This window comes from Mycoplana rhizolycopersici, from assembly GCF_013378445.1.
In the GTDB taxonomy this organism is placed as follows: domain Bacteria; phylum Pseudomonadota; class Alphaproteobacteria; order Rhizobiales; family Rhizobiaceae; genus Mycoplana; species Mycoplana rhizolycopersici.
The window spans coordinates 226,585-337,837 of the sequence record NZ_JABXYK010000003.1 but is presented as its reverse complement, the minus strand read 5'-3'; the positions used below and the strand labels follow the sequence as shown (position 1 = coordinate 337,837).

Below are 111,253 nucleotides of genomic sequence, written 5' to 3'. Positions count from 1 at the left end.
CCTTGTCGCGGATCGCGATCGCCGTCTGGAGTGTCTGCTCCGCCGTCATCACGGCATCGACGACCTCACGGGTGTTGGCCTTGCCCTGGATGCTCTCGAAAGACTTGGTCTCGCCTGCCTTCAGGCTGCCCACCGCATCGCTCGCCATATCGCCGAGGACCTGGGCGAAGCTCATCGACTGCGGCGCGTTCTGGACGTTCTGCGCAAGCCCTGGCTGGAAGGCGGTGCTGGAAACGGAATTCTCCGTCATCGCGCCGCCCAGCGGCGACGACAGAGTGAGCGAGCTGACGCTCTTCAGCGATTCAATCATTGCGATGCCCTCAGGAGGTCGATGGTCGCACTGATCAGGTCGCGCGACTGCTTGATGCTTTGCAGGTTGGCCTCGTAGGAACGGTTGGCCTCACGCATGTCGGCCATTTCAACCAGCACGTTGACGTTCGGCAGCTTCACCATGCCCTTCTCGTCGGCCGCCGGATTGCCCGGATCGAACTCGGTGGAGAAATCGCCCTCGTCTTCCGCCAGGCGATCGACCTCCACCAGCGATGCGCCGACGGCACGATCGAGTTCCGAGACGAAGGTCACGGTCTTGCGACGGTAGGGATCGGCACCGGGCGCATCGCCGGTCGAGCGGGCGTTCGCCAGGTTTTCCGAAACGATGCGAATGCGGGTGGATTGTGCCTCGAGACCCGAGGCAGCGACTTTCATTGAGGCGACTAGGGGATCCATTTTACGTCCTGACAGTCATCAGCATCATGCGATGAAACGCCTTGACCAGGCCGGCATTGAGTTCGTACTCGCGCTTGACCTGGCCCTGCTTCATCAGTTCTTCCGCAAGCCCCACGGAATTGCCTGAGATCTGGACGCCGACGTCTTCGTTGGCGGAGACATCAGTCACCTCGTTACTGAGCGAACCTTCCGTGAAATGCATCGGATTGGTGGCCGCCATCTGGATGCCAGTCTTTTCAAGGACCGACTGGAAGGGCGTCACGTCCTTCGCGTGGTAGCCGGGAGTATTGGCATTGGCGATGTTTCCGGCAACCACGGACTGGCGCACAGCGAGCCAATCGGCCTGCTTGGAAGCCAGCTCGAAGAATTGAATTGGTTGCATGGCGGCAAACTCCATTTTGTTGACCTGAACCTAGGGGGCTAAACTTGCGTGGGACTTGCCGGGATCTCACCTTTTCGCTGGCTCCCGAATTTCCAGGCATTTCAGGCGACAGAAACGCAAAAAGCCGCCGGACGGGCCGGCGGCTTGCGACAATGGAAGGCTGCGCGAATCAGCGGCGCTTGTAGATGTCGCCCTTCGACGTGACGATCACCCATTCGCCCTCGCGCTGTTCAAGCGTGGCGAGCTTGCTGTTGTCGGGCAGGACCGACCCCACGCGGACGATGTACATACCCGAAGCGTCCTCGATCATTGCGCGACCATTGGCGACGTGCATCAGGCGAAAGCCGGTCGGCGGCGGAAGCGGCTGTTCGATCGGGGCGCTGGGCGCTGCGCCGCGCGCGCCTTCCCGGCCGAGATTGGGAACGGTCGCGGTGCGAACAGGATCGAGTTCCGGCGTGGGGGCGACATCGTCGTTATCGACCATGGCTGCGGGCGAAACGCTCACGACGTCCTTTGCAGGCGTGTCCGGCAGATCGCGCCGCGCATCCTGCCAGAGCGGCGGAATGGAAAATTCCTGCGGATTGAGGAAGACGTACCAAGGGAAGAAGGCCGCAAGAGCGGCGAGCGTCACGCCTGATGCGATGAGCAGACGATCTGTGAAGCTTCTGCCACGGACTTCGCTCCGTCGCAGCGGCGGCACGGCCTTGTCGGCATCAAAATCAGTCATCTCTAACCTCTTGCCCTAGCGTTGCCTGCGCCGTTCGGCTGGTTAGCGGGAGCGTTGCGCAGCGCGATCGCAAGGTCTGCGAACGAATCCGCCGCCGGCTTGTCGTTCGGTGTCTGCCGCAACACGTCGTAAATGATCGGAACCTGCTTGATCGCCATGTCGAGGTCCGGATCGCTGCCCGGGCGATAACCGCCGATCAGGCGAAGGTCACGCGTTTCCTCGTAGCGATGGATCAGCGCCTTCAGCCGGGCCACCAGCTTCTCCTGATCGGGCGTCCAGGCCTTGCGCGCCAGACGCGAGATCGAAGACAGCGGATTGATCGGCGGGTAGCGTCCCTCGTCGGCAAGGCTGCGTTCGAGCACGATGTGGCCATCAAGGATGCCGCGGGTCGAGTCCGCGATCGGGTCGTTGTGGTTGTCGCCGTCGACGAGGATGGAGATGATCGCGGTAATCGTGCCGGTGCCCTCGGCGCCGGGGCCGGCCCGCTCCAGCAGGCGCGGCAGTTCGGTGAAGACCGATGCCGGGTAGCCGCGCGCGATCGGCGGCTCGCCGGAAGCGGTTGCCACCTCGCGGATCGCATGGGCGAAACGCGTGACGCTGTCGATGATCAGGAGCACGTTGTCGCCCTGGTCGCGGAAATGCTCCGCGATCGTCACCGCCGTCAGCGGCGCCATCTTGCGCAGCATCGGGCTTTCGTCGCTGGTCGCGACCACGGCGACGGACTTCGCCAGGTTGTCGCCGAGCGTATCCTCGATGAACTCACGCACTTCACGGCCGCGTTCGCCCACAAGGGCGATCACCACCTTGTCGAAGGCATCGGCCCGCGCGAGCATCGAAAGCAGCGTCGATTTGCCGACGCCCGAGCCGGCGAAGATGCCGAGGCGCTGGCCGAGGCACAGGGGCGCAAAGAGGTCGATCGCGCGAACGCCGGTGGTGAACCCCGTCTCGACGCGCTTTCGCGTCATCGACGGGGGCGCCGTGTTGGAAATAGAACGGCGCACGTCGCCCTGCGTCAGGGGTCCGCGGTTGTCGATGGGCTCGCCCAGCGCATTGATGGTTCGGCCGCACCAGGACGCGGCCGGCGCCACTCGGAACGCGCCCTTGCGAATGACCGTGTCATGGATGCCGATCGGCTCGCCCGGTTCGATGGGGCAGACCACCACCGTCTCCTGTTCCACCCGCACGACTTCGCCGAGATGGATGCCGGTGGGGCTGCGGTGGGCGACGAATTCGCCAAGCCTGACATGCCGCGACAATCCGCTGACGGTATAGTTGCCGGCAGCGATCGTCTGGACATGGCCGCCGTGGGCGACCGAACTGTCCGGATTGGAGTATCGTTTCACCAGCCCGGCCAAAGCGTTGAGCTTGCGCGCTCCATCGCCTGTCGCCGGTCGAGATTGTGCCGTGTCCGTCGCCATCGTCATGCCGGCTTACTGGCTGCCGCCGAAAGTCCTGATCGCGCTGTCGATCGAGGACTCGCTCTTCTGCAGCAGCGCATTGATGCTCTCGAATGCGCGGGTGACGGTGATCAGCTGTGTCATCTCGGCGATCGCGTTGACGTTGGATTCCTCGACATAGCCCTGCGCAACGCCGGCATCGATACGGTCGACGACCGGTTCCGGTGCTGTGTTCGGGATGATGCCGCTGTTGCCCGCACGGACGTAGCCGGCGGAAAGATCGGCTTCGAAGAGACCGAGCGCGGCCACAGGCTGTCCGTTCTGGTTCAGCTGACCATCGGCACTGATCTTGATCGGTCCGGCATTGCCGTCGATCTGGATCGGCGCGCCGCCGGCATCCAGCACCGGATGGCCGTTCAGCGTGACGAGATCGCCATTGTCGGTGAGCGTGAAACGGCCGTCGCGGGTGAGCGTCTGGCCGGAAGGCGTCTCCACGGCGAACCAGGCGTCGCCGCGGATGGCGAAGTCGAGCATGCCGTTGGTCTCGGTCAGGCCGCCGCTCTTGGTCGAAAGGAATTCCTTGCCTTGGTCCACGAAGGCGACCTTGGCCTTGCCGTTGTCGGCGACGACGTCGTTGAACTTGATCTCCGTTGCACGGAAACCCACCGTGTTGGCGTTTGCGACGTTGTCGGCCAGCGTGGTGAGGCGGCGATCGAGAGCGATCTGGGACGAAAGCGAGACGTAAAGCCCGGTTTCCATATCAGCGGCCTCCGAGTTTGAGATTGTTGATGGAAAGAAGAAGGTCGGTCGAAATGCCCGTCAGGCTCGACGACTGGAAGGCCGTCAGCGGGTCGTAGGATCCGGACGGATTGTCGAGTTCCCACATCGCGGTGAAACGCTCGAGAAGCTTGCCCACCTTCACTGGATCCTGGAAGTCCTCGATGGCCAGCACGTCCTCGTAATAGGCTGCCTGCCGGTCGACGTCGGTCCCGACGAACTCGTCGGGCAACTGGAGCGCGGTGCGGACCACCTGCGAGATCGCATCGTCGGCGATGATGGAGTAGCCGCTGGTGACAGACGAAGCCATGCGCTCGAAATAGAGCGCAAGCCGGACGCCGGTGTTCTCGCTGCCGGCATTCACTTCGAGCGTCTGGCGGTTGTACTTGTCGACGACGCCCTTCTGGGCGCGGTCGAAACTCGTCGCCGCTTCGCCGTTCCGGGCGAAATTCAAGGATTCCGCCAGTTCCTTGTAGCGGCTGTCGGAGAGCTTGTTGGCAAAGGCGTCGTCGCTGTCGACGCCCTCCGTCAGCACCTTGCGTATGAAGGCCTTGGCATAGGCCATGTCTTCAAGGCCATGTGCCTTCATCGCATAGTTGTAGAGACGGCTGTCGGCGAAGAACTCGTCGATGGTTTTGATCGAGCCGATCTTCGACAGGTAATATTCTGTTTCGCGCTTGACGTCCGGCTGCTTGGCAACCCGGTCGAGCGAGGTTGCGAGATCGGCCGCGATCAGTTTGTAGCTGGTGTAGGTCGTCGTCACGATGGATACCGCGCCTTCCGCTTTCGCACGGGCATACCGCCCCTCATATTCGGCGCCAAACTGCCTGCGCTGGCTTGCGCGAACCTGTAAGCACAGACGTTTGCGAAATCGCTGGAGGTACAGCCTCACACAAGGCTCGAACCCTATTCAGGCAGGGTCGGAAATTTGTCGAGGCTTGTGGGCTTACAATGAATATCATCATCGGTTTGATTGTCACCTTCGGCTGCGTGCTCGGCGGCTACATGGCCATGGGAGGGCACCTTGAGGTCCTCAACCAGCCGTTCGAACTCGTCATCATCGGCGGGGCCGGCATCGGCGGCTTCATCATGGCCAACACGATGAAGGTGGTGAAGGAGACCGGCAAGGCGCTCGGCGAGGCCTTCAAGCACAAGGTCCCGAAGGAGCGGCACTATCTCGATACGCTCGGCGTTCTCTACAGCCTGATGCGCGACCTGCGCACCAAGTCGCGCAACGAGATCGAAGCCCATATCGACAACCCGGAGGAGTCCTCGATCTTCCAGGCGGCGCCTACGGTCCTGCAGAACAAGGAACTGACGTCTTTCATCTGTGACTATGTCCGGCTCATCATCATCGGCAACGCCCGTTCGCACGAGATCGAGGCGCTGATGGACGAAGAAATCCAGACCATCACCTATGACAAGATGAAGCCCTACAATGCACTGAACACGATGGGTGACGCTTTCCCGGCGATCGGTATCGTCGCGGCGGTTCTCGGCGTCATCAAGGCCATGGGCTCGATCAACGAATCGCCGGAAATCCTCGGCGGCAAGATCGCAGCCGCACTGGTCGGCACGCTTCTCGGCGTCTTCCTGTCCTACTCCATCGTCTCGCCGATCACCGCCAACATCAAGTCGGTCCGTACCAAGCAGAACCGCCTGTACATCATCGTCAAGCAGACCCTGCTTGCATACATGAACGGCTCCGTCCCGCAGGTCGCGCTGGAATATGGCCGCAAGACGATCTCCTCCTACGAACGTCCGTCGATCGATGCGGTCGAGCAGGAAATGATGAACCCTGGCGGCGGCGATGCGAAGGCCGCCTAAAGGAGCAGGAACGACATGACAGCCTCCGCCAAACAGAAGCACGATCCGATCGTCCTCGCCCGCCTCCTCGGACAGCTTGGGGACCGGGAGACCATCTCCAAGCAATGCGCGAGCCTCGGCGAGGTCCTGGCCGAGTTCCTCCCCGACGTGTTCTCCAGCGAACTGGGTTTCGACGTCGCCGTCACCTATGCCGGCTACGAGGTCGGTCGCTACGGCCAGCTCATCTCCGGCCTCGGCGGTGCGATGGCCGTTTCCGATTGCGCACTGCGCAACTGGAGCGATCAGTACGCAGTCGTCTGCGACAGCCCCTTCGTCATCACGCTCGTTGAGAACATGCTGGGAGCTGTCAGCGATTCGATCGAGGAACCGGAACCGCGTCCGCTGTCGAAGATCGAACTCGACGTCGCCGCCATGATCTTCGACCGGGTCTCAGGTGTGCTGGCGACGGCAGTCGGCGACGGCAACGGCTACGAGCCGGTGATCGGCCCCGCCTACAACGTCGAAGGCCGGAAGGCTACCGCCGACGGTTCGGAGGATACGTTCGCCGCTACCGTAAAAATGTCCGTCGGCATCGGCCCCGTCCTGTCCACCTTCTATCTCGTGGCTCCGCAACAGGCGCTCCTGAAATCGAAGATCGAGCCGCCACGGCCCGCCAGCATCGCCAAGTCCCGCAAGGAATGGAGCGATCAGCTGAGCGAGCAGGTCCGCCGTTCGAAAGTGACGCTCCAGGCCCGCATCCGGCTGGAGAGCCAGACGCTCGACACCGTCAGTCGCCTGCAGGCAGGCGACATCATTCCCTTCCACGACGCAAACGATGTGCGCGTCGACGTCAGTGCCAACGGCAGCAAGCTCTATGTCTGCGAGTTCGGTCGCTCCGGCGCGCGCTACACCGTCCGGGTGAAGGACACCTACGGCTCGGAGGACGAGCTGCTGCAACACATCATCGGGTAGGACCAGACCGGGCAGAAGGCCTCGGGCAAGTTTCAAATGGAATAGTGATCACATGGCACCGAAAAAAGCTCCCCTCGCGGACGACCTTGCGTCCTCCATCACTGCAAATGACGCCGAACTCGAACAGGCGATCGATGACCTGCGCGGCGTCTTGAAGCAAGACGCCACCAGCAGCACCACGACAGACTTCGACATGGACTTCGCCGCGCCCGCCGCCAGCGATGCGGTTCCGGCATTCGGCGACGACTTCGGCACGAACGAGAGCGAGACCGGGTTTGGCATGGACTTTGGCGCAACCGGGACCAGCGACTTCGGCGGCAGCGACTTTTCCGCCGGCAACGACTTCGGCGGCTCCAGCTTCGAAGAAATCACCCCACGCCCGGGCAGCGCCATGGAAGCCAATCTCGGCCTGATCATGGACATTCCAATCGACCTGCAGATCGTGCTCGGTTCTTCGCAGATGCCGGTTTCGGGCCTCATGAACCTCACCGAAGGGGCGACGATCGCGCTCGACCGCCGCATCGGCGAACCTGTCGAGGTGATGGTCAACGGTCGCGTTATCGGCCGGGGCGAGATCACCGTGCTTGAGAACGATGACACGCGCTTCGGCGTGAAGCTTCTCGAGATCAAGAACACAACCAAAAGCTGACAATATCTGACACCGATGAAAGGTTTCAGGAGGCATCCATGATGGATTTCGAAAACTTCGGCAGCACCGCTGTCGGCGCACCGCTCAACCCGGTCGACAAGGCGGCAGCGGTTCTTCTGGCCATGGGCAAGCCCGTGGCGGGCAAGCTCCTGAAATTTTTCACGCAGAGCGAGCTGCAGGGGATTATCGCGGCGGCGCAGAACCTGCGCCCGATCCCGCCCCACGAACTGCTCGAACTGGTCAACGAGTTCGAAGACCTCTTCACTGAGGGCGCTGGCCTGATGGACAATGCCAAGATGATGGAGAGCATCCTCGAAGAGGGTCTGACGCCGGACGAGGTCGACGGGCTTCTGGGCCGCCGCACCGCCTTCCAGGCCTACGAGACCACGATCTGGGACCGCCTCCAGGATGCCGATGCCGCTTTCATCAGCCGCTTCCTGCTCAAGGAACACGCCCAGACGATCGCCTACATCCTGTCGATGATGCCTTCGAGCTTCGGCGCCAAGGTCCTTCTGGAAGTGCCGGAGGAAAACCGCGCGGATATCATCAACCGCACCGTCAACCTGAAGGATGTCAGCCCCAAGGCTGCAGCGATCATCGAAAACCGCGTCATCGAAATGATGAATGCCTTCGAATCGGAGCGCAACTCGCCCGGCTCGAACAAGGTCGCGGAGATGATGAACGAGATGGAGAAGAACCAGGTGGACGAGTTGCTCGCCTCGCTGGAGTCCATCAGCACGGCCTCGGTCAAGAAGGTCCGCCCGAAGATCTTCCTCTTCGAGGACATCCTGGCCATGCCGCAGAAGAGCCGGGTCGCGCTTTTCAACGACGTTGCCGGCGATATCATCACCGCGGCGCTCCGCGGCACCCCTATGGAACTGCGCGAGGCAGTCCTGTCGTCGATCGGCGCGCGCCAGCGCCGCATGATCGAATCGGATCTCGCCGTCGGCGACCAGGGCAATCCGCGCGAAGTGGCCATCGCCCGCCGCTCGATCACGCAGGAGGCGATCCGCCTGGCCGCTGCCGGCCAGATTCAGTTGAAAGAGAAGGACGAAAGGGCCGCCGCCGCCTGATGCGGCTTGACTTGCTCGCCTTCAGCAACAAGCGTCCCAGGGATCCGATTCTGAAAAGATTCGGGTCCCTTTTTTGATGGGCCAACGGGTACGGGAGCGGATGCAAGCAGCTCCCACGACCGCTGTCCGGGTGCATTGCGGGAGTAGGATCCATGTCCGACGAGGACAAGGACAGTAAAACAGAAGACCCGTCAGAGAAGAAGCTGCGCGATGCGGCTGAAAAGGGCAATACACCGTTCGCGCGCGAAGTGCCCGTGTTCGCGTCGACCGTCGCAATCTACATCTTCCTGGTCTTCTTCCTGCCCGGCGGCATCATGCGCGTGGCCGAAAGCCTGCGCGATCTCTTCGAACAGCCGGAAGCCTGGGACCTGGAGACCAGCACCGACGTCGTGGCGCTCTTCCGCCATCTCGGCTGGGAGGCCGGCGCGATGCTGCTGCCCGTGCTCGCCATGATGATGCTGTTCGGCATCGCTGCCTCGGTGTTCCAGAACATGCCGAGCCCCGTACTGGAGCGTGTGCGGCCGCAGATGTCGCGGCTTTCGCCCATCAGCGGATTCACCCGGATCTTCGGCAAGCAGGGTTTGGTGGAATTCGGCAAATCCCTGATCAAGGTCGGCGTCGTCTCCGTCGTCGTCGTCCTCGTGCTTTGGGACGACTACTTCGCGACGCTGAACGCCATGTTCAGCGATCCGGCAGCGATCTTTGCGATTCTTGCCAAGGAAGCCAACAAGATCCTGGTCATCGTTCTGTTCGCAACCGCAATCATCGCGGTGATCGATTTCGCCTGGACCCGGCACCACTGGTATTCGGAACTGCGCATGACCAAGCAGGAGGTCAAGGAAGAGCATAAACAGGCGCAGGGCGACCCGATCGTGAAGAGCAGGCTGCGCTCGATCCAGCGCGATCGTGCACGAAAGCGCATGATCGCCGCCGTGCCGCGCGCGACGCTCGTCATCGCCAACCCCACGCACTTCGCCGTCGCGCTACGCTACGTGCGCGAGGAGCAGGATGCGCCGATTGTCGTTGCCAAGGGCCAGGACCTCGTGGCGCTGAAGATTCGCGAGCTTGCAGAGGAGAATGGCATTCCCGTTTTCGAGGATCCACCCCTTGCACGCTCCATGTTTGCGCAAGTCTCGGTAGATAGTGTCATTCCACCGGTGTTCTACAAGGCAGTGGCGGAACTGATTCACCGGGTCTACGCAGCTTCGCCCCAAACGAGACGGGTAAACGAGATCCGATGAGAAAGTGCACCTATTCTGCCCAGCGCGAGAGGATTGTAGCCGAGGCGATCGGCCCTGTTGCATCGGAATTGCGGCTGCTGGACGCGGCCGATCTTGTGTCGCTGCTACGGTTCGAGTGCTACGGAAACCTTGCCGACCTTGTCTCTTCGGCCGCTGAACTCTACTTCCTGCCCGGCACTGTCGTGTTCGGCGCCGGCGGCGACTACAAGCTCGACTGGGGCGGCGAACCGGAAGTGATCCTCGACCTGGAACTGCGCCCGCGCGGATGCACGGTCTATGCCCGCCTGCAACTCGGCAGCGAGCAGGCAGGCGTCGAGATCACGCACGTCGCTTTCGAGAATCCGTCGCACGATCCGGAAGACAACACGCACCTTCTGGCCGAGAGCCTCAAGGACGCACAGTTCCGGCGTTCGAGCTCGCCTTCAGCGCTTAGCCACTAGCCGCAGATCGGGCGCCTGATGGCGCTTCAGCGGATGTAACCCAGGCGGATCGCCTTGGCGATCGCCTGGATCCGGTTGACGGCGTCCAGCTTGGTCGTTGCGGTGCCGAGATAGGCATTCACGGTGTGTACCGACAGGCCGAGCTTGTCGGCGATCGCCTCGCTGATGCAGCCGTCGCCGGCCATTTGCAGGCAGGCGATTTCGCGCTCGTTCAGCGCTTCGGCCGGCTGTATCCGCTTCTCGTCCGCCGCCAGCAGATCAAGCATGAGCTGGCCGGCGCGCATATGCATGTCCAGGACGGTATCACTTGCGACCTCGAGGTGCTCGGCCATGAAGACGACGTAGCCGTTGCCGTTCGAGCCGAGGCGAACCGGGAAAGCCAGTCCGGAGGTGGCCAGGCAACGAACGGGCAGGCACTTCATGAAGGAGAGCAGGTTTGGCGATTGCACGGCGCAGCCCGCGTCCCGCCCCTCCCAGAAGACCGGCAACATCGAGGTATCGAGATGGGCGATCAGGGCCTCGCCATAGGCCTCCACGATCAGCCGCGCTTCGGTGCCGGCATTGGCGGCCCAGCTGCTATAGGTGCAGCTCAACCGACGGGCGGATGGCACTCCCTGGCCGATCAGACGCAGCACCGCGAAATGCTTGGCGCCGATCACCTTCTGCATATGCTGCAGGGTGCCCACGACATCGGTGCAGCGCTTCGTCCGCGAGATCTTGGATATCCGTATTTCCGGCGACTGCGGCGTTTGCTGGGAGAACTCCAATTGCGTTTTCTCCCTCAGACCAGGTTGTTTCGCACCGCCCAGGCGATGGCTTCGGAACGCGTTTTCGTCGCGGTCTTGCGCATCACGCTGGTGATGTAGTTGTTGATGGTGTTGCGGGAGATGCCGAGAATGACGGCGATCTCGTCGCTCGTCTTGCCCTCGGCGATCCAATAAAGGCACTCGATCTCCCGATCGGTCAACTCGGAATCGCGGTCCTGGCGCGCGGACGGCTTGCAGCACAGGCTCGCCAGATAGCCGGTCAGGAGCCCCACGTCGCGCAGGCTCGTCTGCGAAAGGATGAAGTGTTCCGGAAACAGCAGCAGCAGCGTCATTCGAACGCGGCCTACGTTCACGGTGATCGCGCAGTATTCTCGGCTGATGCCGGCGGGGACCGCGATGTCGTCGGCAAGCTGCACGAAGGCCGGTTGCATCAGGCTGCTGCAGCGATCGATCTCGCTCATCCTTGAACTGACGTTACCGATCGCCGCCGCCATATTGCGGACCATGTCGAAGGGCCAGTCAGAGGCGACCACAAAATCGATATCGGTATCGAAAGTCCTGTCGTGCCTGACGAGGAGATAGTGGCTGGCGCTGACGTAACGGGTCAGTGCCCGCAAGCCCGCCGGGAGGCTCGCTCGGTCCGCGCAGCGGCCGAGCTGCTGAAGCAGAAGGTCGCGCGCACTCTTTCGTTCACCGGCCACCGCAGAGAATCCATAGGATTCCCGGAGCGTAACATCCGCCCTGATCGTTTCCATAATAGCCCCCGTTGCCGAATTCGACTGGCGCCTCTCGCTTCCCCTCGCAACAGGCACCGGATAATCGGTAGCGTGTGCGATCAAGCCGCATGGGCGAGATTCACCAAACGAATCAGTCACTAAAGTGTACAGGGCACCGAATCAAAAGCCACAGGCCTCACCTGGGGATTTACTTCCACTCGATTTCATGAATCGATTCGCGCGACTTGCCGAACAGCAACCTATGCGACAACGGACGTGATGTTAAACTTTTGTTAATAATAACATTTTCAGTGTTTGTCCGCATGCGCGGCAATTTCTTGCAGACAGATGTGTACACAGCGCCGCGAAATTCCGTCGATGTCGTGCGGATCACTCGCCATCACATTTTTTTGTCAGTTGCAATTTTAGGGCAAGATTTATGCCTGACGTTACGAGAGTACGACGGGCGATTGAAGAAAACCGTCGCTTTTGAGTCACACCCATTCTTCAAAACGCGACGCGATCTTCTACGCCGGGAGCAGCTGACGGCAGTGCGGAGCGAACAACCATCGGTCGGTGAGACTTCGGGGAAGCAATCGGCATGGGTCGTGGACGGATCCTGCCAAACAAAAATCCCGCCTTTCGGCGGGATTTCACTGATTGCGTAGTGACGGGGATCAGGCTGCGGCCTGGTTTTCCGCCCATTTGCGCAGGATCTTCGCAGCGCGTTCTTCGCTGATCTCGACCATGCGGGCCAGACGCCGCTCCGGCCCTTCCTTGACGCGGCGGTTGAAGACGCTGTCGCTGTCATCGCCGGCGCTGAGCAGGTCGTCGGTACTGTCGAAGCCGAAGTCGGAGCCGAAGCCGTCCATCAATGCGCCACCGCCGGCACCAACGCCGACCGCAGGCGAGAAGTCGGGCAGTTCGAGACCACCTGCGCCAGCTTCCAGGGCATTGTCGTTGGCAGCGCCGGTGACGGAGCGGACGACCGGACGGAAGCCGAACCAGACCACCAGGAAGGCGACGGCGACGAAGGCCAGCGCATTGATGATCGTGGAGAGGTTGCGTGCCAACGTCTCCATCACGCCCGGCCCCGGCACGGCTTCGTCGAGCAACTGGTTGTCGAGGAAGTTCATTGCCGTCAGCGTGACAACGTCGCCCCGATCGGAATTGAGGCCCGCAGCGGAAGTGACGATCTTCTGCATCTCCGCGAGATAGGCATCGATCTTGGCCTGATCGGCACCTTCGCCGACGAGTGCGGCAACCCGGCCCTGATTGACCACGACGGCCACCGACAGACGTTCGACCTGGTAGCTGTTGCGGATGGTAGCTACCGTCTTGCTGTTGATTTCGTAGTTGGTCTGCTCTTCCTTCTTATCAGCCTGATCGCTCGACTGCGGACCGACGCCCGGATCCGGGCCGCCCTGCGGAATGTTCTGTTCGACCGTAGCGGGACGCTGCAACTGGCTCTGGTTGGACTGCTGCGATTCCCGCGTGACGCGGACGGAGCGCTCGACGCGGGATTCCGGATCGTAGACGGTCTCCTGTGTCTGCTGAGAATCAGTGTTCAGGGCCGCCATGACGCTGGCGCGGAAGTTGTCCATGCCGAGGAATGGCGCCAGCGCCTTTTCGATGTTGCGCTCCACGTCTTCCTGGACCGACTGCACGATGTTCAGCGAGCGGTTAAGGGAGTTGTTTTCGGAATCGTCGCCGGAGGCCAGCAGTTGGCCAGCGGAATCGAGGATCGTCACATGCTCCGCTTCCAGCCCGGGAACCGAGGCGGCGACGAGATGGCGAATGGAGGCTGCGGCCTTGCGGCCGGCGGTGCCGCTGGCGCGGATCATGACCGAAGCCGTCGGCGGCTGTTCGGCGCGGCGGAAATTCCCGCGATCCGGCATGACGATATGGACGCGAGCGGCGGCGATGCCGCTGATCTGCTGGATGGTCCGTGCGATCTCGCCTTCGAGGGCGCGTACCCGCGTCACCTCCTGCATGAACGACGTCAGGCCCAGCGAGCCGACATTGTCGAAGAGTTCGTAGCCGGAGTTGGAGCTGCTGGGCAGGCCGCGCTCTGCCAAAAGCAGACGGGCCTTGCCGGTCTGCCCGACAGGCACCTGCAGGCTGGCACCATCGGTTCCGGTCTGGAAATCGACACTGGCCTCGGCCAGTGCGATGCTGATCTGGTGCATGTCAGAGCTTTCGAGCCCGACGTACAGGGTTTCATAGGCGGGCTTGTTGACGAAAATGGCGGCGGCAAGCACCAGGCCGAGCGTGACGACCCCCGCCCCTGCCATGAGCGCCAGCTTCGCCTGCCCGAGCGAAGCCAGATTCTTGCCTATACTCTTTAGTTGATCCAACAGATTCATTCTGTTCCCGCACGAACTTTCCCGGATCACCATTTGGCCAAGAAATGGCAGACCCGCTCAGTTTACATTGCCCAACCCTGGTAAGGCGCCGCAGCCAACGGCCCATCAGCCCCAAGAATTACGCAGATCTAGATGATCCGTTCGGGAAACTAGTCGGTGAAACTTGCGCGAGCGTTTCGCGGGAACAAGGCGCGACGGGACGGCCAGTATCCGGCCCGTCCAGGCTCACAATCTGCTATTTTCTCGACGATTCAAGTGTTTACCAAAATGTGGCGGATCGCCCGGCACTTTCGGGCAAAGCCCGCCGACCCTGCCGCAGCGGGTCGGCTCGACAAGCGACAGCTCGAATCAGAAAGCTTCGAAGTCCCCGGCAGCCTTGTTGATCGGCTGCGAATGTTCCGCGCGCAGGAACGGGCTCGCAAGCGCCTTCTGCATATCGGTGAGCTTGACCAGGTTGAGTGCGGTGGTCACGTCGACCGCCCAGCCCTCCGGCATGTCCGCCGTGACGTGTCCCAGGAACTCTGCAAGTCCCCTGGCCTTCTGGACCGCCAGATCGATCCCCTGCAGGACCATCATCCGCTCGGCGGTGTTCTGACCCGCCTCGGGATGCAGGTCGGCAAGCTGCGGTTCAATGCGCTCGATCAGATAGGCGACGTCGTGCAGTTCGGATACGACGCGCATGAGGACGGCGGGAAGGGCTTCTTCCATGACGGGCGTATTATAGAGATGATCGGACTTCATGGCTTCCCCACTTCCACCGCAGCACGGCCCATCTTCGGACCCGTGCCTGCGGGCACACCCATTGCCAGTATTCGACGCCGCTTGCGGCATCAAAAGAATTCGATCGAGCTTTCAACCGGCTTCGGCGCGATGACCGGTCGCTGTTCCTGAGCCACGGTACGCTGCGCCTCTGCACCGGTCAGAGCATGCTGGCGGGCGCGGCCGCTGGACGGCCAGTACTCGAGCTTGCGTCCATGCTCGCCGCCTGTGCTTTCGCCGACGATCCTGATGCCTTCGTCCATCAGGAACCGGCGCGCAAAGAGGGCGTTCTGTTCCCCGACGTTCGAAAAGCGGGCGATCGTCTTCGCTCCGCCAAAGATCTTCGCCTCTAGCCGGTCGCGCCGCGCCCCCTGCTTCAGCAGGCCGTTGATCAGCAGTTCCATCAGATGCACGCCATAGCGCGTGGCATCCCCGCCCGCAGCCATCGCCTCAACCGAGCCCGGAAGCAGGAAATGGTTCATGCCGCCAACACCCACGACAGGGTCGCGCATGCAGGCTGCCACGCAGGACCCCAGGATCGTCGTCAGCACGACGTCGGGATCGGACACCACCTTGTACTCGCCCTGGATCACATGAACCCGGCGGGCAGCAACATCTGTTGTCATTTCAGGGACCCGAATACGGCTTCGATAGCAGCCTTCATCTTGTCGATGGTGAACGGCTTGGCGAGCACGTTGTTGGCACCGAGGGCTGCCGCCTTCTGCACGAGCGCGCGGTCGCCCTGCGCCGTCAGAATGATGAAGGCCGCCTTCTTGGTCGCCGGATTGGCGCGCACGTGCTGGAGGAAGACCAGCCCGTCCATCTTCGGCATGTTGAAGTCCGAAATGACCAGGTGATGGGGCTGCTGGGTCATGATCTTCATGCCCTGTTCGCCGTCACCTGCCGCAGTAATCTGCTTGAAGCCGAGCTGTTGCAGCGCGTCCCCGAGCAGCAGACGACTGGTGACCTGATCGTCGACGATTAGAACCTTAATTTTCTCAGCGATAGACATTATTCGCTCCCTTCTCTACGGGCGGCAGTGAGCTTCAAGATTTCCTCCCCAATGGACGCCAGCGGGAGCTGGTGCTCCACCGCGCCCAATTCATGCGCCACCCGCGGCATCCCATAGACCACGCAAGTCTTTTCGTTTTGTCCTATGGTGCGGGCACCGGCATGGCGCATCTTCAATAGCCCGGCCGCGCCGTCGCGTCCCATCCCCGTGAGGATGACACCGACGGCATTGCGGCCGGCAAGTTCGGCAACCGAATCAAACAGGACATCGACCGAAGGGCGATGGCCGTTGACCGGGTCTCGATCCAGAAGCCGGCAGCAGGGCGCCGCGACGTTGGCGACCTGCAGATGCCGCTCGCCGCCGGGGGCGAGATAGATCTTGCCGATTTCCAAACGCGCGCCGTCCGTCGCCTCCTCCACCCGCGGCGCGCAGAGGCGGTTCAGGCGCTCGGCGAAGCTCTTGGTGAAGGTGGGCGGCATGTGCTGGGTAATGACGGTCGGCGGGCAGTTGACCGGAAATTTCTGCAGGACCGCGATCAAGGCCTCGACGCCGCCCGTCGAAGCGCCAATCGCCACGATCTTGCGGCCGGAACGGTAGGCACTTGCAGCATTGCCGTTTGCAGCGGCCTGCGAAGCCGCGGCCGGTTCCGACGGCACCGAGCGCCGCTGGGAACGCGCAGCCGCCTTGACCTTCTCGGCGAGGTCGCCGAACGGTCGCGCGTCACCGGGTTGCGGCTTGCCGACGCAATCGAAGGCGCCAATTTCGAGCGCTGCCAGCGTCGCGTCCGCGCCGCGATGCGTCAGGCTCGAAACCATGATGACCGGCATCGGGCGAAGCCGCATGATCTTGTCCAGAAACTCCAGACCGTTCATGTTCGGCATCTCGATGTCGAGCGTGACGACATCGGGGTTCAATTGCTTGATGGCGTTGCGCGCTTCCATCGCGTCGCCCGCCTGGCCGATGACATCGACATCGGGATCGGCATTGAGGACGGCCGTAATCAGGCCGCGCATGGTGGGCGAATCGTCGACGACGAGAACGCGTGCGGGAGTGGTCATGCGCGCCTTCCCTTGCCGGTGTAGCGATAGGTGGTGATGCCGATGTTGTCGAACAGCCCCTTGGATTCGCCGGAAACGCGCTCGGAATGGCCGATATAGAGATGCCCGCCCTCGGCGAGCATGCCGGCAAAGCGCGTCCAGATCTTCATCTGCGTCGGCTCGTCGAAATAGATCACGACGTTGCGGCAGAAGATGATGTCAAAAGGCCCCTTGAACGGCCACTGCGCCATCAGGTTCAGCTCGTTGTAGGTGATCAGCTTCTTGACGCGGTCGTCGACCTGCCACTTCTGTCGACCGTCGACCGTCACCTCGCGGAAGTACTGTTTGCGCATCGCCGGATTGACCGTCTCGAGCGCAGCGGCGTCATAGGCGCCCGCGCGGGCAAGTGCGAGGATCTTCGGATCGATATCGGTCGCGAGGATGCGGAAGTCGTAGTCCGTCGCGTTCGGAAACTGCGAGAGCACCGTCAGCGCGATCGAATAGGGTTCCTGGCCGTCGGAGCATGCCGCCGACCAGATGCGGACGCGACCGCCGGCCTTGGCCCGCGCAATGAGATCCGGCAGCACCTCGTTTCTCAAATGATCGAAGTGATGGTTCTCGCGGAAGAAGCGGGTGAAGTTCGTCGTCAGGTGCGACAGCATTTCCCGGCGCGCCGCGGATCCCGCCGGCGAGGAAACCAGCGTACAGTATTCGCGGAAACCCTTCAGGCCGAGACTGCGGATGTGCTTGGACAGCCGCGAATAGACCAGCGAGGCCTTCGTCTCGTTCAGGTGGATGCCGGCATCGGCATAGATCATCGCGGCGATCTCGGAGAGGTCGCGGCGCGTCAGCGGATATTCTCCGGTCGCCAGGCATTCGTCCGGGTTCAGCCTGGCCTCGAAAGCGGGCATCGTCTTCATGCTGCTTCACTTTCGATCTGCGGGAACAATGCCTCGAGCTCTATCATGCAGATCATGCGTCCCTCGATGGCAAGGATGCCGCGGGCATAGTTCCTGGCCGCCTCGTTGGCGATGTCGGGCGTCGGCTGAACGTTTTCGTCGGTAATGGTGAGGATATCGGAGACCGCATCCACCAGCAGGCCCACGACCTTCTGGCCGACCTGCGCCACGATGATGACGTGGCGAACGGTTGGCTCTGCCGCCTTCAAGCCGAGACGAAGAGACAGGTCGATGATCGGCAGCACAGCGCCGCGCAGGTTTATCACGCCCAGCACATATTGCGGCGCGTGCGGCATCGGCGTTGCGGGGGTCCATCCACGGATCTCCCGCACCGACATGATGTTCACACAGAACTCCTGATCGCCGATGCGGAAAGCGATGAGCTCCCGACCTTCCGACAGTGTCTTGGCTGCGTACGTCATCTGATCAACCGGTCGCTGCGAGGGACATTTCTTGTTTCAGGGGCTGGCCGCGAGAAGCTGCGACGACCGCGTCCACGTCGAGGATGAGCGCAACGCGGCCATCGCCAAGGATGGTGGCGGCGGCGATGCCGGGCACATGGGTATAGTTCGCCTCGAGGCTCTTGATGACGACCTGGCGCTGGCCCTGGATCGCATCGACCATGAGCGCACGCTGCCCGCCGCCTTCCGATTCCACCAGCAGGGCGACACCTTCGACCGGATTTGCCTGCGTGCCGCGGAAATTCAGGATCCGGCCCACGTCCACCAGCGGGCAGAACGAGTTGCGGATGGAGATCAGCCGCTGGCTGGCGCCGAAGGAATGGATGGCGGAAGCCTCCGGCTGCAGCGTCTCGACGATCGCCGTCAGCGGCACGACGAGCGTCTGACCGGCAACCGTGACGACCATGCCGTCGAGGACGGCCAGCGTCAGTGGCAGGCTCATGGTGAAAACGGAGCCCTGGCCCGGCTTCGACGAGATGGTGATGCGGCCGCCGAGCGCCTGGATCGAGCGCTTGACCACATCCATGCCGACGCCGCGGCCGGAAATGTCGGAGATCTTGTCGGCGGTGGAGAAACCGGCGTGGAAGATCAGGTTATCGATTTCCTCGTCGGAGAGGTTGGCGTCCGCGGCGATCAGGTCGTTGTCGATCGCCTTCTGACGGACCTTCTCGCGGTTGATGCCGCCGCCGTCGTCGGCAAGCTCGATCACGATGCGGCCGGAGCGATGCTTTGCCGTCAGTCGGACCGTGCCTTCCGGATTCTTGCCGGCCGCCTCGCGCTTCTCCGGCGATTCCAGGCCATGGTCGACGGCGTTGCGGATCATGTGGGTCAGCGGTTCGGCCAGCTTGTCGATGACCGTCTTGTCGACCTCGGTGTTTTCGCCCTCGGTGAGGAGGCGAACCGACTTTCCGGTCGCATCGGCGATTTCGCGCACGATCCGCGACATGCGCTGGAACACCGGCTTCACCGGCTGCGCGCGGATCGCCATGACCGAGTCCTGGATCTCGCGGGTCAGCTGCTGCAGCTCCTCCAGCCCCATGTTGATGGAGGAGACGCCGTTGTTGTCGTTTTCGATCACGCTCTGGGAGAGCATCGCCTGGTTGATGACGAGCTCGCCGACGAGGTTGATCAGGCGGTCTACACGGTCGAGATCGACGCGGATGGTCGGCGCGGCGGCCGTGGAAGCGGCTGCATTGGCCGCAGCCTGGCTTGCTGCCGGCGAGGCGGCGAGGGCCGCGCGCGCTTCCGCCTTCGGCGCCTCGGCCAATTTGACGACATTGCTCGCGACCTCGACGGCCGCAGCGGGCGCAACCGGCTGCTCAAACACGGGCGGCTCGTCTTCGGCGGGAACGTCGGAGGCATCGTCGAGGATGGAAAGGTCGAACGGCACCGGCTGCATCGGCTGCTCGTCGTCTCCGGCAACGGCTTCCGGCTCGTCCTCGATCGTGCGCACTTCGAGATCGCAGTCCCACTCGGCAAATTCGAAGACGGTCCGCACGCCGTCCTCGCCCTTGTCGGTCGCGATAGAGATCTTCCAGGAGAAATAGGCCTCTTCCGGGTTCATGTCCTGGAGAAGGGGCAACTTGTCCATGTCGCAGCGGATGCTCATCTCGCCAAGGCGGGAGAGATCACGCAGCAGAAGCGTCGCCTCATTGCCTTTCGCATAGAGGTCGCGCTTGGGTACGAACAGCACCTCGCAGGTCGGCACGTAAGGCGCGACAGGCTGTTCCTCGCCGTCGAAATCATCGAAGGAGAAGGGGATCGGCTGGAAACCATCCTCGCTCGTGGCTGCAGTTGCCGGGGTGGGTGCCGCCGGGGCGGGGGCCGACGCCTTCGGAGCCGGGGCAGCCTTGGCCGCGGGTGGCTCGCTGGCTGCCGGCATCTCGCCGTTGGCGAGCGCTTCCAGTTCGCGGATCAGCTGCCTGCTGCGCGCCTCGTCGACGCCGCCGCCGTCGCGCGCGGCATTGGTCAGGTCGGCCAGCACGTCGGCCGACTTGAGCATCACCTTCAGGACGTCCTGGTTCGGCTCGAGCTTGTTGGAACGAACGCAATCAAGCGTGGTCTCGAAAACGTGGGCGAACGATACCAGATCGTCGAGGCCGAAGGCACCGGCCCCGCCCTTGATCGAGTGCACCGCACGGAAAACCGCATTGACGGTTTCCGGGTCGCGATCGCCATCATTCATCTTCAAGAGACCGGATTCCAGTTCTGCGAGTTGCTCCTCGCATTCCTGGAAGAAAATCTCCTTGATTTCGTTCATGTCCATCGGGAAGAACCTCGATTTAAGCGGTCACGCGCTCGATTGCATCGATCAGTTTGGTGGGGTCGAACGGCTTGACGATCCAGCCGGTGGCGCCGGCCTGGCGCGCGCGGTTCTTCTTCTCCGCATCGCTTTCGGTCGTCAGCACGAGGATCGGGATCGCACGGTACTTCTCGTTGCGACGTACCCCTTCGATGAAGCCGAAGCCGTCGAGGCGCGGCATGTTGATGTCGGTGACGATGACGTCCGGATTGGAATGCTCCAGGACCTCGAGACCCTCGATGCCGTCCTCAGCCTGGATCGTCTCGAACCCGGCATTGTTCAACGTCACCAGAAGCATGTTCCGGATCGTCCGTGAATCATCCACGGTAAGCACCTTCTTCTTCATTGCTGAGTCTCCTTGGCCAGCAGGTGTTCAATATCGACGCCGATGAGCTGCATCGTCTTCAAAAAGGGCTCGGACGCCTTGGCAAACGTATAGTTGCGCTTGTCGGCCTCCCAGGTCTTGGCCCCGGCCATGAGGACCTGGGCACAGAGCGTGCCGACGCGCTCGACGGCCGAGGCGTCGATGGTCAGGTCGCTGCCCTTGAGCGCCATCAGCTTGTCGCGAAGAGCGGTCGCCTCGTTGAGATCCAGCACGGGTGCCAGGCTCAGGCTTTTCTGCGCGGCCTTCCTGCTCGCCATCACTGCGCTCCTTGTTTGTTTCTGTCAGCGTTGAGGGAATGGTTCATCGAAACATGTGCCGACCAGCCGACGATCTCGCGTCTGCTGCGGCGGCTGGAAAAATGGTGTCGCGGGCGATCGTGGCGCATGCCTCATCCCCCATAGCCGATGGCGCGGGCGGGCGCCGGAACGGCCATCCGCGAAAGCTCCTGGACGCCCCGCGCCGGGCGCGCGGAAGCGTCGCCTGCCGGAGCCGGCTGGCGGACGTGAAACTTCCGGATCGTCCGGCCCAGTTCGAGGATCACCATCTGTAAATCCTCACCCGAGCGGCCAATGCTGCTCGCAAGCTCGCTGTCGGCGCCGGCCTGGGTGCCGAGCCTGCCGAGTTCGCCGGCGACCGCTTCGAGCCCGGCCATTTCCTCGCCGCTACGCCGCGCAATGCCGGCGATCGCGTCGTTTATTCCGGTGACCTGCTGAACGATGCCGCCGATCGCATCCTGCGTGCGGTTGACGCGGTCCACGCCGGCCTCGACCTGCGCCTTGGTGCCGGTGACGAGTTGCTTGATCTCGCGGGCGGCATCTGCCGATCGCTGCGCCAGTGCACGGACTTCCTGGGCTACGACGGCAAAGCCGCGGCCGCTGTCGCCGGCACGTGCGGCTTCGATGCCCGCGTTCAGCGCCAGGAGATTGGTCTGGAAGGCGATCTCGTCGATCACGCCAATGATCTGGCCGATCTTTTCGGCCGAGGCCTCGATATCGGCCATGGCCGACATCGCTTCGCCGACGATGCGGCCGCTCTGCTCGGCCGAGCTGCGGGTCGATTGCGCCGCGTCCTCCGCCTTGCGCGTCTCGCCAAGATTGGCCTTGAGCCTGCCGGTAATGTCGCCCAGCGTCGAGGCCGTGCCTGCAAGGCTCGCGGATTGTGCGGCTGACCGCTCGGCAAGCTGGTTTGCCTGCGCGGAGAGGGCCTGCGACATCGCGTCGGATGCGTCGCCGCGTTCGGCGGCGGCGGCAAGATGTTGCCCGATGTCTTCAAGCGCGCCGTCGAGCGAACCGGCCAGCTCGCGCCAGCTATCAGGCATCTGCTCGCCGGTCTTGTGGGTGAAATCGAGATTGGCCAGGCTGCGGATGACCTCGCCGAAGGCGGTATCGAGCGCGCCGTGATCGGCCTGGCGCTGTTCGCCCATGGCGCGATGATGGCTGTGGCGCAGCTCGTTGAAACGCAGCGACACGCCGATCTCGGCATCGACCATGGCGACGCGCACGAAGGCGGTGAGGATATCGGAAAGCTCCTTGCGCCGCGGATTGCGCGCGCCGGAAAGCAGTGACTTCGGCCAGTATTCCTCGATGAGGCCGTCGATGACGTGTTCGAGGACGACCGTCTGGCCGGACAGGCGCCAGCGCGGATCGAGGCCCATCTGGCTCTCTGCGTCCGCCAGGACCTTGACGCGCTCGGCATAGAGGCCGTCGAAGCGCGCATCGGTCAGCACGCTCCAGTGCGAGGCGTGAAGGTCATGAAGACGGTCGATCGCGCGCTCGCTCTGGAAGAGGCGCGCAGCGTCCGGATAGGACTGGAAGCGGTGAAAGAGGTCGCGGAGCGCAGTTTCGACGTGCCGCTCCAGCGTCTGGCGGTGATGGCGCAGCACCTCGCCGTGGGACGGTTCGAGGCCAGCGAATCTCAAACGGTCGCGAAGGCTGGCCGCCTGCCCCGTCTGAGTTTGTTCTGCTGGCACTTCCTGCACTTTCCAGTCTCCACGCACGATGCATTTTCCCGGCCAATTGCTGGCCAAGCCGGTGAACAGCCGATGGGAGGATTGCGCGCCCGTTACCTGCAGCCAGCAGGCAAAGTCGCGTAGGCCGGCAGCGACAAGGCAGCCAGGCGCCCATCCACGGGCAGATTCGGTGAAGCTTGATACCGGGTCGAAACCGGTACGGGCGGTACGGCATCATGCCTGAGTGGGAAATGGTGCAAGTTCCCATTCCGACGCGTTGATCCATGTTTATGGTTAATTCCTTGCGTGAAAGTTAATGGCGCCTACCGGATCTGTACTTTGATGGGGCGCCCAGGCCCGGAACCGGAGGCCCCGCGCGGCGATCGGGCCTTGGCCGTTCTCCGGCATCCCTAAGATTCGCTAGGCCGGAAATCGCTATGGCCAATATTTCGCAAGGCAAAGGCAAGCTTCTTCTGCTAGAAGTGCTTTGCAGACAATGATGTCCCTGGAATCGAGCAATGATTGTTCTTTGGTTGAGTGCATTGATCTTGACTGTCGCCACGCTTGCAGCCGTCGCAACGCTCATCGGCATAGATGGCCGGCAGGCCGCAAAAATCCCCGTTATTTTCTGATCCGAACCTGTTCGCACCCCAGAAACAGGGAGACGCCGGCCTTCAGCCGTCGGCGAGGCTGCGCCATTTTCCGGCATAGGTAGCGGCCTTCGCGGGAAGTTCTATTTCCACCGGCCGCAACCGGGGCTTCGGTACCTCATCTGCAGCAAGACACGCGGCGCCGACGCTGGTCCCTGTCGCACTTTCCCCGACCAGCACATCGCGTCCCGTCGCGACCTTCAGCATGGAAAGATAGGGTTCGTTGCCTGCGAAGGGCCCTTCGACGATCGTCGGCCCGTCCGCGCCGATCAACGACAGGCAGGTCGCGGTCATCAGCGCCAGATGAAAGGCAATGACCGCTTGCACTTCCTCGGGCCGAAGCTCGGCGCGATCGACGGTCCAATGCGCCTGCCTGCCGGGATAGGGGCCTGAATCGGATGGTATCGAGGGCAGAAGCATCGCGTCTCGCGAAAGGACGGCAGCAAGCGCCTCCCCGGACACCGGCGCGTTGGTGCCGCCAAGCGAGGAAAAGGCCCGTCCGCCCATGAAGCGCGCTGACGGCACGGGATCGCCCAGCGCATTGACGTTGACCAGGGTATCGCGCCGCTCGTCCAGTTCGGCCGCTCTCGCGCCCATCGCCATGCAGACGACCCAGGTGCCGGTCGAGACCACCGCATAGGGCGACGGCGTCGTCAGCACGTAAGGAAGAAGCGACGCATTCGAATCGTGGATACCGCAATGGACCGGCGTATCGGGGCCAAGCCCCGTGGCCGACGCCACTTCCGGGCGGATCGGCCCGAGCACGTCGGATGCCTTGCGCAGGGGCGGCATCAGGGAGTTCCAGCCCTGTCCCGCAACCAGCGACGAGTATCGGCGCTCGCGCGGCTCCCACAGGTCGGCATGACAGCCGAGCGAGGTGACTTCGCCCGACAGCACGCCCGTGAGCCGGAAGCTCCAGTACTGGGCATACATCAGGATCGCGGCGGTCCGCCCGAAGGCTTCCGGAAACAGACGCGATTGCCAGTAAAGCTGCATGCCGGCGTTCAGGCCCATCGGCAGCTTCGGGGTCCCCGTCTCGAAAAATCGCGGGCGCAGCGCTTCGTACTCGGCCAGCAGTTCCTGCGGGCCACCGTGCTCATAGTCCAGCACCGGCAGGGCGAGGTCGCCATCGGCGTCGACCAGGGCTGCCGTCGCGCCATGCGTTGTGACCGAGATGCGATCGATCCTTCGCTCCGCATTCAGAGCCTTCAGGCTGTCGAGGATGAAGGCCCACAGCCGATCGGTGTCGAAATGCGGATAGGGGAACGCATCTACCACGCCGTTCGGCGTGGTACGCACCGCGATTTCGCGGAAGTTCGTTCCGTCGACAAGCGCGACCTTTGCGTTGGTCTTGCCGATATCGACGACGGCGATGGTTGATGCAGCCATGGTCGGCACGCTCATTCCATGTGGAAGACGGTTCGAAGCGGGACGGCGACCGGCTCGTTGTCCGGTTTCGTCTCCATGACGTCGGCCATGTGCGCCCACCAGCGCTTCATCACCGGATGGTCCGGCAGCCGCTCCATGGTGTGATCGTCGCGACGCCAGAGGACGCCGAACAGCAGGTTCGTCTCCTCGTCGAGATGGATCGAATAGTCCGAGACGCCTGCTTCCCTGAGCAAAGTCTCAAGCTCCGGCCAGATGGCGTCGTGCCGCGCCTTGTATTCCTCGGCCATGCCGGGGTTCAGGCGCATGCGGAAGGCAAATTTTTCCATCGGGACCTCAATGCGCCATGCGGCGCTTCAGCCGGGTATAGAGGATCGGCAGCGCGATGACGGAAATCAGCAAAAGCCCGATGAAGATCGACATGACGATGCCCGGCACGTTGAGCAGGCCGAAGCCGAAGGTGACCATGCCCATGATCAGGGCCGCCAGCACCACCCCGCCGATCGTGCCCGAGCCGCCGAGGATGCTGACGCCGCCGAGCACCACCATCGTCACCACCTCCAGCTCCCAGCCCAGCGCGATCGAGGGGCGGGTCGAACCGAGCCGTGACGTCAGGCAGATCGCGGCGATCCCCGACATCAGTCCGGTCAGCAGGAACAGCGTGAACTTCACCCGCGCCACCCGCACGCCGGAAAAAAGTGCCGCCGTCTGGTTGTTGCCGATCGCATAGACGGCGCGTCCGAAATTCGTCAGGTGCAGCAGTGCCGCATAGAAGAGCGCAAACCCCAAAAACAGGCAGAATTCGAACGAGAACACCCACCAGACATATCCCTGACCGAAATAGGCGAAGCTTGCGGGATAGCTGGTGAAGGCCTGGTCGCCGAGCACGATGAAGGCGATGCCGCGGAACAGGCTCATCGTGCCGATCGTCACGACGATCGAGGGCAGGCCCAGCCGCGTGACCAGAAGACCGTTGATGGCCCCACAGGCAAGCCCGGTCGCCAGGCCGACGGCGACCAAAGCGGGCGTATCGAAGCCCTGGGTCGCAGCATAGCCCATCGCAGTCGAGGTCAGCGCGACGATCGAGGCGACCGAGAGGTCGATCTCGCCGGAGATCACCACCATCGCCATGGCAAAGGCGATCAGTGCCTTCTCGGTGAAGTTGAAGGTGGCGTCCGACAGGTTCCATGGATCGAGGAAATAGGGAGAGGCGAAGGAATTGACCGTAAAGATCAGGATCGCCACCACGACCAGGAGGCTTTCCCAGCTCTTCAGCACGCGCGCGCTGCGCCCCTGCAGGCGGTCGGGAATGTGACGCGTCGTCATCGGTGCCTCGGCCATCAGTGCGCCTCCGCCTTCTTCAGGATAACCCTGCCCTTGCGCCGCTCGGCACGGGCGTTGACGGCGACGGCAATGATGATGACCGTGCCGGATATCGCCATCTGGGCGAAGGGCGAGATGTTGATGACCGGCAGGGCGTTCTTGATCACGCCCAGGAACAGGGCACCGAGCACCGCGCCGGGCACCGAGCCGATGCCGCCGGCGATCGAAATGCCGCCGATCACGCAGGCGGCGATGATGTCGAGCTCGAAGCCGAGCGCGATGTCGACATAGGCGACCGCATAGCGCGAGACCCAGAGATAGCCGGCAAGGCCCGCCAGCGCGCCCGAGAGGCAATAGGCGAGGAAGCGCGTGCGGCCGACATCGATGCCGGTATAGATCGCCGCATGCGGATTGCCGCCGACCGCATAGAAGGCCCGTCCGACCGTAGTGCGCGTCATGACGACGAAGACGATCGCCATGATGGCGATCGAGAACCAGGAGAGTGCCGGGATGCCGAGGAAATCGGCACGCGGCAGCCCTTTGAACACATCGCTCATCTGGTGGGCGTTGATCCACTGGCCGCCGGTGAGCAGGAAGATCGAACCCCGGAAGATCGTCAGCGTACCAAGCGTCACGACGATCGGCGGGATGTTCAGCTTCCATACGAGCAGGCCGTTGATGGAGCCGAGCACAGCGCCGAGCGCCACGACCGCAGCGATGACGAGAGGGATCGGCAAGCCGGGCAAGGCGACGTTGATCAGGCCGGCGACCATGCCGCAAAGCGCCAGGTTCGCCGCCATGGACAGGTCGATGCAGCGGGTCAGGATCACCGCCATCTGGCCGAGCGCCAGGATGATCAGGATCGAGGTATCGTTATAGACGCGGCCGAGATTGGCCGGCTGGATGAAGCCCGGGAAGCGCAGCGTGATCAGCGTGAGCAGCGCCAGGATCGCCACCACCAGCAGGGCCTCGCGGTTCTTCAGGAGCATGTTCATGGCGTGGTCTCCGAAATGCCTGCGGCGGCGCGCACGAGCTTTTCGGCGCTAAGGTCGGCGCGCTCATACTGGCCGACCATCCGGCCCTCGCGCATGACGATGACGCGGTCCGACATGCCCATGATCTCGGGAATTTCCGAAGAGACCATGATGACGCTGAGCCCTTGCGCGGCAAGCTCGCTCATGAAGGCGTGGACGGCGGCCTTGGAGCCGATGTCGATGCCTTTGGTCGGCTCGTCGAGGATGATGACCTTGGGCTTGGTCGCCAGCCACTTGGCGATCACCACCTTCTGCTGATTGCCGCCCGAAAGCGTGCCGACGTCCTGGTCGAGGGCAGCGGCACGCAGGTCGAGGCGCGAGGTATATTCCCGCGCCAGCCGGAACTCTTCCGCCATGCGCAGGAAGCCGGAGCGCGAGGTGCGCGTAAGCGAGGGAAGCGTCACGTTCTGGAAGATCGGCATGCCGATGATCGCGCCTTGCCTTCCCCGCTCCTCCGGCACGTAGACGATGCCGGCCTCGATTGCCTCGGCTGGCGAACGGATCACCATCACCTTGCCATCGAGGCGGACGGCACCGGCGGATGGCCTGGTGATGCCAATCAGCGACTGCATGAATTCCGAGCGTCCGGCGCCGACAAGGCCGTAGAAACCCAGGATTTCGCCGCGGCGCAGCTCGAAGTTGATATCCTCGAACTCGGTCGGGTGCCGGTAGCCGGAAACGGTCAGGACCGGCTCGCCGATCGCGACCTGCTGCTTGGGAAACACCTGGCCGACGTCCCGGCCCACCATCATGCGCACGAGATCGTCCTGGCGCGTGCCGGCAATCAGCCCTTCGCCGACCATGCGGCCATCGCGAAAGACGGTGTAGCGGTCGGCGATACGGAAGATCTCGTCGAACTTGTGGCTGATGAAGAGGATCGCCTTGCCATCCGCCTTGAGGCGGTCGATCAGTTCGTAGAGCTCGTGGATCTCCTTATAGGAGAGCGCGGCGGTCGGCTCGTCCATGATGACGACGCGGGCGTCGATCGAAAGCGCGCGGGCGATCGCGACGAGATGCTTGCTGGCGATGCCGAGGTCGCGCAGGCGAATGGTCGGATCGATGTCGGCGCCGACGCGCGACAGCAGCTGGCGGGCATCGGCGTTGAGTTTCGTCCAGTCGATCAGGCCGAACCGCGTGCGGGGGGCGTGACCGAGGAAAATGTTCTCGGCGACGGAGAGCTCGTCGAAGAGCACGGTCTCCTGATGGATGGCGGTGACGCCGGCCTTGGCGGCGGCACTCGCGGCGGGGAAGTGGACTTCTGCGCCATCGACGCGGATCGTGCCGCCATCCGGCTGGTAGATGCCGGTCAGGATCTTCACCAGCGTCGACTTGCCGGCACCGTTCTCGCCGATCAGCGCCGTGACGGAGCCGGGATAGAGCGACAGGGAAACTTCGGAGAGCGCGTGCACGCCAGGAAAGGATTTCGAGATCCCTTCCAGCGCGATCGCCGGCTTCATCCGAGATGTGGTGGTATCCTGCAGCAAAGGCTTCATCCGTTGGGTTGACTTGCGCCTGGAAATCCGAAGCGTCGCATTCTGTAAGCTTGCCCCTCACCCTAACCCTTTCCCCGCAAGCAGGGAGAGGTGACACGGCCGCATATGCCGCGCCGCTGGCGGACGACACCTCGTCCCGCGTGTCCTTCTCCCCGTTTACGGGGAGAAGGTGGCCGGCAGGCCGGATGAGGGGCAGTTCAAGCCATAGGCCCGACACAATTCCGGGCCGATAGTCGCTCAAGATCAGAAGATCTTGGCGAATTCCTCGACGTTCGAGGCGTCGTAGACGAAGGGATCGGCCATCGCGCCTTCGTTGTTGTCGCCGAGCTTGAGCTTGCCCATGCGGCCCATGCTCAGTTCCGCGCCGGGCTTGGCTTCGGCACCGTTAATCAGGTCGTTGGCGAGCATGGTGGCGGAATAGCCGAGGTCGATCGGGTTCCAGATCGCAAACGACTTGGAAGCGCCGGACTTGACGTGGCCCGCCATTTCGGAGGGAAGGCCGAGGCCGGTGACGTTGATCTGGCCGATCTTGCCGGCGTCGGCAACGGCCTGGGCTGCGGCAACGATACCGACCGAGGTCGGCGCGATGATCGCCTTCAGGTCCGGATGGGACTGAATGAGACCCTGCGTCTCGCGGTAGGACTTGTCGGCAAGGTCGTCGCCATAGACGGTGGTGACGATGTTGACGCCCGGATAGTTCGGCAGGACCGTCTTCATCTCCTCGATCCAGACGTTCTGGTTGGTCGAGGTCGCGGTGGCCGAGAGGATCGCCACGTCACCCTTGCCCTCGGGGAGGTTGTCGGCGGCCATCTTGACGCACATGTTGCCGATCAGCGCGCTCGACGACGGGTTCAGGTGCAACTGGCGCCCCTCCGGCGCCACGCCGGAATCCCACGAGATCACCTTGATGCCGCGGTCCATCGCCTTCTTCAAGGCGGGCACCAGCGCGTCGGTGTCGTTGGCCGAAACCGCGATCGCGTCGACCTTCTGGGCGATCAGCGAGTTGATCACCTCGATCTGTCCCTCCGCCGTCGTGGTCGTCGGGCCGGTGTAGATCACTTCGACGCCGCCGATTTCCTTGGCGGCCTCTTGCGCGCCCTTGTTTGCGGCCTCGAAGAAGCCGATGCCGAGCGCCTTGACCACCAGCGCGATCTTCTTGTCCGCCGCATTGGCGACGTTTGCGACGAGCGCCGTCGATACGGCCGCTGCCACGAGCAATGCCTTCCAGATCTTCATGTCCTAGTCCTCCCTGACTGGTTCGTTCCCCTCCCCCGCGTGCCTCACGCCTGCGACGGAGCATTCTCCACCGGGGCAGCCGCCTGAACGTCTGCGACGATCAGGCCGACGCCGGCATTCTCCAGCATCGCGGCTTCCCTGTCCTCGATGCCTGAATCCGTAATCACCGTTGCGATGCGCTTCAGGCCACACAGGATGAGGCTGGAACGCTTCCTGAATTTCGACGAATCTACCAGAACGACGAGGTCATCGGCCTGATCGATCAACTTCTGCTCGGCCTGGATCAGCAGCGGATCGGCCTCCATCAGTCCGAGCGGTCCGAGCCCCTGCGCGCCCATGAACATGCGGCGCGCATAGAAATTGCGCGTCACGTCGTTCTCGAATGGGCTCAGGATGATGTTCTGTTCGCGGTAGATCGTGCCGCCGGACAGCATCACTGTGTTCTTGGAGTGCTTGAGAAGGTGTTCTGCAATCGGAAACGAGTTGGTGAACACCTGCATGCGCCGGTTCGTCAGGAAGTGCACCATCTGAAACGTCGTCGTGCCGCCATTGATGATGATCGGCTCGCCGTCCTGGCAAAGCGCCACCGCCTCCTTGGCGATCGCCTGCTTCTGCCGGGTATGCAGCGTTTCGTTGACGCTGAACGGACGGCCGGCAAGACCGACGAACTGCGGCGGATTGATCGCCTCCGCACCGCCGCGCACACGGCGCAGCCGCTTCTGCACATGCAGGGCCGCAATATCCCGCCTGATCGTCGCCTCGGAGCTGTCCGTCAGGTCCACAAGTTCGAGCACCGTGATGACAGGCTTTTCCTGGACGGCCGACAGGATGATGCGGTGTCTTTCCTTCTCGTGCATGGCTCCTCCCTGATGACCGTATGCTTCCATCACGATCGCGCATTGTCAATCACAATCGGTCATAATTTTTCATTGTGCAGCGCAATATGACTGTTTTTGATCGTTTATGATTGACACGATCGCGGCTTCCATGAGATTTGAAAGGCGAAGTGGAGGTGCGGCCGATGGGTCGCGCGATAGAAGACCGGGAGGAAATACCGATGCTCGACACACAGGCGAACGGGCAACATGGATCGCGCCTTGCCAATCTCTGGGACGAGGCGAAGGCGGCGGGAATGAGCGAACCCGAACGTCTTCTCTATCGCTCCAATCTGCTCGGTTCCGACAAGCGGATCACCAATTACGGCGGCGGCAACACGTCGGCCAAGGTCATGGAGAGCGATCCGCTCGGCGGCGGAAACGTCGAAGTGCTTTGGGTCAAGGGCTCCGGCGGCGATGTCGGCACAATCAAGATGGACGGCTTCGCCACGCTCTACATGGACAAGCTGCAGGCGTTGAAGGGACTTTACCGCGGGGTCGAGCATGAGGACGAGATGGTGGGCTACCTCCCCCACTGCACCTTCAACCTCAATCCGCGCGCCGCTTCGATCGATACGCCGCTCCATGCCTATGTGCCGCGCGTCCATGTCGACCACATGCACCCCGACGCGATCATCGCGATCGCCGCGTCGGAGAACAGCCGCGACCTGACGCGGCAGATCTTCGGCGACGATATTGGCTGGCTGCCCTGGAAACGCCCCGGATACGAGCTGGGTCTGTGGCTGGAAAAGTTCTGCAAGGAAAATCCCAAGGCACGCGGCGTCGTGCTGGAGAGCCACGGCCTCTTCACCTGGGCCGACACGGCGAAGGAATGCTACGAGACGACGGTCGAGATCATCAACAAGGCGATCGCCTGGTTCGAGGCGAACAACACCGTTCCGGCCTTCGGGGGCGCCGTCAAGCCGGTGCTTGCCGCCGACGAACGGCGTGCGGTTGCGCAGAAGCTGATGCCTGTCATCCGCGGGCTGATCGGCGCCGACGAAAGCAAGGTCGGGCACTTTGACGACAGCCAGGCCGTGCTCGACTTCGTGACGTCGAAGGACCTCGCACCGCTCGCAGCGCTCGGCACCAGCTGCCCGGACCATTTCCTGCGAACCAAGATCCGCCCGCTGGTGGTCGATTTCGATCCTGCCGCGGCGGGCGTGGAAAAGACCCTTGCCGGACTGCCTGATGCGATCGTCGCCTACCGGGCCGACTATGCCGGCTACTATGAGCGCTGCAAGCGGAGCAACAGCCCGGCGATGCGCGACCCGAATGCGGTGGTCTATCTCGTCCCCGGCGTCGGCATGATCACCTTTGCCAAGGACAAGGCGACGGCACGCATCTCGGCGGAGTTCTATGTCAACGCCATCAACGTCATGCGCGGTGCGGCGGGCGTGTCCACCTATGTCGGCCTGCCCGAGCAGGAGGCTTTCGACATCGAGTACTGGCTGCTCGAGGAAGCGAAGCTGCAGCGCATGCCGAAGCCGAAGAGCCTGGCGGGCCGCATCGCCCTCGTGACCGGCGGTGCCGGCGGCATCGGCAAGGCAACGGCAAACCGGCTGATGGCCGAGGGCGCCTGCGTGGTGCTGGCCGATATCGACGAGGAGGCGCTTTCGGCAGCCCAGGCCGAACTTGCAGGACGCTACGGAAAAGACGTCGTCCGGTCGGTGGCCATGAACGTCACCGACGAGGCGCAGGTGCAAAAGAGCTTCGCCGATACGCTCACCGAATTCGGCGGCCTCGACATCCTGGTCTCCAATGCGGGCCTTGCATCGTCAGCCCCGATAGAGGAGACGACGCTTTCGCTGTGGAACAAGAACATCGACATTCTCGCGACCGGCTATTTCCTCGTGTCGCGCGAAGCCTTTCGGATCTTCCGCAGACAGAAGGCCGGCGGCAACGTCGTCTTCGTCGCCTCGAAGAACGGGCTCGCCGCCTCGCCCGGCGCCTCTGCCTATTGCACCGCAAAGGCCGCCGAGATCCATCTGGCCCGCTGCCTGGCGCTTGAGGGGGCCTCCGAGCAGATCCGCGTCAACGTCGTCAATCCGGACGCGGTGCTGCGCGGCTCGAAGATCTGGACAGGCGAGTGGAAGGAACAGCGCGCCGCCACCTACAAGACCGACGACCTTGAGGCGCACTACCGCGAGCGCTCGATGCTCAAGCGCAGCGTGTTCCCCGAGGACATCGCCGAGGCGATCTACTTCCTCGCCTCCGACATGTCGGCCAAGTCCACCGGCAACATCATCAATGTCGACGCCGGCAACGCGCAGTCCTTCACGCGGTAAGAAGCGAGCGGGCAGCCTTCTTGCGCCCCGTCGAGGACGGCTGCCGCGGCGCGAACGGGACACTGAAACACAGGTTCTGGGAGGAACCGCGATGAACATGATTTCAAGGGACGTGATCGCAGCCGAGAACGCAAGGCGTGAAGGCGCGCTGAAAAGCGATTACGCCCATCTCGGCGAGCAGCTGGCCCGCCGCGGCATCGATATCGATGCGGTCAAGCGGAAGGTCGCCGCCTACGCCGTCGCCGTGCCCTCCTGGGGCGTGGGCACCGGTGGCACGCGCTTTGCGCGCTTCCCGGGTGCCGGCGAGCCGCGCAACATCTTCGACAAGCTGGAAGACTGCGCCGTCATCCACGAACTGACGCGTGCGACGCCGACCGTGTCGCTACACATCCCCTGGGACAAGGTCTCCGATCTCGGCGCGCTGAAGGAAAAGGGTGCGGCGCTCGGGTTAGGCTTCGACGCCATGAACTCCAACACCTTTTCCGACGCGCCGGGCCAGGAGCATTCCTACAAGTTCGGCTCGCTCTCCCATGCCGACGCGGCCACCCGCCGGCAGGCGGTCGAACACAATGTCGAGTGCATCGAGATCGGCCGCAAGCTCGGTTCCAAGGCGCTCACCGTATGGATCGGCGACGGCACGAACTTTCCCGGGCAGGCGGACTTCACGCGCAGCTTCGAGCGCTATTTGGAGGCGATGAAGGCGATCTACCGGCACCTGCCCGACGACTGGCGGATCTTTTCCGAGCACAAGATGTTCGAGCCGGCCTTCTATTCCACCGTCGTGCAGGATTGGGGTACGAACTACCTGATCGCCAAGGAACTGGGCGAGAAAGCCTATTGCCTCGTCGATCTCGGCCACCATGCGCCGAACGTGAACATCGAGATGATCGTCGCCCGGCTGATCCAGTTCGGCAAGCTCGGCGGCTTCCACTTCAACGATTCCAAGTATGGCGACGACGACCTCGACACCGGTTCGATCGATCCCTACCGGTTGTTCCTCGTCTTCAACGAGCTCGTGAATGCCGAGGAGCGCAAGGCCGAAGGCTTTGCGCCGGCGCATATGCTCGACCAGAGCCACAACGTCACCGATCCGATCGAAAGCCTGATGCGCAGCGCCACTGAAGTCTGCCGCGCCTATGCGCAGGGGCTGATCGTCGACCGCGAGGCACTTGCCGGCTATCAGGATGACAACGATGCGCTGATGGCATCGGAGACGCTGAAGGCCGCGTTCCGCACCGATGTCGAGCCGATCCTGGCAATGGCCCGCCAGGAAGCCGGCGGCGCGATCGATCCCGTCGCAGCCTATCGGGCGGCTGGCTACCGGACGAAGGTAGCGAATGAGCGGCCGGCGGTCGTCGGAGGTGGCGGCGGGATCGTTTGAGTTTTCTCTTCCCCCTGCAGAGAGAAGAGAATTGAGACTGCCGAGCCCCGCCAAGGGCAGAGCAGAGCGGCAACGCTTGCGCCTCGTGCCCCTCATCCGGCTGCCGCCACCTTCTCCCCGCAAGCGGGGAGGAGGAAAATGCCGCAAAGCCGCGTCTGGTCAGTGAGGTGATCTGCGCGCGGCTGCCGTAAACCGATGACGTGCGCCTCTTGCGCCCTTCTCCCCGCCTGCGGGGAGAAGGTGCCGGCAGGCGGATGAGGGACCGATACTGCCTTCGAGTGCTAACGCGGATGCCCTACACCTTCACCGGCAGCTCGACGAAATCCTCCGTACCGAAGAACTTCAGGTAGCGCTGCACCTCGGCGGGCTCGCCGGTGGCTTTCTGCGGATTGTCGGAAAGCTTCACGGCGGGGCGGCCGCCGGCATCGCTGACCTTGCAGACCACCGAGATCGGATCGAGGCCGCGGAAGGGATGCGGGGCGCAGCCAACGAAATCGTTCGTCAGGTTCGTGCCCCAGCCGAAGCTCATGCGCACGCGGCCCTTGAAATGCTCGTAGGTCTCGATGATCGTATTGACGTCGAGGCCGTCTGAGAAGATCAGAAGCTTCTCGCGCGGATCCCGGCCCTTTTCCTTCCACCAGGCAATGATCTTCTCGCCGCCCTCGATCGGCGGGGCGCTGTCGGGCCGGAAGCCGGTCCAGTCGGCCACCCAGTCGGGCGCGTGCTTCAGGAATGCCGCGGTGCCGAATGCGTCGGGCAGGACGATCAGCAGGTTGCCGCCGTAGAGCCGGTTCCAGTCCTGCAGCACCTTGTAGGGGGCTTCGGCCAGTTCCGCGTCGTTGGCCGCCAGCGCGGCTGCGACCATCGGCAGCTCATGGGCGTTGGTGCCCAGTGCCTCGAGATCCGTATCCATCGCCAGAAGCACGTTGCTCGTACCCGAGAACGAAGGGCCTATGCCTTCCTTCAGCGCCTCGACGCACCAGCGCTGCCATAGGAAGGAATGACGCCGGCGCGTGCCGAAGTCGGAAATGCGAAGCTCCGGATGCTGGCGCAAAAGCTCCACCTTCGACCACATCTTCGCCTTCGCCCGCGCATAGAGGACGTCGAGCGCGAACTGGCCCATGCCGCGCATGGCCGAACGCGAGCGCAGCTCGTTGATGATCGCAAGTGCGGGAATCTCCCACATCGTCGTGTGCGACCACAGGCCCTCGAAGGTCAGTTCGTACTGCCCGTCCCTGCGTGACAGGTGGTACTCCGGCAACTGGAAGTCGGCGAGCCAGGCCAGGAATTCGGGCGCGAAGATCTGCTTCTTGCCATAGAAGGTATTGCCGGCGAGCCAGATCATCTCCTTCTTGGTGAAGCGCAGCGTGCGCGCGAAGTCCAGCTGGTCGCGCAACTCCTGCTCGTCGATGTCGTCGGCGAGACGCACGCTTTTCGTGCGGTTGATCAGCGAGAACGTGGCGTTGACGTCCGGATAGAGCTTCCAGATCATCTGTAGCATCAGCAGCTTGTAGAAGTCCGTGTCGAGCAGGCTGCGCACGATCGGATCGAGCTTCCAGGCGTTGTCGTACACGCGACGGGCAATATCCGTCTTGGTCATGAATCGCACCTCGCTGCGCTGCTTGCCGCCCGTGCCATCCCCTGCAGCGGAAAGACGAAAGGCGAATGAGGGTTGCGCGCACCATCACTGACGCACTCATTGCATGCCTCCCGCCCGCCTAGCAAGACATTGCGATGCCGCAGGCGGACGCAGCCCTGGAAAGATAAGCTCTTGTAAACTCATCGTCTTCAATCAATGCTAGCAGATGTTGATCAACCCTCGCTCCGGAGGCGCTCCATGGGCATCGAAAGCATCATCGTCTTTCTCATCGTCGGCGCGATCGCAGGCTGGCTCGCCGGCCTCATCGTGTCCGGCTTCGGCTTCGGCCTGATCGGCAACATGGTCGTCGGTATCGTCGGCGCCTTCATAGCCGGATACCTGTTTCCGGCGCTTGGCATCAGCCTGGGCACCGGCGTCGTGGCGGCGATCATCCACGCGACGATCGGCGCCGTCATTCTCCTGGTCCTGATCAAGATCGTCAAACGCGCGTAACGGGCGGCCTGGCCGCCGTCGAAGGGCGATCCGTCGAGGCAAACGGCGCGGGGATCGCCCGCCTTCGCCAAAGCCGCACACGTTTGAAGGCGACACTGCGGCCGCAGGGACCGTGGCTGCAGCCCGCGGCTGTCAGGCGCAGCATGAAAATTCATAAAGCAAATACAAAACGCCATGATGCGTGCTGAGAGCACGTCAGGGGGAGCACGCCGCCTCAAATTCTGCGATGACATCGGGTTCATTGTCATCACGGAGAACAGCGTCGGCGCCAACGAGGTCGGGGTCGAGTTCAGCGGCTTCCTTTGTGAACGACGAAATGAAGAAGGCTTTTTCACCTTCCCAAACTTCCCGCCCATCGATCAACGCATAACACGGCCGCGCCGATTCAAAATCTGCCTGCAGTTCATCGAGCGTTGGCTGCGTTGTCGCGACCACGAATGCAGCGGCGACCAAAACCGGCGTCATTGATTTCGTCTCCGTTGGCTGAAGGCGATAAAAGCAGATTCATCATCCCAGGTCGACATCGCAAACCGAATATACATACCCGCTTAAGGATCGCGTGCAGACATAGCCAATATGATGGCGGAAACCATGGAGGGCTTCGAGGCCGAGGTGAACAGAAGGAAAAGCAAAGCCGTCCAGAAAACGCGAAAGAGCGTCTTGAAAGCGGAATTCTTCAAAGAAGAAGAGGACCTAAAACTTGAAGGAAAACCAATCTGTTGTGAATGGTGCCCGGAGGCGGATTTGAACCACCGACACGCGGATTTTCAATCCGCTGCTCTACCAACTGAGCTATCCGGGCATCCTTGCCAGCTTCCTGTCGAAGCCGCGGGGCGTTTGGTTTCGCCCCGGAAGCGAGCGGGGTTATAGCATCTTGCTCGACGGTGTCCAGCCCCCAAGGGATATTTTCGGAGGAAAAAACGAAGGCCGGCAAACGACTGAAATAGTTGACGTTTCGGCTGGCACGATCGCGTCGGCGATCAATCGTCGTCGCCAGCCTTGGCCTCGTCGTCGCTGACGGGGATGGCGTAGGAGCCGGAAAGCCAGCGGTTCAGGTCGATGTCGCGGCAACGTTGCGAGCAGAAGGGATAATGTTCACGCGCAGACGGCTTGCCGCATTCGGGGCAGGGCCTCATCTTGCGCAGCGGCTCGACCTTGGCGGCCGGCTTGTTGTCACCATCGGGCATGGCTCAGACCTCGGCCCAGCGGCGGTGCACGTCGTAGCCCTCGCCGGAAAGGAGAGACAGCGTCTCCTGCAGCGGCAGACCGACGACATTGGTGTAGGAACCTGCGAGCTTGACGACGAAGCTGCCGGCGATCCCCTGGATGCCGTAGCCGCCCGCCTTGCCGCGCCATTGGCCGGAGGCGAGGTAGCTCTCGATATCGAGACCGGAAAGACGCTTGAAGCGCACCTTGGTATCGACGATGCGCTGGCGCACCTTCCTGTCAGGCGTGATCAGGCAAACGCCGGTAAAGACCCGGTGACTGCGGCCCGACAGCAGGTGCAGCGCGCTCGACGCCTCGTCCACCATCTCGCACTTCGGAACGATGCGGCGCCCCACCGCCACCACCGTGTCGGCGGCGAGGATGTAGCTGCCCTCGGCTGACGGGTCACCCTTGATCGCGGCAAGTGCTGCTTCCGCCTTGTCGGTACACAGGCGCCGTGCAAGCGAGCGCGGATGCTCGGCCTTCTTCGGGGTCTCGTCGATGTCCATCGGCATCAGCCGGTCCGGCTCGATGCCCATCTGCGCCAGAAGCTCGACACGGCGCGGCGAGCCGGATGCCAGGATGAGCTTGTTTGCGAATGCCATGAGACCTCGAGAGAGCCGGCGCGCGGCGCAAAAAGGAAGATCGCTTACTTGAAGCGGTAGGTGATGCGGCCCTTGGTCAGGTCGTATGGCGTCATTTCGACGAGGACCTTGTCGCCGGCGAGAACGCGAATGCGGTTCTTGCGCATGCGGCCGGCCGTGTGCGCGATGATCTCGTGCTCGTTTTCGAGCTTCACGCGGAAGGTGGCGTTCGGCAGCAGTTCCGTTACGACACCGGGGAATTCAAGGACTTCTTCTTTTGCCATATTGTGGTGATGATCCCAAGTTGAGGGGCTGCAGGATGCCTGCCCCTCGAATTTTCGCGGAAACTACACAATAGAGGGTGTTTTGTGAACACCAATGATCAGGCTTTCTTCATTTGCCGCTTTCCGGCCGTTTCCGCCTCAGGACGAGACGGCGAGGCCGCGGCCGAAACGGCGCTCAATCAGCGTTTCCAGATGGTTTCTGACCTCTCGGTAGGCCGAAAGGATCTGTTCGCGCGTCCCCGACGCGACGGTCGGATCGGGCGTCGGCCAGTAGACGACTTCGACCGCGCTGGAGCGCGTCAGCTCCAGCGCCGCGTGGTGGGCTTCCGGCGCAAGCGTTACGATCAGGTCGAAGTAGTCGTCCTCCAGTTCCTCGAGCGTGCGCGGAGCATGATGGGCGACCGACAGCCCCACCTCCTCCAGCACCGCGTCGACGAAGGGATCGCGCTCGCCGGGCCGGATGCCCGCCGAGGCGACATAGATGCCCGTCGGCAGCAGGCTGCGGGCGAGCGCTTCGGCCATCGGCGAGCGCACGGCGTTCATCCGGCACATGAAAAGCACCGAACGGGGGCTGCGCTCCATGAGTTTCCCCTTACCTGGGACCTGCCCCTCACCTGGCGCCCCGGTCACCATCCCCGTTACCCGCGCCAATAGAGCACGCAGACCAGCGTGAAGAGACGGCGCGCGGTGTCGAAATCCAGCCTGATCTTGCCGGACAGGCGATCCATCAGCGTCTGTGAACCGTCATTGTGGATGCCGCGCCGGCCCATGTCGATCGCCTCGATCTGGCTTGGGGTGGCGGAGCGGATCGCCTGGTAGTAGCTCTCGCAGATCAGGAAGTAGTCCTTGACGATCCGGCGAAACGGCGTCAGCGAGAGGATATGCGTGGCGACCGGCGCATCATCCTGCGTGGATATGGCGAAGATCAGCTTCGAATCCAGAAGCGACAGCTTCAGCCGGTAGGGACCGCCGGAGTGCCCCACCGGCTCGAAGACGTTTTCCTCGATCAGGTCGAAGATGGCCACCGCCCGCTCATGCTCGACATCCGGCGTGGCGCGGCCGATCGTCTCGTCCAGCACCACGTCGCAGAGGCGAAAGGCGGGCATCCTGGTCATCCCGTCATCACCCCCCCGGATTGAGGCGGATGGCGACCGAGCGCGCATGCGCGCCCAGCCCCTCGGCCTCGGCAAGGGTGACGGCCGCCGGCCCCAGCTTTCGCAGCTGATCGGGGCCAAGCCGCAGGATCGAGGTACGTTTCATGTAGTCGAGCACGGACAGCCCAGACGAAAAGCGCGCCGAGCGCGCGGTCGGCAGGACATGGTTGGAGCCGCCGACATAATCGCCGATCACTTCCGGCGTGTGCCGGCCAACGAAAATGGCGCCGGCATTGCGGATCGCGGAAACGAAGCTCTCCGCATCGGCCGTTGCGATCTCAACATGTTCGGCCGCGATGCGGTTTGCCAGCGGAACCGCGTCCGTCAGCCGGGGGGCCAGTATGATCGCCCCGAAATCGCGCCAGCTCGCCTCCGCCGTCTCCGCCCGCTCCAGCGTCTTCAGCTGCCGCGAGACGGCGATCTCGACGGCATCGGCAAGGGCCGGACTGTCGGTAATCAGGATCGATTGCGCGCCGCGGTCATGCTCGGCCTGCGCCAAGAGATCGGCGGCCAGCCAGTCGGGGTCGTTCTCGCCGTCGGCGATCACCAGAACCTCCGAGGGGCCGGCGATCATATCGATGCCGACCGTGCCGAAGACCTGGCGCTTGGCGGCGGCGACGAAGGCGTTGCCGGGGCCGGTGATCTTCGCCACCGGCGCAATCGTCCCGGTGCCGTAGGCAAGGGCTGCGACAGCCTGGGCGCCGCCGATGCGATAGATCTCGTCGACGCCGGCGATCCGGGCGGCGGCAAGCACTGCGGGATTGATGGCACCGTCCTTTGCCGGCACGACCATGACGATGCGCGCAACGCCTGCGACCTTGGCCGGGACGGCGTTCATGAGCACCGAGCTCGGATAGCTGGCCGTGCCGCCGGGCACATACAGGCCAACGGCGTCGATCGCAGTCCAGCGCGAACCGAGCCCGACGCCGATATCGTCCTCGTAGATGTCATCCTTCGGCAACTGGCGGGCGTGGTGCTTCTCGATCCGCGCGGCTGCCAGTTCGAGAGCTGCAACCACCTCTGCGGGCGTCTGCCGATAGGCGGCCTCGATCTCGTCGGCACCGACGCGCATCGAGACCTTGTCGAAGTCCAGCCCGTCGAAACGACGCGTATAGGCGGCAAGCGCCCCGTCACCATTTTCGCGCACATCGTCGATGATGGCGCGAACGGTCGCGTTCACGTCCTCCGAAACCTCGCGCTTCGTGGTCAGGAAGGCGGCGAACCGCGTTTCGAAGTCCTCGTCGCGAAAATCAAGCCTGATCGCCACTTGTCATATGTCCTGTCGTCTGGCGGTAGGTTCCGCCTTGCCATGCCCGAGAGAAAGATCCTCGACGCGCGACATGCCTTAGCCCGCCGGATGGCGCGGCTTCAAGCTGGTTTCCCATGCTCCGCCGGTATCTGCAAGCTGGCATTCGATGCATTCGACGTCGAGCGCAAACTGCGCATCGCCGGACATGACGAGTTCGACCGTCCCTTCCGGCCCTTCCCCCTGTGGCGTGAAGCGGATCGCCAGCAGCGAAAGCACGGCGTCGCGATCGTTCCTGTCGATGCCGATCGAACGCACCGCCCGCGCCCGCTTGAAGGCGATCATCGCGCGACGGCGTTCGAAACCCTTCGCCCCCCTGCCGGCCTTTTCCCAGACGAAACGGTTGAGGGCGAGGGAGAAAACCCCATGCCGGGCGTCCCAGCTGACATCCTCCGCCTTGAACACCGCATCCTGCAGATGGGCGGAAACGATCGAGAGGTCGTCCGCATCGAGCGCAAGCAGCTTCAGACTGTCCATAATGCTCCTTTTCGGCGACCTGTGCGGCCGCGCCTTGTACACCACCGCCCACGCCTCAAACCGCCGTTCCGTCGCCGGAGCGGCGCACGAAGCATGCGGCATGAAGGATGTGGGCCGACTGTTGTCTCAGGAGATAGGACGGCACGCCGGCAAGCGCAACTGCCGGCCCGCCGGCTCACGGCACGACGGGCGGCAGCACGCAGCCTGAATCGTCACTCGCTGACGCGCTCGACCAATGCGCCGCAACGGGTCAGCTTCTCTTCCAGCCGCTCGAAGCCACGGTCGAGATGGTAGACGCGGGACACCATGGTCTCGCCTTCGGCCGCAAGGCCCGCAATGACGAGCGAGACGGAAGCACGCAGGTCCGTCGCCATGACCGGTGCGCCGCGCAGCCGCTCGACACCCTCGATCTTGGCCGTCTGGCCGGAGAGCGAGATCTTGGCGCCAAGCCGGGCAAGTTCCTGCACGTGCATGAAACGGTTTTCGAAGATCGTTTCGGTGATGTGCGAAACGCCGGACGACTTCGTCATCAGTCCCATGAACTGGGCCTGGAGATCGGTCGGGAAGCCGGGATAGGGATCGGTGACGATGTCGACCGGCTTGATGCCGGCGCCGTTACGCACGACGCGGATGCCGCTTTCGGTGGCAGTGATTTCGGCGCCGGCGCGGCGGATCGCCTCCAGAGCGGTGTCGAGCAGGCGCACATCGGTGCCTTCGAGCACGACGTCGCCGCCGGTCATGGCGACCGCCATGGCATAGGTGCCGGTCTCGATGCGGTCGGGAAGGACACGGTGACGGGCGCCCGAAAGCGAAGGGACGCCCTCGATGGCGATCGTGCTCGTGCCGGCGCCGGTGATCTTCGCGCCCATGGCGTTCAGGCACTTGGCCAGGTCCTGCACCTCCGGCTCGCGGGCCGCGTTGCCGATGACCGTGGTGCCGCGCGCAAGCGTCGCCGCCATCATCATCACATGCGTCGCACCGACTGAAACCTTCGGGAAGGTGTAGCGGGCGCCGATCAGGCCGCCGTCGGGCGCGGTCGCCTCGACATAGCCGCCGTCAATCTCGATCTTGGCGCCCAGCGCCGCCAGCCCCTCGATGAAGAGATCGACAGGACGCGTGCCGATGGCGCATCCGCCGGGCAGCGATACCTTCGCCCTGCCCTCGCGGGCGAGAAGCGGACCGATAACCCAGAAGCTTGCGCGCATCCGCGAGACCAGCTCGTAGGGAGCGGTGGTATCGACGATGTTGCGCGAGGTGAAGTGGATGGTGCGCGAATAGCCCTCGCTCTGGCGCTCGCGGCGGCCGTTCACCGAGATGTCGGCGCCATGGTTGCCGAGGATGCGGATCAGTTGCTCCACGTCGGCGAGATGCGGCACGTTTTCCAGCGTCAGCGTATCGTCCGTCAGGAGCGAGGCGATCATCAGCGGCAGGGCTGCGTTCTTGGCGCCGGAAATGGGAATCACGCCCCTGAGCTCGTTTCCGCCTACAATCCTGATACGATCCATGTGTACCTACGGGACTGCGCCCGCCTTTCTCAAACAACCGGCTCTCGGGAGATGGGCCTCCTTAGAGCATTGCAACGCAAAAATGAAGCCTCCCGCGCCGTGTGAGCCTTCGGCCCATGCGCGGCCATATCGTCGAAGGGACCGGCGCTCGCCGAAGCCGCCTCGCCCGCCCCCTGTTGCAGGGTCAGGAAGCATTGATCCGATTTGCACATTTCCCCTCACGCCGGAACGGCGCCGAAAACACTCTAGACGTCCGATTCGTCCGATTTTGCGGCAGGCAGGCCATCGGTGTCATCGGCGGCACCCGCACGGCGGGCGCGCGCCTGCTGCTTGCGGCGGGAGAGATTGTCGCGCAGCGTCTTCGAAAGCCGCGCCTTGCGCTCGTCCGCCCGCGCCCGCACCGCTTCGCTTTCCCGCGCCTTTGCGCCGGTCCCCTTTGCGCCCGCGGCCGGTTTGCCCGTACCTGTCTTCTCGTCGTCTTCCATGCCCCATCGATAGCGCGAAACGGCCGCCTGCAAAAGCATGGCGACGTTTTCCGGAATTTGTTGTCCCCATGATGCGTTTGCGGCTTGCATAGGGGGTAAGACTGTGGCAATAGGCGCCTCGCTTGACGCGAATGCAGAAAAACTGCTTCGCCAGATGCTGCTATAGCTCAGGGGTAGAGCACTCCCTTGGTAAGGGAGAGGCCGAGAGTTCAAATCTCTCTAGCAGCACCATTTTCCCGGTTTAAAGACAATAAATCACAGCCCCCACTTGTGCGCGGCGGCCACATTGGCGGGGGTTATTGGCCCTCTGGGTTTCACTAGATCAGCGAATCATGACATGAGTACCCGCAGCACAACGTGTACGGGTACAGAAATGACTTTTGAACTGCAGGATGGAACTGTGGTGTCCCCATCGACGCCGTTGTTCATCACCGGCTCAGGTCGGTGCGGCACAACACTGATGCGTCGTCTGATAGTGGAACGCTCTGCTGCCGTGATCCCGCCGGAGAACTATGCTTTGGGCAAGGTCGAGCAGTTCACGGGGACGAGCCAGGAAGACTGGGATCAGCACTGCGCCGGCGCGATCCGCCGGGCAACGACCAATCGGAAGAACTGGCGCACCTACGGGATCGATGCAAAAGACGCAATCCGTCTATTGTCGTCCATCCCGTCACAGGAGCGAACCACTTCGAATTTTTGGCACGCCTTCCACGCAATCTATGCCGTTGCGGTCGGCAAACCCAGTCAATCTCGCTGGGGAGACAAGACGCCGCTCAATGTCGATCGTGTCGATCATATTGTCTCGATTTTCCCGTCGGCACGATTTGTGTTCATGGTCCGGGACGTTCTCGATGTTACCTATTCCTACGCGACGATGGGCCTCAAGAAACGGGAAGGAAACTATCTCTACGGTGCAAAGCGCTGGCTTGATGCCAACGAAAATATTAAGGCCCATCTCGAGAAGTACCACGCGCAGGCGATTGTCGTCAGATACGAAGATCTCGTCATGCGTCCGAAGGACACGGTGGCACGAGTGCTTGATTTCGCCGAACTGCCCCGCAGCAGTGGCAATGGGATGAACGAATCGGAGGCCAAAGACATCACCACGTATAAGCATCTGAACAATGCGCTTGGTGAGGTTCGAGGCGATTTCATTGGCAAGGGTCGCTCCGGCCTTCCGGCAGAAGTTCGGGAGGCTATCTGGGAAGTCGCCGGCACGCGCGATCTCCAGAGGTTCTTCGGATACTCAGCAGATTAAGCCGCCAATAAAGCGCGTCGCGGAGAACTGCGCTATGAGAAGAAGAACGAAGACACCTTCGTCTACGTCTACGTCGACGCGGACGGAAAGGCCGACTTCAGCATTCATCTGGACGGCCTGACTACGCTGCGAAGCGGCGATTTCATCCTGCAGTGAGGACACCCGCACCACGCAGCGGTGCCTGTCAATGGCCCCGTCCCTCCCCTCTAGTCTTCCCGCCGCCGCTGCCGCAGCAGGAACACGGCCGCTGCCACGCTCAGGGCGGCCATGGTGAACCAGGTGAGCGCGTATACCAGATGGCTGTTGCGGAAGCGAACGACCGTGAGGCCGCCGATCGGTAGGCCGCCGGGATTTGCGGTCGCATCCGCATCGATGAAATAGGGGGCGACGGTGGAAAGGCGGGCGGCAGCGGCGATCGCGTCCACGTCCCTGGAATACCAGCGGCCGGCAGTGGGATCGTTGGCGCGCAGGAAGGCACCGCCGGACTCCGTCAGCCGCAGCAGGCCGGTGACGCGAACGATGCCAGGAACCTCGCCTTCCGCCCGGGAAGACGCGTCCCTGCGGCCAGCCGGCACGAAGCCGCGATTGATCAGGATCGTCGTGCCGTCCGCCTGGCGGAGCGGCGTCACCACCCAGAAGCCGGCGCCGAGATCGGTGACCGCCTGAACCAGCACCTCTTTGTCATGGTCAAAGGTGCCTTCCGCCGTGACGCGGCGATACTCTTCGTCCTTGCCGTCGAAACCGGCCCAGCGCGCCGGTGGCGGCACCGGCACGGGTTGCGCATGCACGCGGGCATCGACGCGGGCGATGAGATCCAGCTTCCAGAACAGCCGCTGCACCTGCCAAGCGCCAAGGGCGACGAAAGCGACGGTGAGAAGCAGCATCGCGCCTGCAAAGAGCAGGCGCGCCGCAGGCCGGCGGGAACCCTCGGTTCCCGCCTTGCCGTCATGCCTTGAGGGATCAAGGGCCATGGAACGGTCCCCTGATGTCAGGGCATGTTCTTCATCATCTCTGGCGACATGGGCATCATGTTCGTGTTGAGGTGATGCATGACCCAGAAGGAGCCGGCGAGCATGATCGCCACGATGATCAGCGTGAAGATCAGCGCCATCACCGTCCAGCCGCCTTCCGAACGCGGGTTCATATGCAGGAAGCAGATCATGTGGACAACGATCTGGACGGCTGCGAACACCATGATCAGGACGGCGGTCAGGATCTTGCTGTCGAAGACCTCGCCCATGACAAGCCAGAAGGGAATGGCGGTCAGGATGACGGACAGGACGAAGCCAATCATGTAGGTCTTGAGCGACCCATGTCCGGCGTCGTGGCCGTGGCTGTGTCCATGGTGCACGTTGTGGGCGTCCTCGTGGGCGGGTGCGTGTGCTTGCGGGCTCATCCGAGAACTCCCATCAGGTATACGAAGGAAAAGACGCCGATCCAGACGACGTCGAGGAAGTGCCAGAACATCGACAGGCACATCAGGCGGCGGCGGTTTTCCGGAATCAGACCGCGGATCTTCACCTGAACCATCAAAGTGATGAGCCAGATGATGCCGAAGGTGACGTGCAGGCCGTGGGTGCCGACGAGCGTGAAGAACGACGACAGGAACGCACTGCGGCCAGGACCTGCGCCCTCGTGGATCAGGTGGTAGAACTCGTAAAGCTCAAGCCCGAGGAAGGCGAGACCGAAGAGGCCGGTGATGCCGAGCCAGAACAGCGTCTCCATCTTGGCGTTGCGCTCCATCTGGAGCATGGCAAAACCGTAGGTGATCGACGAGAACAGCAGCATGGCCGTGTTGATGGCGACGAGCGGCAGGTCGAAGAGGTCGGCCGGCGAGGGGCCGGCCGCATAGTTGCGGCCGAGCACGCCGTGCGTGGCAAACAGCACGGCAAAGATGAGGCAGTCGCTCATCAGGTAGAGCCAGAAGCCCAGCATGGTGCTGCCTTCGGGATGGTGCTCCTCTTCCAGGTAGAACTGGGGAGCCTCTGCTTCTTGTGTGTGTGCTTTCTCAGTCATGTCAGGTCCGATCCGCCAGCAGCTCGGAGCGCGCGTCCTCGGTGGCGGTCACGGTCTCGGCGGGGATGTAGAAGTCCCGGTTGTAGTTGAACGTGTGCGCGATCGACACGCCGACGATGGCGACAAAGGAGACGATCGCGAGCCACCAGATGTACCAGATCAGCGCGAAGGCGAGCGCGATGCTCAGCGCAGACAGGACGACGCCGGTGCCGGTATTCTTCGGCATGTGGATCGGCTTGAAGCCGCCGAGCGGACGCTCGTAACCGCGGTTCTTCATGTCGTACCAGCTGTCGTGGTCGTGAACGACCGGCGTGAAGGCGAAGTTGTACTCCGGCGGCGGCGAGGAGGTCGACCACTCCAGCGTACGGCCGTTCCACGGATCGCCCGTCAGGTCGCGCAGTTGGTCGCGCTTCAGGAAGCTGACGACGAGCTGGATGATGAACGAGGCGATACCGAGCGCGATCAGGCCTGCGCCGAAGGCGGCGATGATGAACCAGATCTGCAGCGAGGGGTCCTCGAACTGGCTGACGCGGCGGGTGACGCCCATCAGGCCGAGCACGTAGAGCGGCATGAAGGCGAAGAAGAAGCCGATCTGCCAGAACCAGAAGGAGCACAGGCCCCAGAACCGGTCGAGCTTGTAGCCGAAGGCCTTGGGCCACCAGTAGACGACGCCGGCCATCAGGCCGAACAGCACGCCGCCGATGATCACGTTGTGGAAGTGAGCGATCAGGAACAGCGAATTGTGCAGCACGAAGTCGGCGGGCGGGACGGCGAGAAGCACGCCCGTCATGCCGCCGATGACGAAGGTGAACATGAAGCCCACCGTCCAGTACATCGGCAGCTCGTAGCGGATGCGGCCGCGATACATGGTGAAGAGCCAGTTGAACATCTTCGCCCCCGTCGGGATCGAGATGATCATTGTGGTGATGCCGAAGAATGCGTTCACCGAGGCGCCCGAGCCCATCGTGAAGAAGTGGTGAAGCCACACGAGGTAGGACAGGATCATGATCACGCAGGTGGCGTAGACCATCGAGGCATAGCCAAACAGGCGCTTGCCGCAGAAGGTGGCGACGACTTCGGAGAAGATGCCGAAGGCCGGCAGGATGAGGATGTAGACCTCCGGGTGACCCCAGATCCAGATGAGGTTCACATACATCATCGGGTTGCCACCAAGGTCGTTGGTGAAGAAGTTCGTGCCGGCGTAGCGGTCGAGCGACAGCAATGCGAGCGTTGCGGTGAGGATCGGGAAGGTGGCGACGATCAGGATGTTGGTGCAGAGCGACGTCCAGGTGAAGATCGGCATCTTCATGAAGGTCATGCCCGGCGCGCGCATCTTGACGATGGTCGCGATCAGGTTGATGCCCGAAAGCGTCGTGCCCACGCCCGCCACCTGCAGACCCCAGATGTAGTAATCGACACCGACGCCGGGACTGTAGTCCGCGCCCGACAGCGGCGGATAGGCCAGCCAGCCGGTCCGCGCGAACTCGCCGACGAAGAGCGAGATCATGATGATGATCGCGCCTGCGGTCGTCATCCAGAACGAGAAGTTGTTCAGGAACGGGAACGACACGTCGCGAGCGCCGATCTGCAGCGGCACGACGTAGTTCATGAAGCCCGTGACGAAGGGCATCGCCACGAAGAAGATCATGATCACGCCGTGGGCGGTGAAGATCTGGTCATAATGGTGCGGGTTGAGGTAGCCCTCGTTGCCGCCGAAGGCGATGGCCTGCTGCAGGCGCATCATGATGGCGTCAGCGAAGCCGCGCAACAGCATGATGATGGCCAGCACGATATACATGATGCCGATCTTCTTGTGGTCCACGGAGGTGAACCACTCATTCCAGAGATAGCCCCAGAGCTTGTACTTGGTGACGAGTGCGAGCAAGGCGAGGCCGCCGAGCGCAACGGCAATGAACGTCACCACGACGATCGGCTCGTGGTACGGGAAGGACTCCAAGGTGAGCCTCCCGAAGATGAATTGTGTCAGGGTGGTATTACCAAACATCGGTCTGTCCAAATCTGCCAGAATGCGGCCCTAGGGCTGCGTGCTTTCATTTGTATTCAGTTGCGCCGGGGCCGGACCGCCCTGGCTGCCCTCCGGCAACGCGTGGCCCTCATGGGCATCGTGGTTCATGCCGTTCATCGAGGAACCGCCCTCGTCAACACCTTCCGCCGGCTCTTCGCTGCGGGGCGGATTGCCGGTCGCCGGATGCGTGGCTGCGGGCGCCTCCTCATTGGCGTGCCGGTTGTCGTATTCCAGCTTCTGGCGGTTCTCGCGGCTTTCGACGCCGCCGCCGCCCATCATGTCGATGTGCATCATTTCGCTCATGCACATCTGGCCGGGATGAACGCACATGTTGAGAATGGCGTTGAACAGCCCGTCTTCGACGGTCGCGAAATAGCGCACCGGCTCCCTGATGCTCGGCTTTTCGAGTTTGAGGTAGGCGTCGCGGTTCAGCGCCGTACCGTTCTGCTTCACGCGGGCGACCCATTCGTCGAAGCCGCCCTGCTGCAGGCCATGGAAGCGGAAACGCATGTGCGAGAAGCCGTCGCCGCTATAGTTGGCCGACAGGCCCTCGAAATCGCCTTCCTTATTGATGACGGCGTGCAACTGCGTCTGCATGCCGGGCATCGCATAGATCATGCCGGCAAGGGCGGGCACGTAGAACGAGTTCATCACCGAGGAAGCGGTGATCTTGAACTGGATCGGCACGTCGACCGGAGCGGCCATCTCGTTGACGGTGGCGATCCCGTATTCGGGGTAGAAGAACAGCCATTTCCAGTCCAGCGCCACGACTTCCACCACCAGCGGCTTGGTCTCGGCCGGGAGAGCGCGCTCGGCGTCGATCCGGTCGAGAGGCCGGTAGGGGTCGAGTTTGTGGGTACTGATCCAGGTGATCGCGCCGAGCGCGATGATGATGGCCAGCGGCGCCGACCAGATCACCACCTCAAGGCCCGTGGAGTGGTGCCACTCGGGATCGTACTTGGCGTTCGCATTGGAGTTGCGATAGCGCCAGGCGAAGAAGAAGGTCAGGCAGACCACCGGCACGATGATCAGCAGCATCAGCACGGTCGAGACCACGATGAGGTCTCTTTGCTGCATGGCGATATCGCCGGAGGGCGACATGACCACCATGTTACAGCCGGACAGTGCCAGCAGGAGCGGGAGAACGAACAAGCGTCCGACGAATTTTATCTGGTTAGACATTTCGGGCCTGAATTTGCATTTGTCTAGTTTGGGACTAATCGCGCCAAGGCATGTACGGGAATAGGGCCGTTCGTCGCAGTGCAACAAATTGTCGCAATGCAACATAACAACCATTGGTTTATTCAGCGTCAAAACGCCACCCACAGGCGCTGCTGCAGCCTGCAGTTCGTCAATCTAGGACGCGAATTTTGCCCGACCAGTGAGCGCGCGCCGCTGTTTGGCCGATTTTTCGCACAGTTCCTTGATCTCCGCGGTTCTTTGATCAACATTCCCTTGAGTGGCGGATATTCGCCAGGAGGAAAACTATGAGTACGGTCGCCCATCCCTCATCATCAGGTTTCGAAAGAGACGCGCGCCTCATCCACGGCGACAAGCCGGTTGCACCGGGCAGTGTTGCGATGGGTGTGATTATCGGTCGCATGTCGGAGTTTTTCGATTTCTTCGTCTACGGCCTGGGCTCCGTGCTCGTTTTCCCCAAGCTGGTCTTCCCGTTCGCACCGAGCCCGCTTGCGGCCATCATGATGTCGTTTGCGATTTTCCCGCTCGCCTTCCTCGCACGGCCGGTCGGCTCCTTCGTCTTCATGTGGATCGACCGCAACTTCGGCCGCGGAACCAAGCTCACCGTCGCCATCGTCGTTCTCGGCGGCTCGACCGCGTCGATCGCCTTCCTCCCCGGATATGAATCGATCGGCTACTGGTCTGTGGCGCTCCTGGCGCTCTTCCGTCTCGGACAGGGCTTCGCGCTTGGCGGGACCTGGGATGGGCTTGCCTCGCTTCTGAGCCTGAATGCGCCGCCGAACCGCCGCGGCTGGTATGCGATGATCCCGCAGCTCGGCGCTCCCTTCGGCTTCGCGCTCGCCAGCGTGCTGTTCGGCTACTTCGTCTCCAATCTTTCGGAAGCCGACTTCCTTGACTGGGGCTGGCGCTATCCGTTCTTCGTCGCGTTCGCCATCAACGTGGTTGCGCTGTTTGCGCGCCTGCGCATCGTCGCAAGCCCGGAATTCGGCGCGGCCATGGAAGCGCAGGAACTGCAGGCGCGGCCGGTCTTCGAGATGCTCAGCGTGCATGGCCGCGACGTCGTTCTCGGCGCTTTCGCCCCGCTGGCAAGCTTTGCGATGTTCCACCTCGTGACGATCTTCCCCCTGAGCTGGATCACCCTGCATGGTGGCCAGACGACCAGCGAGTTCCTGCGCGTGCAGGTCATTGGCGCCGCGGTCGGCCTCGTGGGCATCGTTCTGTCCGGCGTGCTTGCCGATCGCATCGGCCGGCGCAGCCAGCTGATGGTGGGCGCGGTGATCATCGCCCTGTTCTCCTTCTCCGCACCGTTCCTGCTCGATGCGGGCAGCACGGGCCAGGATGCGTTCATCATCATCGGCTTCGGCATCCTCGGCCTTTCGTTCGGGCAGGCCTCCGGCGTCGTCTCCTCGCGCTTCGGCCAGTACTACCGCTACACCGGGGCCGCGCTGACCTCCGACCTCGCCTGGCTTGTGGGCGCCGCCTTCGCGCCGCTCGTCGCACTCGGCCTTGCGAGCAACTTTGGCATCATCTTCATCGGTGGATATCTGATCTCCGGTGCAATCTGCACGCTGGTGGCACTGGGCGTCACACGCGCGCTCGATCACAACAGGTAGTGCCGGGGCGCTCGTCCCGTCTGATGCAGATATTGCGGGCCAGCGCCTAGGTGCCGGCCCGCTTTCTTTTGCAGATGAGCAGTTTGAAAGCGAAAGGTGAGCGCGCATAGCCGCCTCAACTGCGCCGATCGCGCCGCCGACACGGCGATCAACTGCCGTTCACATGAAAATTACCAATCCTGTCAGTAACCTGCGGAACAAATACGCCGGTCCAGCCGTCTTTATGACAGGTGCTTGTCACTGCACCTGCTCGGATTGGAGACCGAGCCAATTCCGGCGGGCCTGCCCCGCCGGCCTTTTTTTGCCCCAAAGACAATCGAAAAACGGCAGGGTGCCGGACGCCTGGCTCACGCTTTGGCCGCGAATTCAGTTCTGTTTCGCTGGAGGCTGGCGGCCTTCGAGAAGGTCGATCTGGATCTGCTGAAGCTCCGCCAGACGCTCCCACTGATGGGCCATCTGATGGTCGATCATGTCGTGCAACTGCCGGATTTCGAGTTCGGCGCGCAGGTTGACCATGTAGTCGTTCTCGGCCCGCAACCGGTCCTTTTCCTCCTGGCGCTTCTGGCTCATCATGATCACCGGAGCCTGCAGGGCCGCGACGCACGAAAGCATCAGATTGAGCAGGATGAAGGGATAGGGGTCGAAGCCGCCGCCGAGGAGGCCGACGACGTTGTAGGCCATCCATCCGACCAGCACGCAGCAGAAAGTGATGATGAAGCCCCAGGAACCGCCGAAAGCCGCCACATTGTCGGCGGCGCGCTGGCCGAAGCTCGCCTCCTGATCCTTTCGAAGGGCGCTGGCTGCGCTGACCTGCACCGAGGACACGCCGCGTTCGAAGCTTTCGAGCACCTGTCTGTCCAGGCTGGAAAGTTCTCCCCGCTCCTCTTCGAGCATATCGGCAACGTAGCGACGGCGATATTGCGACAGGTCGGCCGAGCAGATGCGGCTTTCCGGCGTCAGGTCCGCAACGTCCCTGGCAATCAGCCCGTAAATTCCCGGACGGATCGCCGAAGCGTGAAACAGCTGCACGGCGGGAAACGACTTGCCGCATACGGCGCAGGCAAGCATCTTGCCTGCTGCAGCGCCCGATCCGTTCCTGCCCATTGCGGCCTCATCTGCATTCACGACAACGAAGGCCACTGGAGCGGCTCCCGGCTGACTATAGCGCGGCCGGGCGGGGCGACAACCGCCCTTGAGCGCACTTGCAGCGCCAATGCGGGTTTCGATCTTTCAGGCTAGCGCCCGCCGCAACCTGCCCCTCATTTTACGCATGTCTTTCACGCAATCCCCAGCCCAGTCCTGTGCTCATTCCTCAGGCGGTAGCTCCCTTCGTCCGTGTCTGATGGATCTCGATCAGGCTAGGACCGTTGCGGGCGCCGGCCGCCTTCAGCGCCGCACCGAGATCGGCAACATCGGCAAGGCGTGTGCCCGGGACACCGTAGGCCTTCGCAATATCGAGAAAATCCGGCGCCGATGGCTTCACGCCCTCGGGCTCGATCCCCGATTCGACCATGTAGTTCTCGATCTCCTGGTAGCCGTCATTGTTCCAGACGAGGAAGATCACCTTCGCGCCCGCATCCACGGCCGATCCGACCTCGGCGAGAGAAAACTGGAAGCCGCCATCGCCGGTGAGACAGACGACCGGGCGGCCGGGGGCGCCGATCGCAGCCCCGATAGCTGCCGGTGGACCATAACCGAGCGCGCCAAAGCCCGTCGCCGCATTGAACCAGGACTGCGGGCGGTCCACGTCGAGGTAGAGATTGCCGGCATAGACGGCCTGCGTGGAATCACCCACCACGATCGCGTCCGGCAAGGCCTTGTAGATCATGCCCAGGACGCCGATCTCGGTGCGGATCTTCGGCGTCTGTTCCTCCCAGGCGGCGTCACGCGTTAATCGCGCCCGCTCGGCACCGCCGCTGCTGCGGGCGGCGACCAGGGAGAGCAGGCCATCGACTGCGGCTTCGACAGTGGAAAGCACGGGCAGTTCGGCGTGGGGCTCGCGGGAGAGCTGCAGGGCATCGATATCGACCCGCACGAAGGACGGCAGCGCCGGGAACGCGCCGTCGACATACATGTCGTAGTCGGTCTGGCCCATCTCCGTGCCAAGGCCGATGACGAGGTCGGCATCGGCAATCAGCGCACGCGTTGCCTTGAGGCTGGGACTTGCGGGGACACGCAACGGATGGTTTGCGAGCATGCCGCGGGCGTTGGTGGTCAGCACGACCGGCGCGTCGAGCCTTTCCGCCAGCGCCGTGACCGAACGGTCGGCGGAGGCTGCGCCGCCGCCACACATCAGTACGATGCGCTTTGCGCCGTCGCACAGCGATGCAGCCGCCTTGAGCGTCGCCTTGTCGGCGCTTGGGCGCGCCGGACGCGTCGGCTTGAGCGAAATGTCGCCGGCCGGAAGCGGCATGACGTCCGTCGGGATCTCGATATGCACCGGCCCGGGGCGGGCCGAGCCCATGATCGAAAAGGCGCGCGCGATGACGGATGGAAGATCGGCGGGATCGACCAGCGTGTGCGAATAGAGCGCAAAGCTCTTCATCATCGCCGCCTGGTCCGGCAGCTCGTGCAGGAGACCGCGCCCGTGTCCGAGCGAGCTCCTGCGGTTGACGCCGGAAATCACCAGCATCGGCACGGAATCCTGGCGCGCCTGCGCCATGGCCGTGATCGTATTGGTCAGGCCAGGCCCGGTGATCACCAGTGCTACGCCGGGCTTGCCGGTGACGCGCGCATAGCCATCCGCCATGAAGCCGGCACCCTGCTCGTGGCGCGGCGTGATGTGACGGATCTTCGAGCCGGCAAGGCCGCGATAGAGCTCGACGGTGTGAACGCCGGGAATGCCGAAGACCACCTCGACACCATTTGCCTCGAGGAGGTCCACCATCGCCTCCCCGACAGTCTTCACCCTCGTCATGCGCGCTTTTCCTTCCTGAAACCCGAGCGGGCGGCCATCGCGGAAATCCGCCGGCAAGCCTCGTCGATCTTTTCGTCCGGAACGGTCAGGCTGATGCGGATGAAGTCGCCGGCACCCTCGCCGAACGACGATCCCGGCATCACGGCGACCTGTTCCTCGTCGAGCAGCGCCCAGGCGAACGCCTCGCCATCCATGCCCGTTCCGGCGACATCGACAACGATGAACATGCCGGCTTCCGGAGGGAGCGGTATCAGCCCCGGAGCCTCGCCGAGGGCTGTGACGATGCGGTCGGCACGGCGCTTGTAGGCTGTACGCATCTTCGCCGAGGTATCGATCGGGTTGGTCAGGGCGTATGCCGTCATGTCGGCAATGAAAGGCTGCACGCCGAAAAGCATCGTCTCGGAGACGGAAAGCAGGCGGCTGGCAAATTCTGCCGGGCCGACCGCCCAGCCGCTTCTGAACCCCGGGGCGGCATGCGACTTCGAAATGGACGAGCAGACGATCGTCCGCTCCGCCAGTTCCGGATCGTCGAATGGCGAGGCGAAGGAGCCTGAAAAGACCAGTTCCTCGTAGACCTCGTCGCAGACGATCCAGAGATCGTGCCTGCGGCACACTTCGCCGATCGCGGCGATCTCGCCTGCTGTCAGCACGGCGCCGGTGGGATTGTGCGGGGTGTTGAGCAGCAGCACGCGGCATTGCGGTGTGACCGCCCGCTCAAGGTCGTCCGCCTGCATGTGAAAGCCGTTTTCCGCGCGCAGCGGTACGGTGACCTGGTCGGCGCCGGTGGCCCGGATGACGCCCTCATAGGTCGCATAGAGCGGGTCGCCCACCAGGACGGCATCGCCTTTTTCCACCAGCCCGAGCATGACGGCGAAGAGCCCCGTCTGCGTTCCAGGGAAGCAGAGCACGTTGTCGCTCGTGATACCCGCGCGGCGCTTCGAATATTTCTCGACCAGCGCCCTTACCACCGGCGGCTCGCCGCGGCCGTTGGAATAGCGGTAGCGCCCGGCATGCATGGCGCGTGTCGCTTCGGCGAGCAGGGCATCGTCCGGCGGCAGGTCGGGCTCGCCGATCGTCAGCTCGATGATGGGCTCGCCCTTCTCCTTGCGGCGACGCGCCTCGATATGGATCGCCCACTTTTCGGAACCGAGGCTTGCGAGCCTTTCCGTGATGGATGCGTAGCGCATCGCCTTTCTCCCATTCCTATTGCGTTGTCGCCGGTGCCCCGATCGGCAGACCGATCAGCGCCTCGATCGAAGTCAGAGCGATGGAAACCAGCTCGCGTTCCTCGAACAGCTCCCCGGCAAGGCACCCTTCCAGCCACAGGCCGTCGAGCAGGCCGTTGATGGCGATCGCCAGGGCCCGGCAGCGCGCGGGATCAGCCTCTTGCCCCTTGGCCTGCAGGAAATCCGCCAGCAGGCTCTCCAGCGCGTTGCGGAACCCGAGATAGCCCTCGCGGTGAATTGCCGCGAGCTGCGGATCGACGCTGACGCGGCTGATGAACGATGCCCAGAGCGAGAGACTCCGGCTGTTTGCCACCGGCTCGGTGAGGTTTATGACGATGAACGAGCGCAGCCGCTCCTCCGGGTCGCCCGTCACCCGCTCCGCCTTTTCCGTCAGCCGCGCGATCACCACACGGTAGGCTTCCTGCAGGATGTGTTCCTTGGAGGCGAAATAATGCCGGATGAGCCCCGCGGTGACCCCTGCCCTGATGGCGATCTGGCGCACCGTCGCACCCTGCAACCCGCTTTCGGCAATGCAGTCCAGCGTCGCCTCGATCAGGTCATGGCGGCGCTCGCCTTCAGGCGCACGGTGGAAGGTGCGCCGGCTCATGCCGCGCGCCGCAGGACCGGGCGGGTCAGGCAGGTCGGACCGCCTTCGCAGGCAATGCAGAGCGCATCGGCCTCGAAGGTCTCCACCACGCAGCCGGCCTCCTCCATCGCCGCCTTCGTCTTGGGGAAGCCAGCGACCATGATCACCTCGTTCGGCCGCGTCGGCAGCACGTTCAGCGACAGGCCGTTGCTGGCATGGAACTCGTCGGCCGGCGCCTCGATCAGGCGAATGCCGCGCTTCTTCAACTGCTGGTAGAACGCAGCCGGCAGAAGCGGGGCGAACACGAGCGCCAGGTCGCCTGCAAGCGGGCTCATCACGCTCATCAGGTGTAGGCAGGCCTCTTCGCCCTGCCAGAGCGGCAGGTCATAGGCGAGCACGGCGACGCCGTGAGGAGCAAGCATCCGCGTCAGCTGGTCGATGCCTTCCTGGTTGGAGCGCACGCCGCGGCCGACGACAAGCGTCTTTGCGTCCAGCCAGATGCAGTCGCCACCCTCCACAGTGCCCGGGGCCTCGATCCGTCCGAGGATCGGGATCTGGCGTTCGGCATAGGCCTTCTCGTGCAGCTCCGTCTCATCCACACGCAACGGCTTGCCCATGCGCAGCAGGATGGCGCCGTGGTCGGACATCAGCGAGGGATCGTGCGTGAACATGGCGTCCGCCAGCCCGTCGCCATTGTCCTCCAGCCAGATAATCTCGGTTCCCGACCGCTCCACCAGCCGCGCGAATTCGGCATACTGGCGCAAGGCTTTCTGGCCGTCGAAAGTCGGCCCGTAATGCCATTTTGCAGGGTCCGCCGCCGCCAGACTCGGCCCCGGTCGACGCATCATGACACGCAGCAGCGGCGCCGACATCTCCTGGGAACCGAAAGCGGACATTTCATACTCCTTTGTTTCGAAACAGTTTTCCGGCGGGACCGGGCAAAAAGCCGGCGGCGATGTTATTATACGCTTGAACAACTACGCCACAAGTGCAACGATGGTGTCAATGGAAGGATGCGACGAACACGAAGATGGACGCGCAAACGCAGATCGGCGCAAAGCAGGCTGCGCAAAAAGAACAGGGGAACATGGCATGAGCCACAAATACGTCTGCCGTGCGTCGGAGATGCCTATCCGATGACGGTTCGTGCCGAGGCTATCGCAGTCGAAAACCTGCACAAGCGCTTCGGGCCGCTGGAGGTCCTAAAAGGGGTTTCCCTTACTGCACATGAAGGCGACGTCATCGCCATTATCGGCGGTTCCGGATCCGGCAAATCCACCTTTCTACGCTGCATAAACATGCTGGAACTGCCGAGCGCGGGCACGGTGACGATTCATGGCGAGACGATCGCCATGAAAAAGGACGGGCACGGCGGGATGATGCCGGCGGACCGAAAGCAGGTGCAGCGCATCCGATCGCGGCTTGGCATGGTGTTCCAGAACTTCAACCTCTGGCAGCACATGACGATCCTGCAGAACGTGATCGAGGCTCCCGTGCATGTGCTTGGCGTACCGAAGGCCGAGGCCGTCGAACGGGCGGAAGCGCTGCTTCGCCGCGTCGGGCTCTACGAGAAGCGCGATGCCTTCCCGGCATTCCTCTCTGGTGGCCAGCAGCAGCGCGCCGCGATAGCGCGTGCGCTCGCAGTGCAGCCGCACGTCATGCTCTTCGACGAGCCGACCTCCGCGCTCGACCCCGAACTCGTCGGCGAGGTGCTGACGGTCATCGGCGATCTTGCGAAGGAGAAGCGGACGATGATCCTCGTCACGCACGAGATGAAGTTCGCCCGCAACGTCGCCAATCACATCGTCTTTCTCGCCAACGGCGTGATCGAGGAACAGGGGCCGCCGGAAGAGATATTCGGCGCCCCGAAATCGGAGCGCTTGAAGAAGTTCATCAGCTCTATCCACTGAAGAATACCAATAACCAACAGAGGGAAAATCGCATGAAGACCGCACTGAAGACGATCGCACTTGCCGCCGTCATCGGCCTTGCCGGCATTTCCGGCGCGATGGCGGAGCAACTCAAGGTCGGGTTCGCCGCCGAGCCCTATCCGCCGTTCGCCGCTCCCGACGCATCGGGCAACTGGGAAGGCTGGGAAGTGGACTTCATGAAGGCGCTCTGTGCCGAAGCCAAGCTCGACTGCGTCATCACCCCGGTCGCATGGGACGGCATCATTCCGGCGCTGACCACCAAGAAGATCGACATGATCATCGGCTCGATGTCGATCACCGCCGAGCGACTGAAGACGATCGACTTTTCCGACAAGTACTACAACACCCCGACCGGCATTATCGGGCCGAAGGGCGAGGACTTCGACGCCACCCCTGAAAAGCTGGCCGGCAAGACGATCGGCGTCCAGGTTGCAACCGTCCACCAGGCCTATGCGAACAAGTACTTCGGCGAGGCCGGTGCGACGATCAAGGAATACCAGACCCAGGACGAGGCCAACAACGACCTCGCCGCCGGCCGCCTCGACGCGGTGCAGGCAGACGCCATCGCGCTCGGTGCCTTCCTGGATTCCGACCAGGGCAAGGATTGCTGCGAGCTGAAGGGCAACGTGAAGGACGATCCCGACATTCTCGGCGCCGGCGTCGGCGTCGGATTGCGCCAGGGCGAGACGGAACTGAAGGAAAAGATCAACGCGGCGATCAAGGCGATCCGCTCCAACGGCACCTATGACGAATTTTCGAAGAAGTACTTCGACTTCGACATCTACGGCGGCTGATCAAGACTGAGCCGGGCTGGCGGCGGTGCCGCCGGCCCTTCCTCATCTTAGAAAAGAAGCATCCATGGCTGCCGATACCGCTTCCCTGATCAACTGGAGCCTGCTGGCGCTCGAACCTCCCGGTTGGGGTGGCGTGCTGCTGGCCGGATTGCTGAACTCGATCAAGATCGCGATCGGCGGCTATTCGCTCGGGCTGATCCTCGGCACGGGCGGCGCCTTCGGCAAGCTCTACGGCGGACCCGTGCTGAAGGACCTGCTCGAGGTCTATACGACGCTCGTGCGCGCAGTGCCCGAGCTCGTGCTGATCCTGCTGCTCTACTATGCGGGAACCGACCTCCTGAACCAGCTGATGACGGCGATCGGCTACGGCCCCGTCGACATCAGCGGACTTGCCGCCGGCATCTTCGTCATCGGCATCGTCCAGGGCGCCTATTCGACGGAGGTGCTGCGCGGGGCGATCAAGGCCGTTCCGGCGGGGCAGATCGAGGCTGCCCGCGCCTTCGGCATGTCGCCCGGCCAGATCATGCGGCGGGTGACCCTGCCGGCCATGCTGCCGCATGCCATTCCGGGCCTTTCCAATCTGTGGCTGATCTCGACGAAGGACACGGCCCTTCTCGCCGTCGTCGGCTTCAGCGAGCTGACGCTGGTGACGCGGCAGGCCGCCGGCAGCACCAAGGCCTATCTTCTCTTCTTCTGTGCCGCGGGCGCGCTCTACCTGGCGCTGACGCTGGTATCGAACGTCATCATCCGGCTGATCGAGGCGCGTGCACGGCGCGGCATGGCGGCGCCGGCATGATGAGCGATGACAACACCATCGGCGCGATGGCGCTGACCGAGCTGCCCGACCGCAAGGGGTTTCTCAAGCCGCACCGCATCATCCTGATGGCGATCGCCGCCGTACTCGTCTTCTGCGCCGCCTGGTTCATGCGCTGGGACTGGTTGCCGGAATACGGCTGGCGGCTGGCGCAGGGTGTCGGGGTCACGCTCCTGATGCTGTTCAGCACCTGCATCCTCGGCTTCCTCTTCGCCGTGCCGCTGGGTCTGGTGCAGGTGACCGGGCCTTGGCCGCTGAAGATGCTGGCCCGCGGATTCTGCACGATCATCCGCGGTACGCCGCTGCTGCTGCAGCTCTGGCTTCTCTACTACGGGCTTGGCTCGCTCTTCCCGCAGTTTCCGGCGATCCGCCAGTCCTTCCTCTGGCCCTATCTGCGCGAAGCCTGGCCCTATGGCGTCGCCGCGCTGACCATGTCGTTCGCCGCCTATGAGGGCGAGGTGATGCGGGGCGCCTTTGCCGGCGTTCCGGCGGGCGAGCTCGAGGCCGGCCGCGCCTATGGCATGAGCCGCTGGACGGTGTTTCGCCGCATCTGGCTGCCCCGCGCCATCCACCGGGCGCTGCCGACGCTGAACGGCGAGACGGTGCTGCAGCTCAAGGCAACGCCGCTCGTGGCGACGATCACCGTGATCGACGTCTATGCCGTCGTCTCCAAGATCCGCCAGATGACCTACCTGACCTACGAGCCGCTGCTGTTGCTGGCGCTCATCTATCTCTGCCTGACCGCCATTCTCGTCGTGGCGTTCCGCGCCCTCGAAAACAAGATCCCCACACGTGGTGCCTGACATGAACGTCCGCGCTTGCCTTACCAACGCCATCCCCGAACTGGTCGCAATCCGCCAGGATCTGCACGCCCATCCCGAACTGGGACTGGAGGAAGTGCGTACATCCGAGGTGATCGCCCGGCATCTGGAGGCCTACGGCTACAAGGTCAGCCGCGGCCTTGCCAAAACCGGCCTGGTCGCAACCCTTTCCAACGGCACGGGCCGCCGCTCCGTCGGGATCCGCGCCGATATCGATGCCCTGCCCATCCTCGAGGAGACAGGCCTCGCCTACGCCAGCAAGACGCCCGGCCTCATGCATGCCTGCGGCCATGACGGGCATACGGCAATGCTGCTCGGCGCCGCCCGCGCCATCGCCGAGCGGCGGAACTTCGACGGCACCGTCCACCTGATCTTCCAGCCGGCCGAGGAAAATTTCGGCGGCGCAAAGATCATGGTCGAGGAGGGGCTGTTCGATCGTTTCCCGTGCGACGCGGTCTTTGCGCTGCATAACGAGCCCGGACTGCCCTTCGGACAGTTCGCCTTTCGCGATGGCGCGATCATGGCCGCCGTTGACGAGGCGCGGATCACGCTCAACGGCCGCGGCGGGCACGGCGCGGAACCGCAGGAGACGGCCGATCCGATCGTGGCCGGCGCGTCGATCGTGATGGCATTGCAGACCATCGTTTCGCGCAACATCCATCCGCTGGATCCGACCGTCGTCACCGTCGGTTCCTTCCATGCGGGTTCGGCAAGCAACATCATCCCGGAGCGGGCCGAGATCGTCGTCGGCATCCGCTCCTTCGATCCGGCCGTGCGGGACGAGCTGGAACGGCGCATACGCCTGATTGCCGAGCGCCAGGCGGAAAGCTACGAGATGACGGCCACGGTCGCCTACCTCAGAAGCTACGACGCCACCATCAATCACGCGGCCGAGACGGATCTTCTGCGGGATATCGCCATTCGATTTGCCGGTCCGGAGAAGGTGGCGGACCTCCCACGCCCCTTCATGGGCAGCGAAGACTTCGCCTATATGCTGAAGGAACGCCCGGGCAGCTACTTCTTCCTCGGCGCGCGCGCATCCGAAAAGGACCGTCCGCTCCACCATCCGGGTTACAATTTCAACGACGACCTGCTGCCGATCGGGGCCGCTTTCTGGACCGAAGTGGTCGAGACCTATCTCAAACCGGCCTGAACCGAATCAGCTGTCGCCACGGCTCGGCAGCGGCTTAAACAAAATGTGACGATTTTTCGGCGGCGGCCACTTAACACGGGGCCACGATGCCCCATATGATCTTCTTGCATGCACGAGGATGTCCGATGTTCCCCGCAATCAGAGGACCTCAACATGAAGACATTCGTTGTATCGATCGCTGTCATGGCCTTTTCGGCCTTTAGTGCATTTGCAGCCACCACGACTTTCGACCGCGCACGGTTCGGTGACCCGATTATTGCGTCCAACGAGAGCATGATCGACCAAACAGTCACAGGTTCGGTCGACCAGCCAATTTGCAAGTTCGGCGTCAAGACGGTTCGCCGTTGCGTCGATCCATCGGCCAAACCGATAGAAGAAGGCGTCCGCAAGGACTGAGCCAAACATTTATGAGGCCCCCAGATGACCGCCCCATGCGGCGGGCGGTCAGGCGGGGGGCGCTCCCGCGGCGTGAATGCCGGTGCCCCGACATGAAACATTCTCACAGTGACGGCTGGCTTCGTGCTTGAGACCGGGAGGGCCGGTGCTACGGATTCTTCAGGCCAGCACGTCTCGGGATTTATATTAGCCATACTTAAAATACGAAATGCGAGGCCTATATACGCCAGAGGGGCGTGAGGGAGCGAACGGACTGTCCGTCATATCCGAGGACCTCGACATGAAGAAACTTGCGCTATCGGCTGCCGTCCTGGCGCTTTCCGCCACGACCGCCGCCGCCATTCCGAGCAGCTTCGGCTTACCGCATTTCGTGCAAATTGACGACGGATGGCTTGGCGATGGCCGGGCCGATAGACCCGTGAGGGGATCGATCGGCCGGCACGCCTGCGATCAACCGCACAGCGAATTGCGGTGTCCGGAATCGAGGGGCAACGACATTCGCGACACCGGACCGCGGAAGTGAACGCACCTAACTGATCACTGTGACACCCCCGGGGGCTTGTAAACCGTGCCCGACCGCGGCGGGTCCGTTCGGGTGCCCGCACAACGCCTCACCTAAGGTAAGCCACTGCCGGCCGCCGCAACTATTTAGTGCTTTTTAATTTAAGCCTCACTCAAGCTTCGTGATCTAGCTTGCACTTGGCCAGCATACGGGACCGCAGAAGATCAGGAGCAGGACCGCACCCTCCCTGTCATCTCGCGGTCCCTATGTGGCACAGCGCCGCCCGCGCGGCTTTGACCTTTTCTCTCCGCTTCTGCTTTGTTACAGCCACGGCGATGTCCGTGACGGCGGATGCAATGCAGGTCAGAGAAGCGGAGACGGGAATGCCCGATAAAGCAGCGGAATGCCAAACCATGGCGGATATCCGCGAGAACATCGACCGGATCGACAAGGAACTGATGGCGCTCTTTGCCGAACGCTGGACGTTCATCGGTCGCGCCGCCGAGATCAAGGCCGGCCTGGGACTGAAGGCCGACATTCCGGCACGCGTCGACGAAGTGCGCGCCAATGCCCGAGAGAACGCCAAGGCGCATGGTCTGGACGAAGCCTTCTACGATGATCTGTGGAACCGGCTCATCCGTCATTCGATCGCCCACGAGGCCGGGAAGCTCGGCGAGTAAGGGCCGGGACGCAGACCCCGGCTGCCTCTCACATCTGGTTGCGGCGGGCGAGATGGTCTTCCCAGTCGAGCGCGGTACGGACGATGAAGGCCAGGTCGTCGTATTGCGGCTGCCAGTTCAATTCCTTCATGGCCACCGCGGGGTTGGCGACGATCGACACCGCATCGCCGGGCCTGCGGCCGGCAACCCGCACCGGAAAATCGACACCGGAAACCTCCTTGACCCGATTCAACACCTCGAAAACCGAGAAGCCGCGGCCATAGCCGCAATTGGCGACGATCGAGCCGCCGCCCGCACGCATACGCTCCAGCGCCTTGAGATGGGCGTTGGCGAGATCGGACACGTGAATGTAGTCGCGCACGCAGGTTCCATCCGGCGTCGCATAGTCGGTGCCGTAGACATCCATGCCCTGCCGCTTGCCGAGCGCCGCCTCGGAGGCAACCTTGATGAGATGCGTCGCGCCCTTTGTCGACTGACCGGTGCGGCCGCGCGGGTCGGCGCCGGCGACGTTGAAATAACGTAGCGCCGTATAGGCGAAGTCATGCGCAAGTGCCGTGTCGCGCAGCATGATCTCCGTCATCAGCTTCGAGGAGCCGTAGGGCGATTCGGGCAGCAAGGGTTCGGTCTCGACGACCGGGTCGGCCGTCTGGGGGGTGCCGTAGACGGCAGCGGTGGAGGAGAAGACGAAATGCGGCACCTTCGCCTCGACTGCGGCCGCAATCAGCGCCCGCGACTTGACGGTATTGTTCTCGTAGTAGCTCAGCGGATCGGCGACGGATTCCGGAACGATGATGGAGCCGGCGAAGTGAATGATCGCATCGATCGCGTTCTCGGCGAAGATCTGCCGGAGCAGTTCGCGATCGGCGATGTCGCCTTCGTAGAAACGGGCTTCCGGGGCGATCGCCCAGCGAAAGCCGGTCGACAGCCGGTCGATAACCACGACCTCCTCGCCGGCATCGCAGAGCGCCCAGACCATATGGGAGCCGATATAGCCAGCTCCACCCGTTACCAGTACCGCCATCCGACGTCCCCCGAATCTGTTCAAAGTCGGCGCATAAAAGCGCGCCCGCAACAAAGAAGCAAATGTGGCGATCAGAGGGCGGCGATGTAACGCGACAGGCGCTCGGCCGCTTCCGCCACCTGCCCCGTATCGCGCAGGAAGCAGGCGCGCATGAACAGCGATCCGCCTTCGCCGAATGCCGTGCCGGGCGCGAGGCCGACGCCGGTCTTGTCGACGATGTCGAGCGCGGCCTTGCGGGCATCCTCGACCCCGTCGATCTTCAGGAAGGCGTAGATCGCGCCGTCCGGCTTCAACGTTTCCACCCTGTTGGTCGCAATCAGCGCGTCGCACAGCAGGTCGCGGGCGCGGGTGGCCTTGTCGATATTGGCGCGAACGAAATCGTCGCCATCGTCGAGCGCTGCAATCGCACCCTTCTGCATGAACTGCGCGACGCCGGAGGTCGAGTACTGGACCAGGTTCTCGATCACCTGCCCCATCTGCGGCGGCGCGACGATCCAGCCGACGCGCCAGCCGGTCATGGACCAGTTCTTGGAAAAGGAGTTCACGAAGACGACACGGTCGCCATCCTCCATCACGTCGAGAAAGGATGGCGCCCGGCCACCGGCATAGTGATACAGCGCGTAGATTTCGTCGGCGATGATCCACAGACCATTCCGGCGCGCGAGTTCCAGGATGGCCCGGAGGTCGTCATGAGTGGCGGTCCAGCCGGTAGGGTTGGACGGCGTGTTGACGAACAGCGCCTTGGTACGCGGGGTGATCGCAGCCTCCACCCTTTCAAGGTCCAGCCGCCAGCGACCGTCGGCGAACTGCAGCGGCACGGCGCGCGGATGAGCGCCCGCAAGCGATGCGGCAGCGGCGAAATTCGGCCAGGCCGGCGAGAGATAGACGATCTCGTCGCCGGGCGAGGAAAGCGCCTGCACCGCGAGCTGAATGGCCTGCATGCCGGAACCGACCACATAGAAATGTTCCGGGGAGAGGCTGTGGCCGAACTGGCGTTCGTAATAGCGCGAGAGGGCCTGGCGCAATTCAGGAATGCCGCGCTGCCAAGTGTAGAAAGTCTCGCCGGCCTTCAACGCCTCCATGGCAGCGTCGGAGATGAAAGCAGGCGTGGGAAGATCGCCCTCCCCGACCCAAAGCGGGATCAGCCCGTCGCGGTCGCGCGCATAATTGACCAGTTCTACGATGCCGCTTTCGGGCGCCTGCAGGGCGCGTGGGCTCACATTGCCGAGAATGTCCATCTTGTCTCCGTCGGGGAACGCCGCCAAACCTGCCCATATCTACCGGCAAACAACAACGCTTTCACGCCAGTTTATCTGACGCTCCGATCGATTTCGGTGATGGGAAGAGAGACCTCGGCGTGGCGCACCGAGGTCGTGTCCGGTCAGACCGCGGGGCGGCTCTTCAACAGGTCGCGAATTTCCGTCAGAAGCGCGACATCGGCCGGCGGGGGACCGGCTTCTTCGGCCTTCTGCTTTTCGACGCTGGCGCGAACGCGGTTCACGCCCTTGACCATCAGGAAGATGATCCAGGCGAGGATAACAAAATTGAGCGCGACAGTGATGAAGTTGCCGTAGGCGAAGACGGCGCCCTGCTCACGGGCAGCTGCAAGCGAGTTTGCGGTCACGTTCGACGAAAGCGGCAGGAAGTAGTTCGAGAAATCGAACCCGCCGCCGGTCATGGCACCGACGATCGGCATGACCAGGTCGTTGACGATCGAGTCGACAATCCTGCTGAATGCGGCACCGATGATCACACCGACGGCAAGGTCCATGACATTGCCTCGAGCGATGAACGCCTTGAATTCGTTGAGCATGCGCCTCTCCTGTTGCTGCGATCGGTTCAAACTAGTTCAGTTTTTGCCCGGATGGAACCACTCCGGCGCGATGCGCCGCAGTTTATGCAATCACCCGTCGCTTTCGGACTTAAGGCTAAGTCGCATCGGATTTTCTTCGTGGTTTGAATGGCCTATTGTGCCCGGCAGGCGGGCGGGGAGGCCCGCCGCATCCGGAGAACCCATGCTGTCTGGCTGGACTATTTTTGCCGCGGCCTTCGCCTATCTGCTGCTGCTCTTCGCCGTGGCCACCTATGGCGATCGGCGGACGCGCACGCCGGACGCCGCAAGCCGCGGCCGGCCGATGGTCTATGCGCTGAGCCTCGCCATCTACTGTACGTCCTGGACCTATTTCGGTGGCGTGGGGCTCGCAAGCGCGCAGGGGCTGGAGTTCTTCGGCATCTATATCGGGCCGATCCTGATGTTCACGCTCGGCCTGCCGCTGATCCGGCGCATCGTCAGCCTCGCCAAGTCCGAGCGGCTGACGTCGATCGCCGACTTTGTCGGCGCGCGTTACGGTAAAAGCCCGGGTGTCGCGGCCATCGTGGCGCTGATCGCGCTTATCGGCGCCGTTCCCTATATCGCGCTGCAGCTGAAGGCCGTTTCGAGTTCGGTCAAGGTCGTGGTCGATTTCTACGAATACGGCTTCGGCGAGAGCCATGCCTTCATCGACCTGCCCCTCATCGTGTCGCTTTGCCTAGCCTGCTTTGCGGTGGTCTTCGGAACGCGCCATACGGATGCGACGGAACATCAGGACGGTCTGATCCTGGCGATCTCGATGGAGTCGGTCGTCAAGCTGCTCGCCTTCGCCGCCGTCGGCATCTACGTCGTCTACTTCATGTTCGACGGCCTCGGCGACCTCTGGCTGCGCGCTGCCGAGAACGAGCACGTGACGGCGGCGCTCACCCACGAGACCCCGATCGCGCGCTGGCTGCTTCTCGTCGTTCTCTCAGCGTTTGCCATCGTCATGCTGCCGCGGCAGTTCCATGTGACGGTGGTCGAAAACCGCACCGCCGGCGAACTGCGCACGGCCGGGCTGCTGTTCCCGCTATACCTTCTGGCGATCAACCTGTTCGTCCTGCCCGTCGCCATCGGCGGCCTCATAGCCTTCCAAGGGCTCGGCGATTCCGACCTCTACGTATTGGCGCTGCCGCTGGCGCAGGGCCAGCCGCTTTTGACGCTCATCTCTTTCATCGGCGGCTTTTCAGCCGCAACCGCCATGGTCATCGTGGAATGCGTCGCGTTGTCCATCATGATCTCCAACGACATCGTCATTCCGGTGGTGCTGCGACGGAACCTGATCGGGCGCGGCGAACCGAACGAAGACCTGACGCGCACGCTGCTCCTGATCCGGCGCTTCTCGATCTTCTTCGTACTCCTGCTCGGCTACGCCTACTACCGGTTCTCGACCTCGAGCGCAGGGCTTGCCTCCATCGGCCTTCTGGCGTTCGCGGCCATTGCGCAGATTGCGCCCGCCCTGCTCGGCGGCCTTGTGTGGCGGCAGGCCAATGCCCGTGGAGCCATCGCGGGGATGGTGTCCGGTCTCGTCGTCTGGAGCTATCTGCTGTTTCTGCCGAGCCTCGGCGTCAGCGACAATTCCGGCATCGCATCGACGATCCTCGGCTTCCTGCTTCCGGGCGCGACCATTCTTTCCGGCGAACAGGCCGATCCGCTGGTTGCCGCTTCGGTCCTGTCGTTGATGGTCAATGTCGCAGCTTTCGTCATCGGCTCGCTGTCGCGCAGCACCACCAATATCGAGCGCCTGCAGGCCAACATCTTCATACGCACCCGCCCGCAGCTCGAGCGCGCATTTCGCGGCAGCAAGACGAAGGTGACGGTGCGCGACCTGAAGAACACCGTCTCCACCTATCTCGGCGAGGAGCGCACGGAGCGCTCGTTCCACACCTATGAGCGCCAGCTCGGCCGCTGGCTGGAAGACAGTGCGCCGGCCGATATCGCGCTGGTGCATTTCTCCGAGCAGGTCCTCGGCAGCGCGATCGGTTCATCGTCCGCACGCCTCGTCCTGTCCCTGACGCTGCAGCGGATCGACGAGACGGCGGCGGATACGAGCTGGCTGCTCGACCAGGCCAGCGAGGCGCTGCAGTATAATCAGGGCATGCTGCAGACCGCGCTCGGCCAGATGGACCAGGGCATTGCCGTGTTCGACAGTTCCGGCAACCTCACCGTCTGGAACCGCCGCTTCCGCGAGCTGCTCGACCTTCCAGAGCAGGTCGGGCAGGTCGGCTTTGCCCTCAGCGAAATGATCGATATCCTCGTTGAGGAAGGCCACATCGCTTCCGATGAACGGCGGACGATCCTCGATGGCGTCATGAACTTCGACCAGCCTTTCCAGCTCGTGCTCTCGGGTGGTCGCCGGATCGTGGAAGTCCTCTCGAATGCCATGCCGGCGCGCGGATTCGTCGCCACCTTCACCGACATCACCGAGCGGGTCGAGGCCGACCGCGCGCTCAAGCTCGCCAACGAAACGCTGGAATTGCGCGTGGCGGAGCGGACGGCGGAACTGACCCGGGTCAACAAGGAATTGGCCGAGGCGCGTGCGGCGGCCGAGGAGGCCAATCTCGGCAAGACGCGCTTCTTCGCCGCCGCCGGCCATGACATCCTGCAACCGCTGAATGCGGCCCGGCTCTATTCCTCCTCGCTGGTCGAACGGCTTGGCGACACGGACAACCACATGCTGGTGCGCAACATCGACTCGTCTCTAGAATCGGTGGAGACGATCCTGGGCGCCGTGCTCGACATTTCGCGCCTCGATACCGGCGCCATGAAGCCTCGCATGCAGGCCGTTCGGCTGGACGAGCTGTTCAAGCGGATCGAAACCGATTTTGCGCCCATGGCGCGCGCAAAAAACCTTTCCTTGAAGGTCGTTTCCACGTCGCTTGCCGTGCGGAGCGACCCGAACCTCCTGCGGCGGCTGGTGCAGAACCTGGTATCGAACGCGATCAAGTACACCAATAGCGGCAAAGTCCTTGTCGGTGTGCGCCGACAGGGAGGCAGCGCCTTCATTCAGGTGCTCGATACCGGCATTGGCATCCCGCCGTCGAAGTTCCGCACCGTGTTCAAGGAATTCGCCCGGCTCGACGAGGGTGCCAGAAATGCGCCGGGCCTCGGCCTCGGCCTTTCCATCGTCGACCGCATCTCGCGCGTTCTCGGCCACGCCGTCGATCTGCAATCGGTTCCCGGGCGCGGCACCAGCTTCAAGGTCCGGGTCCCGGTCGAGGCGGGAGCGAGCGGGAAGAAGGCGGCTGCGCCGAACGAGCCTGCGCCGGTGGCCGAACCGCTACGCGGCCTGCGGGTTCTCTGCATCGACAACGAGCCGGCAATCCTGGAGGGCATGCGTGTACTGCTTTCGGGCTGGGGCTGCGAGGTCGTCACGGCCGATTCTCTTCCGGCAGTCGAGGCGCTGATTTCGATGCCCATCGACCCACCGCATGCGGTGATTGCCGACTACCACCTCGGCGAAGGAACCGGGATCGACGCGATCGACCGGCTTCGCAAGGCCTACGGAGCGGAGCTGCCCGGCCTGCTCGTCACGGCGGACCGGTCGGCCGAGGTGCGCGCGCTTTCCGAGAGCCGGGATATCGTTCTGCAGAACAAGCCCGTCCGCCCGGCCTCGATGCGGGCCTGGCTGACACGTCTGGCAAGCCTGGAAAAGGCGGCAGCCGAATAGAGCGGGTTGCTGGAAGCCGGGAGCGCTTCCGAAATGCCGTGGCAGCCTCTCGCCACCTTCAGCTACCGGCTGGAACGCAGCGCCGGGACCGCTGACACGCAGGACGGCTGCCATGCTGACAGCGGGATGGCGTGCCGGTGGCTCAGGCGGCAGCGGCGGTCGCGCCGATCTTGCCGAGCTGGATGACGGCCTGGGTACGGCTGTCGACGTTGAGCTTCAGCAGGATCGCTGACACGTGCGCCTTGATCGTCGCTTCGGACACACCGAGTTCGTAGGCGATCTGCTTGTTAAGCAAGCCTTCCGCCAGCATCGACAGCACCCGCGACTGCTGCGGCGTGAGCGTGCGCAGCCGGCCGATCAGTTCTTCGATCTCCGCATCCGGCTCGGCACCGCGCTGGTAGCCGCCGGGCGTGTAGATGTTGCCGTCGAGAACGGCTGCGATCCCCTCGCGGATCTCCTCGATCGAGGCCGACTTGGAAATGAAGCCGGACGCACCGAGATCGAGAGCGCGACGAATGGTGGCGGAATCGTCACTCGCCGAGACGATGACGACCGGCAGGCCCGGATGTTCGGCCCTGAGTGTGACCAGGCCGGAGAGCCCGCTGGCCCCCGGCATGGAGAGATCCAGCAGGATGAGATCCGCATTCGGATTTTGTGAAGCGGAGGCGCGCGCGGTTTCGAAATCGCCGGCCTCGAGGACGACGGGGTGAGCCGCCATGCCGAGCAGCGCCTGCCGCAGCGCCCCCCTGAACAGCGGATGGTCGTCAGCAATGATGATCGTCATGCCTGTCGTCATGCGGGCTCCCTCCCAAGAGCACGGTCACGAAAGGTCCGCCGGAAAGCAGTGGCATAGACCACAGCGTCGCGCTCAGGTCCTGTCCGGCAGCGGTTCCGTCTGGGGAGCGACTTTGTCCTCCTCGCCCTCCAGATTTTTAACGATTGCCATAAAGCGCTGCATCATTCTTTCCATGATGCCCATGGTCCGGTCAATCTCTTCGTCCGTCGGAAGGCGCGGTTTGGGAACGGAAAGCGTGGATTCCTGCGCCTTTTCCAACGCCTCCACACGACGCGTCAGCAAATCGAGCTCGTTTTCAAAGGCGGTGCGCTCGTCGGCCGCCATGCGGCAGGCGATCTGGCCGGTCGTCTCCTTGCAGATCGAGACTTCGCCGGTAACGGTGTCGAGCCGCACGAATCCGTCGGCGGTCCGCTCCATCTGGTATCGCCCCTCGCCTTCGGCAAAGCCCGAAGCGGGCACCAGAAGCGGCGCGAGCGCGACCAACCCGACAATCATCCTGCGCATGCAATGTCCTCCTCAAAAAGCGCTTGCCGGACGGCGAATTGACCGTGGACTTTCCCGCCGCAATGCTGCAAGCGCTAGCCGGAAAGCCACCCGCACCGAGCAGGAAGAGCGCCATGTCCGAAATAATATACAAGATCGTTCCGACAAGTCTGTGGCAATCCGCACGTGAGAAGGGCAGCTTCGAGGGCGCGCCGGTCGATCTTGCCGACGGCTTCATCCATTTCTCTACCGCCGCCCAGGCGCCCGAGACGGCTGCGAAGCACTTCGCCGGCCAGTCGGACCTGCTTCTGGTCGCGATCGACGGTGCAGCGCTGGGTGCAGCCCTGGTCTACGAACCATCGCGCGGCGGCCAGCTCTTTCCCCACCTCTACGGTGCGCTGCCGCTGGATGCGGTGCTTTGGGAAAAGGCCCTTCCGCTCGACGCCAATGGCACGCACCAGTTTCCGGAGATGAACTGACATGGCGCTGGCAGATCTCGCCCGCAAGGGACTTTTCCTGTTCGATCCGGAGACGGCGCACGGACTGTCGATCGCAGCACTGAAGAGCGGCCTGGTGCCGGTTTGCCCGCAGAAGACCGATCCGCGCCTGCGGCAGACGGTTGCCGGCCTCGAATTTTTCAATCCCCTCGGCATGGCGGCCGGCTACGACAAGAATGCAGAGGTGCCCGAGGCCTTGCTGCGCCTCGGTTTCGGTTTTGCCGAGATCGGTACCGTCACGCCGAAGCCGCAATCCGGTAATCCGAAGCCGCGCATCTTCCGGCTGGCCGGCGACGAGGCGGTGATTAACCGGCTGGGCTTCAACAACGAGGGCCATGCCGCCGCCCTCGAGCGGCTGAAATCGTGCGCCCGAGACGCTCTGATCGGCGTCAACATCGGCGCCAACAAGGACAGCGAGGATCGCGTCGCCGACTACGTGGCCGGCATCCGTACCTTCTATGACGTCGCGCGCTACTTCACCGCCAACATCTCCTCGCCGAACACCCCGGGCCTGCGCGACCTGCAGGCGCGTGAAAGCCTCGCGGCACTGCTTTCGGCGGTGCTTGCCGCCCGTGCCGAGCAGGCAGCGCAAAGCGGCCGCCGCGTTCCCGTGTTCCTGAAGATCGCGCCCGACCTTGCCGAAGAGGGACTGGACGACATCGCCGAGGTGTCACTGGCACATGACCTCGACGGGCTGATCGTCTCCAACACCACGCTGTCACGCGACGGCCTTTCCGACCGCACGCACGCGAACGAAGCCGGCGGCCTGTCAGGCAAGCCGCTGTTTGCCCGGTCGACCGCCGTGCTTGCCAAGATGCGCAAGCGTGTCGGCGAGGCCTTGCCGATCATCGGCGTCGGCGGCGTCAATTCGGCAGAAACGGCAGCGGAGAAGATCCGCGCCGGCGCCGACCTCGTGCAGCTCTATTCCTGCATGGTCTATGCCGGTCCCGGCCTGCCGGCCTCGATCGTCAAGGGCCTCTCGGCGCTCTGCGACCGGGAGCGGCTGGCCTCGATTCGCGACATCCGCGGCACGCGCACCGGCTACTGGGCCGAAAAGAACCTCTGAGCGGCGAGCCGGCGCACGCGGGCGGCCAGAAAAAGCCCGCGGCAAGCAAGGAAGACGTTGAGCGCCAGCCAGAGGCCATGATTGCCGTAATACGGCACGAACACGGCAAGGGCTAACAGGTAGACGAGAAACGAGAGCAGCATCATGTTGCGCATCGTGGCCGACCATGTGGCGCCGATGTAGACGCCGTCCATCTGGAAGGCGAGCGCACCGGTGATCGCCGTCACCGCCGCCCAGGGGAGATAGGCTGCGGCCTCGGCGCGCACACTCGGCGTCGTGGTCAGAAGGCCGATCACGGCCGGACCGAAGACCAGGAAAATCACGGCCGAAGCGATGCCGAGTCCGAAGGACCAGACGAGGGTCAGCCGGACGGCGCGATCGAAGGCCGGCCGACAGCGGGCGCCGATCGCCCTGCCGACGATCTGCTCGGCCGCATTCGCCAGCCCGTCCAGATAGTAGCTGGCGACGAGGAAGATGTTCATCAGCACGGCATTGGCGGCGAGCGCAACCGGGCCGAACGAGGTGCCGATACGCGTCATCAGGATAAATGCGCCGAGAAGCACGAAGGTACGGATCAGGATATCGCGATTGAGCGCAAACAGCGCCCGCATGCGCGGCAGCGAGAAGATCGTGCTCCAGGGTGACCGGTCGGCCGCCTTGAAACCGCGGATGACGACGAAGAGCCCCAGGAGCATGCCGGCGGTCTCGCCGATCAGGGCGCCGGCGGCGATACCTGCAACGCCGTAGCCCCAGTGAAGCCCCAAAAGAATGGCGAGCACGATGTTCACGCCGTTGATGGTCGCCTGCAGCAGAAGTCCCGTCGTGCCCTGCCCGCGGCCAAGCACGAAGCCGAGAATTGCATAGTTCGCAAGGGCCATTGGCCCGCCGAGGATGCGGATCGCAAAATAGGCGAGCGTCGCCTAGGCGACGCCCGGTGGCGGAGCCATCACCACGAGCCCGGCGCTGGAAAGCAGCGGTGAAGCTGCGGCAATGGCGAAGCCGCAACAGAGCGCGATGGCAAGCGATCGCCAGAAGATCGCCTGCTGTTCGGCATTGTCTCCCCTGCCGTACGCCTGTGCGACGAGGCCGGTCGTCGCGGCCCGCAGGAAATTGAAGCTGCCGAGGATCAGGTCGAAAAGCACGGCACCGACTGCGAGCCCGGCCAGCGCATCGGCCGAGCCGAGGCGGCCGGCGACCGCCGTGTTCGTCAGGCCGAGAAGCGGTGTCGTCAAAAAGCCGAGCGTCATCGGAACGGCGATCGAAAGGACGAGGCGGTGTGTCACCTCGAAGGCCCCGCCTGCTTCGTCCGAACTTTCAGATACCGCCATCCGACCGCCCCCGCGTCAGCCAAAGGCAGGCGACCGGCGCCGCGCCTCTGGCAAGGCCCCCAAGTCACCCGCCGTCAAACCGTGCAGAGCGTCAGCTCGACAACACCATTGCCCAATAGGGCCTGTTGCCGGAAGAGGAGTTTCTCGCCTCCGCCACACCCAGCCCGCGATAGCCGGAGCCCAGCATGTTGGCGAGGTGCTTGGGGGAATCCACCCAGGCCTGGAAGGCACGCGCCGCGTCGCTCTGGCCGACGGCGATGTTCTCGGCCGCCGGCAGCGGGACCTCCATGCCCTTCATGCGCTTGGCGAAGTTGGCGCCGATGCCGATGTTGTGCTCCATCTTGCCGGCGGCGGCCATGCGGCTCGCCTGGTCAGCTGCTGCCCGGGCCGCCGCGGAATCGCGCGAAAGCGGCTCGAGCCCGCGATCGCCGCGCAGCTTGTTGATCAGGGCAAGCGTGGGATCGGTCTGGTCGCTGGCGTCCGACGCGATGTCGCCGATGGTGGAACAGCCTGCAATGGTCGCAGCGGTCATTCCGAGGGAGGCCGCAAGCAGGGTCCTGCGGGTGATGAGGTTCTTTTCGTTCGATATCATGTCAACGCTTGTAGCTTAGGACGCGGATGAGGATGAAGACCGGCACGACGATCACCGCGCCCAGCATCAGGTAGTCGCCGACGCGACCGAGCGCGGCAAAACCCGTTTCCCAGAGATTGATGACGAAATCACGGACGGCGCGCAGGATATCGTCCGGATAGAGGCCAAGGACGGACATCAGGAAGCCGAGCGCCACCGACAGGATCAGTAGCTTCACGACGATGCGAAACGGCGTATCGCCGAGAAACCTGTTGACGCCGTCCGACATGCTGCCTGCTCCTGTTCTCTTCGCCGCAACGAATCTGCTTGCGTTTTGCCCGTGCTTGCCGAATAGCGATGCCACCTCACGCAAAAAGACGCAACCATGACCATCGCCTCGCAGCATTCCTCCGGCGACATCCTCGCCGACCGCCGCGCCGACTACGCCCGCATGCTCGCCGAAGGTGGCGATTTTTCGGGCGCCGGCGAACTTATGGAGCAGGCGCTGGAGATTTCACCCGGCTGGGCGGCCGGCTGGTTTCGGCTTGCGGAGTATGCCGAGAAGGCGGGAAGCGTTCCGACCGCTGCGACCGCGTTGCGCCGTGTGCTGGAGCTCGCCCCGGAGGATCCGTTCGGCGCCGGGCTTCGGCTGGCGGTGCTGGGTGCTGCGGAAGTGCCCGCCACACCACCGACGCGCTATGTCGAACAGCTCTTTGACGACTACGCGCAGCGCTTCGACGCCGCGCTCGTGGAGAAGCTGGAATACAGCGTTCCGCAGAAACTGGCCGCGCTGGTCGCAGACGGCATTTCCAGCGAACGCTTTGTCCATGTCACCGATCTGGGGTGCGGCACCGGTCTCTTCGGTGAGCGCATTCGCGCGCGCGCCGGCTTTCTCGAAGGCTTCGACCTTTCGGCAAACATGCTGGCCAAGGCACGGGAAAAGCAGGTCTACGACCGTCTGGCACAGGCGGACCTGTCGCTGCCGCCCCCGGAGTGCGGCGTGTTCGCAACCGGCCTCGCGCCCGGCCGTACGGATCTTGCCAGTGCCGCCGACGTGCTGATGTATCTCGGCGAACTCGCGCCCGTATTCGAGATCGCATTCGCCCTGATCGCGCCCGGCGGCCACTTCGCCTTCTCCGTCGAGGATGCGGCGTCGAACGAAACCTATGTACTGCGGACGTCGCTGCGCTACGCGCATGGCAAAGCCTATGTGCGCCGACGCGCCGACGAAGCCGGATTCGACCTGCTGCAGAGCCGGCAAACGGTCATTCGCATGGATGCCGGCGCACCGGTGACGGGCCGGCTTTACCTCGCACGACGTCGCTGACGCAGCATGTGCCGCCTTGCATATGCCGCAGTGCAATATAAAACAGTCACATCATCCACGCGGAGATTTCGATGAGCGGCGACAAGCGGCGCTTCGGCTTCTGGAACCCTGCCCCGACGCGCCATTCCGCGCTTGAGGACGCGCAGGGAATTGTCACGGGCAGCATGGTTGCCGCACTCGGATTGACGCTGATCGGCAGCGCCGGGCTCGTTGCAAGCGGAATCGCCGGCGTCGCGTTCATCCTGCATTATCTGACGGGCTACAGCTTCGGCCTTTATTATACCGTGCTGAACATGCCCTTCTACGCGTTGTCCCTGTCGCGGCTCGGCAAGGCGTTCACGATCAAGACGTTTATCGCCGTTGGCCTGACCTCGCTGATCACGGAAATCCAGCCGCGATATCTCAAGATCGAGACGCTCGATCCCGTCTGGGCGGCATTGCTTGCGGGAATTCTGGTCGGGTTCGGGCTGCTGGCGCTGTACCGCCATCGCGCAAGCCTCGGTGGACTCGGCATCCTCGCCGTCTACCTGCAGGACCGCTTCGGGATCCGGGCCGGGCTGGTGCAATTGGGCTTCGATCTCGTCGTCCTCGCGGCAGCCTTCGCCGTTGCCGCGCCCTACATCGTGCTATGTTCGGTGATCGGCGCCATCGTGCTGAACCTGTTTCTGACGATCAACCATCGCGCCGACCGCTACATTGCCATGTAAAGCGGTCGGCACATATGGCCGCCCCCCTTTTCACAAACCGCGTCAGGCAGCCTTTGCCGGCTTGTCGATCGGGTGCTGGGAGCGGAAGCCGACCGCCAAGCGGTTCCAGATGTTGATCGTGCCGATCGCCACGGTGATCTTCGTCATTTCCTCTTCGGAAAAATGCGCCTTCAACGCCTCGTAGGCCTCGTCCGGAGCCCCGGTCCGGGCGATGTCGGTGACCGCATCGACCCAGCCGAGCAGCGCGCGCTCGCGGGCGTCGTAGACCGGCGATTCCCGCCAGACCGACATCAGGTTGATCCACTGCTCGGAAAGACCGTCATGACGGGATTCCTTGACGTGCATGTCGACGCAAAATGCGCAGCCGTTGATGATCGACGCGCGCAGCTTGATCAGATGGATGAAGCGGCGCTCCAGCCCCGATTTCTGCACGAACTCTTCCAATGCCACGACGGCCTTGTAGGATTCGGGGGATGCTTTGAAGAAATTGAAACGCGGTTGCATGGTCTTTCCTCTCGGTTCCTGTGTCAGCTCGATTTACGTTCATGCAGTTGCAGGAAGGCGCAGCCACGTGCCGCGACGGCGCCGTCCATGTCTTGCTCGGCCAGTTCGCCGAGGACCTCGGCGACGGTGGTCTTTGCCAGCTCCGCGCGGTAGGCGCGTTCCGCCCTCAGCATCGCTGCGTTGATCTGGCAGGGCCGGGTCATGTAGCGCTGGGGCAGCGGGTTCGGCCCGCGCTGCCGGATCTCCTTGCAGCGGAAGGCCGGCTCTCGGCCCTCCACGGCAAGCACGACGTCGAGAAGGGTGATCTCGTCGGCTCCGCGCGCCAGCCGGTAACCGCCGCGCGGGCCGGGAACGGTTTGAAGGATCCCCGCTCCCGACAGAGCCTGAAGATGCTTCAGCAGGTAGCTGGTGGACACACCATGGAATTCCGCCAGGGCTGCCGCAGACAGCACGCCACCGGACGAAAGGCCGGACAGCATCGCCACGCTATGGATCGCCTGTTCAACGCCGTCGCTGAGTTTCAAGATCGCCTCCTTATTCGTGGATATTTTTTATCCATGATTATTGCATATGTCAAGGCCGCATGATTTGACCGCCACGGAAAAGCCGTAACGCCTTGAATTGGCGCGCGATCGCGTGGGAAAAGCATTTTCCACCGGGAGGAACTGCGCTAGCCTCGCCCTGGTGAACGCGAACGATTCCAGCCAGCCGGGGGCCGATGCCCTGCCGCGCCCCTTTGCCGACTGGTTTGCGGCGCGGCGATGGGCTCCGCGCGCGCATCAGCTCGAACTTCTGACGCGGGCGCGCGCCGGCGAAAGCCTGCTTCTGATCGCGCCGACAGGTGCGGGCAAGACGCTCGCCGGCTTCCTGCCGTCGCTGACGGATCTTTACGCGCGCGGCCGCATCAAGCCGGGGTCGGCCTTTACCGGGATCCACACGCTCTACATCTCGCCGCTCAAGGCACTGGCCGTCGATATCGAGCGCAACCTGACGATACCGGTCGAGGAGATGGGGCTGCCGGTTCGCATCGAGACGCGCACGGGCGATACGCCGCAATCCAAGCGCCAGCGACAGCGGCTCAATCCGCCGGACATCCTGCTGACGACGCCCGAGCAGGTGGCGCTGCTGATCGCCAACGGCGAGGCGGAGCGCTTCTTCAAGGACCTCAAATTCGTGGTGTTCGACGAGTTGCACTCGCTCGTCACGTCCAAGCGCGGGCACCTCTTGTCGCTTGGCCTTGCCCGGCTGCGCAGACTGGCGCCCGGCCTGCGCACGATCGGGCTTTCGGCAACGGTCGCCGAGCCGATGGACCTGCGGCGCTGGCTGGTGGAACAGGCGACCGGCAGCGACAGCCATGCCGGGCTGGTACTGGGGCCGGAGGGCGCAAGGCCGATCATCACCATCCTGAAGAGCCAAGAGCGTGTCCCCTGGTCCGGCCATTCGGCCCGTTATGCCATGCCCGAAGTCTACCAGGCGATCCGCGAGCACCGCACCGCGCTGCTGTTCGTCAACACGCGCAGCCAGGCGGAAATGCTGTTTCAGGAGCTGTGGAACATCAACGAGGAGACGCTGCCGATCGCGCTGCATCACGGCTCGCTGGACGTCGCGCAACGGCGCAAGGTGGAGGCGGCAATGGCGGAGAACCGGTTGCGGGCCGTGGTCGCTACCTCCACGCTCGACCTCGGCATAGACTGGGGCGATGTCGATCTCGTCATCCATGTCGGCGCGCCGAAGGGTGCCTCGCGGCTCGCTCAGCGCATCGGCCGCGCCAACCACCGGATGGACGAGCCCAGCCGGGCGATCCTGGTGCCGGCCAACCGCTTCGAAGTGATGGAATGCCAGGCGGCGCTGGATGCCAACTACATCGGCGCGCAGGACACGCCGCCGATGACAGACGGCGCGCTGGATGTACTGGCGCAGCACGTCTTGGGGATGGCCTGTGCGGCACCCTTCGACGAAGAGGCGCTCTTTTCCGAGATCACCTCCGCCGCCCCCTATGCAGCGCTTCCCCGGCAGACGTTTTCGCGCGTGGTCGACTTCGTCGCAACCGGCGGCTACGCGCTTCGCACCTATGAGCGCTACGCCAGGATCCGCAAGACGAAGGAAGGGCTCTGGCGCGTCTCGAACCCGCAGGTCGCCCAGCAGTACCGGCTGAACCTCGGCACGATCGTCGAGATGCCGATGCTCAACCTGCGGCTCGTCAAGCGCAATGCGCGCGGCTCCCTCGGCCGTGGCGGGGCTTCGCTCGGCAAGGTCGAGGAGTATTTCCTGGAGACCATGTCGCCGGGCGACACGTTCCTCTTCGCCGGCAAGGTGCTGCGCTTCGAGGGTATCCGCGAGAACGAATGCCTCGTCAGTCAGGCCTTCTCCCTCGATCCGAAGGTGCCGGTCTATGCGGGCGGGAAGTTCCCGCTTTCCACCTATCTTGCCGAGCAGGTGCGCGCCATGCTGGCCGATCCGGACCAATGGCGGGCATTGCCGGACCAGGTGCGCGACTGGCTGTCGATCCAGCGCGACATATCCATGCTGCCGAAACGCGACGAGCTGCTGATCGAAACCTTCCCGCGCGGCAGCCGCCACTACATGGTCATCTACGCCTTCGAAGGCAGGCTGGCGCACCAGACCCTCGGCATGCTACTGACGCGGCGACTGGAGCGGGCCGGGCTGAAGCCGCTCGGTTTCGTGGCTACCGACTATTCGCTCGCCGTGTGGGCGCTGGACGATCTGGCAGGCGCGTTCAGGTCGCGCCGGCCATCGTTGGGAGCACTTTTCGACGAAGACATGCTCGGCGACGATCTGGAGGCCTGGCTCGACGAAAGCTGGATGCTGAAGCGGACCTTCCGCAATTGCGCCGTGATTGCCGGGCTAATCGACCAGCGCCATCCCGGCAAGGAAAAGAGCGGGCGTCAGGTGACCGTGTCGGCCGACCTGATCTACGACGTGCTGCGCAGCCACGAGCCCGACCATATCCTGCTGGAGGCGACGCGACAGGATGCGGCATCGGGGCTTTTGGACATCGCCCGGCTCGGCGCTATGCTGATGCGAATCAAGGGCCATATCACGCATAGGGCACTCGACCGGATCTCCCCGCTCGCCGTTCCGGTGATGCTGGAGATCGGCAAGGAACCGGTTTCGGGCGAGGCGCACGATAGCGTTCTCGCCGAAGCCGCCGAGGACCTGATCGCCGAGGCCATGGGTGACAAAGAGATACGCGAGGCGTCCCACGGGGAATGGCCGGACGATTTCGGCGCGCAGAGACGACATTGAAGCGGGAATGCAGATGAACAGGCTGGCGCTGGCGGCCGCACAGATCGAGGATTTCGGATCGCTGACGGCCCGGACGGTCGTCGCCGGCGTCGAGGCGCTGTGCGATCCCTTCGGCGCGCTCTATCTCCCGCAGACGCGGCTTCTGGTCATTTCCGACCTGCATCTAGAAAAGGGCGCTGCCTTCGCACGCCGCGGCATGTTGCTGCCGCCCTACGATACGCTAGCGACGCTGAAGATCCTTTCGGCTGTCATCGCCCGGCACGATCCGGCGATCGTCGTCAGCCTCGGGGACAATTTCCATGACCGCGTCGGTTCGGCCCACCTGCCGGACATGTTCCGCCGGGAGATTGCGGAGATGGCGCGCGGGCGTGACTGGATCTGGATCAACGGAAACCACGATCCGGACGGTGCGGCGGGGCTGCCGGGGCAGTCGGCGGACGAGCTGCACTATGCCGGCCTCGTCTTTCGCCACGAGCCCTCGCTCCGTGCCGGCCATGGCGAGATCGCCGGGCATCTCCACCCGTCCGCCACCGTCCGCCGCCGTGACAAATCGGTGCGCCGTCCGTGCTTTGCGACCGACGGCCGCCGGATGCTGATGCCCGCCTTCGGCGTCACCACCGGCGGGCTTGACCTGCGCCACCGCGCCATGGCGGGCCTGTTCGAGCGCGAAAACCTCGTCGCCCATCTGCTCGGCCGCGACCGGGTCTATTCCGTGCGCTTCTCCAACCTGCTCGCCTGAGGGGTCGTGACGGCTACTCCGGCTTGGGCGTGTAGCGCAGGATGACCGTGCCGTTGGAAAGCGGCCTTGCTTCCGCAAGATCAAAACGCTGCGGGCTGTCGGCGGGCTTGAAGAACGGCGTTCCCTTGCCGAGCCGCGTCGGCACGAGCGCGAGCATCACCTCGTCGACCAGGCCTTCGCCAAGCAGCGTGTCCGTCAACTCGGCGCTGCCGAATATGCAAATATCCTTGCCCGGCTCACGCTTCAGGCGGCGCAGATCGCCCGTGATATCGGACGTCATCGTCGTGTTGTTCCAGTCCGACTGCATGAGCGTGCGCGAGGCAACCAGCTTCGGCATGGCATTCATGAAGGCCTTGATGCGCGTCTCGTCCTGCGTGGTCGTCCAGTAGGACTTCATGCCTTCATAGGTGACCCGGCCGAAGACGAGCATCCGGGCGCGCTCGCCGAAATCCTCGCTGATGCGCTCCAGCTCTTCGCCCCATGCGTGATTGTGAAAGTCGAGATCCCACTTCTTCTCACCCTCGAAGAAGCCGTCAAGCGACACCAGATTCCAAACGATCACCCTACTCATCGCATCCTCCCGTTGATTGGCGGCGGTCATCTGATTGCATTTTGAAATCGGTTGAAGGCTATGCAGACCGGTGGCAAAGTGCAAGCAGAATCTCGGAGACGAATATGAAGGACGAGTACCGCTCGGGCTGCCCGATCAATCTCACGCTCGAGATCCTCGGCGACCGCTGGAGCCTGATCGTGATCCGGGACATGATGTTCGGCAACCGCCGCCACTTCCGGGAACTGCTGACCCATTCGGAAGAGAGGATCGCGTCCAACATTCTCGCCGACCGGCTCAAGCGGCTCATGGAGAAAGGCCTGATCACCAAGGCGGATGATCCCAGCCACAAGCAGAAGGCGCTTTACAGCCTGACCGAGATGGCGATCGGCCTCGTCCCCCTTTTCGCCCATATGGGCGCCTGGGGGCGACGGCACCTGCCGGTGAGCGAGGAACTGAGCATCCGGGCGGAACTGCTCGAATATGGCGGCCCTGCCATGTGGGCCGCCTTCATGGAAGAACTGCGTGCGATCCATATGGGCGGGCCGAAGCCGGACCGCTCCGTATTTTCCGAATTGCAGGCCGCCTACGAAGCCGTCGTCGCCGGCAAGAAGGCGGCCGTGCCGGCCTGACGCTTTGCGCCCGGATCAGTCCTTCCTGAATACGATGCTGGCGATCCAGCCGGTCAGCGCGGCAAGGATGACGGCGAGAATGCCGTAGGAGACCGGGTTGGCGTAGGCCGCGTTCGAGATCATCTGCTCGAGCCCGGTCTTGACGACTCGCAGGGGAAGCGCCTTCTCGCTGATGAACACGCCGTCGCGAAAAAGATGGGCGCGGACGACGTGCGTCCCGTTCGGCACGTTGGCGGGCAGCCTGACGGTCGCCTTGAACAGGCTGGCGCTGATGAACTGCACCCCGCCCGGATCGCGCTGGTAGAAGCCGCCGGTTTCCTTCAGCCGACGGAAGGCGTCGCGAAACTCGGAAATGTTGCTGCCGTCGCCGATATAGCCGATCGGATCGAGGCGGATGTGCTGCAGGCCGACGCCGATGCTGTTCAGCACCGCAGCGGGCGCTATGTCGTCGACATTGCGCGTGCTCGACAGTGAATAGGATTCGGGCGCGAGTTCGAACGTCATCGAACGACGGTTGACCCAGATGCCGAGCACCCGCTCCTTGCGGCGAACGGTCAGATCGTCCTTCGGACCTTCCAGCGCCACGACGATATCGTATTTGCGCTGGGCCAGGAGATTGGGATCATAGCCTTCGATCGCGCCGAAGATCGTCAGGTCGGCGCCGCGGAAGTCGGAGGAGATGGCGATCTCGTCGGTGGAAATGCCGATCTCCAGCCGCTCGGTTATCTCCGGTCGCTTGTCCTCCTGGGCAAGGACCGGGGCGGCCGAAGCCAGGGCGAGAGCAGCGAGAAGCGTGCGCGCAAGCCTCATCATCGGCCCGTCCCCGCGCTGACGATGGAATAGAAGTCCTCAGGCGTCACCACCAGGTCGACGGCAAGGCGCAGGCCGACCGCCAGCACCAGAAGGGCCAGCAGGGCACGCAGTTGCTCGCCGCGCAGGCGTTGGCCGACGCGCACGCCGTATTGCGCGCCGATGACGCCGGCCACCATCAGGATGAAGGCCAGCACGATATCGACGGAATTGTTCGTCGCCGCCTGCATCACGGTGGTGTAGGCGGTGACGAAGATGATCTGGAACAGCGAGGTGCCGACGACGACGTTCGTCGGGATTCGCAGCAGGTAGATCATCGCCGGCACCATGATGAAGCCGCCGCCGACACCCATGATCGAGGTGAGCACGCCGATCGCAAAGCCGAGGACGACGACCGGGATCACGCTGAGATAGATCTTGGACTTCTTGAACCGCATCTTCAGCGGCAGCCCATGCACCCAGTTGTGGTGGCCTGGCTTGCGCAGGTTGACCGGCTGGTTCTTCGCCGCACGCCGCAACGCATTGACACTCTCGAACAGCATCAGCACGCCGACCACGCCGAGCAGGACCACATAGAGCAGCGAAATGACCAGGTCGAGCTGGCCGAGCCGGCGCAGCAGCGCAAAGAGCCATATGCCCGCCGTAGCCCCCAGAAGGCCGCCGACCAGAAGCACGGTCCCGAGCTTGATGTCGAGCGAGCCGCGGCGGAAGTGGGTGATGGCGCCGGAAATGGAAGAGGCGACGACCTGATTGGCGCCGGTCGCAACCGCCACGATGGGCGGGATGTTGTAGAAGATCAGGAGCGGCGTGATCAGGAAGCCGCCGCCGACGCCGAACATGCCGGAAAGAAAACCGACGGCCGCCCCCATCCCCAGGATGATGAAGATGTTCACCGAAAGCTCGGCGATGGGCAGATAAACCGTCACAGCATTACCCCGATGGGCCGTCGGCCCGGATATTGCGGCGCCCCTGTCGCCGTCCGTTCAGCAAAATTCTCGACGCGATCCGGTGAACGCCGGATCCCAAATTCCAGGCACTGCATATGGGTAAGCGCCGGGCAGGCGGAACGCATGCCCGGTTCGACAGTCCCTCAGCATCCTGCCGACATTCCCGGGAGCCCTATGGGCAGGACTTCGGGTGCCGACGCAACATCAAGGCCGAACGTCCGAACAGACCGGCACGCTCCGCTTAGCCGCTGCGGCATCATTCTGAGCGGCTTGTGGTTTTTTCATGGTCCGTCATGCCCTTGGCCATCCGCGCCGTCAACTGCGGAACGGCCCGGACTGCCACTTTATGCGGTCGCGACGGCTGCGACCGGGATCATCCCTGTCGCTTGTTGCGCTTCAGCAACTCGTTGATGAGCTTGTCGTCGATCTTGCCGGTTTCGGTCTGTCCGACGGACTTCTGGAACGCCTTGATCGCCTCGACCGTCTTCGGCCCCATTGCGCCATCGGGCGTGCCGGCGTTGAAGCCGTTGTTGTTGAGGATCGCCTGGATGTTGCGGATCGCCTTCTTCATGTCCACGGAGGCGGTCTTGGTGCCCTTGCCGACCCATTCGTCCGGCAGGTCCACGGAGTTTGCCTTGTCGTCCAGCGGCTGCGGCTTCCACAGGTCAAGCTTCGCCTTGGCGCTTGCCAGTTGCTCCGGCTTCATGGCGTTGGCGACTTCGTCGCGCTTTTCGGCGGCATCGCGGTCGCCGTCGCGGGCCGCGACAGCAAACCACTTGTAGGATTCCTCGAGGTCCTGCTTCACGCCATTGCCGCGCGCATAGAGGATTGCCAGGTTGAACTGGCTGTCGCGGACGCCGAGGTCGGCCGCCTTCTTGAACCATTCGGCGGCCGCAGCAAAATCGGGGGCTTTGCCGCCGCCCGTCGCCAGCAGCACGGCGAGGTTGTGAATGGCGCTGGCATTGCCCTGGTTGGCGGCTTCCTCATAGAGACGACGGGCCTTTTCCAAGTCGCGTTCGACGCCCTGCCCTTTTTCGTAGAGGTTGCCGAGGCGGTACTGCGCCGGCGCAAAGCCGCGTTCAGCCGCCTTCGCATACCACTTGGCGGCTTCGGCCATGTCGATCGCGACGCCGCGGCCATCGGTATAGCGCGCGCCGATTTCGAACAGCGCCAGCTTGTCGCCCTCGCCTGCCGCCTTCGCGAGCGAGGCCGGCTCCAATGCTGTCGGGACACTGATCAATTCTGCCGTGCCCTGCGAAGGGTCGTCGGCGCCGATGATGGCTTCGCTGCCTTCGTTTTCGATCACCGGCACGTCCTTCACCTCGCCCGACGGATCCATCAGGATCGGCTCGAAGCCGCCGGTCTCGGTCGCAGCGTCCGCGGGCTGCGTCATCTGCTCGGCGCCGGTAATTGCAAGCACGGGCGTACCGGTATCCATCCCGGTATCCTCGACCGTCGGCGTTGCGATTTCTTCGGTGCGCGGCGCGTCGGCAGTGGGTTCGTCACCCTCGATCACCTGGACCGGCTGGCTGCCGGACGTAACAGCCTGCGCCATTTCCTGAGGGGCCGGCGCCCCGCCAACCTCGGCTTTGGGCTCGACGGCTGCCGGTGCCGCGATGGCCGCCTGCGCCGTTTCCTGACGGGCCGGCTGCGGAGCCTCGTCGCCGCGCACGAGCGTATTGACCAGCGGATAGGACATGATGGCAAGCAGGATGGCACCGACGGCCATCAGGATCGGCCGGCGGTGGCGCCCGAAAGCAGATGCGGCCGCGCCGCCCCCGGACGCCGGCTTCTTTTCCGGCGCAATGCGCGAGAGCGTATCGGTTTCTTCGGCGGCCATGCGGGCTGCCCGGCGTGCGGCGGCGATGAAATCGGACTTCCCGGCGTCAGCGGCCTGACCGCGACCGTCCGCCGTCTGGCCGGCGCGCACACGCTCCAGGATCTTGCGGACGTCTGGAGCGCCGGAGCCCGGCTCCAGCAGTTGGTTGGCCACTTCCGGCGCGATCTCGTCGCCCGGGTCAAGCGACGGGGCGGGATCGATCTGCTGGCGCTCGACCGTCTCGGGCGCCTCCTTGCGGGCAGGCGCGAGCCGGCGTGCAAGCCCTGCGATCAGGCTGGTCTTGCCCTTCCTGCCGGTTGACGCGGGGGCGGCAGCTTCTGCTGCGGAGGTGGCCACGACCTGAGCACTTTCGGTCGCGACCTCGAATTCACGTTCACCGGATTCCACTTCAGTGGGCACCGTCGGGCGATCCTCGCCTCCAGCGGCCGTCTCGAAACCGTCGTCGACGAAGGGGTATTCGTCCTCATGGAGAGCCGGGGCCGGGGCCCGCGGCATGGCGGGTGCGAACGCACGCTCGGCCCGGCGGCCGTCGCTGCGATCATCGTCGCGCGGCGCGTCGAGTTGTTCGAGGCGGCCCGCGATCTGCACCAGCGTGTCATGGAGTGCGTCGAAGGTGCGGGCGGTGCGGTCTTCGCTGGACCGCATCATGTCTTCCAGCGCGCGCAGGTCCTCCGCAAGCGCGGAGATCGCCGCCATGTCGGAGGACGAGGCAACGCCACCGTCGGCGGTGTGCTGGTAGGCCTGCATCACCGCTTCAGCCGCCTGCCGGGCCGCTTCGATGATGTATTCGTCATTGGTGGCCATGTAGTCTTCGATCGTCGCCATGCGGCTGTCGAAGTCTGCCGGCAGGGCGGCGCCACCCTGCGGCTGCGGCGCGCTGATCAGCGTCGAAAGATGGGCGATCTGCGCTTCAAGGCTGCGCAGCGCACCGCTGTCGTCCGCTGGCGCGGCACTGGTGCGGTCGAGCCTTTCGGCAATCGCCTGCAGGCGTCCTTCGATTACAGAGAAGCGGTCGCCGGAAAACGGCGTTTCGGCCGGAATGTCGAGATCTTCGATGCGGCGAGCCAGTTGATCGAGGCGTTCGGCCAGCGCATCGTTGACCGAACCCTGGTCGAGCGCGTCGATCTTTCGGGAGATGTCCGTCAGGTAACGGGTGAGGTCGGCGCTTGGGGCAGGTGCCCGCTGGCCCTGCTCGATCATCGCCGACAGCTGATCCAGCCGTTCTTCGAGCCGAAGTGCCGCCTTCTCGTGCGCCAGTTCGTCGATGCGATAGGAAAGCGCCTCCAGCCGCTGGCCGAGACCCTGCTCGGGCATCGGGCGACGGGCAATGGCGTCAAGCTGGCCTGCGAGATCGGCGATCCGGCCCTCCATGCGCTGGAACAGCGTGGCATCGGCGGCGGAAGCCTGTGCACGGCCGCTGGCGGCGATCGCGCGGCTGATCTCGTCGAGGCGCAGGTCGAGGCCTTCGAACTGGGAGGCGAGCCGGCGGTCGTCGGGCTGGACGTTGCGGCCAAGCACTTCGACGGCCTGGGCCATTGCATGCAACTTGTCTTCGAGATCGCGAAGGGCGGGCGTGGCGCTGACGGTCTGGATCTGGGTCTTCAGCTCGTCCAGCCGGTAGGCGAGCGCCAGCAACTCGTCGTCACGACTCTGATCGAATGCAGCGAGCCGCTGTTCCACGCCGTTCCAGCGGCTTTCCATGCGGCGCACGGAATCCTCGCGGGCAAGACCGTCGAGGACCGAGCGCAGTTCATCGAACTCCACCCGCAGGCTGTCGGCTTCGGAATGCGCCGGCTGACGGCCAAGCTGGCCGACGCTCTGCGCCAACCGCTGCAGGTCGTCGCGAATGTCGTCGTCATGGCCGCGCACTTCGGCCGCCTGGCGAATGGCGCGCATTTCCGCGCGCAGCGTGTCCATCTCGCGGCCGAACCCGTCGGCGATGTCGCGCTTGAGATCCTGGCGCAGGCCGACGAGCGCCTGGGCGATTTCCTTCGCGGCCAAATTGGGCGCGGCGAAACTGGTGGCAGCATAGTTGGAGGTGGCGAAATCGGGTGCCGGGCGTTCCACGGCCGGCTGCTGCTGAAGGGGAGCGTCGAATGCCGGCGGTCGGCGTTCGACGCGCGGGGTCGTGCGCTCCCGAACGGCATCGAGTGCGCGCTGGCGCTGCATGATTTCCCCCACAGGATCATCGCGCAGCGGCGCGGTGCGCGCCGGGTCCGGTCGCTGCGGCTCACGCCGGCTGTCCGCACCGTCGCGGCTGCGCTCGCGTGTGCCCATTAGACCTTCGATCCGCGCTTCGAGGCCTTCGATCGTCCGGTTCAGAGCATCGAACGACGACCTGTCGCCATACCGGGGAGGATTTGCTCGCGATCCGCTCATGTTCCTAGCCTCGATTGGGAGCCCGTCGGCTCGCCGTGAGAACCCGCATCACGTCCGCCGCTCATGCCGCGTGACGCCACCTGTTGCATTTCGCCGGCATGATGTGCGCCGGCATTGTCGTAACTCACGCGCTAGATCGAAGATGCAGCCTAAAGGGCGCAACTTTCCCGGACCTGACGCTTCGAATGGCAGGCGAAAAGTGGAACGACAAAACTATTTCGTGAGCTGCCCTCGATCGCCACAATTCACGGAACATGGTAAACAAGCCGTTAACTTGGCCGAAGTTTTTTAACGATTTGCTCATACTGCCGCGCGTTGGCACACTTGGGCGCCCCGGCGATGCAGGGCTGTGCACGCAGGCGTTTGCCTATCCAGGGTTTCTGGCCGCTTCCGGATCCTACCCCCCGCGAAGTTGCCGTTCACGCAAATATTACGTTTACGCAAACGTCAAAGTTTTCTAGTATTGCGTCATCAGGCCGGACGGTCGTCCATCGAGAAGGCGAGGAACTCGAGCAACATGCCCATCTACAAAGCCCCCGTGAACGAAACGCTGTTCGTGCTCAACGACGTGCTCGGACTGGAACGCTACAACAACCTGCCGGGCTTTGCCGATGCGACGGCGGACATGGTCGAGGCGATTGCCGGCGAGGCCGCGAAGCTTTCGGAAGAAGTGCTGTTTCCCGTCAACCTCTCCGGCGACCAGGAGGGCTGCAAGCGCAGCGAAGATGGTTCGGTGGCCGTTCCGAAGGGCTTCCGCGAAGCGTTCGACCTCTACCGCGAAGGCGGCTGGCTGGGTCTGGCGGTGCCGGAGGAATTCGGCGGTCAGGGACTTCCCTACCTGTTGCACACCGCCGTCGGCGAGTACATGTCGTCGGCCAACATGTCGCTGATGATGTATCCCGGCCTGACGCAGGGCGCCATTGCGGCGATCCTCGTGCACGGTTCGGAAGAGCAGAAGAAGGCCTATCTGCCGAAGATGGTCTCAGGCACCTGGACCGGAACGATGAACCTGACCGAGCCGCATTGCGGCACCGACCTCGGCCTTCTGCGCACCAAGGCCGCACCGCAGGCGGACGGTTCCTACAAGATCACCGGCCAGAAGATCTTCATTTCCGCCGGCGAACACGACATGGCGGAAAACATCGTCCATCTGGTGCTGGCCCGCATTGAAGGCGCGCCTGAGGGCACCAAGGGCATCTCGCTCTTCATCGTGCCGAAGCTCCTGCCGGACGCGGACGGCAGGCCGGGGGCACGCAACGGCGTCTCCTGCGGGGCGATCGAACACAAGATGGGCATCCACGGCAACGCAACCTGCGTGATGAACTACGACGAGGCGACGGGCTATCTCATCGGCACCGAGAACAAGGGCCTGAACGCCATGTTCGTGATGATGAACGAGGCCCGCCTGGGTGTCGGCCTGCAGGGGCTGGCGGTCGCCGAGGTCGCCTACCAGAACGCCGCCAGCTATGCCCGGGAACGCATCCAGGGACGCTCGCTTTCCGGGCCGAAGGCGCCCGCGCAACGGGCCGACCCGATCATCGTTCACCCCGACATCCGCCGGTCGCTGATGACGATCAAGGCATGGAACGAAGGCGGACGCGCGTTCCTTCTGTGGACGGCGCTGCAATCCGATATCGCCCACCGGGCATCCGACGAAAAGGAGCGCCAGGCGGCCGACGATCTGCTGGGGCTGGCGACGCCGATCCTGAAGGGCGTGCTGACCGACAAGGGGTTCGACCACGCGGTGATGGCGCAGCAGGTATTCGGCGGCCATGGCTACATCGAAGAACATGGCATGAGCCAGTATGTGCGCGACGCGCGCATCGCCATGATCTACGAAGGCGCCAACGGCATCCAGGCGCTCGATCTTGTGGGCCGCAAGCTCGGCCTGAACGGCGGGCGCGCAGTGATGGCGCTGTTCAAGGAGATCGGCGATTTCTGCGAAGAGAACCGCAGCGACGAAAGCCTCGCCTTCTTCACCAAAAACCTGAAGAAGGGGCTGAACGACCTGCAGGCCTCGACCATGTGGTTCATGCAGCATGCGATGGCCAAGCCCGACAATGCCGGCGCCGGGTCGACCGACTACATGCATCTCTTCGGCCTCGTCGTCGTCGGCTACATGTGGGCGAAGATGGCCAAGGCGGCGCAGTCCGGGCTTGCCGCAGGCGCCGGCGAACGCGAGGCGTTCCTGCGCAACAAGCTGATCACCGCACGCTTCTTCATGGAGCGCATCATGCCGGAGACGGCACTGCGCAAGGCCCGCATCGAGAGCGGCGCCGAAACGATGATGGCGCTGCCGTCAGAGGCTTTCTAAGGATGCACCTCACCCGGCCCTCTCCCCGCAAGCGCGGAGAGGGCGTACAGTCGCCGCAACTCGCCTCCTTGTCCGCGCCCCCGCGGGCACAGGTGCCGGCAGGCGAATGAGGGATAGAATGACGAGCGCGCGGCCAAAAAGGCCGTATGCCAGGAGATTGGCAGACAGGTGATTGACGACGCTTCTGCGTCGCCCAGGGAGAGAAAAGCATGACTGACGTGTTCATCTACGATCATGTACGCACCCCGCGCGGGCGCGGCAAGAAGGACGGGGCGCTGCACGAGGTGCCGTCCGTCCGTCTCGCAGCGAAGGTTCTGGAAGCTCTGCGCGACCGCAACGGGCTCGACACGGAAAGGGTCGACGACATCATCATGGGATGCGTCGATCCTGTCATGGATGCCGGCGCCGTCATTCCCAAGGCCGCGGCCTTTGAAGCCGGCTACTCGACGAAGGCGCCGGGCATGCAGATCTCGCGCTTCTGCGCTTCGGGTCTGGACGCCATCAATTTCGGCGCCGGGAAGATCGCCCAAGGGGCGGACGACATCGTCATTGCCGGCGGCGTGGAAAGCATGTCGCGCGTCGGCCTCGGCATGTCCGGCGGCGCCTGGTTCATGGATCCCTCGGTCAACTTCCCGGCCTATTTTATGCCGCAGGGCGTCTCGGCCGACCTGATCGCCACCAAGTACGGTTTCTCCCGCGACGACGTCGACGCCTATGCGGTGGAAAGCCAGAAGCGGGCGGCCAATGCCTGGGAGAAGGGTTACTTCGCAGGCTCGGTCATCCCGGTGAAGGACATCAACGGCCTGACCATTCTTGACCGGGACGAGCACATGCGGCCGGGCACCGACATGCAGGCGCTGGCCAAGCTCAACCCGTCCTTCCAGATGCCGGGCGAGATGGGCGGCTTCGAGGCCGTCGCCATCCAGGCGCATCCGGAGATCGAGGCGATCAACTACGTCCACCACGCCGGCAATTCGTCCGGCATCGTCGACGGCTCGGCTGCGGTGCTGATCGGTTCAAGAGAAGGCGGCGCCATCCTCGGCAAGAAGCCGCGCGCGCGCATCCGGGCCTTCGCCAATATCGGCTCGGACCCGGCGCTGATGCTGACCGGCCCGGTGGACGTGACCGAGAAGCTCCTCAAGCGCTCCGGCCTTAAACTTTCCGACATCGACCTGTTCGAGCTGAACGAGGCGTTTGCCGCCGTCGTGCTGCGCTACTGCCAAGCGTTCGAGATCCCCCACGACCGGATCAACGTCAACGGCGGCGCCATCGCCATGGGCCACCCGCTCGGCGCCACCGGCGCGATGATCTTCGGCACCGTGCTCGACGAACTGGAGCGGCGCGACCTCAACACAGCGCTTGTGACGCTCTGCATCGGCGCCGGCATGGGTACGGCGACGGTCATCGAGCGGGTGTGATTTATGACCACCCCGCAGCCGGATCGCGAGACCTATAGGGAAGAGCGGGAGGGATGGCAGCGAGAACTCGCCCATATCTATCGAGAGAGAGATATGAAGGACGACTATGAGGCCTTCATCAAGCCGAAAACCAAGGAGGAGGTCCGTGCGCACCAAGCCGAACTTCGTGGCTTGATGCTTCTCACCGCCGTAGTCGTTGGCATCACAGGTGTCGCGATCGTCATCCTCTGGTAGGGACAATGTTCAAGGGAGAGGAATCCCATTATGAGTGCATACAAGAATTTTGGCCTGGGAACCGACGCCGACGGCATTGCGCTCGTCACCTGGGATATGCCCGGCAAGTCGATGAACGTCTTCACGGCGGAGGTGATGGACGAGCTCGACGCGATCATCGACGCGACCGTGGCGGACGATGCCGTCAAGGGCGTGGTCTTCACCTCGGGCAAGTCGAGCTTCTCCGGCGGCGCCGACCTTTCGATGATTAGGTCGATGTTCACGCTGCAGGCCGAGGAGAGGGCCAAGGATCCGGCGCAGGCAGTCGAGAAGCTGTTTGCGCTCACTGGGCGGATGAGCGGCCTGTTCCGCAAGCTCGAGACCTGCGGCAAGCCCTGGGTTTCGGCGATCAACGGCACCTGCATGGGCGGTGCCTTCGAGCTGTCGCTCGCCTGTCACGGCCGCGTCGCCTCGAACGCCAAGTCGGTGAAGATCGCCCTGCCCGAAGTGAAGGTCGGCATCTTCCCCGGTGCCGGCGGCACCCAGCGCGTGCCGCGGCTGGCAAACGCGCAGGACGCCCTGCAGATGATGACGACAGGATCGTCTCTCTCGGCTGCGCGCGCCAAGGCGATGAACCTCGTTCACCAGGTGGTCGCGCCGGAGGAACTGATCCCGGCAGCGAAGAAGATGATCCTCGATGGCCTGAAGCCTGTCGCACCCTGGGACGAAAAGGGCTTCAAGGTGCCCGGCGGCGGCATCTGGACGCCGGCTGCGGCCCAGCTCTGGCCGGCGGCACCCGCCATCCTGCGCCGCGAAACCGCCGGCAACTATCCGGGTGCGCTCGCGATCCTCAAATGCGTGTACGAGGGCCTGCAGGTGCCGTTCGATACGGCGCTCAAGATCGAGCAGCGCTATTTCACCCACATCCTGCAGACGACCGAAGCCTTCTCGATGATCCGCTCGCTGTTCATCTCCATGCAGGAGCTGGGCAAGGGAGCACGCAGGCCGGCCGGCGTACCTAAGACCGAGTTCAGGAAGGTCGGTATCGTCGGCGCCGGCTTCATGGGCGCCTCGATCGGCTATGTGACAGCCGCCGCCGGCATCCCCGTGGTGCTGATCGACCGCGACCAGGAGGCAGCCGACAAGGGCAAGTCGGTTTGCGAGGGCCTCGTGGCCGCCAGCGTCTCCAAGGGCCGGATGAGCAAGGAGGAAGGCGAGAAGCTGCTGTCGCTGATCACGCCGACGCCCGACTATGCCACGCTTTCCGACGCCGATCTCGTGATCGAGGCTGTCTTCGAGGACCGCGACGTCAAGAAGGCGGTGATGGAAAAGGTCGAGGCGGTGTTGCCAGACGGCGCGATCCTCGCCTCCAACACTTCGACGCTGCCGATCACCGGGCTAGCGAAGAACTCCAGGCGTCCCGACCAGTTCATCGGCATCCATTTCTTCTCGCCGGTCGAGAAGATGATGCTGACGGAAGTGATCCTCGGCAAGGAGACCGGCGACAAGGCGCTGGCCACCGCCCTCGATTACGTGGCCGCGATCAGGAAGACGCCGATCGTCGTCAACGACACGCGCGGCTTCTACGTCAACCGCTGCGTCTTCCGCTATATCGGCGAAGCCTATGACATGCTGATCGAGGGCGTGCCGGCGGCGATGATCGAGAACGCGGCGAAGATGGCCGGCATGCCGGTCGGACCGCTTTCGCTCAACGACGAGGTGGCCGTCGACCTCTCCTACAAGATCTTCAAGGCAGCCCTGGCCGATCTTGGACCGCAGGCGGTCGATCCGCGGCACATGGACCTTGTGACGACGCTCGTCGAGGACGGGCGGCTCGGGCGCAAGAGTGCCAAGGGCTTCTACGACTATCCACCGAAGCCGGCGAAGAAGCGCCTCTGGCCGGGCCTGAAGGAGCTCTATCCGCAGCAGAAGCCCGATGACGTCGACGTGAAGGTGTTGAAGGAACGGCTGCTGACGACGATCGCGCTGGAAGCGGCGCGCACGGTCGAGGAAGGCATCGTCACCGATCCGCGCGAGGCCGATGTCGGCTCGATCCTCGGCTTCGGCTTCGCCCCCTATACGGGCGGCACGCTTTCCTACATCGACGGCATGGGCGTGAAGGCCTTCGTGGCACTGTGCGAGAAGCTGGCGGCGAAATATGGCGACCATTTCAAGCCGACGCCGCTTCTGCTCGACATGGCGGCAAAGGGCGAAACCTTCTACGGACGCTTTGATCCCTACGCGAAGCCGCAAGCCGCTTAAGGGGCGGGCGGCAAGATTTCGCTGACGACCTGGCATTGCGGGCGCGTTTCGACGCGTCCGCCTGCGAACGGATCGTTCCACCCAGAAATGGGTCGGCGGCAAGTACTGGAATTCATTTGCCGTTCACGATTCTCCTCCTAGGAATCTGCCGTTGCAATATTCCAGTAAGGAACTGAAAACTATGCGCAATTTTAAGGTACTCATTACGACTGCCGCAGCCGTCCTCGGCTTCTCGGCCGCAGCATACGCCGACGAACTCGTCTTCACCCTGAAGAACGGCACCGGGTCCGTGCTGACCAACTTCTATACGTCGCCGGTCGGCGTCGACAGCTGGGAAGACGACGTTTTCGGCCGCCAGGTGCTGAACCCGGGCGAAAGCATGGAAATCACGATCGCTGACGGTCGCCGGCAGTGCAAGTACGACATGAAGTTCGAGTTCGAGGAAGAGTCCAATCTCGACACCACCACGGACACACAGGATCTGTGCGAAATGGGCTCCTACACGATCCACGAGTGATCCGGATCGAGGAGGCGCATGGCGACGTGCGTCTCTCCCCCCCTTGCCCCCATTGCGAACGTCACTCCATCCGCAATTGCGTTCTGAAGTCGGCCACAGAGACGGACACGTCGTGGACGGCCTGGGAAATCGCGGCAAACTTGGTCGCCTGCCAAAACCGATAGTCGTGCACCAGCTGCGGCGCGATCCAGCAATCGCCGCGATTGTCGTTTCGCTGCCAGCCAAGCAGACCGTCCCGGCGCGCGCGGGCGAACAGCCGAACGGCATGGGTTCGGGAAAGGTGAAAGCGGCGTGAGAGTTCCGTCGGCGAGACCGGACCGATCCAGAGCCGATCCGTCTCCAAGGCGATTTTGGGCACGCGCGATACGAGATCATGGACGATGTTGCTGCCGGCGTCCGATTTGACGAAGGTGGCGATGGTCTCCGGCGGATGCCACCATTCCGGACGCTGGAACAGCAGCCGCGTCATTTTCGGCTGGGCGTGGTGCAAGAGCTTCGGCTCGGCGGAAGACAGACGGTACCTCGGGCCGTTGTCGAGGAGATCCAGTGCCCGCATATGAATATCGAAGTAGCGCCGGATCAGCGCTTCGGATTCCATTGTTGCCCGAAAGCTTCGCCGGCGCCGGTCCCCCACCTCGATCGGCTCCACCAAGTTGTAGTGGCGCATTTCCATCAGGAACGCGAGAACCGTGTTCTTGCTCGCCGCCGGCGTTTTGCCGAAATAGCGCACGAGATCGCTGGGCGTGATGGCCGGGCGCGTCGGATCGAGGGTGTTTTCGAAATGCAATGCCAGCGTCGCCTGGCTGAGCATCCATTTCTGGATATCCGCAACGTAGCGTACCTTGCGCGGCAGAAGGCGATGCGTCTCCAGAAGATCCTCGACGGCTGAGGAGACGCAATCAAAAAAGCGCTCCATCGAAAGCAGATCCTGGACCGAATAGGCGCGCGGGTTACTGACCGCGGCGGCGGGATGGTCGACAAAATTCATTGTATTACAGACGGTTAATTGCAACGAACGGCGTTACGCACAAAAGAAGCTCTATGCGCGCTTTTCCTCGGACGCCTTCCACAGCAGCCAGGCGAGCAGAGGGATCTTTACGACTGTCAAAAGCAGGAGCACGCCAAAGTTGTCGGGTGCGTAGTCTGCGTTAACGATCGCCTCGCGGACGTGGCCGATCGCCACTCCGAAATTGAACAGGACAATATAAATGACGACGGCCGCCTTGAACGAAAGGCTACGCCAAAACGACAGCACGGCGACGATGCCCATCGCCAGATCGGCGACGCCGATCTCGAACTGGAACGGGCTGACCTGCCAGCCGATCTGAGTAGCCGCCACTTGCGGCAGGAAAACGTGGAAGAAGCCGCCCCAAATCATTTCGACGCCAACCGAGAGCAGAAGCAGCCAGGAGAGATAGCGCTCGGCGGTCGGCCCGACCTTTAGAAAAAATGCGATGCCCATGGCGGCGACGAAAAGCACGATTGGCAGGTTCGTCAGTATCAAGCGTATCGCGTCCGCCATTGTGCCCCCCGCGTCGCAAATCGATCGGCCGCACGGTGCCAGATCGCGCGATGGTTGCCAATGCCTTCATGGCCTCGCAACGATCGGCAGAATACCAACCCTATGGCGATCACCGCCCGGCGCCAACGGGTCGCCGCGGCGATCCGGCTGTTCCTGCACTCAGTTGATCGGGATACGGACGCCGCCGCCGGTGTCGGCAGGTCGCGCATAGTTGACATTGTTTGCAGCGCCGGTGGTGCAGCCGGCGAGAGCGAGAAGAACAAGCGAAGCGGTCAGAAGGGATTTCAGCGCCATTGAGGTCTCCGATTAAGGCTCGGCGGAGCGGGATGGTATGCGCTTGCGAGATTCAACGTCCGCCAGCGCTGCCAGATGATGGCAGTTCTCCTGCAATGGCAAGCCTCGATGACGACTTGTCCGCACTTGCGCGCAAGGCCGCACGGACCGTTCGCCGCGGAAAACGCAAGAAGGGCACGGCGGTGGCCGTGCCCTTCTTGCGGTAACTCGTCATCGGCCCACAAAGGGCCGGATGGTCAGGTGGCGTCCGTGCCCTGGATCGCCGTCACCAACCAGTCGGAACCGGGCTTGCGGACGAAGGTCCAGACCTCGACGGTTTCGGTCGGATTGTCCGGGTCGCCGCTGATGACGCGGCCGGTCGCACGGTCCCGCATCACGTCGATGCTCTCGTAGCGCATTGCCACGGTAGCGTATTCGGAACCGTCGTCTTCCCGCCACGCCTCGGCGACGTCGCCCTGGACGAGATGAACATCACGGACGTCATTCTTTGCACCGCTCGTTGCGTTGTCACTCAATTCTTCAGCGAGCCAGGACATGGCCTCGGGTGTAGTGAGCTTGCGAAGCGCGGCGTAATCCTCGGCCGAATAGGCCGCCTGGACCTCCTTCAGCATCGTCTCGAACCGCTCGAGATCCTCCGGCTTCACCCCAATTTCATCGGCATCCGATGCAGTGGCCGCGGCAGGCGCACTTGCACCGGCTGCCCCTGCCCCCGTGCCGAGACCCCCCAGGCCGGCGCCGCCGCCGATGCTCGGAATCCTGAAGGAGGGAGCAGCGTTATCGGACTGACGGTAAGCCGGGGCGGACGGGCCACCGGCGCCGCCGAAAGCTGGCTGTGGCGAGCGGCGGAAAAACCGCATGGCAAGCGCGATCGCGCCGAAGATCAGCGCGGCCTGGAACAGAAGGCCGAGGAAGCCCATGGCCCCACCGAGGCCATTGCCCATCAGCATGCCAATGAGGCCGCCGAGCATCAGGCCGCCGAGCAGACCGCCGGCAAGGCCACCGAACATTCCGGGGCGCTGACCGGCCGGACGATTGACGCCGGGAGCCTGCTGGCCCGCCTGCGGCTGGTTCGCCTGCCGGCCGGCCGGGCGCTGGGTCATCGAACGATCGATCGGAGCAGGCTGGCTCGGCGCGGTGCGCGTTGCGGGCGGGGTGGAAAATGTCCTGGTGCCGCGGCTACCGAAGCCACCGCCCCCCCGGCGTGCCTCCGCCACGTCCACCGCGGTGACCATCATCATGACGGCGACGCCGATCATCGCGAAAACTTTCCCAAAACGCTGCATTCCGAACCTTCCGCTCTCTCATCCCGTGCCCACGGCGGACACACTCGCCTCCATATAGATACGGGCCATGCCGAGTCTAAGGGGCGAGCGGACAAATTCTGCCGGTTCCGATCACGAAACCGTGCGCGGCTGGGGGGCAAACTTGCTAAGCCCCAGCCATTGCTGCATGGCGCGGGCGATCTCCGGATCGCCGTCCAGCTCGAGATTGCCGACTTCGACCTCACGGCGAACCGCCGACAGCCCCATCCATATCGCGGTCATCGCGCGCAATGACGTCGTCACCAGCAGGTCGATATCGAAGCCGGGGTCGAAACCGCACAGATCGACATCGCCGCCATCGACCACCAGCCACCAGTTCTGCCGCGCTGGCGGCAGTTCGGGATACAGAAACTGAATCGTGCAGCGACGTCCGGGCAACGGCCTGGGATCGAGATTGCGGCGCATGTCCCACATCAGAAGCGACGGATCGAGATTCTTCAGCGACAGGTCCGATTCCACCCAGCGCTGGCCCCAGAAACCCATGCTCATGATGATCGGCTGCAGGTCCCTGCCGGCGGCCGACAGGCGATATTCGGTCGTTCCCTTTTCACCGGCCGCCGTTTCGATCACGCCGGCGCGCTCCAGTTCCTTCAGGCGTTTGGACAGGAGCGCCGGAGACATGCGCGGCACGCCGCGGCGCAGGTCGTTGAAACGGGTCGTCCCGCACAGAAGCTCGCGCAGGACCAGCACGGTCCAGCGCGTACAGAGGATCTCGGCGGCCATCGATACGGGGCAGAACTGGCCGTAGCTTCCATGCTCATCCATGTTCGTCACCGGCAGCATCGTTCCGCGCGGATGATACCGCAAGCTGGGCGCCGCGGCCAAGGGGTAGTACAGTTCGTGAACTGGACGATGACAGCGTTTGGGAGGACCGTAAACACAGTCAACAGGAGGACCCCATGAACAAGGCTACGACTGCAGCGACGACAGACGCCGGCGCACGGCCGGCACCCGTGGAGATCGTGCGAACCATCGCGCCCATCCTTGCCGAGCGGGCGGAGCGCTTCGACGAGGGTGATCTGTTCGTCGCGGAAAACTACGAGCTTCTCAAGCAGAACGGCCTCGTCGAGGCCGGCGTACCCCAGGAACTCGGCGGAGGGGGTGCGGATGTGCGCATGCTTGCCGAGATGCTGCGCGTCATGGCGCATGCCTGCTCTTCGACGGCGCTGGCGTTTTCGATGCACACCCACCAGGTCGCCATACCCGCCTGGCGCTGGAAGCACCAGCAGGTCGCAGCCGTCGAGCCGTTGCTGAAACGCGTCGCCGCCGAAGGGCTGATCCTGCTTTCCAGCGGCGGTTCCGACTGGATCAGCGGCTCGGGCAAGGCAATCAAGGTGGAGGGCGGATATCGGGTGACGGCGCGAAAGATGTTCACCTCCGGCGCCGACATCGGCGACCTGCTGATGACGGGTGCGGTGCTGGAAACGGCCGAAGGTCCGGATGCGGTGATCCATTTTGCAGCCCCGATGAAGGCACCCGAGGTCAGCATCGTCGATACGTGGCGGGCAATGGGCATGCGCGGCACAGGCTCGAACGACGTGATGATCGAAAACCTTTTCGTTGCGGACGCCGGGGTCTCCTTCAGCCGGCGCGCCGGCGAATGGCACCCGGTCTTCCAGATCATCGCCACGATCGCCTTCCCGCTGATCTATGCCGTTTATCTCGGCGTAGCCGAGAGCGCACGTGACATCGCGATCGAAATGGCCAGGCGGAAGCCGCCGCGCTCGACGCTTCTCGATCTCGCCGGACAGATGGAGACATCGCTGCGGGCAGCCCAGCTTGCCCACCGCTGGATGATCGAGGTGGTCGAACGCAACGCCCCGTCGGCCGAAACGGTCAACGAGGTGATGATCGGCCGCTCGCTCGTCGGCAAGCATGCCATCCATGCGGTCGAACTTGCGATGGAGCTTGCCGGCGGCAGCGGATTCTACCGGTCGGCGGGCCTCGAACGGCGCTTCCGCGACATACAGGGTGCGCGTTTCCATCCGCTCCAGCCGGGTCCTCAGGCGCAATACGCCGGCGCGATGGCGTTCGGCCACCCGGTGACCAATATCTTCTGACCTGCCGTACATCCCTCCCCTCCGTCGCTTCTGCGGCGGAGGGTTCGGCCAATCCTGGCGCCGATTAACCTTGGTGCCGATCGAGAGGTCGACGTAACGGCGTGCCAGAGCATCCCTCTGGAGGAGTTGCCATCACCAATGGCCGCTTGTAGGATGCCCCCATCCATGCCTAGCCGGCGTGGATCTAGCCAAGAGAGTGAAGGCTCAAGCCCTCGCTCACGTATTGCAAGTCTTCTCACGGCCAGCTCCACCGCAAGCATTCGATCGATTGCATGCCCCTGCTTCAGGGACCACGCATTCAGGAATATCCATCAAGACGGACAATCGCGGCACGGGTACGGTTCGACGTGAGAAATGTAAAAGTACACTTGGAGGGTAAGATGAAGAAGCGTACCGTAACTTTAGTGGTTTGCGCCGCGTTCGCGCTGTCGGCCTGCCAGTCTCAACCCGTGTCCCAGAGTGTCGTCGACCGCAATGCGGAATTCGGCTGCGTCGCCGGAACGGTGGGCGGCGCGATCGTCGGCGGCCTGATCGGCAGCACGATCGGCGCCGGAACCGGCCAGATCGCCGCGATCGGCGGTGGCATCGGCATCGGTGGTGTCGTCGGCAACCGTCTGGCCTGCAGATAAATCGGGAAGGAAAGCTTTGATGAAGAAGGCAGTTCTCGTGGCGGCACTTCTGCTGTCGCAGATTTCTATCGTGCATGCCCAGGCGCACTCGGCCGCACTCCACCAGGGACACAAGGATGCCCTCGACACGAACAAGAACGGCACCGTCGAGCGCTCGGAATACCAGGTCTACATGCAGTCGGCCTTCACCAACCTTGACAAGAACAAGGACGGCAAGCTCGACAAGTCGGAAATGGGCTCGGTCCTGACCGAAGCGCAGTTCACCGCAACCGATGCCAACGGCAACGGCAGCCTGAGCCAGACCGAATTCATGAACCGCGTGATGGCAGACTTCGCATCCGCCGACCAAGACGGCGACGGGAAACTGCAATAAGCAAGTCTGTGCCGGCCCCTTCGTAACCGGGGCCGGCTCCCCCCTGAACACGTTCGGCCGACGCCATCACGCCTCGGTGGTCGTTTGCATGTTCTTTTGGCCGAGCCGTTCGGCGGCGACGATAATCAGCCCGGCAGAGATGATCATCGCCGCGCCGACGAAGACGTTGACCCCCGGCACCTCGTTCCAGATCAGGAACCCGAGCACGAACCCCCAGATCAGCGACGTATATTCGAAGGGTGCCAGCAGCGAAACTTCGGCCCGGCGCATGCCCTCGAATAGCGCGTACTGGGCAACGCCTGCAAACACGCCCGTGCCGACGATGAGGGCAAAGCTCGCAAGGTCAAGCGACTGCCAGACGAACGGAGCGACGACACCGGTGAACAGCATCAGGAAGCCGCTGGAAATGATCATCTGCACCAGCGTCGTCTCCTCCAGTGCCGTCTTTCGCAGCAGGATCGTGGCGACACCCCAGAAGACCGCCGCCTGCAGCGCGAGATAGACCGGCAGCGATATGCCGACGCCATTGGTGAAAATGTTGCAGGCAATCAGAACGCCGACAAAACCGGTGACGACCGCCACCCAGCGGCTCGGCGGCACCACCTCCCGCAGGAGCGGTACCGCCAGCAAGGTCGTGACGATCGGTGACGCGTAGTAGAGCGTGGTCAATTCCGCCAGCCCCAGATCGCGCGCTGCCGTGTAGTACGACAGCCAGGCCGCAAGCAGCAGCAGGTTCCGGACCAGCATCGGCTTGAGGATCGGCGAAGTCGAGGCGCGGCGCAGGCCGGGTCCCCTTCCGATCGCGGCACAGATTGCAAAAATCGTCACACTGCGAACGAACAGCACCTGCCAGACCGGCAGCGCGGCTACCAGCCATTTGACGGAGGCGTCCTGCAGCGAAAACAGAAAGAAGGAAAAGCTGGCCAACAGGATGCCGGAAAGCGCGCGGGTATTCACGGGAAGGAACTCCGGGCGCGGGGGATGGTGGCGCCGTCATTCTGATACTCCCGTAGCGAGCATTTTGAAAGATGCACCGGTGCCCCTCGCACCTACATTTTCGACCTGGTCCGCCGATGCGTCTGACGCAATGTTTCTCAGGAAACAACGTTTATGGATGATTTCTGAAAAATTCTCTTCATAAAGATTAGAAGACGCGAATAAAGCCGATGACAGCTACGTTCAAGGCAAGTGCGGATTGCTTTCGCAACTTTGGTTTTCGCCCTGAAAGCGAAACAAATGAACGCATGCCCCGCGTGGGCATCACCGATTGCAGGATTCATGATCGAACAACAACAATGATCCGCAGGTGCGTTTCCGCGCCACCGGCGGCGGGAGAACGGACATGACAAACCATTCGAGAAAGGACGCAAGGGCGGCGCTTGTCAGCGGCCTCCTGCTCGCCGTGATCGTCACGGTCAGCGGCGGCTTCACCATCCTGTCGGCACGACCAGGGCTTCCGGGCGTGGGCGGCGAACGGGTCGCGGCCGGCAAGGTCAGCATGAAAGAGATCCGGCGCGAGGCCTATTGCACCGATGCCGTCAAGCGGCTGGCGCCGGGCGCGGTCAACATCCATCTGGAGGCAACGCCGGACGACAACACGCGCATCATGCGTTTCGGCCCGGACGGGACCAACATTGCACGCTGCGAATTCCTGCCGTCCGAGCAGACAGGGGGAGTTCGCATGTCGAAAATGAGCGTCAACGACAAGCGGCTGCACCGCCAGGTGATCGATGCGATCAACATGCGCATCGACATCCTGGAGTATCGGCGCAGTTGACGCGGCGGCTGGAGTTTTCTGGGCCGCGCAGCAGTCCAAGGGCCGGAATGCAGATGCAATACGGTCCGCTGCAGTATATGCCGGGCGCATGGAATCAAAACGCAACGGCTACCTCTTTACGCTGCTGGCAATCGGCATCTTCGCCATACAGGACGGCATCTCGAAGCATCTCGGCGGGCTCTACCCGCCGGTATTCATCACCATGATCCGCTTCTGGGCCTTTGCCGTCTTCTGCCTGCTGATGGCCATGCGGGCGAAAGGTGGGCTGAAGGCGGCGATTGCGACGAAGCGACCGGTGCTGCAGATATTGCGCGGCACTATGCTGGCCTTGCAGATCGTGGTGGTCATCACATCGTTCAGCCTGGTGGGCCTCGCCCATTCCCAGGCGATTTTCGCAGCCACGCCGATTTTCGTGGCGCTGCTCTCCGTGCCGCTGCTCGGCGAGAAGGTGGGCTGGCGGCGCTGGACTGCAATCCTGATCGGGCTTTGCGGCGTGATCGTCATCCTTGAGCCCGGCGCGCACGGCATCGACCCCGCACTGCTGGTCCCGCTTTTCGCCGGCGCGATCTTCTCCCTCTATGTGATCGCCACGCGGTTCGTCAGCCGGGACGATCCGGCATCGACGAGCTTCTTCTATACGGGCGTCGCCGGCGCGGTTGTCTTGTCGTTCATCGGCCCCTTCTACTGGGCACCGCTGGCGCCGGTCGACTGGTGCTGGATGGCGGCCCTGTGCGTCACCGGCACCTCAAGCCATTACTTCCTCATCCGCGCCTACGATCTCCTGGATGCCGCCGCGGTACAGCCGTTGACCTATCTGCAGCTGGTGCTGGCCGCCGTGATCGGCGTTTCCGTCTTCGGCGAGCGCCTTACCTCCCATATGATCATCGGTTCGATGATCGTCGTCGGAGCCGGCATCTTTACCATCTGGCGTGAAAGCGTCGTCGCCCGCCGCCGGACCGCGGAGACCGAGTCGCGATAAAAGGATTATATTCCTTTTTCCTTTACTAGCGCCGGTCGCTTCGCTATGCTCGCGCCAACCGGAAAGATATGGTCCGGGTTCTGATCAGGACGAGAGACGATGTTTTCCCACGAGAGGATCTGGGCGGCGATCGATGCCCTTGCGGAGCGCCACAGGCTTTCGCCCTCCGGGCTCGCGCGACGGGCCGGCCTGGATCCGACCTCGTTCAACAAGTCGAAACGACTCGGCGCCGACGGGCGGCTGCGCTGGCCTTCCACGGAATCGATCGCCAAGGTGCTGGACGCGACCGGCACCACGATCGACGAGTTCATCGGGCTGCAGAACGCGACGAACGGCCACGCCGGGTTGCCGGCTGGTGCTTTCCCGCCGCAGGCGGGCTCGATCCCCCTGCTCGGTTTCGCGCAGGCAGGTGCCGGCGGCTTCTTCGACGATGGCGGCTTTCCCGCCGGCCAGGGGTGGGACGTGGTCGAATTCCCCACCTCGCCTGAACGAAAGCAGGGCGTCTACGCGCTGGAAGTCCAAGGCGAAAGCATGATGCCGCTCTATCGTGACGGCGACGTGCTGATCGTCGAACCGGGCGCGCAGGTGCGCCGCGGCGACCGCGTCGTCGTCCGGACGCGCGAAGGCGAGGTGATGGCCAAAGTGCTGCACCGTCAGACGCCACGCTCCATCGAACTCCTGTCGCTCAATCCAGAGCACTCCAATCGCTCGTTCGATATCCAGAACGTCGACTGGATCGCCCGGATCATCTGGGCGAGCCAATGATGCGGGGCCTCTTGCCGTGATCTCGTTTGCGACCGCCTCCCCCCACCGCGCCACACTGGGCGGCATCGCCTGCGTTGCGTTGACCGCGCTGATCGTCGTGCTGGGTGCCGGCCAGATCCGCGACCGCGAGGCATCGGGCGGCGGCAGTTTCGATCTCGAAGTGCCGGATGCCAGCATGTTCCCGACGGAAGGCGCGCAGGACGATATTCCCATGAGCACGCCTGCAACCGACGACAATGCATCGGATGCCGGCAGCGATGCCATGCCTTCCGTACAGCCTGCTCCGCAGACGGACGGCGGCGGCGATCAGAAGGCCGGCACACAGAATGCTGCCGAGCCGGCGACATCCGCGCCGGCGCCTGCCTTCAACGCTGCGGAAATTCCCGTCGTAACCGACCCGGTCGCGCTTTCGCGACCCATCGTGCTTGCGGCCGGCCGCTTCAGCATCGGTGGCAAGGTGCTGGAACTCGACGGCATCGTCCCGGTCGCAGTAACCCGGCAATGCACCGACAGCACCGGCGAGGGCTGGCCTTGCGGACGGATGGCACGTACGGCCTTTGCCAACCTCATTCGCGGCCGCACGATCGATTGCGACCTGCCCTCGGCACAGTGGGCGGGGACGGCGACGGCACGCTGCCTGCTGGCCGGCAAGGACCTGTCGCAATGGCTCGTCGAAAACGGCTGGGCCGAGGTCGAACCCGGCTCGGGGCTTCAACCGGCGGCAGACACCGCGCGCGCTGCCGGTCTCGGCCTCTACAGCCCCGATCCGCGCCGGACCAGAGCGCGCTCGCAGGACGCGACCGGTCAGACGCCGGCCGATCCGAGTGAAGAGCAACAACCCTGAAAGCCTTCCCATGACCGATGACAACGCACCGCAGGAAGCCCTGATCCAGGTGATGGTATTGATGTCCGCCGTCGACAACGCGATGACCGATGCCGAGCTTGCACGCATCGGCCGCCTTGTGCGCAGCCTGCCGATCTTCGACGAATTCGCCGAAGATCTGATCCTGCACATCGCCCAGGAATGCGCCGCGCTGGTTTCCGCGCCGGAGGGCCTCGACGTCGCGCTGGAGGTCATTCGCGAGCGCCTGCCGAAGCGGTTGGCCGACACCGCCTATGCACTGGCCGTGGAGATCGCGGCTGCCGACCACCGCATCCGGAACGAGGAAATCCGCCTGCTCAAGCTCCTGCGCGACCGGCTCGGCCTCGACAAGCTGACCTGCGCGGCAATCGAACGCGCGGCGATCGCCCGCTTCCGGAAAGCCTGAAACCGCACCTGGCGAAGCCCGTTTGGAGGAAATCGAAGCCGACTTCGCGAGCAAGATATGTAGTACAATCCCGGGGGCAGTTCAGGGGCAAGGTCACAGCGCCAGGGCGCGTGAAAACCCTTTCGCCTGGCTTCGTCCGCCTCGTTTCATTCGCCTGGAACGGGCGATCAATAGATATCAACGGGGAAGTAGCGCAAGTAGATTTCAGCCAGCCGTCCGCTTCGCGAGAGCGACAGCAGCGCGTGATCGATGGCCCCGCTGATGGCGGGTTCGTCCTTGCGCGTCATGATCGTCAGCCCCTCGCCGAGAAAGGTCTCCGAGAGATAGGCGCCGGGAAGCAACCGGCAGCACTTTTCCGCCTGCGGGCCGGTGCTCCAGAACGCGACTTGCAGCCCGTCGCCGAAAGCGGCATCGACCTTCTTGTCCTTTACGGCCTGCAGCAGTTCCGCCTGGGTTTCGAACGGAACGGGGCGGTGCGTAGGGAAATAGGATGACAGCATCGCCTCATGGACGCTTCCGCGCACCACACCCACCGGCCGGCCCGCCAGCACCGCAACGTTTGCGGGGCCAGCGTCGGAGCGGACGATGAAGCGCGCCGGCAACCGCATATAGGGCCGGGAGAAGATGAAATCGCGGCGCAGGCCGGTGGTTACCGCAACCCCTGCGATGACCGCCTCCCCCGCATCCTTCTCCAGATTTTCGCGCAACTCGGCAAAGGGGACCGCCTGGATCTGGCACTTCGCGGTGAGGTCGAGCTCGCGGCATATCTCGCGCACCAGATCCAGATGGAAGCCGGTCAGCTTGCCGGTCTGGTCGATGAAGTTGAAAGGCGGGAAATCGACGCTGGTCAGAAAGCGCAGTCGCGCGACACCGGCGAGGTCCGGCTTTGCGAGCCGCTCCCGGCTGTCGAAGCTCGCCGGTAGGCCGGCAGGGGCGTCGGGATCGGCCGCCCCGGCAGGCAGAAATGCCATCCAAGACACGCAAAGCGCGATGACGGCACAAATTTTCCTTGAAGAAATTCCGGCTTGCCGCATTAATATCAACTTGGGGTTTAGAGGGGACGCTGCTTCATGATGATGCGGCGCAAGCCACATGGGACTGGCAGACTATCCCGATCCAGCATCCTTTTCCACCGCAATCCCGATTGCGGCCAATGGTCCCGCCATGCCGGCGCAGGCGCCCTTCATCCGGCCGGATCTCCTCGACGAGGCGAAGATCCTCCGCAAGCTCGGCTTCGGCAAGCCACTGATCTCCGAGATGCTGCTCAGGGCCACCCGCAACCAGACCTCGCTCGAGGCCGAGCTTCTCGCCTCGGGGGCGGTGTGCTCGGCGACCTATCACGAGGCGCTCGCCGAAATGCTCGGCCTGCCCTTCATGCCGGAAATCGACCCCGGGCGGGTCGTGGACATGGAGGGCATCGACAGCCAGCTGCTGCAGCCGCAGATGGTGCGCGTGACGTCGCGGGCCCGGCCGCCCGTCGTGGCGATCGTGCCGGCCGCGACCCGGATAAGCCGGCTGCAGGACATGCTTTCCCGACGGCCGGAGATGGGTGACATGATGGCCGCGACCACGCCCGAAGCGGTCCGCAGGGCCGTCTGGAGCGCAGGACGCAGGCGCCGCCTGCGCGACACCGTCAATCGGCTGTTCGACACCGCGCCGGAATTCAGCGCCCGGCTGACCTTCTGGGGACGGCAGGGTTTCTATGCCGGGGCTGGCGTCTGCCTGACGCTGGTCACGCTCGTCTTCGCCCCCCTCGTCGCAGTCCTGGCCCTGCATCTTGTGCTGACTGCGATTTTCTTTGCCGCCTTTTCCATCCGCTTGACAGCGCTCTTCGGCGCCGAGGCGCGCAAGGCGCCGCCCGCCCTTCCCGCTCCCACAGTGCCCTGTCCCGTTTATTCGGTCTTCGTCGCCCTTTACCGGGAGGCTGCAGTCGCGGCACAGCTCGTTGCGATGCTCGACAAGCTCGATTGGCCGCACTCCCGCCTCGACATCAAGCTGATCTGCGAGGCCGATGACGCCGAGACGCTCAGCGCCCTGCGCGGTCTCCATCTCGGGGCGCACTACGAGATCGTCGAGGTGCCGCCGGGGCTGCCGCGAACGAAACCCAAGGCGCTCTCCTACGCGCTTGAGGCCGCGCGCGGCGAATATCTCGTCATATACGACGCCGAGGACCGGCCGCATCCGCGGCAGCTGAAGGAAGCGTGGGCGCGGTTCCACTCAGCCCCTGCCGATCTCGCCTGCCTGCAGGCGCCGCTCGTCATTTCCAACGGGCGGCGGAGCTGGATCAGCGCGATTTTCTCACTGGAATATGCCGGCCTCTTCCGACGAATACTGCCATTGCTGGCCGTCAACCGCCTGCCGATGCCCCTCGGCGGCACCTCGAACCATTTCCGCACCGACGTGCTGCGCCGCTGCGGCGGCTGGGATCCGCACAACGTAACCGAAGATGCAGACCTGGGGATGCGCCTCTTCCGGCAAGGTTATGCGTGTGGCACGATGAACCTGCCGACACTGGAGGACGCGCCGGAAGACGCCCGCACATGGCTCGGCCAGCGCACCCGCTGGTTCAAGGGATGGCTGCAGACGTGGCTGGTGCACATGCGCCAGCCGACGCGGCTCGCGCGCGAGATCGGCATTCTGCCGTTCCTGGTCTTCCAGGTGCTGATCGGCGGGATGCTGCTTTCCTCGCTCGCCCACCCGCTGCTCATCGCCTATGTCGCCCACGTAGCCTGGAAGATGGCCGGCGACGGCCCGTTCGCAACAAGCACCGTCGAGCTCTGCCTTTTCACGATCGACGTCGTCAACATCTTCGGCAGCTACGCCGTCTTCATCGCACTGGGGCAGGCTCCGATGAAAGCGGCCGAGCGAAAGGCGGTCGGCCGACGCTGGCCATTGGTCGCCGGCTACTGGATGATGATGTCGCTCGCCGCCTGGAGGGCCGTTGCGGAGCTGCACAACAAGCCGTTTTTCTGGAACAAGACGGAGCACCGGCCGGCAACCCACGATGGAACCACCTCCGGCGCCGGCAGAGAAACGCAAGCAAGCCATCGGCCGGCCGGCAACGCCGGCACCAGCCCCCGCGAGGGAGCCCCATACGGGTGATTGAGGAACGCAGGGCAGATCAGCTCTGCCCCAAGCTCAGGCAGTATCGACCCAGACGGTCGCCCGTGACCGTCCGTTCCGCCAACGGGCAGCATCTGCCAAACTATCAAAGAACGAGGCTGGAGCGGGTAGCGGGAATCGAACCCGCGCGTTCAGCTTGGGAAGCTGACAGGCTACCATTACATCATACCCGCGAATGGCTGCGGGAAGTCATCGGCGAGATTGGCGGGCGTGTCAAGGGTCCGGCGCACGCCGGGCGCACCTCTTCGGTCGAAAGGGGTGGCGGCGAAAGGTGTGCTTGTGCCTCAGGGGTGCAGAAGCAATTATGCGCAGCTTGTGGTTTATATTTGACTGAGCTAGGCCGTCTATATCACTGGCAATTCCGGCAATAACAGCTTCACCGGCGGCAATCTCGACGACATATTTCAAGGCGGGAGCGGTGACGACACGATTGCTGGAGGCAAAGGGCAACGACACTCTTTATGGCGAAGACGGCAACGACACTCTCGAAGGCGGTGAAGGCAACGATTTCATCGTCGGCGGCCCAGTCCCACCTCTTGATATGGACGTTTTCCATACGGAGGAATTCTTTGGGGAATATTCGGACGAGGATTGGGAAAAATACGAAGACGACGACATCATTTACGGCGGTGCGGGAAATGACCGCATCGAGGATTATCTCGGTGCCAACCTGATTGACGCAGGTGCCGGCGATGACGTCGTCACTGCCAGTCACTTCATGTACACACCAGCGTGGCAAGACCCCCTGATCCGTCATCCGTCGCCGGTACCTCCCTCCAATACCGTCGATCTTGGATCGGGCAACGATCGGTTTATCGGCATGCTGCTGCCCGGCGATGCGCTCGCGCTCAATGGCGGCGGTGGTATCGACCGCGCCGAACTGGACTTCTCCCGCTACACGACCGGGCTGACCTTCACAGTTTCGAAGGCATCTGTATCAACGGATGCATCGATAACGATGAAGAACATCGAGATGGTCACGCTTGTAGGCGGCTCTGGCAAAGATCGTTTCAACGGACACACCGGCAAAGATACGTTCGACGGAGGGCGCGGCAACGACATTCTCGACGGAGGCGCCGGTTCCGACTACCTGCAGGGTGGAGAGGGAAAGGGCAGCGACAAGATTTTTGGCGGTGCCGGCAACGACTCAATTGGAGGCGGCGACGGCAACGACAAGCTCTACGGTGGCAAGGGCAACGACGCCGTATACGGCGAGGGCGGAAACGACATTTTGGACGGAGGGACCGGCAGAGACATTCTCGGTGGTGGATCCGGTCAAGATACTTACTTCGTCGACAACGTGGGTGACAAAGTCGGTGAGCAACCCCACAGAGGCACCGACCTCGTCAATGCCTCGGTCAGCTATACGCTTACCACCAATGTCGAGAACCTGACGCTGACCGGCACGAAGGCGATCAACGGCACCGGCAACTCTGCCGCAAACACCATCACCGGAAATGCGGCGGACAATGTGCTGAAGGGTGGCCGCGGCAACGATGTGCTGATCAGCGGTAAGGGCGCCGATGACCTCTATGGCGGCAAGGGAGCCGACACCTTTGTGTTCAAGTTGACGGCTGAGCTTTCCACCTCGAAGAGCAAGACCGACACGATCTTCGACTTCTCGCGGAAGGAGAAAGACCTGATCGATCTGACTGGCATCGACGCGGCGGCGTCGAAATCCGGCAACCAAGCGTTCGCCATCATCGGTACCGACAAGTTCTCCAAGGCCGCCGGCGAGCTGCGCTACGTCGAGGAGAAAGCCAAAACCTACGTCTACGGCGACACAGATGGCGATGGGAAGGCGAACTTCGTCCTGCACTTCGACGACGCCCTCAAGCTG

The 111,253-nt window shown here is 63.5% G+C and carries 109 protein-coding genes, 3 tRNA genes and 2 pseudogenes (2 of these 114 running past the window's edge); 43 read left to right on the top strand and 71 right to left on the bottom strand.

What is annotated here, in order from left to right; translation table 11 throughout:
• The 7 genes from fliE to HV823_RS06840 form a co-directional block, all read right to left on the bottom strand.
• Positions 1–310 carry the 5' portion of a flagellar hook-basal body complex protein FliE gene (gene fliE / locus HV823_RS06870; RefSeq protein WP_176948981.1) on the bottom strand. The gene continues 41 nt to the left of window position 1, outside the view, so 310 of the gene's 351 nt are visible here — the first part of the coding sequence; its start codon is at positions 308–310; the stop codon falls past the left edge of the window.
• Positions 307–726 carry a flagellar basal body rod protein FlgC gene (flgC, locus tag HV823_RS06865; RefSeq protein ID WP_176948980.1) on the bottom strand — a complete coding sequence of 140 codons (420 nt, stop codon included), beginning with the start codon at positions 724–726 and terminating at the stop codon, positions 307–309. Before flgC ends, fliE begins: the two co-directional genes overlap by 4 nt.
• 1 nt (position 727) lies before the next feature.
• Positions 728–1,108 carry a flagellar basal body rod protein FlgB gene (gene flgB, locus HV823_RS06860; RefSeq protein ID WP_176948979.1) on the bottom strand — a complete coding sequence of 127 codons (381 nt, stop codon included), beginning with the start codon at positions 1,106–1,108 and terminating at the stop codon, positions 728–730.
• Positions 1,109–1,277: 169 nt separating this feature from the next.
• The gene (locus tag HV823_RS06855; RefSeq protein ID WP_176948978.1) at positions 1,278–1,835 is read right to left on the bottom strand and encodes a flagellar protein; all 558 of its coding nucleotides are present in this window, start codon (positions 1,833–1,835) and stop codon (positions 1,278–1,280) included.
• A 2-nt stretch (positions 1,836–1,837) separates the two neighbouring features.
• Positions 1,838–3,259: a flagellar protein export ATPase FliI gene (gene fliI, locus HV823_RS06850; RefSeq protein WP_425487640.1), complete on the bottom strand. Its 1,422-nt coding sequence runs from the start codon at positions 3,257–3,259 to the stop codon at positions 1,838–1,840.
• Positions 3,260–3,265: 6 nt separating this feature from the next.
• Complete coding sequence (gene flgF / locus HV823_RS06845) at positions 3,266–3,991, bottom strand: flagellar basal-body rod protein FlgF (protein WP_176948977.1); 726 nt, start codon at positions 3,989–3,991, stop codon at positions 3,266–3,268.
• Between the two features lies 1 nt (position 3,992).
• A complete protein-coding gene (locus HV823_RS06840) occupies positions 3,993–4,772 on the bottom strand; it encodes a DUF1217 domain-containing protein (RefSeq protein ID WP_176948976.1) in 780 nt (259 codons plus the stop codon).
• A 188-nt stretch (positions 4,773–4,960) separates the two neighbouring features.
• On the opposite strand from HV823_RS06840, the gene motA reads away from it, so the two are divergent.
• The 6 genes from motA (at position 4,961) to HV823_RS06810 (ending at position 10,190) form a co-directional block, all read left to right on the top strand.
• The gene (motA, locus tag HV823_RS06835; protein ID WP_176948975.1) at positions 4,961–5,836 is read left to right on the top strand and encodes a flagellar motor stator protein MotA; all 876 of its coding nucleotides are present in this window, start codon (positions 4,961–4,963) and stop codon (positions 5,834–5,836) included.
• 15 nt (positions 5,837–5,851) lie between these two features.
• The gene (locus tag HV823_RS06830; protein WP_176948974.1) at positions 5,852–6,787 is read left to right on the top strand and encodes a FliM/FliN family flagellar motor switch protein; all 936 of its coding nucleotides are present in this window, start codon (positions 5,852–5,854) and stop codon (positions 6,785–6,787) included.
• A 52-nt stretch (positions 6,788–6,839) separates the two neighbouring features.
• Positions 6,840–7,436: a flagellar motor switch protein FliN gene (gene fliN / locus HV823_RS06825; RefSeq protein WP_176948973.1), complete on the top strand. Its 597-nt coding sequence runs from the start codon at positions 6,840–6,842 to the stop codon at positions 7,434–7,436.
• A 38-nt stretch (positions 7,437–7,474) separates the two neighbouring features.
• Entirely contained in the window at positions 7,475–8,509 is a 1,035-nt protein-coding gene (fliG, locus tag HV823_RS06820) for a flagellar motor switch protein FliG (RefSeq protein WP_176948972.1), read from the top strand.
• 152 nt (positions 8,510–8,661) lie between these two features.
• Complete coding sequence (gene flhB, locus HV823_RS06815; RefSeq protein ID WP_176948971.1) at positions 8,662–9,750, top strand: flagellar biosynthesis protein FlhB; 1,089 nt, start codon at positions 8,662–8,664, stop codon at positions 9,748–9,750.
• Positions 9,747–10,190 (top strand): hypothetical protein, encoded by a 444-nt coding sequence (locus HV823_RS06810; RefSeq protein WP_176948970.1) that lies wholly within the window; start codon positions 9,747–9,749, stop codon positions 10,188–10,190. Before flhB ends, HV823_RS06810 begins: the two co-directional genes overlap by 4 nt.
• 26 nt (positions 10,191–10,216) lie before the next feature.
• Here HV823_RS06810 and visR read toward each other — a convergent pair whose 3' ends face one another.
• From visR to HV823_RS06705, 20 genes are all read right to left on the bottom strand, one after another.
• Positions 10,217–10,957, bottom strand: coding sequence for a transcriptional regulator VisR (gene visR / locus HV823_RS06805; RefSeq protein ID WP_246300950.1), 741 nt, complete (start codon positions 10,955–10,957; stop codon positions 10,217–10,219).
• Between the two features lie 14 nt (positions 10,958–10,971).
• The gene (gene visN, locus HV823_RS06800) at positions 10,972–11,712 is read right to left on the bottom strand and encodes a transcriptional regulator VisN (RefSeq protein ID WP_176948969.1); all 741 of its coding nucleotides are present in this window, start codon (positions 11,710–11,712) and stop codon (positions 10,972–10,974) included.
• Between the two features lie 638 nt (positions 11,713–12,350).
• Positions 12,351–14,039 carry a flagellar basal-body MS-ring/collar protein FliF gene (gene fliF / locus HV823_RS06795; RefSeq protein WP_176948968.1) on the bottom strand — a complete coding sequence of 563 codons (1,689 nt, stop codon included), beginning with the start codon at positions 14,037–14,039 and terminating at the stop codon, positions 12,351–12,353.
• Positions 14,040–14,387: 348 nt separating this feature from the next.
• On the bottom strand, positions 14,388–14,780 hold the full coding sequence (gene cheT / locus HV823_RS06790; protein WP_176948967.1) for a chemotaxis protein CheT: 393 nt from the start codon (positions 14,778–14,780) through the stop codon (positions 14,388–14,390).
• 89 nt (positions 14,781–14,869) lie between these two features.
• Positions 14,870–15,424, bottom strand: coding sequence for a chemoreceptor glutamine deamidase CheD (gene cheD / locus HV823_RS06785; RefSeq protein WP_176948966.1), 555 nt, complete (start codon positions 15,422–15,424; stop codon positions 14,870–14,872).
• Positions 15,421–15,810 carry a response regulator gene (locus HV823_RS06780; protein WP_097141921.1) on the bottom strand — a complete coding sequence of 130 codons (390 nt, stop codon included), beginning with the start codon at positions 15,808–15,810 and terminating at the stop codon, positions 15,421–15,423. Before HV823_RS06780 ends, cheD begins: the two co-directional genes overlap by 4 nt.
• On the bottom strand, positions 15,810–16,868 hold the full coding sequence (gene cheB, locus HV823_RS06775) for a protein-glutamate O-methylesterase CheB (RefSeq protein WP_176948965.1): 1,059 nt from the start codon (positions 16,866–16,868) through the stop codon (positions 15,810–15,812). The genes HV823_RS06780 and cheB overlap by 1 nt, the downstream gene beginning before the upstream one ends.
• Entirely contained in the window at positions 16,865–17,767 is a 903-nt protein-coding gene (locus tag HV823_RS06770; RefSeq protein ID WP_176948964.1) for a protein-glutamate O-methyltransferase, read from the bottom strand. Before HV823_RS06770 ends, cheB begins: the two co-directional genes overlap by 4 nt.
• Complete coding sequence (locus HV823_RS06765; RefSeq protein WP_176948963.1) at positions 17,764–18,228, bottom strand: chemotaxis protein CheW; 465 nt, start codon at positions 18,226–18,228, stop codon at positions 17,764–17,766. Before HV823_RS06765 ends, HV823_RS06770 begins: the two co-directional genes overlap by 4 nt.
• A gap of 4 nt (positions 18,229–18,232) precedes the next feature.
• Positions 18,233–20,533: a chemotaxis protein CheA gene (locus HV823_RS06760; protein ID WP_176948962.1), complete on the bottom strand. Its 2,301-nt coding sequence runs from the start codon at positions 20,531–20,533 to the stop codon at positions 18,233–18,235.
• A 16-nt stretch (positions 20,534–20,549) separates the two neighbouring features.
• Positions 20,550–20,915 carry a chemotaxis response regulator CheY1 gene (gene cheY1, locus HV823_RS06755; protein WP_097141916.1) on the bottom strand — a complete coding sequence of 122 codons (366 nt, stop codon included), beginning with the start codon at positions 20,913–20,915 and terminating at the stop codon, positions 20,550–20,552.
• Positions 20,912–21,211, bottom strand: a complete 300-nt coding sequence (locus tag HV823_RS06750; protein ID WP_176948961.1) for an STAS domain-containing protein — start codon at positions 21,209–21,211, stop codon at positions 20,912–20,914. Before HV823_RS06750 ends, cheY1 begins: the two co-directional genes overlap by 4 nt.
• A gap of 131 nt (positions 21,212–21,342) precedes the next feature.
• Entirely contained in the window at positions 21,343–22,923 is a 1,581-nt protein-coding gene (locus HV823_RS06745) for a globin-coupled sensor protein (protein ID WP_210270715.1), read from the bottom strand.
• Between the two features lie 653 nt (positions 22,924–23,576).
• Positions 23,577–24,941: an FGGY-family carbohydrate kinase gene (locus HV823_RS06735; RefSeq protein WP_176948960.1), complete on the bottom strand. Its 1,365-nt coding sequence runs from the start codon at positions 24,939–24,941 to the stop codon at positions 23,577–23,579.
• Positions 24,942–24,952: 11 nt separating this feature from the next.
• Positions 24,953–25,267, bottom strand: a complete 315-nt coding sequence (rhaM, locus tag HV823_RS06730; RefSeq protein WP_176948959.1) for an L-rhamnose mutarotase — start codon at positions 25,265–25,267, stop codon at positions 24,953–24,955.
• 7 nt (positions 25,268–25,274) lie between these two features.
• Complete coding sequence (locus tag HV823_RS06725; RefSeq protein ID WP_176948958.1) at positions 25,275–26,279, bottom strand: ABC transporter permease; 1,005 nt, start codon at positions 26,277–26,279, stop codon at positions 25,275–25,277.
• A complete protein-coding gene (locus HV823_RS06720; RefSeq protein WP_176948957.1) occupies positions 26,279–27,256 on the bottom strand; it encodes an ABC transporter permease in 978 nt (325 codons plus the stop codon). Before HV823_RS06720 ends, HV823_RS06725 begins: the two co-directional genes overlap by 1 nt.
• Positions 27,253–28,752, bottom strand: a complete 1,500-nt coding sequence (locus HV823_RS06715; RefSeq protein WP_176949076.1) for a sugar ABC transporter ATP-binding protein — start codon at positions 28,750–28,752, stop codon at positions 27,253–27,255. The genes HV823_RS06720 and HV823_RS06715 overlap by 4 nt, the downstream gene beginning before the upstream one ends.
• Positions 28,753–29,031: 279 nt before the next feature.
• Entirely contained in the window at positions 29,032–30,024 is a 993-nt protein-coding gene (gene rhaS, locus HV823_RS06710) for a rhamnose ABC transporter substrate-binding protein (protein ID WP_176948956.1), read from the bottom strand.
• A gap of 44 nt (positions 30,025–30,068) precedes the next feature.
• Positions 30,069–30,881, bottom strand: coding sequence for a DeoR/GlpR family DNA-binding transcription regulator (locus tag HV823_RS06705; RefSeq protein ID WP_176948955.1), 813 nt, complete (start codon positions 30,879–30,881; stop codon positions 30,069–30,071).
• A gap of 200 nt (positions 30,882–31,081) precedes the next feature.
• Here HV823_RS06705 and HV823_RS06700 point away from each other — a divergent pair, with 200 nt between their 5' ends.
• Entirely contained in the window at positions 31,082–33,187 is a 2,106-nt protein-coding gene (locus HV823_RS06700; RefSeq protein WP_176948954.1) for a bifunctional rhamnulose-1-phosphate aldolase/short-chain dehydrogenase, read from the top strand.
• A gap of 91 nt (positions 33,188–33,278) precedes the next feature.
• On the top strand, positions 33,279–34,568 hold the full coding sequence (gene rhaI, locus HV823_RS06695) for an L-rhamnose catabolism isomerase (RefSeq protein WP_176948953.1): 1,290 nt from the start codon (positions 33,279–33,281) through the stop codon (positions 34,566–34,568).
• Positions 34,569–34,863: 295 nt separating this feature from the next.
• Here rhaI and pncB read toward each other — a convergent pair whose 3' ends face one another.
• Complete coding sequence (gene pncB / locus HV823_RS06690; RefSeq protein ID WP_176948952.1) at positions 34,864–36,168, bottom strand: nicotinate phosphoribosyltransferase; 1,305 nt, start codon at positions 36,166–36,168, stop codon at positions 34,864–34,866.
• 237 nt (positions 36,169–36,405) lie between these two features.
• On the opposite strand from pncB, the gene HV823_RS06685 reads away from it, so the two are divergent.
• Positions 36,406–36,660 carry a GlsB/YeaQ/YmgE family stress response membrane protein gene (locus tag HV823_RS06685; protein WP_176948951.1) on the top strand — a complete coding sequence of 85 codons (255 nt, stop codon included), beginning with the start codon at positions 36,406–36,408 and terminating at the stop codon, positions 36,658–36,660.
• Positions 36,661–36,855: 195 nt separating this feature from the next.
• On the opposite strand, the gene HV823_RS06680 is transcribed toward HV823_RS06685, so the two are convergent.
• The 11 genes from HV823_RS06680 to HV823_RS06630 all read right to left on the bottom strand — a co-directional run bounded on the left by HV823_RS06680 (position 36,856) and on the right by HV823_RS06630 (position 43,661).
• Positions 36,856–37,125, bottom strand: a complete 270-nt coding sequence (locus HV823_RS06680) for a hypothetical protein (protein WP_176948950.1) — start codon at positions 37,123–37,125, stop codon at positions 36,856–36,858.
• Positions 37,126–37,386: 261 nt separating this feature from the next.
• Positions 37,387–37,462 (bottom strand) — tRNA-Phe (locus tag HV823_RS06675).
• A 178-nt stretch (positions 37,463–37,640) separates the two neighbouring features.
• Complete coding sequence (gene yacG / locus HV823_RS06670; RefSeq protein WP_176948949.1) at positions 37,641–37,847, bottom strand: DNA gyrase inhibitor YacG; 207 nt, start codon at positions 37,845–37,847, stop codon at positions 37,641–37,643.
• Between the two features lie 3 nt (positions 37,848–37,850).
• Entirely contained in the window at positions 37,851–38,471 is a 621-nt protein-coding gene (locus tag HV823_RS06665; protein ID WP_176948948.1) for a Maf-like protein, read from the bottom strand.
• Positions 38,472–38,515: 44 nt separating this feature from the next.
• Positions 38,516–38,734, bottom strand: a complete 219-nt coding sequence (gene infA, locus HV823_RS06660; RefSeq protein ID WP_004435948.1) for a translation initiation factor IF-1 — start codon at positions 38,732–38,734, stop codon at positions 38,516–38,518.
• A gap of 138 nt (positions 38,735–38,872) precedes the next feature.
• Positions 38,873–39,316: an arsenate-mycothiol transferase ArsC gene (locus HV823_RS06655; protein ID WP_246300949.1), complete on the bottom strand. Its 444-nt coding sequence runs from the start codon at positions 39,314–39,316 to the stop codon at positions 38,873–38,875.
• A 56-nt stretch (positions 39,317–39,372) separates the two neighbouring features.
• Positions 39,373–39,840, bottom strand: coding sequence for a UPF0262 family protein (locus HV823_RS06650; protein ID WP_176526847.1), 468 nt, complete (start codon positions 39,838–39,840; stop codon positions 39,373–39,375).
• A gap of 16 nt (positions 39,841–39,856) precedes the next feature.
• The gene (hisD, locus tag HV823_RS06645; RefSeq protein WP_176948946.1) at positions 39,857–41,155 is read right to left on the bottom strand and encodes a histidinol dehydrogenase; all 1,299 of its coding nucleotides are present in this window, start codon (positions 41,153–41,155) and stop codon (positions 39,857–39,859) included.
• 78 nt (positions 41,156–41,233) lie between these two features.
• A complete protein-coding gene (locus HV823_RS06640) occupies positions 41,234–41,671 on the bottom strand; it encodes a DUF2948 family protein (RefSeq protein WP_176948945.1) in 438 nt (145 codons plus the stop codon).
• Positions 41,672–41,883: 212 nt separating this feature from the next.
• Positions 41,884–43,176, bottom strand: a complete 1,293-nt coding sequence (gene murA, locus HV823_RS06635) for a UDP-N-acetylglucosamine 1-carboxyvinyltransferase (RefSeq protein WP_176948944.1) — start codon at positions 43,174–43,176, stop codon at positions 41,884–41,886.
• A gap of 245 nt (positions 43,177–43,421) precedes the next feature.
• A complete protein-coding gene (locus HV823_RS06630; protein ID WP_210270727.1) occupies positions 43,422–43,661 on the bottom strand; it encodes a hypothetical protein in 240 nt (79 codons plus the stop codon).
• A gap of 156 nt (positions 43,662–43,817) precedes the next feature.
• Here HV823_RS06630 and HV823_RS06625 point away from each other — a divergent pair.
• A tRNA-Thr gene (locus tag HV823_RS06625) sits at positions 43,818–43,892 on the top strand.
• 142 nt (positions 43,893–44,034) lie between these two features.
• Complete coding sequence (locus HV823_RS06620; protein WP_176948943.1) at positions 44,035–44,919, top strand: sulfotransferase family protein; 885 nt, start codon at positions 44,035–44,037, stop codon at positions 44,917–44,919.
• A 206-nt stretch (positions 44,920–45,125) separates the two neighbouring features.
• Here HV823_RS06620 and HV823_RS06615 read toward each other — a convergent pair whose 3' ends face one another.
• Genes HV823_RS06615 through cyoA form a run of 5 tightly spaced genes read right to left on the bottom strand, consistent with a single transcriptional unit; the run spans position 45,126 to position 50,143 of the window.
• On the bottom strand, positions 45,126–45,890 hold the full coding sequence (locus tag HV823_RS06615) for an SURF1 family protein (protein WP_176948942.1): 765 nt from the start codon (positions 45,888–45,890) through the stop codon (positions 45,126–45,128).
• A gap of 17 nt (positions 45,891–45,907) precedes the next feature.
• A complete protein-coding gene (gene cyoD / locus HV823_RS06610) occupies positions 45,908–46,315 on the bottom strand; it encodes a cytochrome o ubiquinol oxidase subunit IV (RefSeq protein ID WP_176948941.1) in 408 nt (135 codons plus the stop codon).
• The gene (gene cyoC / locus HV823_RS06605; RefSeq protein WP_176948940.1) at positions 46,312–46,935 is read right to left on the bottom strand and encodes a cytochrome o ubiquinol oxidase subunit III; all 624 of its coding nucleotides are present in this window, start codon (positions 46,933–46,935) and stop codon (positions 46,312–46,314) included. The genes cyoD and cyoC overlap by 4 nt, the downstream gene beginning before the upstream one ends.
• Position 46,936: 1 nt before the next feature.
• Positions 46,937–48,940, bottom strand: coding sequence for a cytochrome o ubiquinol oxidase subunit I (gene cyoB / locus HV823_RS06600; RefSeq protein ID WP_176948939.1), 2,004 nt, complete (start codon positions 48,938–48,940; stop codon positions 46,937–46,939).
• 30 nt (positions 48,941–48,970) lie between these two features.
• Positions 48,971–50,143 (bottom strand): ubiquinol oxidase subunit II, encoded by a 1,173-nt coding sequence (cyoA, locus tag HV823_RS06595; protein WP_176948938.1) that lies wholly within the window; start codon positions 50,141–50,143, stop codon positions 48,971–48,973.
• Between the two features lie 305 nt (positions 50,144–50,448).
• Between cyoA and HV823_RS06590 the strand changes: the two genes are divergently transcribed.
• Positions 50,449–51,774 (top strand): MFS transporter, encoded by a 1,326-nt coding sequence (locus HV823_RS06590; protein ID WP_176948937.1) that lies wholly within the window; start codon positions 50,449–50,451, stop codon positions 51,772–51,774.
• Positions 51,775–52,140: 366 nt separating this feature from the next.
• Here HV823_RS06590 and HV823_RS06585 read toward each other — a convergent pair whose 3' ends face one another.
• The 5 genes from HV823_RS06585 to HV823_RS06565 form a co-directional block, all read right to left on the bottom strand.
• Positions 52,141–52,878 (bottom strand): DUF1003 domain-containing protein, encoded by a 738-nt coding sequence (locus HV823_RS06585; protein WP_176948936.1) that lies wholly within the window; start codon positions 52,876–52,878, stop codon positions 52,141–52,143.
• Between the two features lie 208 nt (positions 52,879–53,086).
• The gene (locus HV823_RS06580) at positions 53,087–54,691 is read right to left on the bottom strand and encodes a 5-guanidino-2-oxopentanoate decarboxylase (protein WP_176948935.1); all 1,605 of its coding nucleotides are present in this window, start codon (positions 54,689–54,691) and stop codon (positions 53,087–53,089) included.
• Entirely contained in the window at positions 54,688–55,878 is a 1,191-nt protein-coding gene (locus HV823_RS06575) for a pyridoxal phosphate-dependent aminotransferase (RefSeq protein WP_176948934.1), read from the bottom strand. The genes HV823_RS06580 and HV823_RS06575 overlap by 4 nt, the downstream gene beginning before the upstream one ends.
• Positions 55,879–55,894: 16 nt before the next feature.
• Entirely contained in the window at positions 55,895–56,524 is a 630-nt protein-coding gene (locus HV823_RS06570) for a TetR family transcriptional regulator C-terminal domain-containing protein (protein ID WP_176948933.1), read from the bottom strand.
• Positions 56,521–57,399, bottom strand: coding sequence for a dimethylarginine dimethylaminohydrolase family protein (locus HV823_RS06565; protein ID WP_176948932.1), 879 nt, complete (start codon positions 57,397–57,399; stop codon positions 56,521–56,523). Before HV823_RS06565 ends, HV823_RS06570 begins: the two co-directional genes overlap by 4 nt.
• 240 nt (positions 57,400–57,639) lie before the next feature.
• On the opposite strand from HV823_RS06565, the gene HV823_RS06560 reads away from it, so the two are divergent.
• The 7 genes from HV823_RS06560 to HV823_RS06530 all read left to right on the top strand — a co-directional run bounded on the left by HV823_RS06560 (position 57,640) and on the right by HV823_RS06530 (position 63,594).
• Positions 57,640–58,413, top strand: a complete 774-nt coding sequence (locus tag HV823_RS06560) for an ABC transporter ATP-binding protein (RefSeq protein ID WP_176948931.1) — start codon at positions 57,640–57,642, stop codon at positions 58,411–58,413.
• A gap of 32 nt (positions 58,414–58,445) precedes the next feature.
• Positions 58,446–59,228 carry a transporter substrate-binding domain-containing protein gene (locus HV823_RS06555; protein ID WP_176948930.1) on the top strand — a complete coding sequence of 261 codons (783 nt, stop codon included), beginning with the start codon at positions 58,446–58,448 and terminating at the stop codon, positions 59,226–59,228.
• A 64-nt stretch (positions 59,229–59,292) separates the two neighbouring features.
• Complete coding sequence (locus HV823_RS06550) at positions 59,293–60,024, top strand: ABC transporter permease (RefSeq protein WP_176948929.1); 732 nt, start codon at positions 59,293–59,295, stop codon at positions 60,022–60,024.
• Entirely contained in the window at positions 60,024–60,845 is an 822-nt protein-coding gene (locus HV823_RS06545; protein ID WP_176949075.1) for an ABC transporter permease, read from the top strand. The genes HV823_RS06550 and HV823_RS06545 overlap by 1 nt, the downstream gene beginning before the upstream one ends.
• 1 nt (position 60,846) lies before the next feature.
• Positions 60,847–62,016, top strand: a complete 1,170-nt coding sequence (locus HV823_RS06540) for a M20 aminoacylase family protein (protein WP_176948928.1) — start codon at positions 60,847–60,849, stop codon at positions 62,014–62,016.
• A gap of 153 nt (positions 62,017–62,169) precedes the next feature.
• Positions 62,170–62,412, top strand: a complete 243-nt coding sequence (locus HV823_RS06535) for a hypothetical protein (protein ID WP_176948927.1) — start codon at positions 62,170–62,172, stop codon at positions 62,410–62,412.
• Between the two features lie 885 nt (positions 62,413–63,297).
• Positions 63,298–63,594 (top strand): chorismate mutase family protein, encoded by a 297-nt coding sequence (locus HV823_RS06530; RefSeq protein ID WP_176948926.1) that lies wholly within the window; start codon positions 63,298–63,300, stop codon positions 63,592–63,594.
• A 28-nt stretch (positions 63,595–63,622) separates the two neighbouring features.
• On the opposite strand, the gene galE is transcribed toward HV823_RS06530, so the two are convergent.
• The 3 genes from galE to mscL all read right to left on the bottom strand — a co-directional run bounded on the left by galE (position 63,623) and on the right by mscL (position 66,428).
• Positions 63,623–64,615, bottom strand: a complete 993-nt coding sequence (gene galE / locus HV823_RS06525; RefSeq protein ID WP_176948925.1) for a UDP-glucose 4-epimerase GalE — start codon at positions 64,613–64,615, stop codon at positions 63,623–63,625.
• A 71-nt stretch (positions 64,616–64,686) separates the two neighbouring features.
• Positions 64,687–65,853, bottom strand: coding sequence for a pyridoxal phosphate-dependent aminotransferase (locus HV823_RS06520; RefSeq protein ID WP_176948924.1), 1,167 nt, complete (start codon positions 65,851–65,853; stop codon positions 64,687–64,689).
• A gap of 143 nt (positions 65,854–65,996) precedes the next feature.
• Complete coding sequence (mscL, locus tag HV823_RS06515) at positions 65,997–66,428, bottom strand: large conductance mechanosensitive channel protein MscL (RefSeq protein WP_176948923.1); 432 nt, start codon at positions 66,426–66,428, stop codon at positions 65,997–65,999.
• Positions 66,429–66,630: 202 nt separating this feature from the next.
• On the opposite strand from mscL, the gene HV823_RS06510 reads away from it, so the two are divergent.
• The gene (locus tag HV823_RS06510; RefSeq protein WP_176948922.1) at positions 66,631–70,134 is read left to right on the top strand and encodes a PAS domain-containing hybrid sensor histidine kinase/response regulator; all 3,504 of its coding nucleotides are present in this window, start codon (positions 66,631–66,633) and stop codon (positions 70,132–70,134) included.
• Between the two features lie 142 nt (positions 70,135–70,276).
• Here HV823_RS06510 and HV823_RS06505 read toward each other — a convergent pair whose 3' ends face one another.
• Positions 70,277–70,930, bottom strand: a complete 654-nt coding sequence (locus tag HV823_RS06505; protein ID WP_176948921.1) for a response regulator transcription factor — start codon at positions 70,928–70,930, stop codon at positions 70,277–70,279.
• A gap of 72 nt (positions 70,931–71,002) precedes the next feature.
• The gene (locus HV823_RS06500) at positions 71,003–71,434 is read right to left on the bottom strand and encodes a hypothetical protein (RefSeq protein ID WP_176948920.1); all 432 of its coding nucleotides are present in this window, start codon (positions 71,432–71,434) and stop codon (positions 71,003–71,005) included.
• Positions 71,435–71,547: 113 nt separating this feature from the next.
• Here HV823_RS06500 and HV823_RS06495 point away from each other — a divergent pair, with 113 nt between their 5' ends.
• Positions 71,548–71,892, top strand: a complete 345-nt coding sequence (locus tag HV823_RS06495; protein ID WP_176948919.1) for a DUF952 domain-containing protein — start codon at positions 71,548–71,550, stop codon at positions 71,890–71,892.
• Between the two features lies 1 nt (position 71,893).
• On the top strand, positions 71,894–72,976 hold the full coding sequence (locus HV823_RS06490) for a quinone-dependent dihydroorotate dehydrogenase (protein WP_176948918.1): 1,083 nt from the start codon (positions 71,894–71,896) through the stop codon (positions 72,974–72,976).
• Here HV823_RS06490 and HV823_RS06485 read toward each other — a convergent pair.
• The 3 genes and pseudogenes from HV823_RS06485 to HV823_RS06475 form a co-directional block, all read right to left on the bottom strand.
• A pseudogene (locus tag HV823_RS06485) lies at positions 72,952–74,304 on the bottom strand (MATE family efflux transporter). The gene HV823_RS06490 and the pseudogene HV823_RS06485 sit on opposite strands and share 25 nt — an antisense overlap.
• A 91-nt stretch (positions 74,305–74,395) precedes the next feature.
• Positions 74,396–74,893 carry a CAP domain-containing protein gene (locus tag HV823_RS06480; protein WP_425487642.1) on the bottom strand — a complete coding sequence of 166 codons (498 nt, stop codon included), beginning with the start codon at positions 74,891–74,893 and terminating at the stop codon, positions 74,396–74,398.
• Between the two features lie 4 nt (positions 74,894–74,897).
• Complete coding sequence (locus HV823_RS06475; protein ID WP_176948916.1) at positions 74,898–75,164, bottom strand: DUF6460 domain-containing protein; 267 nt, start codon at positions 75,162–75,164, stop codon at positions 74,898–74,900.
• Positions 75,165–75,260: 96 nt separating this feature from the next.
• Here HV823_RS06475 and HV823_RS06470 point away from each other — a divergent pair, with 96 nt between their 5' ends.
• Positions 75,261–76,202 (top strand): class I SAM-dependent DNA methyltransferase, encoded by a 942-nt coding sequence (locus tag HV823_RS06470; protein ID WP_176948915.1) that lies wholly within the window; start codon positions 75,261–75,263, stop codon positions 76,200–76,202.
• Positions 76,203–76,273: 71 nt separating this feature from the next.
• Complete coding sequence (locus tag HV823_RS06465) at positions 76,274–76,909, top strand: YitT family protein (protein ID WP_176948914.1); 636 nt, start codon at positions 76,274–76,276, stop codon at positions 76,907–76,909.
• Positions 76,910–76,951: 42 nt separating this feature from the next.
• Here the strand turns inward: HV823_RS06465 and HV823_RS06460 are convergent, their stop codons facing one another.
• Complete coding sequence (locus HV823_RS06460; RefSeq protein WP_176948913.1) at positions 76,952–77,413, bottom strand: carboxymuconolactone decarboxylase family protein; 462 nt, start codon at positions 77,411–77,413, stop codon at positions 76,952–76,954.
• A gap of 23 nt (positions 77,414–77,436) precedes the next feature.
• Positions 77,437–77,937 carry an RrF2 family transcriptional regulator gene (locus HV823_RS06455; RefSeq protein WP_176948912.1) on the bottom strand — a complete coding sequence of 167 codons (501 nt, stop codon included), beginning with the start codon at positions 77,935–77,937 and terminating at the stop codon, positions 77,437–77,439.
• Positions 77,938–78,097: 160 nt separating this feature from the next.
• Here HV823_RS06455 and HV823_RS06450 point away from each other — a divergent pair, with 160 nt between their 5' ends.
• Both HV823_RS06450 and pdeM read left to right on the top strand, forming a co-directional pair.
• A complete protein-coding gene (locus HV823_RS06450; RefSeq protein WP_176948911.1) occupies positions 78,098–80,680 on the top strand; it encodes a ligase-associated DNA damage response DEXH box helicase in 2,583 nt (860 codons plus the stop codon).
• A 7-nt stretch (positions 80,681–80,687) separates the two neighbouring features.
• Positions 80,688–81,419: a ligase-associated DNA damage response endonuclease PdeM gene (gene pdeM, locus HV823_RS06445; protein WP_176948910.1), complete on the top strand. Its 732-nt coding sequence runs from the start codon at positions 80,688–80,690 to the stop codon at positions 81,417–81,419.
• A 13-nt stretch (positions 81,420–81,432) separates the two neighbouring features.
• Here the strand turns inward: pdeM and HV823_RS06440 are convergent, their stop codons facing one another.
• Positions 81,433–81,990: a dihydrofolate reductase family protein gene (locus HV823_RS06440; RefSeq protein ID WP_176948909.1), complete on the bottom strand. Its 558-nt coding sequence runs from the start codon at positions 81,988–81,990 to the stop codon at positions 81,433–81,435.
• A 104-nt stretch (positions 81,991–82,094) separates the two neighbouring features.
• Between HV823_RS06440 and HV823_RS06435 the strand changes: the two genes are divergently transcribed.
• Positions 82,095–82,601 carry a winged helix-turn-helix transcriptional regulator gene (locus HV823_RS06435; RefSeq protein ID WP_176948908.1) on the top strand — a complete coding sequence of 169 codons (507 nt, stop codon included), beginning with the start codon at positions 82,095–82,097 and terminating at the stop codon, positions 82,599–82,601.
• Between the two features lie 15 nt (positions 82,602–82,616).
• Here HV823_RS06435 and HV823_RS06430 read toward each other — a convergent pair whose 3' ends face one another.
• From HV823_RS06430 to HV823_RS06420, 3 genes are all read right to left on the bottom strand, one after another.
• Positions 82,617–83,414, bottom strand: a complete 798-nt coding sequence (locus HV823_RS06430) for a TIGR02186 family protein (protein ID WP_176948907.1) — start codon at positions 83,412–83,414, stop codon at positions 82,617–82,619.
• The gene (locus tag HV823_RS06425) at positions 83,411–84,337 is read right to left on the bottom strand and encodes a TSUP family transporter (protein ID WP_176948906.1); all 927 of its coding nucleotides are present in this window, start codon (positions 84,335–84,337) and stop codon (positions 83,411–83,413) included. The genes HV823_RS06430 and HV823_RS06425 overlap by 4 nt, the downstream gene beginning before the upstream one ends.
• A 394-nt stretch (positions 84,338–84,731) precedes the next feature.
• Positions 84,732–88,577 carry an SEL1-like repeat protein gene (locus HV823_RS06420; RefSeq protein ID WP_176948905.1) on the bottom strand — a complete coding sequence of 1,282 codons (3,846 nt, stop codon included), beginning with the start codon at positions 88,575–88,577 and terminating at the stop codon, positions 84,732–84,734.
• A gap of 517 nt (positions 88,578–89,094) precedes the next feature.
• On the opposite strand from HV823_RS06420, the gene HV823_RS06415 reads away from it, so the two are divergent.
• The 5 genes from HV823_RS06415 to HV823_RS06395 all read left to right on the top strand — a co-directional run bounded on the left by HV823_RS06415 (position 89,095) and on the right by HV823_RS06395 (position 95,301).
• Entirely contained in the window at positions 89,095–90,891 is a 1,797-nt protein-coding gene (locus tag HV823_RS06415) for an acyl-CoA dehydrogenase C-terminal domain-containing protein (RefSeq protein ID WP_176948904.1), read from the top strand.
• 209 nt (positions 90,892–91,100) lie between these two features.
• The gene (locus HV823_RS06410) at positions 91,101–92,309 is read left to right on the top strand and encodes an acetyl-CoA C-acetyltransferase (protein ID WP_176948903.1); all 1,209 of its coding nucleotides are present in this window, start codon (positions 91,101–91,103) and stop codon (positions 92,307–92,309) included.
• A 3-nt stretch (positions 92,310–92,312) separates the two neighbouring features.
• Positions 92,313–92,543 (top strand): hypothetical protein, encoded by a 231-nt coding sequence (locus tag HV823_RS06405; RefSeq protein ID WP_176948902.1) that lies wholly within the window; start codon positions 92,313–92,315, stop codon positions 92,541–92,543.
• A gap of 30 nt (positions 92,544–92,573) precedes the next feature.
• On the top strand, positions 92,574–94,784 hold the full coding sequence (locus HV823_RS06400) for a 3-hydroxyacyl-CoA dehydrogenase NAD-binding domain-containing protein (protein WP_176948901.1): 2,211 nt from the start codon (positions 92,574–92,576) through the stop codon (positions 94,782–94,784).
• Between the two features lie 181 nt (positions 94,785–94,965).
• Positions 94,966–95,301 carry a hypothetical protein gene (locus HV823_RS06395; protein WP_176948900.1) on the top strand — a complete coding sequence of 112 codons (336 nt, stop codon included), beginning with the start codon at positions 94,966–94,968 and terminating at the stop codon, positions 95,299–95,301.
• Between the two features lie 61 nt (positions 95,302–95,362).
• Here the strand turns inward: HV823_RS06395 and HV823_RS06390 are convergent, their stop codons facing one another.
• The 5 genes from HV823_RS06390 to HV823_RS06375 all read right to left on the bottom strand — a co-directional run bounded on the left by HV823_RS06390 (position 95,363) and on the right by HV823_RS06375 (position 99,204).
• Complete coding sequence (locus HV823_RS06390; protein ID WP_176948899.1) at positions 95,363–96,217, bottom strand: hypothetical protein; 855 nt, start codon at positions 96,215–96,217, stop codon at positions 95,363–95,365.
• A gap of 123 nt (positions 96,218–96,340) precedes the next feature.
• The gene (locus HV823_RS06385) at positions 96,341–96,823 is read right to left on the bottom strand and encodes a DUF6790 family protein (protein WP_176948898.1); all 483 of its coding nucleotides are present in this window, start codon (positions 96,821–96,823) and stop codon (positions 96,341–96,343) included.
• Positions 96,824–96,982: 159 nt separating this feature from the next.
• Positions 96,983–97,117, bottom strand: coding sequence for a hypothetical protein (locus tag HV823_RS27035; protein WP_281374033.1), 135 nt, complete (start codon positions 97,115–97,117; stop codon positions 96,983–96,985).
• A 236-nt stretch (positions 97,118–97,353) separates the two neighbouring features.
• Positions 97,354–98,400: a Tim44 domain-containing protein gene (locus HV823_RS06380; protein ID WP_176948897.1), complete on the bottom strand. Its 1,047-nt coding sequence runs from the start codon at positions 98,398–98,400 to the stop codon at positions 97,354–97,356.
• A gap of 111 nt (positions 98,401–98,511) precedes the next feature.
• Positions 98,512–99,204, bottom strand: coding sequence for a winged helix-turn-helix transcriptional regulator (locus tag HV823_RS06375; RefSeq protein WP_176948896.1), 693 nt, complete (start codon positions 99,202–99,204; stop codon positions 98,512–98,514).
• 134 nt (positions 99,205–99,338) lie between these two features.
• Here HV823_RS06375 and HV823_RS06370 point away from each other — a divergent pair, with 134 nt between their 5' ends.
• The 3 genes from HV823_RS06370 (at position 99,339) to HV823_RS06360 (ending at position 101,501) form a co-directional block, all read left to right on the top strand.
• Complete coding sequence (locus HV823_RS06370; protein ID WP_176948895.1) at positions 99,339–100,499, top strand: acyl-CoA dehydrogenase family protein; 1,161 nt, start codon at positions 99,339–99,341, stop codon at positions 100,497–100,499.
• A 380-nt stretch (positions 100,500–100,879) separates the two neighbouring features.
• Positions 100,880–101,128 carry a hypothetical protein gene (locus HV823_RS06365; protein WP_176948894.1) on the top strand — a complete coding sequence of 83 codons (249 nt, stop codon included), beginning with the start codon at positions 100,880–100,882 and terminating at the stop codon, positions 101,126–101,128.
• A gap of 19 nt (positions 101,129–101,147) precedes the next feature.
• Positions 101,148–101,501, top strand: a complete 354-nt coding sequence (locus HV823_RS06360; RefSeq protein WP_176948893.1) for an EF-hand domain-containing protein — start codon at positions 101,148–101,150, stop codon at positions 101,499–101,501.
• A 66-nt stretch (positions 101,502–101,567) separates the two neighbouring features.
• Here HV823_RS06360 and HV823_RS06355 read toward each other — a convergent pair whose 3' ends face one another.
• Entirely contained in the window at positions 101,568–102,458 is an 891-nt protein-coding gene (locus HV823_RS06355) for an EamA family transporter (RefSeq protein WP_176948892.1), read from the bottom strand.
• A 385-nt stretch (positions 102,459–102,843) separates the two neighbouring features.
• On the opposite strand from HV823_RS06355, the gene HV823_RS06350 reads away from it, so the two are divergent.
• From HV823_RS06350 to HV823_RS06330, 5 genes are all read left to right on the top strand, one after another.
• Positions 102,844–103,278, top strand: coding sequence for a hypothetical protein (locus tag HV823_RS06350; RefSeq protein ID WP_176948891.1), 435 nt, complete (start codon positions 102,844–102,846; stop codon positions 103,276–103,278).
• Between the two features lie 88 nt (positions 103,279–103,366).
• The gene (locus tag HV823_RS06345; RefSeq protein WP_176948890.1) at positions 103,367–104,257 is read left to right on the top strand and encodes a DMT family transporter; all 891 of its coding nucleotides are present in this window, start codon (positions 103,367–103,369) and stop codon (positions 104,255–104,257) included.
• Positions 104,258–104,356: 99 nt separating this feature from the next.
• Positions 104,357–105,022: a S24 family peptidase gene (locus tag HV823_RS06340; protein WP_176948889.1), complete on the top strand. Its 666-nt coding sequence runs from the start codon at positions 104,357–104,359 to the stop codon at positions 105,020–105,022.
• A gap of 16 nt (positions 105,023–105,038) precedes the next feature.
• Positions 105,039–105,866, top strand: coding sequence for a thermonuclease family protein (locus HV823_RS06335; RefSeq protein WP_176948888.1), 828 nt, complete (start codon positions 105,039–105,041; stop codon positions 105,864–105,866).
• A 10-nt stretch (positions 105,867–105,876) separates the two neighbouring features.
• Positions 105,877–106,290, top strand: coding sequence for a tellurite resistance TerB family protein (locus tag HV823_RS06330; protein ID WP_176948887.1), 414 nt, complete (start codon positions 105,877–105,879; stop codon positions 106,288–106,290).
• A 167-nt stretch (positions 106,291–106,457) separates the two neighbouring features.
• On the opposite strand, the gene HV823_RS06325 is transcribed toward HV823_RS06330, so the two are convergent.
• Positions 106,458–107,261: a transporter substrate-binding domain-containing protein gene (locus HV823_RS06325; RefSeq protein ID WP_246300948.1), complete on the bottom strand. Its 804-nt coding sequence runs from the start codon at positions 107,259–107,261 to the stop codon at positions 106,458–106,460.
• Positions 107,262–107,382: 121 nt separating this feature from the next.
• Between HV823_RS06325 and HV823_RS06320 the strand changes: the two genes are divergently transcribed.
• Positions 107,383–109,392, top strand: coding sequence for a glycosyltransferase family 2 protein (locus HV823_RS06320; protein ID WP_176948885.1), 2,010 nt, complete (start codon positions 107,383–107,385; stop codon positions 109,390–109,392).
• A 120-nt stretch (positions 109,393–109,512) separates the two neighbouring features.
• On the opposite strand, the gene HV823_RS06315 is transcribed toward HV823_RS06320, so the two are convergent.
• Positions 109,513–109,586, bottom strand: a tRNA-Gly gene (locus HV823_RS06315).
• A gap of 175 nt (positions 109,587–109,761) precedes the next feature.
• On the opposite strand from HV823_RS06315, the pseudogene HV823_RS27335 reads away from it, so the two are divergent.
• Together HV823_RS27335 and HV823_RS06310 are read left to right on the top strand one after the other, a co-directional pair.
• A pseudogene (locus tag HV823_RS27335) lies at positions 109,762–109,815 on the top strand (hypothetical protein); the annotation flags it as partial.
• A 16-nt stretch (positions 109,816–109,831) separates the two neighbouring features.
• A protein-coding gene (locus HV823_RS06310) for a calcium-binding protein (RefSeq protein ID WP_176948884.1) crosses the window boundary here: on the top strand, positions 109,832–111,253 show its 5' portion. Its footprint extends 24 nt past the window's final position; the window shows 1,422 of its 1,446 coding nt (coding positions 1–1,422); the start codon lies at positions 109,832–109,834; its stop codon lies beyond the right edge, outside the window.

What these genes read in the sequence shown, in the direction of transcription:
- visN (WP_176948969.1), bottom strand. Translation starts at nt 11,712, where the DNA reads ATGGAAACGATCAGGGCGGATGTTACGCTCCGGGAATCCTATGGATTC.
- cheY1 (WP_097141916.1), bottom strand. Translation starts at nt 20,915, where the DNA reads ATGAAGAAGAAGGTGCTTACCGTGGATGATTCACGGACGATCCGGAAC.
- HV823_RS06535 (WP_176948927.1), top strand. Translation starts at nt 62,170, where the DNA reads ATGAAGACATTCGTTGTATCGATCGCTGTCATGGCCTTTTCGGCCTTT.
- rhaS (WP_176948956.1), bottom strand. Translation starts at nt 30,024, where the DNA reads ATGAAGATCTGGAAGGCATTGCTCGTGGCAGCGGCCGTATCGACGGCG.
- HV823_RS06570 (WP_176948933.1), bottom strand. Translation starts at nt 56,524, where the DNA reads ATGAGCCGGCGCACCTTCCACCGTGCGCCTGAAGGCGAGCGCCGCCAT.
- HV823_RS06340 (WP_176948889.1), top strand. Translation starts at nt 104,357, where the DNA reads ATGTTTTCCCACGAGAGGATCTGGGCGGCGATCGATGCCCTTGCGGAG.
- HV823_RS06490 (WP_176948918.1), top strand. Translation starts at nt 71,894, where the DNA reads ATGGCGCTGGCAGATCTCGCCCGCAAGGGACTTTTCCTGTTCGATCCG.
- HV823_RS06390 (WP_176948899.1), bottom strand. Translation starts at nt 96,217, where the DNA reads ATGGAGCGCTTTTTTGATTGCGTCTCCTCAGCCGTCGAGGATCTTCTG.
- flgF (WP_176948977.1), bottom strand. Translation starts at nt 3,991, where the DNA reads ATGGAAACCGGGCTTTACGTCTCGCTTTCGTCCCAGATCGCTCTCGAT.
- HV823_RS06500 (WP_176948920.1), bottom strand. Translation starts at nt 71,434, where the DNA reads ATGCGCAGGATGATTGTCGGGTTGGTCGCGCTCGCGCCGCTTCTGGTG.
- HV823_RS06715 (WP_176949076.1), bottom strand. Translation starts at nt 28,752, where the DNA reads ATGAAGCCGGCGATCGCGCTGGAAGGGATCTCGAAATCCTTTCCTGGC.
- HV823_RS06430 (WP_176948907.1), bottom strand. Translation starts at nt 83,414, where the DNA reads ATGATGAGGCTTGCGCGCACGCTTCTCGCTGCTCTCGCCCTGGCTTCG.
- HV823_RS06550 (WP_176948929.1), top strand. Translation starts at nt 59,293, where the DNA reads ATGGCTGCCGATACCGCTTCCCTGATCAACTGGAGCCTGCTGGCGCTC.
- HV823_RS06620 (WP_176948943.1), top strand. Translation starts at nt 44,035, where the DNA reads ATGACTTTTGAACTGCAGGATGGAACTGTGGTGTCCCCATCGACGCCG.
- HV823_RS06530 (WP_176948926.1), top strand. Translation starts at nt 63,298, where the DNA reads ATGCCCGATAAAGCAGCGGAATGCCAAACCATGGCGGATATCCGCGAG.
- HV823_RS06545 (WP_176949075.1), top strand. Translation starts at nt 60,024, where the DNA reads ATGAGCGATGACAACACCATCGGCGCGATGGCGCTGACCGAGCTGCCC.
- flgB (WP_176948979.1), bottom strand. Translation starts at nt 1,108, where the DNA reads ATGCAACCAATTCAATTCTTCGAGCTGGCTTCCAAGCAGGCCGATTGG.
- pdeM (WP_176948910.1), top strand. Translation starts at nt 80,688, where the DNA reads ATGCAGATGAACAGGCTGGCGCTGGCGGCCGCACAGATCGAGGATTTC.
- HV823_RS06855 (WP_176948978.1), bottom strand. Translation starts at nt 1,835, where the DNA reads ATGACTGATTTTGATGCCGACAAGGCCGTGCCGCCGCTGCGACGGAGC.
- cheD (WP_176948966.1), bottom strand. Translation starts at nt 15,424, where the DNA reads ATGACAACAGATGTTGCTGCCCGCCGGGTTCATGTGATCCAGGGCGAG.
- HV823_RS06615 (WP_176948942.1), bottom strand. Translation starts at nt 45,890, where the DNA reads ATGGCCCTTGATCCCTCAAGGCATGACGGCAAGGCGGGAACCGAGGGT.
- fliF (WP_176948968.1), bottom strand. Translation starts at nt 14,039, where the DNA reads ATGAATCTGTTGGATCAACTAAAGAGTATAGGCAAGAATCTGGCTTCG.
- flgC (WP_176948980.1), bottom strand. Translation starts at nt 726, where the DNA reads ATGGATCCCCTAGTCGCCTCAATGAAAGTCGCTGCCTCGGGTCTCGAG.
- HV823_RS06350 (WP_176948891.1), top strand. Translation starts at nt 102,844, where the DNA reads ATGACAAACCATTCGAGAAAGGACGCAAGGGCGGCGCTTGTCAGCGGC.
- HV823_RS06320 (WP_176948885.1), top strand. Translation starts at nt 107,383, where the DNA reads ATGGGACTGGCAGACTATCCCGATCCAGCATCCTTTTCCACCGCAATC.
- cyoB (WP_176948939.1), bottom strand. Translation starts at nt 48,940, where the DNA reads ATGTTTGGTAATACCACCCTGACACAATTCATCTTCGGGAGGCTCACC.
- HV823_RS06420 (WP_176948905.1), bottom strand. Translation starts at nt 88,577, where the DNA reads ATGAGCGGATCGCGAGCAAATCCTCCCCGGTATGGCGACAGGTCGTCG.
- HV823_RS06585 (WP_176948936.1), bottom strand. Translation starts at nt 52,878, where the DNA reads ATGGGCAGGAACGGATCGGGCGCTGCAGCAGGCAAGATGCTTGCCTGC.
- HV823_RS27035 (WP_281374033.1), bottom strand. Translation starts at nt 97,117, where the DNA reads ATGGCGCTGAAATCCCTTCTGACCGCTTCGCTTGTTCTTCTCGCTCTC.
- HV823_RS06330 (WP_176948887.1), top strand. Translation starts at nt 105,877, where the DNA reads ATGACCGATGACAACGCACCGCAGGAAGCCCTGATCCAGGTGATGGTA.
- HV823_RS06370 (WP_176948895.1), top strand. Translation starts at nt 99,339, where the DNA reads ATGAACAAGGCTACGACTGCAGCGACGACAGACGCCGGCGCACGGCCG.
- HV823_RS06385 (WP_176948898.1), bottom strand. Translation starts at nt 96,823, where the DNA reads ATGGCGGACGCGATACGCTTGATACTGACGAACCTGCCAATCGTGCTT.
- fliG (WP_176948972.1), top strand. Translation starts at nt 7,475, where the DNA reads ATGATGGATTTCGAAAACTTCGGCAGCACCGCTGTCGGCGCACCGCTC.
- HV823_RS06505 (WP_176948921.1), bottom strand. Translation starts at nt 70,930, where the DNA reads ATGACGACAGGCATGACGATCATCATTGCTGACGACCATCCGCTGTTC.
- HV823_RS06700 (WP_176948954.1), top strand. Translation starts at nt 31,082, where the DNA reads ATGCTCGACACACAGGCGAACGGGCAACATGGATCGCGCCTTGCCAAT.
- HV823_RS06560 (WP_176948931.1), top strand. Translation starts at nt 57,640, where the DNA reads ATGACGGTTCGTGCCGAGGCTATCGCAGTCGAAAACCTGCACAAGCGC.
- HV823_RS06510 (WP_176948922.1), top strand. Translation starts at nt 66,631, where the DNA reads ATGCTGTCTGGCTGGACTATTTTTGCCGCGGCCTTCGCCTATCTGCTG.
- HV823_RS06400 (WP_176948901.1), top strand. Translation starts at nt 92,574, where the DNA reads ATGAGTGCATACAAGAATTTTGGCCTGGGAACCGACGCCGACGGCATT.
- HV823_RS06760 (WP_176948962.1), bottom strand. Translation starts at nt 20,533, where the DNA reads ATGGACATGAACGAAATCAAGGAGATTTTCTTCCAGGAATGCGAGGAG.
- HV823_RS06705 (WP_176948955.1), bottom strand. Translation starts at nt 30,881, where the DNA reads ATGCACGAGAAGGAAAGACACCGCATCATCCTGTCGGCCGTCCAGGAA.
- HV823_RS06470 (WP_176948915.1), top strand. Translation starts at nt 75,261, where the DNA reads ATGACCATCGCCTCGCAGCATTCCTCCGGCGACATCCTCGCCGACCGC.
- HV823_RS06410 (WP_176948903.1), top strand. Translation starts at nt 91,101, where the DNA reads ATGACTGACGTGTTCATCTACGATCATGTACGCACCCCGCGCGGGCGC.
- mscL (WP_176948923.1), bottom strand. Translation starts at nt 66,428, where the DNA reads ATGCTCAACGAATTCAAGGCGTTCATCGCTCGAGGCAATGTCATGGAC.
- HV823_RS06780 (WP_097141921.1), bottom strand. Translation starts at nt 15,810, where the DNA reads ATGTCTATCGCTGAGAAAATTAAGGTTCTAATCGTCGACGATCAGGTC.
- HV823_RS06520 (WP_176948924.1), bottom strand. Translation starts at nt 65,853, where the DNA reads ATGGACATTCTCGGCAATGTGAGCCCACGCGCCCTGCAGGCGCCCGAA.
- HV823_RS06650 (WP_176526847.1), bottom strand. Translation starts at nt 39,840, where the DNA reads ATGCCCGCCTTTCGCCTCTGCGACGTGGTGCTGGACGAGACGATCGGC.
- HV823_RS06395 (WP_176948900.1), top strand. Translation starts at nt 94,966, where the DNA reads ATGCGCAATTTTAAGGTACTCATTACGACTGCCGCAGCCGTCCTCGGC.
- HV823_RS06590 (WP_176948937.1), top strand. Translation starts at nt 50,449, where the DNA reads ATGAGTACGGTCGCCCATCCCTCATCATCAGGTTTCGAAAGAGACGCG.
- rhaM (WP_176948959.1), bottom strand. Translation starts at nt 25,267, where the DNA reads ATGGAAAAATTTGCCTTCCGCATGCGCCTGAACCCCGGCATGGCCGAG.
- HV823_RS06750 (WP_176948961.1), bottom strand. Translation starts at nt 21,211, where the DNA reads ATGGCGAGCAGGAAGGCCGCGCAGAAAAGCCTGAGCCTGGCACCCGTG.
- HV823_RS06665 (WP_176948948.1), bottom strand. Translation starts at nt 38,471, where the DNA reads ATGGCATTCGCAAACAAGCTCATCCTGGCATCCGGCTCGCCGCGCCGT.
- HV823_RS06830 (WP_176948974.1), top strand. Translation starts at nt 5,852, where the DNA reads ATGACAGCCTCCGCCAAACAGAAGCACGATCCGATCGTCCTCGCCCGC.
- pncB (WP_176948952.1), bottom strand. Translation starts at nt 36,168, where the DNA reads ATGACCAAGACGGATATTGCCCGTCGCGTGTACGACAACGCCTGGAAG.
- fliN (WP_176948973.1), top strand. Translation starts at nt 6,840, where the DNA reads ATGGCACCGAAAAAAGCTCCCCTCGCGGACGACCTTGCGTCCTCCATC.
- HV823_RS06540 (WP_176948928.1), top strand. Translation starts at nt 60,847, where the DNA reads ATGAACGTCCGCGCTTGCCTTACCAACGCCATCCCCGAACTGGTCGCA.
- HV823_RS06640 (WP_176948945.1), bottom strand. Translation starts at nt 41,671, where the DNA reads ATGGACAGTCTGAAGCTGCTTGCGCTCGATGCGGACGACCTCTCGATC.
- HV823_RS06725 (WP_176948958.1), bottom strand. Translation starts at nt 26,279, where the DNA reads ATGGCCGAGGCACCGATGACGACGCGTCACATTCCCGACCGCCTGCAG.
- HV823_RS06770 (WP_176948964.1), bottom strand. Translation starts at nt 17,767, where the DNA reads ATGAAGACGATGCCCGCTTTCGAGGCCAGGCTGAACCCGGACGAATGC.
- fliI (WP_425487640.1), bottom strand. Translation starts at nt 3,259, where the DNA reads ATGACGATGGCGACGGACACGGCACAATCTCGACCGGCGACAGGCGAT.
- cyoD (WP_176948941.1), bottom strand. Translation starts at nt 46,315, where the DNA reads ATGAGCCCGCAAGCACACGCACCCGCCCACGAGGACGCCCACAACGTG.
- HV823_RS06555 (WP_176948930.1), top strand. Translation starts at nt 58,446, where the DNA reads ATGAAGACCGCACTGAAGACGATCGCACTTGCCGCCGTCATCGGCCTT.
- flhB (WP_176948971.1), top strand. Translation starts at nt 8,662, where the DNA reads ATGTCCGACGAGGACAAGGACAGTAAAACAGAAGACCCGTCAGAGAAG.
- HV823_RS06460 (WP_176948913.1), bottom strand. Translation starts at nt 77,413, where the DNA reads ATGCAACCGCGTTTCAATTTCTTCAAAGCATCCCCCGAATCCTACAAG.
- cyoC (WP_176948940.1), bottom strand. Translation starts at nt 46,935, where the DNA reads ATGACTGAGAAAGCACACACACAAGAAGCAGAGGCTCCCCAGTTCTAC.
- infA (WP_004435948.1), bottom strand. Translation starts at nt 38,734, where the DNA reads ATGGCAAAAGAAGAAGTCCTTGAATTCCCCGGTGTCGTAACGGAACTG.
- HV823_RS06415 (WP_176948904.1), top strand. Translation starts at nt 89,095, where the DNA reads ATGCCCATCTACAAAGCCCCCGTGAACGAAACGCTGTTCGTGCTCAAC.
- HV823_RS06435 (WP_176948908.1), top strand. Translation starts at nt 82,095, where the DNA reads ATGAAGGACGAGTACCGCTCGGGCTGCCCGATCAATCTCACGCTCGAG.
- HV823_RS06360 (WP_176948893.1), top strand. Translation starts at nt 101,148, where the DNA reads ATGAAGAAGGCAGTTCTCGTGGCGGCACTTCTGCTGTCGCAGATTTCT.
- HV823_RS06655 (WP_246300949.1), bottom strand. Translation starts at nt 39,316, where the DNA reads ATGGAGCGCAGCCCCCGTTCGGTGCTTTTCATGTGCCGGATGAACGCC.
- HV823_RS06580 (WP_176948935.1), bottom strand. Translation starts at nt 54,691, where the DNA reads ATGACGAGGGTGAAGACTGTCGGGGAGGCGATGGTGGACCTCCTCGAG.
- rhaI (WP_176948953.1), top strand. Translation starts at nt 33,279, where the DNA reads ATGAACATGATTTCAAGGGACGTGATCGCAGCCGAGAACGCAAGGCGT.
- HV823_RS06685 (WP_176948951.1), top strand. Translation starts at nt 36,406, where the DNA reads ATGGGCATCGAAAGCATCATCGTCTTTCTCATCGTCGGCGCGATCGCA.
- HV823_RS06365 (WP_176948894.1), top strand. Translation starts at nt 100,880, where the DNA reads ATGAAGAAGCGTACCGTAACTTTAGTGGTTTGCGCCGCGTTCGCGCTG.
- HV823_RS06735 (WP_176948960.1), bottom strand. Translation starts at nt 24,941, where the DNA reads ATGGCTGCATCAACCATCGCCGTCGTCGATATCGGCAAGACCAACGCA.
- cyoA (WP_176948938.1), bottom strand. Translation starts at nt 50,143, where the DNA reads ATGTCTAACCAGATAAAATTCGTCGGACGCTTGTTCGTTCTCCCGCTC.
- cheB (WP_176948965.1), bottom strand. Translation starts at nt 16,868, where the DNA reads ATGACCACTCCCGCACGCGTTCTCGTCGTCGACGATTCGCCCACCATG.
- HV823_RS06720 (WP_176948957.1), bottom strand. Translation starts at nt 27,256, where the DNA reads ATGAACATGCTCCTGAAGAACCGCGAGGCCCTGCTGGTGGTGGCGATC.
- murA (WP_176948944.1), bottom strand. Translation starts at nt 43,176, where the DNA reads ATGGATCGTATCAGGATTGTAGGCGGAAACGAGCTCAGGGGCGTGATT.
- HV823_RS06575 (WP_176948934.1), bottom strand. Translation starts at nt 55,878, where the DNA reads ATGCGCTACGCATCCATCACGGAAAGGCTCGCAAGCCTCGGTTCCGAA.
- HV823_RS06405 (WP_176948902.1), top strand. Translation starts at nt 92,313, where the DNA reads ATGACCACCCCGCAGCCGGATCGCGAGACCTATAGGGAAGAGCGGGAG.
- HV823_RS06325 (WP_246300948.1), bottom strand. Translation starts at nt 107,261, where the DNA reads ATGGCATTTCTGCCTGCCGGGGCGGCCGATCCCGACGCCCCTGCCGGC.
- galE (WP_176948925.1), bottom strand. Translation starts at nt 64,615, where the DNA reads ATGGCGGTACTGGTAACGGGTGGAGCTGGCTATATCGGCTCCCATATG.
- HV823_RS06345 (WP_176948890.1), top strand. Translation starts at nt 103,367, where the DNA reads ATGGAATCAAAACGCAACGGCTACCTCTTTACGCTGCTGGCAATCGGC.
- HV823_RS06440 (WP_176948909.1), bottom strand. Translation starts at nt 81,990, where the DNA reads ATGAGTAGGGTGATCGTTTGGAATCTGGTGTCGCTTGACGGCTTCTTC.
- HV823_RS06810 (WP_176948970.1), top strand. Translation starts at nt 9,747, where the DNA reads ATGAGAAAGTGCACCTATTCTGCCCAGCGCGAGAGGATTGTAGCCGAG.
- HV823_RS06380 (WP_176948897.1), bottom strand. Translation starts at nt 98,400, where the DNA reads ATGCAGCGTTTTGGGAAAGTTTTCGCGATGATCGGCGTCGCCGTCATG.
- HV823_RS06630 (WP_210270727.1), bottom strand. Translation starts at nt 43,661, where the DNA reads ATGGAAGACGACGAGAAGACAGGTACGGGCAAACCGGCCGCGGGCGCA.
- HV823_RS06680 (WP_176948950.1), bottom strand. Translation starts at nt 37,125, where the DNA reads ATGACGCCGGTTTTGGTCGCCGCTGCATTCGTGGTCGCGACAACGCAG.
- HV823_RS06475 (WP_176948916.1), bottom strand. Translation starts at nt 75,164, where the DNA reads ATGTCGGACGGCGTCAACAGGTTTCTCGGCGATACGCCGTTTCGCATC.
- HV823_RS06495 (WP_176948919.1), top strand. Translation starts at nt 71,548, where the DNA reads ATGTCCGAAATAATATACAAGATCGTTCCGACAAGTCTGTGGCAATCC.
- yacG (WP_176948949.1), bottom strand. Translation starts at nt 37,847, where the DNA reads ATGCCCGATGGTGACAACAAGCCGGCCGCCAAGGTCGAGCCGCTGCGC.
- motA (WP_176948975.1), top strand. Translation starts at nt 4,961, where the DNA reads ATGAATATCATCATCGGTTTGATTGTCACCTTCGGCTGCGTGCTCGGC.
- HV823_RS06765 (WP_176948963.1), bottom strand. Translation starts at nt 18,228, where the DNA reads ATGACGTACGCAGCCAAGACACTGTCGGAAGGTCGGGAGCTCATCGCT.
- HV823_RS06565 (WP_176948932.1), bottom strand. Translation starts at nt 57,399, where the DNA reads ATGTCCGCTTTCGGTTCCCAGGAGATGTCGGCGCCGCTGCTGCGTGTC.
- HV823_RS06375 (WP_176948896.1), bottom strand. Translation starts at nt 99,204, where the DNA reads ATGGATGAGCATGGAAGCTACGGCCAGTTCTGCCCCGTATCGATGGCC.
- cheT (WP_176948967.1), bottom strand. Translation starts at nt 14,780, where the DNA reads ATGAAGTCCGATCATCTCTATAATACGCCCGTCATGGAAGAAGCCCTT.
- HV823_RS06465 (WP_176948914.1), top strand. Translation starts at nt 76,274, where the DNA reads ATGAGCGGCGACAAGCGGCGCTTCGGCTTCTGGAACCCTGCCCCGACG.